Annotated in this window: 90 protein-coding genes, 3 tRNA genes and 2 pseudogenes (2 of these 95 running past the window's edge); 68 read left to right on the forward strand and 27 right to left on the reverse strand. The window is 57.6% G+C overall.

Annotated features, from left to right (window positions below):
- The 3 genes from F4Y00_05360 to hisI all read right to left on the reverse strand — a co-directional run.
- Positions 1-2,726: the 5' portion of a tetratricopeptide repeat protein gene (locus F4Y00_05360; protein MYE04384.1), read on the reverse strand. The gene continues 271 nt to the left of window position 1, outside the view; the window shows 2,726 of its 2,997 coding nt (coding positions 1-2,726); the start codon lies at positions 2,724-2,726; its stop codon lies off the left edge, out of view.
- A 99-nt stretch (positions 2,727-2,825) separates the two neighbouring features.
- A complete protein-coding gene (gene pyk, locus F4Y00_05365) occupies positions 2,826-4,253 on the reverse strand; it encodes a pyruvate kinase (GenBank protein ID MYE04385.1) in 1,428 nt (475 codons plus the stop codon).
- A gap of 24 nt (positions 4,254-4,277) precedes the next feature.
- Positions 4,278-4,667, reverse strand: a complete 390-nt coding sequence (gene hisI / locus F4Y00_05370; protein MYE04386.1) for a phosphoribosyl-AMP cyclohydrolase — start codon at positions 4,665-4,667, stop codon at positions 4,278-4,280.
- Between the two features lie 165 nt (positions 4,668-4,832).
- Here hisI and yidD point away from each other — a divergent pair, with 165 nt between their 5' ends.
- The 5 genes from yidD (at position 4,833) to F4Y00_05395 (ending at position 8,827) form a co-directional block, all read left to right on the forward strand.
- On the forward strand, positions 4,833-5,108 hold the full coding sequence (yidD, locus tag F4Y00_05375) for a membrane protein insertion efficiency factor YidD (protein MYE04387.1): 276 nt from the start codon (positions 4,833-4,835) through the stop codon (positions 5,106-5,108).
- On the forward strand, positions 5,105-5,608 hold the full coding sequence (locus F4Y00_05380; protein MYE04388.1) for a MogA/MoaB family molybdenum cofactor biosynthesis protein: 504 nt from the start codon (positions 5,105-5,107) through the stop codon (positions 5,606-5,608). Before yidD ends, F4Y00_05380 begins: the two co-directional genes overlap by 4 nt.
- 139 nt (positions 5,609-5,747) lie before the next feature.
- A complete protein-coding gene (locus F4Y00_05385; protein MYE04389.1) occupies positions 5,748-7,277 on the forward strand; it encodes a cysteine--tRNA ligase in 1,530 nt (509 codons plus the stop codon).
- Positions 7,278-7,311: 34 nt separating this feature from the next.
- A complete protein-coding gene (gene hemB, locus F4Y00_05390) occupies positions 7,312-8,295 on the forward strand; it encodes a porphobilinogen synthase (protein ID MYE04390.1) in 984 nt (327 codons plus the stop codon).
- A gap of 4 nt (positions 8,296-8,299) precedes the next feature.
- The gene (locus F4Y00_05395) at positions 8,300-8,827 is read left to right on the forward strand and encodes a hypothetical protein (GenBank protein ID MYE04391.1); all 528 of its coding nucleotides are present in this window, start codon (positions 8,300-8,302) and stop codon (positions 8,825-8,827) included.
- A gap of 43 nt (positions 8,828-8,870) precedes the next feature.
- Here the strand turns inward: F4Y00_05395 and F4Y00_05400 are convergent, their stop codons facing one another.
- The 3 genes from F4Y00_05400 to F4Y00_05410 all read right to left on the reverse strand — a co-directional run bounded on the left by F4Y00_05400 (position 8,871) and on the right by F4Y00_05410 (position 15,632).
- Positions 8,871-10,382 carry a TrkH family potassium uptake protein gene (locus F4Y00_05400; protein ID MYE04392.1) on the reverse strand — a complete coding sequence of 504 codons (1,512 nt, stop codon included), beginning with the start codon at positions 10,380-10,382 and terminating at the stop codon, positions 8,871-8,873.
- 146 nt (positions 10,383-10,528) lie between these two features.
- Positions 10,529-11,884 (reverse strand): Trk system potassium transporter TrkA, encoded by a 1,356-nt coding sequence (trkA, locus tag F4Y00_05405; GenBank protein ID MYE04393.1) that lies wholly within the window; start codon positions 11,882-11,884, stop codon positions 10,529-10,531.
- 76 nt (positions 11,885-11,960) lie between these two features.
- A complete protein-coding gene (locus F4Y00_05410) occupies positions 11,961-15,632 on the reverse strand; it encodes a HAMP domain-containing protein (protein ID MYE04394.1) in 3,672 nt (1,223 codons plus the stop codon).
- 105 nt (positions 15,633-15,737) lie between these two features.
- On the opposite strand from F4Y00_05410, the gene F4Y00_05415 reads away from it, so the two are divergent.
- Together F4Y00_05415 and F4Y00_05420 are read left to right on the forward strand one after the other, a co-directional pair.
- A complete protein-coding gene (locus F4Y00_05415; GenBank protein MYE04395.1) occupies positions 15,738-18,905 on the forward strand; it encodes a SusC/RagA family TonB-linked outer membrane protein in 3,168 nt (1,055 codons plus the stop codon).
- A 17-nt stretch (positions 18,906-18,922) separates the two neighbouring features.
- Complete coding sequence (locus F4Y00_05420; protein MYE04396.1) at positions 18,923-20,587, forward strand: RagB/SusD family nutrient uptake outer membrane protein; 1,665 nt, start codon at positions 18,923-18,925, stop codon at positions 20,585-20,587.
- Positions 20,588-20,692: 105 nt separating this feature from the next.
- Here F4Y00_05420 and F4Y00_05425 read toward each other — a convergent pair whose 3' ends face one another.
- Positions 20,693-24,367, reverse strand: coding sequence for a hypothetical protein (locus F4Y00_05425; GenBank protein MYE04397.1), 3,675 nt, complete (start codon positions 24,365-24,367; stop codon positions 20,693-20,695).
- Positions 24,368-24,649: 282 nt separating this feature from the next.
- Between F4Y00_05425 and F4Y00_05430 the strand changes: the two are divergent.
- From F4Y00_05430 to F4Y00_05445, 4 genes and pseudogenes are all read left to right on the forward strand, one after another.
- Positions 24,650-24,838, forward strand: a pseudogene (locus F4Y00_05430) (NAD-dependent epimerase/dehydratase family protein).
- Positions 24,839-24,921: 83 nt separating this feature from the next.
- On the forward strand, positions 24,922-25,818 hold the full coding sequence (gene cysD / locus F4Y00_05435; GenBank protein MYE04398.1) for a sulfate adenylyltransferase subunit CysD: 897 nt from the start codon (positions 24,922-24,924) through the stop codon (positions 25,816-25,818).
- A 68-nt stretch (positions 25,819-25,886) separates the two neighbouring features.
- Positions 25,887-27,770, forward strand: a complete 1,884-nt coding sequence (gene cysN, locus F4Y00_05440; GenBank protein ID MYE04399.1) for a sulfate adenylyltransferase subunit CysN — start codon at positions 25,887-25,889, stop codon at positions 27,768-27,770.
- Between the two features lie 9 nt (positions 27,771-27,779).
- Entirely contained in the window at positions 27,780-29,549 is a 1,770-nt protein-coding gene (locus tag F4Y00_05445) for an SLC13 family permease (GenBank protein ID MYE04400.1), read from the forward strand.
- Between the two features lie 25 nt (positions 29,550-29,574).
- Here F4Y00_05445 and F4Y00_05450 read toward each other — a convergent pair whose 3' ends face one another.
- A complete protein-coding gene (locus tag F4Y00_05450; GenBank protein ID MYE04401.1) occupies positions 29,575-30,531 on the reverse strand; it encodes a D-glycerate dehydrogenase in 957 nt (318 codons plus the stop codon).
- A 273-nt stretch (positions 30,532-30,804) separates the two neighbouring features.
- Here F4Y00_05450 and F4Y00_05455 point away from each other — a divergent pair, with 273 nt between their 5' ends.
- Positions 30,805-31,995: a hypothetical protein gene (locus F4Y00_05455; protein MYE04402.1), complete on the forward strand. Its 1,191-nt coding sequence runs from the start codon at positions 30,805-30,807 to the stop codon at positions 31,993-31,995.
- Between the two features lie 62 nt (positions 31,996-32,057).
- Here the strand turns inward: F4Y00_05455 and F4Y00_05460 are convergent, their stop codons facing one another.
- A complete protein-coding gene (locus F4Y00_05460) occupies positions 32,058-33,077 on the reverse strand; it encodes an NTP transferase domain-containing protein (protein ID MYE04403.1) in 1,020 nt (339 codons plus the stop codon).
- Positions 33,078-33,384: 307 nt separating this feature from the next.
- Here F4Y00_05460 and F4Y00_05465 point away from each other — a divergent pair, with 307 nt between their 5' ends.
- The 8 genes from F4Y00_05465 (at position 33,385) to F4Y00_05500 (ending at position 40,954) form a co-directional block, all read left to right on the forward strand.
- On the forward strand, positions 33,385-34,227 hold the full coding sequence (locus F4Y00_05465) for a tetratricopeptide repeat protein (protein MYE04404.1): 843 nt from the start codon (positions 33,385-33,387) through the stop codon (positions 34,225-34,227).
- Between the two features lie 437 nt (positions 34,228-34,664).
- A complete protein-coding gene (locus tag F4Y00_05470) occupies positions 34,665-35,498 on the forward strand; it encodes a ParA family protein (protein MYE04405.1) in 834 nt (277 codons plus the stop codon).
- A gap of 29 nt (positions 35,499-35,527) precedes the next feature.
- On the forward strand, positions 35,528-36,427 hold the full coding sequence (locus tag F4Y00_05475; protein MYE04406.1) for a ParB/RepB/Spo0J family partition protein: 900 nt from the start codon (positions 35,528-35,530) through the stop codon (positions 36,425-36,427).
- Positions 36,428-36,429: 2 nt separating this feature from the next.
- Complete coding sequence (locus F4Y00_05480) at positions 36,430-37,095, forward strand: hypothetical protein (protein ID MYE04407.1); 666 nt, start codon at positions 36,430-36,432, stop codon at positions 37,093-37,095.
- 134 nt (positions 37,096-37,229) lie between these two features.
- Positions 37,230-38,579: an aminotransferase class I/II-fold pyridoxal phosphate-dependent enzyme gene (locus F4Y00_05485; GenBank protein ID MYE04408.1), complete on the forward strand. Its 1,350-nt coding sequence runs from the start codon at positions 37,230-37,232 to the stop codon at positions 38,577-38,579.
- Positions 38,580-38,621: 42 nt separating this feature from the next.
- Positions 38,622-39,764: a hypothetical protein gene (locus F4Y00_05490; protein ID MYE04409.1), complete on the forward strand. Its 1,143-nt coding sequence runs from the start codon at positions 38,622-38,624 to the stop codon at positions 39,762-39,764.
- Positions 39,765-39,857: 93 nt separating this feature from the next.
- Positions 39,858-40,247 (forward strand): DUF1801 domain-containing protein, encoded by a 390-nt coding sequence (locus F4Y00_05495; protein ID MYE04410.1) that lies wholly within the window; start codon positions 39,858-39,860, stop codon positions 40,245-40,247.
- A gap of 179 nt (positions 40,248-40,426) precedes the next feature.
- On the forward strand, positions 40,427-40,954 hold the full coding sequence (locus tag F4Y00_05500) for a hypothetical protein (protein ID MYE04411.1): 528 nt from the start codon (positions 40,427-40,429) through the stop codon (positions 40,952-40,954).
- Positions 40,955-42,050: 1,096 nt separating this feature from the next.
- On the opposite strand, the gene F4Y00_05505 is transcribed toward F4Y00_05500, so the two are convergent.
- Both F4Y00_05505 and purQ read right to left on the reverse strand, forming a co-directional pair.
- A complete protein-coding gene (locus F4Y00_05505) occupies positions 42,051-42,683 on the reverse strand; it encodes a rhomboid family intramembrane serine protease (protein MYE04412.1) in 633 nt (210 codons plus the stop codon).
- Positions 42,684-42,688: 5 nt separating this feature from the next.
- Positions 42,689-43,396, reverse strand: a complete 708-nt coding sequence (gene purQ, locus F4Y00_05510; GenBank protein MYE04413.1) for a phosphoribosylformylglycinamidine synthase subunit PurQ — start codon at positions 43,394-43,396, stop codon at positions 42,689-42,691.
- A 224-nt stretch (positions 43,397-43,620) separates the two neighbouring features.
- Here purQ and F4Y00_05515 point away from each other — a divergent pair, with 224 nt between their 5' ends.
- The 14 genes from F4Y00_05515 (at position 43,621) to F4Y00_05580 (ending at position 66,974) form a co-directional block, all read left to right on the forward strand.
- On the forward strand, positions 43,621-44,592 hold the full coding sequence (locus tag F4Y00_05515; GenBank protein ID MYE04414.1) for an aldo/keto reductase: 972 nt from the start codon (positions 43,621-43,623) through the stop codon (positions 44,590-44,592).
- 19 nt (positions 44,593-44,611) lie between these two features.
- Positions 44,612-45,490, forward strand: coding sequence for a DUF58 domain-containing protein (locus tag F4Y00_05520; protein MYE04415.1), 879 nt, complete (start codon positions 44,612-44,614; stop codon positions 45,488-45,490).
- Positions 45,487-46,581: a DUF4381 family protein gene (locus F4Y00_05525; GenBank protein ID MYE04416.1), complete on the forward strand. Its 1,095-nt coding sequence runs from the start codon at positions 45,487-45,489 to the stop codon at positions 46,579-46,581. The genes F4Y00_05520 and F4Y00_05525 overlap by 4 nt, the downstream gene beginning before the upstream one ends.
- Before the next feature lies 1 nt (position 46,582).
- On the forward strand, positions 46,583-47,569 hold the full coding sequence (locus F4Y00_05530; GenBank protein ID MYE04417.1) for a VWA domain-containing protein: 987 nt from the start codon (positions 46,583-46,585) through the stop codon (positions 47,567-47,569).
- Between the two features lie 6 nt (positions 47,570-47,575).
- Positions 47,576-48,613 carry a VWA domain-containing protein gene (locus tag F4Y00_05535; protein ID MYE04418.1) on the forward strand — a complete coding sequence of 346 codons (1,038 nt, stop codon included), beginning with the start codon at positions 47,576-47,578 and terminating at the stop codon, positions 48,611-48,613.
- A gap of 14 nt (positions 48,614-48,627) precedes the next feature.
- Positions 48,628-49,527, forward strand: a complete 900-nt coding sequence (locus tag F4Y00_05540) for a tetratricopeptide repeat protein (GenBank protein ID MYE04419.1) — start codon at positions 48,628-48,630, stop codon at positions 49,525-49,527.
- A gap of 18 nt (positions 49,528-49,545) precedes the next feature.
- A complete protein-coding gene (locus F4Y00_05545) occupies positions 49,546-52,194 on the forward strand; it encodes a hypothetical protein (GenBank protein MYE04420.1) in 2,649 nt (882 codons plus the stop codon).
- 135 nt (positions 52,195-52,329) lie between these two features.
- The gene (dnaX, locus tag F4Y00_05550; protein ID MYE04421.1) at positions 52,330-54,342 is read left to right on the forward strand and encodes a DNA polymerase III subunit gamma/tau; all 2,013 of its coding nucleotides are present in this window, start codon (positions 52,330-52,332) and stop codon (positions 54,340-54,342) included.
- A gap of 75 nt (positions 54,343-54,417) precedes the next feature.
- On the forward strand, positions 54,418-54,750 hold the full coding sequence (locus F4Y00_05555) for a YbaB/EbfC family nucleoid-associated protein (GenBank protein ID MYE04422.1): 333 nt from the start codon (positions 54,418-54,420) through the stop codon (positions 54,748-54,750).
- Between the two features lie 77 nt (positions 54,751-54,827).
- Positions 54,828-55,517: a recombination protein RecR gene (gene recR, locus F4Y00_05560; GenBank protein MYE04423.1), complete on the forward strand. Its 690-nt coding sequence runs from the start codon at positions 54,828-54,830 to the stop codon at positions 55,515-55,517.
- 6 nt (positions 55,518-55,523) lie between these two features.
- Positions 55,524-57,170 (forward strand): iron ABC transporter permease, encoded by a 1,647-nt coding sequence (locus F4Y00_05565; GenBank protein ID MYE04424.1) that lies wholly within the window; start codon positions 55,524-55,526, stop codon positions 57,168-57,170.
- Between the two features lie 520 nt (positions 57,171-57,690).
- Positions 57,691-65,712: a cell surface protein SprA gene (gene sprA, locus F4Y00_05570; protein ID MYE04425.1), complete on the forward strand. Its 8,022-nt coding sequence runs from the start codon at positions 57,691-57,693 to the stop codon at positions 65,710-65,712.
- Positions 65,713-65,753: 41 nt separating this feature from the next.
- A complete protein-coding gene (gene lipB, locus F4Y00_05575) occupies positions 65,754-66,512 on the forward strand; it encodes a lipoyl(octanoyl) transferase LipB (protein ID MYE04426.1) in 759 nt (252 codons plus the stop codon).
- Between the two features lie 96 nt (positions 66,513-66,608).
- Positions 66,609-66,974 carry a hypothetical protein gene (locus F4Y00_05580; GenBank protein MYE04427.1) on the forward strand — a complete coding sequence of 122 codons (366 nt, stop codon included), beginning with the start codon at positions 66,609-66,611 and terminating at the stop codon, positions 66,972-66,974.
- A gap of 50 nt (positions 66,975-67,024) precedes the next feature.
- On the opposite strand, the gene rsfS is transcribed toward F4Y00_05580, so the two are convergent.
- The 3 genes and pseudogenes from rsfS to F4Y00_05595 form a co-directional block, all read right to left on the reverse strand.
- On the reverse strand, positions 67,025-67,435 hold the full coding sequence (rsfS, locus tag F4Y00_05585) for a ribosome silencing factor (GenBank protein ID MYE04428.1): 411 nt from the start codon (positions 67,433-67,435) through the stop codon (positions 67,025-67,027).
- Positions 67,432-67,854 carry a LytR family transcriptional regulator gene (locus tag F4Y00_05590; GenBank protein MYE04429.1) on the reverse strand — a complete coding sequence of 141 codons (423 nt, stop codon included), beginning with the start codon at positions 67,852-67,854 and terminating at the stop codon, positions 67,432-67,434. The genes rsfS and F4Y00_05590 overlap by 4 nt, the downstream gene beginning before the upstream one ends.
- Positions 67,855-68,019: 165 nt before the next feature.
- Positions 68,020-68,487: pseudogene (locus F4Y00_05595) on the reverse strand (hypothetical protein).
- 186 nt (positions 68,488-68,673) lie between these two features.
- On the opposite strand from F4Y00_05595, the gene tsaD reads away from it, so the two are divergent.
- Together tsaD and F4Y00_05605 are read left to right on the forward strand one after the other, a co-directional pair.
- Entirely contained in the window at positions 68,674-69,702 is a 1,029-nt protein-coding gene (gene tsaD / locus F4Y00_05600; protein ID MYE04430.1) for a tRNA (adenosine(37)-N6)-threonylcarbamoyltransferase complex transferase subunit TsaD, read from the forward strand.
- 169 nt (positions 69,703-69,871) lie between these two features.
- A complete protein-coding gene (locus F4Y00_05605; GenBank protein MYE04431.1) occupies positions 69,872-70,150 on the forward strand; it encodes a chorismate mutase in 279 nt (92 codons plus the stop codon).
- Between the two features lie 135 nt (positions 70,151-70,285).
- Here the strand turns inward: F4Y00_05605 and F4Y00_05610 are convergent, their stop codons facing one another.
- A complete protein-coding gene (locus F4Y00_05610; GenBank protein ID MYE04432.1) occupies positions 70,286-72,856 on the reverse strand; it encodes a T9SS type A sorting domain-containing protein in 2,571 nt (856 codons plus the stop codon).
- A gap of 297 nt (positions 72,857-73,153) precedes the next feature.
- Between F4Y00_05610 and F4Y00_05615 the strand changes: the two genes are divergently transcribed.
- The gene (locus tag F4Y00_05615; GenBank protein ID MYE04433.1) at positions 73,154-73,423 is read left to right on the forward strand and encodes a hypothetical protein; all 270 of its coding nucleotides are present in this window, start codon (positions 73,154-73,156) and stop codon (positions 73,421-73,423) included.
- An 83-nt stretch (positions 73,424-73,506) separates the two neighbouring features.
- Here F4Y00_05615 and murJ read toward each other — a convergent pair whose 3' ends face one another.
- The 6 genes from murJ to F4Y00_05645 all read right to left on the reverse strand — a co-directional run bounded on the left by murJ (position 73,507) and on the right by F4Y00_05645 (position 79,575).
- Complete coding sequence (gene murJ, locus F4Y00_05620) at positions 73,507-75,243, reverse strand: murein biosynthesis integral membrane protein MurJ (protein ID MYE04434.1); 1,737 nt, start codon at positions 75,241-75,243, stop codon at positions 73,507-73,509.
- A 5-nt stretch (positions 75,244-75,248) separates the two neighbouring features.
- Positions 75,249-75,680, reverse strand: a complete 432-nt coding sequence (gene aroQ / locus F4Y00_05625) for a type II 3-dehydroquinate dehydratase (protein ID MYE04435.1) — start codon at positions 75,678-75,680, stop codon at positions 75,249-75,251.
- An 82-nt stretch (positions 75,681-75,762) separates the two neighbouring features.
- Positions 75,763-76,566 carry an MBL fold metallo-hydrolase gene (locus F4Y00_05630; protein MYE04436.1) on the reverse strand — a complete coding sequence of 268 codons (804 nt, stop codon included), beginning with the start codon at positions 76,564-76,566 and terminating at the stop codon, positions 75,763-75,765.
- A complete protein-coding gene (locus tag F4Y00_05635) occupies positions 76,553-76,846 on the reverse strand; it encodes a hypothetical protein (protein MYE04437.1) in 294 nt (97 codons plus the stop codon). Before F4Y00_05635 ends, F4Y00_05630 begins: the two co-directional genes overlap by 14 nt.
- 69 nt (positions 76,847-76,915) lie before the next feature.
- Positions 76,916-77,698 carry a hypothetical protein gene (locus tag F4Y00_05640; GenBank protein ID MYE04438.1) on the reverse strand — a complete coding sequence of 261 codons (783 nt, stop codon included), beginning with the start codon at positions 77,696-77,698 and terminating at the stop codon, positions 76,916-76,918.
- A 50-nt stretch (positions 77,699-77,748) separates the two neighbouring features.
- On the reverse strand, positions 77,749-79,575 hold the full coding sequence (locus F4Y00_05645; protein ID MYE04439.1) for an Rne/Rng family ribonuclease: 1,827 nt from the start codon (positions 79,573-79,575) through the stop codon (positions 77,749-77,751).
- 592 nt (positions 79,576-80,167) lie between these two features.
- Between F4Y00_05645 and F4Y00_05650 the strand changes: the two genes are divergently transcribed.
- Positions 80,168-81,352 carry a citrate synthase gene (locus F4Y00_05650; GenBank protein ID MYE04440.1) on the forward strand — a complete coding sequence of 395 codons (1,185 nt, stop codon included), beginning with the start codon at positions 80,168-80,170 and terminating at the stop codon, positions 81,350-81,352.
- Positions 81,353-81,464: 112 nt separating this feature from the next.
- Here F4Y00_05650 and F4Y00_05655 read toward each other — a convergent pair whose 3' ends face one another.
- Positions 81,465-81,758 (reverse strand): hypothetical protein, encoded by a 294-nt coding sequence (locus F4Y00_05655; protein MYE04441.1) that lies wholly within the window; start codon positions 81,756-81,758, stop codon positions 81,465-81,467.
- Positions 81,759-81,984: 226 nt separating this feature from the next.
- Here F4Y00_05655 and F4Y00_05660 point away from each other — a divergent pair, with 226 nt between their 5' ends.
- From F4Y00_05660 to F4Y00_05670, 3 genes are read left to right on the forward strand one after another with little or no spacing between them, the layout of a single operon-like run.
- Positions 81,985-82,698, forward strand: coding sequence for a succinate dehydrogenase cytochrome b subunit (locus F4Y00_05660; GenBank protein ID MYE04442.1), 714 nt, complete (start codon positions 81,985-81,987; stop codon positions 82,696-82,698).
- A gap of 10 nt (positions 82,699-82,708) precedes the next feature.
- Complete coding sequence (locus F4Y00_05665; protein MYE04443.1) at positions 82,709-84,625, forward strand: fumarate reductase/succinate dehydrogenase flavoprotein subunit; 1,917 nt, start codon at positions 82,709-82,711, stop codon at positions 84,623-84,625.
- Between the two features lie 54 nt (positions 84,626-84,679).
- The gene (locus tag F4Y00_05670; GenBank protein MYE04444.1) at positions 84,680-85,420 is read left to right on the forward strand and encodes a succinate dehydrogenase/fumarate reductase iron-sulfur subunit; all 741 of its coding nucleotides are present in this window, start codon (positions 84,680-84,682) and stop codon (positions 85,418-85,420) included.
- 3 nt (positions 85,421-85,423) lie between these two features.
- Here the strand turns inward: F4Y00_05670 and F4Y00_05675 are convergent, their stop codons facing one another.
- Entirely contained in the window at positions 85,424-86,977 is a 1,554-nt protein-coding gene (locus tag F4Y00_05675; GenBank protein MYE04445.1) for an acyl-CoA carboxylase subunit beta, read from the reverse strand.
- A 10-nt stretch (positions 86,978-86,987) separates the two neighbouring features.
- Positions 86,988-88,397, reverse strand: a complete 1,410-nt coding sequence (locus F4Y00_05680; protein ID MYE04446.1) for a hypothetical protein — start codon at positions 88,395-88,397, stop codon at positions 86,988-86,990.
- 299 nt (positions 88,398-88,696) lie between these two features.
- On the opposite strand from F4Y00_05680, the gene F4Y00_05685 reads away from it, so the two are divergent.
- The 11 genes from F4Y00_05685 to lysS all read left to right on the forward strand — a co-directional run bounded on the left by F4Y00_05685 (position 88,697) and on the right by lysS (position 99,759).
- On the forward strand, positions 88,697-89,899 hold the full coding sequence (locus tag F4Y00_05685; GenBank protein ID MYE04447.1) for an aspartate aminotransferase family protein: 1,203 nt from the start codon (positions 88,697-88,699) through the stop codon (positions 89,897-89,899).
- Positions 89,896-91,548, forward strand: a complete 1,653-nt coding sequence (locus tag F4Y00_05690) for a DUF814 domain-containing protein (GenBank protein ID MYE04448.1) — start codon at positions 89,896-89,898, stop codon at positions 91,546-91,548. The genes F4Y00_05685 and F4Y00_05690 overlap by 4 nt, the downstream gene beginning before the upstream one ends.
- Before the next feature lie 170 nt (positions 91,549-91,718).
- A complete protein-coding gene (locus F4Y00_05695) occupies positions 91,719-92,528 on the forward strand; it encodes an undecaprenyl-diphosphate phosphatase (protein ID MYE04449.1) in 810 nt (269 codons plus the stop codon).
- A gap of 25 nt (positions 92,529-92,553) precedes the next feature.
- Positions 92,554-93,873: a ribosome biogenesis GTPase Der gene (locus F4Y00_05700; GenBank protein ID MYE04450.1), complete on the forward strand. Its 1,320-nt coding sequence runs from the start codon at positions 92,554-92,556 to the stop codon at positions 93,871-93,873.
- A gap of 186 nt (positions 93,874-94,059) precedes the next feature.
- Entirely contained in the window at positions 94,060-94,710 is a 651-nt protein-coding gene (locus tag F4Y00_05705; protein ID MYE04451.1) for an NADH-quinone oxidoreductase subunit I, read from the forward strand.
- Entirely contained in the window at positions 94,707-95,243 is a 537-nt protein-coding gene (locus F4Y00_05710) for a hypothetical protein (GenBank protein MYE04452.1), read from the forward strand. Before F4Y00_05705 ends, F4Y00_05710 begins: the two co-directional genes overlap by 4 nt.
- A gap of 151 nt (positions 95,244-95,394) precedes the next feature.
- Entirely contained in the window at positions 95,395-96,417 is a 1,023-nt protein-coding gene (gene holA, locus F4Y00_05715) for a DNA polymerase III subunit delta (protein ID MYE04453.1), read from the forward strand.
- A 94-nt stretch (positions 96,418-96,511) separates the two neighbouring features.
- Positions 96,512-97,174, forward strand: a complete 663-nt coding sequence (locus F4Y00_05720; GenBank protein ID MYE04454.1) for a sigma-70 family RNA polymerase sigma factor — start codon at positions 96,512-96,514, stop codon at positions 97,172-97,174.
- A 181-nt stretch (positions 97,175-97,355) separates the two neighbouring features.
- Positions 97,356-97,979 (forward strand): hypothetical protein, encoded by a 624-nt coding sequence (locus tag F4Y00_05725; GenBank protein ID MYE04455.1) that lies wholly within the window; start codon positions 97,356-97,358, stop codon positions 97,977-97,979.
- Positions 97,980-98,048: 69 nt separating this feature from the next.
- Positions 98,049-98,122, forward strand: a tRNA-Val gene (locus F4Y00_05730).
- Positions 98,123-98,187: 65 nt separating this feature from the next.
- On the forward strand, positions 98,188-99,759 hold the full coding sequence (gene lysS / locus F4Y00_05735; GenBank protein ID MYE04456.1) for a lysine--tRNA ligase: 1,572 nt from the start codon (positions 98,188-98,190) through the stop codon (positions 99,757-99,759).
- Between the two features lie 9 nt (positions 99,760-99,768).
- Here the strand turns inward: lysS and queG are convergent, their stop codons facing one another.
- From queG to F4Y00_05750, 3 genes are all read right to left on the reverse strand, one after another.
- The gene (queG, locus tag F4Y00_05740) at positions 99,769-100,737 is read right to left on the reverse strand and encodes a tRNA epoxyqueuosine(34) reductase QueG (protein ID MYE04457.1); all 969 of its coding nucleotides are present in this window, start codon (positions 100,735-100,737) and stop codon (positions 99,769-99,771) included.
- Positions 100,738-100,860: 123 nt separating this feature from the next.
- On the reverse strand, positions 100,861-102,471 hold the full coding sequence (locus tag F4Y00_05745) for a PKD domain-containing protein (protein MYE04458.1): 1,611 nt from the start codon (positions 102,469-102,471) through the stop codon (positions 100,861-100,863).
- 71 nt (positions 102,472-102,542) lie between these two features.
- Entirely contained in the window at positions 102,543-102,797 is a 255-nt protein-coding gene (locus F4Y00_05750) for a 30S ribosomal protein S20 (protein MYE04459.1), read from the reverse strand.
- 287 nt (positions 102,798-103,084) lie between these two features.
- Between F4Y00_05750 and F4Y00_05755 the strand changes: the two genes are divergently transcribed.
- From F4Y00_05755 to F4Y00_05830, 16 genes are all read left to right on the forward strand, one after another.
- The gene (locus F4Y00_05755; GenBank protein ID MYE04460.1) at positions 103,085-103,867 is read left to right on the forward strand and encodes a peptidoglycan DD-metalloendopeptidase family protein; all 783 of its coding nucleotides are present in this window, start codon (positions 103,085-103,087) and stop codon (positions 103,865-103,867) included.
- Positions 103,868-103,985: 118 nt separating this feature from the next.
- Positions 103,986-104,399 (forward strand): polymer-forming cytoskeletal protein, encoded by a 414-nt coding sequence (locus tag F4Y00_05760; GenBank protein ID MYE04461.1) that lies wholly within the window; start codon positions 103,986-103,988, stop codon positions 104,397-104,399.
- A gap of 18 nt (positions 104,400-104,417) precedes the next feature.
- On the forward strand, positions 104,418-104,681 hold the full coding sequence (locus tag F4Y00_05765) for an AtpZ/AtpI family protein (GenBank protein MYE04462.1): 264 nt from the start codon (positions 104,418-104,420) through the stop codon (positions 104,679-104,681).
- Positions 104,682-104,813: 132 nt separating this feature from the next.
- Positions 104,814-105,110 (forward strand): hypothetical protein, encoded by a 297-nt coding sequence (locus tag F4Y00_05770; protein ID MYE04463.1) that lies wholly within the window; start codon positions 104,814-104,816, stop codon positions 105,108-105,110.
- 37 nt (positions 105,111-105,147) lie between these two features.
- Positions 105,148-106,275, forward strand: a complete 1,128-nt coding sequence (gene atpB / locus F4Y00_05775) for a F0F1 ATP synthase subunit A (protein ID MYE04464.1) — start codon at positions 105,148-105,150, stop codon at positions 106,273-106,275.
- A 91-nt stretch (positions 106,276-106,366) separates the two neighbouring features.
- Entirely contained in the window at positions 106,367-106,594 is a 228-nt protein-coding gene (gene atpE, locus F4Y00_05780) for an ATP synthase F0 subunit C (GenBank protein MYE04465.1), read from the forward strand.
- Positions 106,595-106,688: 94 nt separating this feature from the next.
- A complete protein-coding gene (gene atpF, locus F4Y00_05785; protein ID MYE04466.1) occupies positions 106,689-107,198 on the forward strand; it encodes a F0F1 ATP synthase subunit B in 510 nt (169 codons plus the stop codon).
- Between the two features lie 86 nt (positions 107,199-107,284).
- Positions 107,285-107,830, forward strand: a complete 546-nt coding sequence (gene atpH / locus F4Y00_05790; protein ID MYE04467.1) for an ATP synthase F1 subunit delta — start codon at positions 107,285-107,287, stop codon at positions 107,828-107,830.
- Between the two features lie 99 nt (positions 107,831-107,929).
- The gene (locus F4Y00_05795; GenBank protein ID MYE04468.1) at positions 107,930-109,519 is read left to right on the forward strand and encodes a F0F1 ATP synthase subunit alpha; all 1,590 of its coding nucleotides are present in this window, start codon (positions 107,930-107,932) and stop codon (positions 109,517-109,519) included.
- A 20-nt stretch (positions 109,520-109,539) separates the two neighbouring features.
- On the forward strand, positions 109,540-110,463 hold the full coding sequence (gene atpG / locus F4Y00_05800; GenBank protein ID MYE04469.1) for an ATP synthase F1 subunit gamma: 924 nt from the start codon (positions 109,540-109,542) through the stop codon (positions 110,461-110,463).
- Between the two features lie 103 nt (positions 110,464-110,566).
- A tRNA-Ser gene (locus F4Y00_05805) sits at positions 110,567-110,654 on the forward strand.
- Positions 110,655-110,689: 35 nt separating this feature from the next.
- Entirely contained in the window at positions 110,690-112,192 is a 1,503-nt protein-coding gene (gene glpK / locus F4Y00_05810; GenBank protein ID MYE04470.1) for a glycerol kinase GlpK, read from the forward strand.
- Between the two features lie 97 nt (positions 112,193-112,289).
- A complete protein-coding gene (locus F4Y00_05815; protein MYE04471.1) occupies positions 112,290-113,003 on the forward strand; it encodes an aquaporin family protein in 714 nt (237 codons plus the stop codon).
- Between the two features lie 105 nt (positions 113,004-113,108).
- A tRNA-Ser gene (locus tag F4Y00_05820) sits at positions 113,109-113,195 on the forward strand.
- Between the two features lie 185 nt (positions 113,196-113,380).
- Positions 113,381-114,772, forward strand: coding sequence for a TolC family protein (locus F4Y00_05825; protein ID MYE04472.1), 1,392 nt, complete (start codon positions 113,381-113,383; stop codon positions 114,770-114,772).
- Between the two features lie 59 nt (positions 114,773-114,831).
- On the forward strand, positions 114,832-115,343 hold the 5' portion of the coding sequence (locus tag F4Y00_05830; protein MYE04473.1) for an efflux RND transporter periplasmic adaptor subunit. 892 nt of this gene lie beyond the right edge of the window; the window shows 512 of its 1,404 coding nt (coding positions 1-512); its start codon is at positions 114,832-114,834; its stop codon lies beyond the right edge, outside the window.

A 115,343-nucleotide genomic window follows, 5' to 3' on the forward strand; every position in this document is an offset into this window, starting at 1 on the left:
CCACCATACAAGGAAAATTCACCGCTCGGGATCACGGACAGAGCCGTCTCATTGGAAGGTGAGGGCGCTTCCTCAGGAGATAAAGGCGCCTCGTCCGTAGAGAAACGGGTTTCCTCAGGGGGAAAGAACACCTCGTCAGGAACGGCGGGAATCCCGCCGGTCTGCCCGCCGGCGAGGGAATCCGGGAGAGACGCACCGGCAAGTGTATCGGATGCTACAGAGTCTACAGGGGCTTGCAAGGCCTGGAGTTCCTGATCCAGCATGTCGAGAATATCTCCGGCTCTGTCCGCATAGGTCGTGGAGGGATACAACGTTCGGACGCCGGCATATACCGAACGGAGGTCAACCATATCCGTGTCGGCGGAAGCGAGAAGATCACTTTGCGGCGCAACACCGTCCTCAGGCGGTACAATCCCCGTATCCGGGATAGCGTACTCTTCTGAATCTTCCGGAGGAAAACCTGTGCCGGTTTCCTGCTCTTGAGCCGGCAGCGCGTCTGCGGAAGAGGGAAAGGCGGCGGCAAGTTCCAGAATGCCCGCCCGCGCAAGCACTGAATCGGGAAGTTCTATGGGCAACGGACCGAACACATCCAGCGAATCGGAAGTCGCCCATTCGAAATAAATGCGCCCCGCTGCAAACAGCGCCCTCGGCGCCACTTCCATATTTCGATACCGCGAAGCTATCAATACCATGCGGTTGAGTGCTTCCTCGTACGCCCCGCGGCGCCATCGAATCACCGCCGCGTCGTATTCTTCCAGCGCCACGGCGAGGCTGTCGAACACTTCCACCGGCTCAAGGCCAAGCTCTATGCGGACTCTGGCCGCAAAATCAGAATCCGGATAGTCGGACAACACCTGCCTGTATATCCCTTGCGCACTGGCGATATCGCCTAATGAGCGCTGCACTTCGGCCAGTGCGTAAAACGCTCGCTGAGCCACTTCCGCATCAGCATCTTTCTCGATCACCATGCGATACCAGACTGCTGCGGAATCCGGCTCATTCATTGAAAGAAAAAGGACGTTCCCCAGTTCGTACCGGGCCAGCGCCCGTTCCCCTTCCATAATCACCTGACTCAGCGAATCGCGCGGAACGTCCGAAATATCGATCAACGGCAACGCATACATACCTATGCCGTCCATCCCGCTGCCCGACCCGGCAAGCCCCTCTCTGGAACCGGGACGATCGGTCTCACTCAAGGCAATCGTCACGGCTTCTATACGGCGCCAGTTGGGCACATGAGGACGTTCACCCCAGCGCGCCACAAAGTTCATGCGCGCTTCCTGTACGCGAGTACGATCGCGGTGATACAGAAAACCGGCCTCACCGGTATCGGTGGAACTGGAACCTGCACCCACACCTCCCGCACCCGTCCGGGAGGCCGCATCCTGGAAGCCGCGTTCCGCTTGCAATTGTTCTGCACGCCGGCGCTCTTCGGCAAGTTCTTCGGCCTTCTGCTGCTGCAATGCAAGAATACGCTCATCGAATGCCTCGTCGGGCAAGCGCCCCAGTTCAAGCAGCGAATCCATACGTGCAATGTCATTGCGCACATTGGCAAAACCGGCAAACACTTCGGCCTGACGGGCGGCATCCGTCACAGCTTCCGGAGTGTATTGAAAAGCTTGCCCGGAGCCTGACGAGGAGGAAGGAATCGATGTGCGGGCGGTATCGAAGTGCGCAGAGGCAAGAAGGTAATCTTTGAAAACATCCCGGTACAGTTCGGCCAGTGCATAGTGGGTCAGCCCCCTGATATTCTGGCCTATGTTTTCTCCCTCATACAGGATATGCCTATACATGGCAAGCGCATCCCGAGGTTGTTCCTGTGCCTGATAAATACGGCCGCGCACGTACGCAAGTTCGAAGCGCCGGTCATAATGCTTGTCGTCGCGATCCATGCGACGTAATGCGTCAAGAGCCGCAACTCCATCGAGGTACATGCCCTGTACACGCACAATACTCAACGACGCGGCATAGCCAAGTTCATACGGGGGACGCGCCTTGAACACGCGTCCGTAGGCCTCGACCGCCTCTTCGTACCGCTCCAGTGTTTCGTACACCTGGCCGAGCAAAAAGGCCCCTTTAGCCCGGAGATCGTTGCTGCGCACATCCGGCAAACCCGCCTCAAGTTCAACAGCCGCTTTTTCGAAATCTCCCTGTTTAACGAAAAGTTCGCCGAGGGCAAGGCGCAGACGCGCCACGGATCGTCGAGACATCCCTTCCCTGTCCAGGCTGCTCGCAAGATGTTGCTGCGCCGATTCGTAGGCGCGCGCCGCCATCAGTGTCCGGGCCAGCCATATCCGGGCATCCTCTTCAAGACCGGTCTCGAAGGCAATCACTTCACGGAATTTCTGCTCAGCCCCTACATAGTTTTCCTGATAGAAATAGGATTTCCCGATAAGTATGAGCGCATCGTCCACCCATTTGGAGCGCGGATGGTCGCGCAGCACATTGGCGCTTCGCTCTATCGCATTCTGAAAATTGACATTACCGCCCGACCGGGGCGGGCCGCCGAAGATACCGATATACCGCGTCCGGTCTACGGGTTGTTGGGAGGACTCCATGGCGTCAACGCCATTCTCATAGTCCTGCCCTGCGTTATAGAACGTGTTGTAATAGGAGGTGAAATTGTCGTAATGCTTCCCAACGAAAGAATTGCCCCCGCAGCCGGCTGCGGCGAAAAACAGGATGGCCGCAAAAAGACAGGTGCCGGTGCGAGCGGAAGACGACATAAGGCGGCAGTCGAATGTGCTGCGCAGAAAAGAAAGAAAACGTGAAGAACCCCGGCCAGAACGCAGGAAACCGGGGAATAGTATACGCTATCCTATATGCTATATGCGGCTTACCTGAATCATGTTGGTTCGCCCCTTTGCGGGCAACGGCATCCCTGCCGTAATGACGATCAGGTCCCCGGAACGGACAAGGCCTTGCTCCCGCAAAACGGAGTGGACAATCTGGACCCCTTCGTCGGTACCCCGCTGGAACGGGATCAGGAACGATGTGGTTCCCCAGAGAAGATGCAACCGGCGCATCACTCTTTCGTCATCGGTGAACGCATGAAGAGGCATCCCGGGACGATGACGGGCGATTGCACGCGCCGTAGTTCCCGTAGCCGTAAGACAAGCGATGGCGACGGCCCCTACCTGCTCGGCCAGATCAACCGCCGTAAAGCTTACCGATTCCGTAACGTCCTCGGAGATAAAACGCCGCTCCACGGGCTTGGAAAGCGGGCTCTGGTATTGCCATCGATGCCGTTCGGCTTCCTCAACAATCCGGGACATGACTTCGACGACCCGGACCGGATGTTTCCCCACCGCCGTTTCGCCGGAAAGCATAACCGCGTCACTCCCGTCAAGCACCGCATTGGCGACATCGCTTGCCTCGGCCCGCATCGGACGAGGGTTGCTGATCATGCTCTCGAGCATCTGCGTTGCCGTAATCACCGGTTTGCCAGCCACAATACACTTGTGAATGATCATTTTCTGCGTGGACGGTACCTGTGAGATAGGCATTTCAATACCCAGATCCCCGCGCGCCACCATGATACCCTCGCTTGCCTCCAGGACAGCATCGAAACGGCGAACAGCTTCCGGTTTCTCGATTTTGGCTAACGCCATGATATCTTTGCCCGACGCACGAATACGTTGCAGCAAGTCGATTATGTCGGACTCGTCGCGCACGAACGACAGGGCGATCATATCCACATCCTGTGACAAGCCGAACGCAAGGTCGCGCTGATCTTTTGCAGTAAGCGCCGGCGCAGACGTTTTGATGTCGGGCAGATTGACCCCTTTGCGGGAAGACAAGGGCCCGCCGACAATCACCTCGGTAACGACATCGGAGTCGATAATGTCAACTACCTGCAATTCGAGCAAGCCGTCGTCGATCAGGATACGCCCGCCCACACTGACATCCTTGGCCAGCAGGTCGTACGTAACCTGCACCCGCTCTGCCGTGCCATATTCGATGGGTTCGGCGGTCAGCGTCAACCGCTGCCCCTTGCTGATGGGAATGGCGCCGTTCCCGACCTGCCCAAGCCGGATTTTGGGGCCCTGCAGATCCTGCAGGATGGGCACCACTTTCTCCTGGTCGTCAGCGGCCTCACGCACATAACGGATAAGCCGCGCATGATCATCGTGGCTGCCGTGAGAAAAGTTGAGCCGGGCAATATCCATACCCGCCCGAATCAACTCCCGGATCGTGCCGGGATCGGACGAAGACGGTCCCAGAGTACAAACAATTTTGGTGCGTCGCCTCATAGCCACAGGATACTCTGATCAAGTCTATCCGTACACTTCATCCGGATCAAACACGCGCTCGCTGTCCGTAATAAGACGTGCATGTTCATACCGGCGATAAAAACATGACTTGCGCCCGGTGTGACAGGCAGCTCCTCCATGCTGCCTCACCTTAAAGAGAAGCGCATCGCCGTCGCAATCGATCCGAATTTCCTTAACCTCCTGAATATGACCGCTGGTTTGCCCCTTCACCCAGATTTCCTGACGAGAGCGGCTCCAATACGTCATGACGTTCTCTTCGAGTGTGCGTTGCAGGGTGTCCCGATTCATCCAGGCAAGCATCAGCACCTCGCCCGTTTCGTGGTCTTGCGCAAGTGCCGCAACCAGTCCGTCGGGACCGAATTTTACTTGTTCGAGCAATTCATTCCTGTCCATGATTCCATATTCGGTTTTGCTGCCGGATGAGGATTGCTTCCAACGCCCCGCCCACAAACGGATGGTATAGTACGGGTACGCAGGAACCGGGGTTGTCCTCGCCGAATTACACGGAATTCCTACCGAACGGTTCTCTGTGCGTTCTTCTGTCCTCACCTTGCGTTCATGCACCGCGTGATCACATATGTGGTACGTATTCCACGCATTTTCCTCAAGGGACTGGTGCGCTTCTACCAGTACGTGCTGTCTCCGCATATGCCGTCCAGCTGCCGCTACACGCCCTCATGTTCGGAATACGCCGTGGAAGCTCTCGAGAAATACGGAGCATTGAAAGGAACGGTGCTGGTTATTCATCGCCTCCTGCGATGTGCTCCATGGGGCCGGGGAGGATACGATCCACCGCGCTGGTATAACGAAAAAGAAGTGGCGAAGCATCCGTGAGCTACGACGAACACAAGCAAGCCGCTCAAAACACCCCCGTGCGCGCCGGGGTGATCACGGTCAGCGATACGCGGACGGAAGCAACGGATACCAGCGGTCGATACATCGTGGAAAGCCTCGCGGCAGCCGGGGTCGAGATCATAGAGGCCCGTATCGTACCCGACATCCCGGAACGCATCGAGTCAGCCCTGGATGAACTGGTCACGCACTGCGAGGTAATCGTGACCACGGGCGGCACGGGCATCAGCCGGCGGGACACAACCATTGAGGTGGTAACCCGGAAATTCGAGCGAACGCTGCCGGGATTCGGCGAAATTTTTCGGATGCTTTCCTATGAGGAAATCGGATCAGGCGCCATGCTTTCGCGCGCTGTTGCAGGAATGTGGAGCAATGTGCTTGTCTTTTCCCTTCCGGGTTCATCGCATGCCGTGCGCCTGGCAATCGACCAATTGATCCTGCCGGAAATTCATCATCTCGTCTGGGAAATGATCCGGCAATAAGCACAGCCCGAAAACAACCCGCGTAAAAGCAGGGCCTTCGCCGGAGGATGCCCGGTTACCATGCAGGCACTTCCGCAGCATCCTGCCGTTATACATTGGTTTGTAAAGAATCCGAATCGCAACCGCATAGCACGCCCCAATGCCGGAAAAAATCTTCCGCATGTATAATTCGCTGACGCGAAGCACGGAGACCATCGAGCCGGCCCAGTCAGGCCACCTGCGATTCTACGCGTGCGGCCCCACGGTCTATTCCTATGCCCATATCGGGAATTTCCGCTCGTTTCTGACCGCCGATCTCGTGCTGCGAACCGCGCAAGCCATCGGATGGAAAACGACCTATGTTACCAACATCACGGATGTGGGACACCTGACCGAAGACGACATCGCGGATGCGGAAGGGGAAGACCGCATGACGAAAGCGCTGCGATCGAAGGAAGGGGAACGCTTTGCAAATATATGGGACCTGGCGCGCTATTATACAAACACGCTGCTGTCCGACTGGCAGGCGCTCAATCTCCGCGAACCCGATGTGCGCCCGCGAGCTACAGATCACGTAGCACAGCAAATCCGTGATGTAGCACGGCTATTGGAAAAGGGGCATGCCTATGAAACGGCGCAGGGCGTCTATTTCTCGGTGACTTCCTTCCCGGAATACGGCAAGTTGTCCGGCAATGTATTGTCGAACCCTTTGGACGAAGGCGTTCGCGATGTGGTGCAGGACCCGGAAAAAAGAGATGCACGCGATTTTGCGCTGTGGAAGAAGGATCCCGGCCATCTTATGGTATGGCACAGCCCATGGGGATGGGGCTTTCCGGGATGGCATATCGAATGTTCCACTATGGCGCAGGCCTATCTCGGAGCGTCTTTCGATCTGCACACAGGAGGCGAGGATAACAAATTCCCCCATCACGAATGTGAAATCGCGCAGGCTGAATGCCTCACCGGCAAGCCGTTTGCCCGGTACTGGCTGCACACGCGCTTCTTGCAGGTGGAAGGCGAAAAGATGGCTAAAAGCGCGGGAAATTTTTTCACCGTCCGCGAGCTCGTCGGCTCCGAATCGGAAGGAGGACACGGTATCCATCCTCTCGCGCTTCGCCTTGCGCTGATCTCGGGGCAATACCGGAAACCCCTCAATTTTACCTTCGATCAACTCCAGGCGTCTGCAAAACATATCCAGCGGTTCGAGGAGGCCATAGACCTCGCAGAGCATGGGATCGCTCGCGGCGCACCCGGCAAGAACCATCTGGCGGAACCGCTTGAGAAATTGTACGAACGGGCACTTGACGCCATGCTGGACGATCTGAATACGCCGGAAGCCATCGCCGCCTCCATCGAGGGAGCAAAATTGATCCTGAGGTCCGGGCAGGAGCTCAGCGAGGGCCCGGCGCAATCCGCAAAAACCTGGCTGGATAACATCAATAGCCTGCTGGGGATTGTGCATCAGGAAACTCTCCGAGAAGCAAGGCAAACCCCTGAAGGCGACGCTGCAGAGAACATGTTTGCCCGGGAGGTGGAAGAATTGCTGCGTCAACGCGCCGAAGCCCGGACACAGCGCGATTTCGAGCGGGCCGATGCCCTCCGGGACCAACTCGACGAGATGAATGTCGAAATTATGGATACTCCGGAAGGTACGCGGTGGCGCCGCAAAATAACCGGTTCTGTTTCATAGCGCATCCCAATGCGCCGCTTTACACCCTATTTCAATGCGTATCCGCCCGCGAAGACTACGAGCGAATTCCGGCATACGCCGATTGGCCCGGGAGACCCATCTTGCGACAGATCACCTCATTGCACCGTTGTTCGTGGTCGAAGGCAAGGGAATCCGCGAGGAAATCGCCTCCATGCCTGGTCAATACCGGTTGAGTCTCGATGAAATGGCAAAGGAAGTGCGTGAACTGGCCGAACTCGGCATTCCGGGTATTGCGCTATTTCCGAAGATCGAGGATGCATTGAAGGATGTGCAAGGAAGTGCATCGCTGGATCCGGAGGGCCTTATCCCGCGAGCCATTCGGGCGGCCAAAGAGGCGGCGGGGACGATGCTGGTCATCACGGACGTGGCCCTGGATCCGTACTCTTCGGACGGTCACGACGGAATCGTGAAAAAAGGACGCGTACAAAACGATGAAACCCTGGAACTGCTGGCCGGCATGGCCGTCGTGCAAGCCGATGCAGGGGCAGATATCGTCGCCCCGTCGGATATGATGGACGGGCGGGTGAAAACGATCCGCAACGCACTGGATGCCCACGAACATACAGAGGTCGCCATCCTTTCCTACACGGCCAAATATGCATCCGCCTTCTACGGCCCCTTCCGGGATGCCCTTGATTCTGCGCCGAGGACCGGCAGACACATCCCCGCAGACAAAAAAACGTACCAGATGGACCCCGCCAATGGAGAGGAAGCGCTTCGCGAACTCGAACTGGACCTTGCAGAAGGAGCCGATATGGTGATGGTTAAACCTGCCCTCCCTTACCTGGACGTGATTTACCGGTTGCGACAATATTCGACCGTCCCCGTAGCCGCATACAATGTAAGCGGGGAATACGCTATGCTTGCCGCAGCGGCGCGAAACGGATGGATTGACCGGCAGAAAGCCATGATGGAATCACTGACGGCTATCCGGCGGGCCGGAGCCGACATTATCCTGACGTATTTCGCAAAAGAAGCCGCAAAACACCTGAACTGAGTCCATGACAGAAACCCGTGAAACCCTTCGCATCGTCCATCTTGACTACAGCCATCTCGGTGGAGGGCTAAGCCGCATGATGGACCGCTTCAGAGATGAAGGCACGCTGACTGGTGAACCCGATGCGGACGCTTTCCTGCGTAATAATCCGGCGGGGGTACTGCTCGGGCTTCTTTACGATCAGCGAGTTCGGGCGGAATATGCGTTTACAGGGCCGATCCGCCTGCACGACCGCCTTGGCCATCTGGATCTTCCATTGATTGCGGACATGAAGCCAGAGAAACTGCAATCCCTGTTCGCAGAAACGCCGGCTGTACATCGCTTTACCAACAAGATGGCCGAATACACGCAACAGGTGGCCCGCTTTGTGACGGATACCTACGACGGGGATGCTTCGCGTATCTGGAGTGACGGAGCTGCATTCCCTGTGATCGAGAAGCGGGTACGTGCGCTGCCCGGATTCGGAGCGCTCAAGGCAGCCAAAATGAAGTATGTGTTGCACTACTTCGGCTATCGCGACTTTTCGGGATAAATCTGCGGGCGCTCCAGTGCCCTGCGGAGCATGGACCGGCGCATCACCGCTTCCAGAACGCCGGAGCCAGCAGGATGAGCACGGTAAACAACTCGAGTCGGCCGGCCATCATCAGAAAAGAAAGCACCCACTTCCCAAGTACAGGAATGTCCGCATAATTGCCGGTAGGGCCGAGCGAACCGAAGGCCGGGCCGATATTGCCGACACTTGCAATGGCGGCGCTGAATGCACTGAGGAGATCAAGGCCCAGCACAAACATGATCATCGTACCAAACCCGATCCCCCCCACGTAGAGCACAATGAACGAAAGTACGTTGCTCAAAATGTCTTTGGGAACGACATCTCCGCCCAACCGCACGTGAATGACTGCCGCAGGATGCAATAATTGCCTGATCTCACGGAAGGAGTTTTTGAACATCAGCATGTGCCGGATAATTTTGACCCCGCCGGATGTCGAGCCAGCCATGCCGCCACAAAAAAACAATAGAAATATGATACCTACGCCAAGCGGCGGCCATATCTGATAGTCCGCAATGGTGTACCCGGTGCTTGTCATGATGGCAACCGTCTGAAAGGCTGCTCGGCGTAACGCATCCGACAGCGTCGCATACCCCTCGAAGGCGCCCGCTTCGCGCCCGGCCCATGGCATGGCGCCCACCGTCGTGTCCCAGATACCAATGGCGACAAGCAGCATCGCCACAAGAGCAATGGCCGCATACACCCGAAACTCGCCGTCCCTGAAAAGCAGACCAGCGCGCCCCTTCAACATGTGGTAATGCAAAACAAAATTCACGCCCCCGATAAACATGAATACGGTAATGACCCACTCCACATAGGCGGAACCATACTCCCCGATCGAACTGTCCTGCGTGGAAAACCCGCCGGTGGCCATCGTGGTGAAGGCATGATTAATGCTGTCGAAAAGCGACATGGCCGGCAGCAGAAGCAGGACCTGAGCCACTGTAAAACCGACATAGATGAACCACAACCGCCGGGCCGTTTCGCGTACGCGGGGGGTAATTTTGTCAGCGGACGGCCCCGGGACTTCCGCTTTGAAAAGCTGCATGCCGCCGATGCCCAGAATCGGCAGAATCGCAAGGGTGAGCACGATAATGCCCATACCCCCCAACCATTGGGCAAGGCTCCGCCAGAACAAAAAGGCATGGGGAATCTCCGATATCGCCGGATTTCCACCTCCACCCAGGATCGTGGCGCCGGTCGTGGTAAACCCGCTCATCGTTTCAAAAAAGGCGTCGGCGTAGGAATCCAGTACACCGCCCAGCACGAATGGGACCGAGCCGACCAGCGACAACACAAACCAGGAAAGGCCCACGACGGCAAACCCCTCTCGTATGCCGAGATCCCCGGAAAAATTCTTCAGGCCGCGCCACATCACAAATCCGGTCAGGCAGGAAAACGCTGCCGTAACACCGAACGTCCACCACGCCGCCTCGCCATAGTATACCCCAACGACCATGGGCAACAGCAAAGCCGCCCCCAGAAACATGAGCAACACGCCAAGGGTGGCGAAAACAGCCTTTATATGAAGAAGCATAGCGCGCTTCCGGAAAGGGATGTCATGGGGTGTCGCACATGCTTTTACATTGGATGAAACCGTGGCGACCCATGTAAAAGTAACCCAGGACTATCAAGGAAACACGGGGACTCTCCCTGCTCTGAAACACCAGAGCACGTACGAAATCACGATTTTGCGGCAAACTTGCGCTCGATGTCGTCCATGCGAGAAGGCATGGCGAACACGATAGCCTGATCCCCGGCGGTTATGTGCGTATCTCCAGTGGCAATGAATACTTCGCCTTCATGTAATACGGCGCCAATGAGTGCGCCAGACAGCAGTTGCAATTCTCTGAGAGGCTTTTGGGATATCCACGACCGGGGTTTAGCCTCGATTTCGACGATCTGGGCATCCAGACCATGTATGGTGGCCACGCTCCGCACATGCGTTCCACGCAGATAACGGTGAATCTCTCGGGATACAGCCAGTTTTTTACTGACAGCTGCATCCAGGCCGATACTCTGACTGATCGGGATGTACGTATTCTTGGAAAGCAACGCTACGGTTTTCCTGACGCCGAGATGCTTTGCCATGAGACAGGTAACCAGATTCGATTCCTCGTCATCCGTCACCGCTACAAAGGCATCCATTTCACCCAGCCCCTCCTGAACCAGTAAATCTATATCGGTGGCGGCGCCGTGGATGACGAGCACATTCTTCAATATCTCCGCCAGTTTCGCCGCCCGCTCCTTGTTTGGCTCCACAAGTTTCACGGTCTTGTTCTTTTCGCATCCGAACTGGGAAGCGACCCCCACACCCACTGCGGTTCCGCCAAGAATCATGATGTGATTTGCCCGGGTCTCCGCCTTGCCCATCATAGCAGATATATATCCCATGTATTTCGGCAGGGCAAGCACAAAAACCTGATCACCTTGCCGGAGCGTATCGCTGCCCCCGGGAATAATCGTACGAGCGCCCCGGCTAATGCCCATTACGCGAAACTGCACATGGCTATGGGCCGCCGCTATATCCTGGAGTTTTTTTCCCGCAACGGGGGCATCAGGATCAATCCGGAGACCCATCAACTGCAACCGGCCATCGGCGAAATCGAGAATGTCGGTGGCGCTGGCGCGGCGCACCAGCCACACCACTTCATTGGCGGCGCTTTCTTCCGGGTGAATGACAAGATCAATCCCGAAATCGCTCGTCTTGAGCACAGACTGGGCACGAGTGATTTCATCAGACCGGACACGGGCAATCGTCGTGGATACACCGAGTCGGTCCGCCAGCATACAGGCAATGATATTCACTTCGTCCACGGGCGTTACAGCGATCAGCATATCCGCCCTGGTTATACCTGCCTCATCAAGCACCTCCGAGGATGTACCATTGCCGACAATGACCATCACGTCGAGTTTTTCATGAACCTGACGGATGGCGTCGGCATCCTGGTCGATGACCACGACGTCATGCTCCTCGCGTGACAGCATACGGGCCACATCGTAGCCTACTTCACCGGCTCCTACGACAATTATGCGCAATGCAAAACCGCAGATATGGGATCAGCGCAACAAAGGATACTCCCGGTTCTTCGAACGCAAGGTGTGCAGGAAAGGTTCAGGAAGCGGTGGCGCTGTCGTCGATCAAAGGAAAACGCACCTCAAAAACAGTTCCCTTGCCGACCTCTGTCGTAAATCCGATGGTTCCCCGCATCTCTTCAACACTCTTCCTCACGATAGCCAATCCGAGTCCGGTACCGCTTGTTTTCGTCGAGAAGTGCGGTTCAAAAATTTTCTGGGCCACCGCTTCTTCAATCCCCGATCCATTATCGACCACATAGCTGCATCCCCATACCTTTCCAGCCACCTCTTCCAGTTCGGTGCGCACCTCGACCCTGCCCGTTTCCGGCGCTGAAATAGCCTGGAGGGCGTTTTTGATCAGGTTGATGTAGGTACGGCGCAATTCCGCCCGGTCGGCTTCGATAAAAAGCGGAGCTTCGGATAAAGCGGATCGGATACCGATCTCACTTTCTTCCTGCATCAATGAAACGGCTTCCCGGATCACGTCATTCATATCTATACGCTGCATCTCGCGGGAGGGCATCCGGGCAAACGCATGAAACTCGCTCGCTATACGCGCCAACGAATCAATCTGCTCGATCAGCGTACCCGTAATGCGGTCGAAAACCTGACCAAATCTATTCCGGGCGTCCAGCTCGTTCCCCCGGTCCGTGAAAGCCTGACGCAGATGCTGCACGGACAGTTTCATGGGAGTAAGCGGATTCCTGATTTCGTGAGCCACCTGTCGCGCCATTTCCCGCCACGCAAGCTGACGTTCCTGCCGGGCCAGCTTGATCTGACTCTCGGAAAGCTGTTGCTGCATTTCATTGAATGTTTCGACAAGTTCCCCGATCTCATCGCGCGAATCAACCGGAAGTGTATTGCCGAAACGTCCCACAGCAACCGCCTTCAGGCCGGATCGAAGCCGGGCGATCGGCTTCGATATGGCGTTCGCAAGCAACAACCCCGTCAGCACCACAAGCAGCACGAGAAGCAACAACGAACCGAAAAGGTAAGCGACGGTATCCGCACGTTCCTCCTCAATGATTTCCTGCTCGGGAAGAATGGGGGTGGAAACGACATAACGCGGACTTCCCTCTTCTCCGACAAACGCCCTGAATCCCGCCATATACGTAAAACTTCCTACGCGCTCGTCGGTGAACGTAACCCGGTCCGCATCGGTGTACAATGCCTTGTACGCCTCGATCGGCAACCGCCGATCTACGAGCCGGTCACGAATCAGTTGCGGGCGGCTGAGGCGGGAGATCGTATGCCCTTCATATACATTCAAGTCAATGCCTACGCGGGCTGCCAACGAATCGATAGGCATGCGGTCAAGCACGCTGGATGGACGTTCGCCGTGGCGCGCCTCTGCCGCCAGTACCTGTTCGACGCGATCAAGGTGCCGGTGGAGCCACCGCTGTACGGATTGCCTGCTTTCGACCGTGACTGCTTGCTCTCCCACCACACCGACAAGACCTACCAGGATAATGCCAATTCCGATAAGCGCGTTCAGCACCTTGTCCCGGAAGCGAATATGGGGAGCTGGCAATAGCCCCCTCCGGTGACGAACCCGGATGCCGACCAGGTAACATAACAACGCGATCACAAGACCGCCCATGGTCAGGCGCAACAGGTAATACAAGTGATCGAACAGGGTAACGTGAGGAGCACGCACCGCAAACACCTGCATCGCACCCGGAAATGAATCCATCGCCGGCGCAGGTTCTCCACGCATATAGTAGCTCTGCCAGGCGCCTCCTTCCAATCGCTCGTTCCTCCAGACAGCCGGTTCATGCAAGAGCGCTTGCGTCACGTCTTCCGGAAGCCGGTATCGTTCGAAATCACGCCCGGTACTCCGAAACAGAAAACCGTCGCGAAACTCCGCCCCGGAAAACGTATCGAACAAGGCATCGTTCGAACCGGAAGGCAATAATACGCCGGAAATCGGCGTGCCGCCCTCTGCAAACGAGACGCGTGGCCCCTCCCCTTGAGCGAATGCCTCCGCAGCCGCAATCATGCGCACATGCCGGCTGGCATCCAGCCCCAGATAAAACATGGGGTACAGCAGAAAGGTCACAAGAAAAACCAGCGGGAAAAGATTCCGAAGCGTGATGAGGTTCATCAGCTGAGCCGACCGCAACATGCCAAGACACACCAGCCCGAAAACAGCTGCAAGCATATAGCCCAATACGGCAAGAGGAAGCACGGTCCCGATCGGAGTAAGCATATACACTGCGACGACAGGTACGGCAACAGAGAATCCCGCAAGGCCCCCGAAGGTCCAGGGAGAGCTCCGGGGCGCCAACCGATGAAGTGCTTCCGTAACCGCTACCCATGTCACACCCGCGGCAAGCAGAATCACACCGATCTGCATCAGCACAAGACTGCAAAAAACGACCAGCAGATGCAGATCGGGAATAAGCCCCCCCTTGGCAAAAAAGTCGAATGTGCTATGCAAGGCCACATGTCGTGTTACAAGCGCCGGTAAAAACAGCAGACCCGCAAGGATACCTGTGCATGCCGCCACCACCCCGGCAAGAACCATCCGCGAAATGCGACGTGGACGGAACAGCCGGTCTCGTACTTTCCGGAGTGCGCCGACCCATTCCAGGAAAGCCCCGGAAAAGGCAACCAGAAACAGAATGGTGATCAACAATTCGCCGGTGGAGCCAAGCACCCCTCCGAATAATCCGGACGAAAGATGTGTGGGGTCAAAAAGCGGGGCAAGAGGCGTCTTGCCTTGTTGCCACCGGGACGGAACGTTCATCTCCAACAGGATGAAGCGAAGCAACCACCAGTATACAGCACACATCGCGAAGCCTCCTACCACAGCCCACCACCGGTTACGGCTCGGCTTCGCCTGCAAACGCCGAACCTCCCGGCGATACAGGCACCACATTCCGCCCATCGTCCAGAAGAAGAACAACGTGGTCCAAAGCGCCATGAGATGATTGGGCAGCACAGCAGCAAGGGCCGTCATTTGCCTGACGGAAGGAGCGTCTACGGTAACAAGGCCCAGTACCGTGCCATCTACACCCTGCAGCAAACGTGAGAAAGGTGCAGCCTCTTCAATGGACACATCGAATGTCAGCTCCACAGGCAGTTTCGCCAGCCTTCGCCATTTAGGAACGAGGCTCACATCCTTGATATATTCGTTGTGGACCGGCGGAGCATATTCTACAAGGCGCATTGCCCTGATAACACCCAACACGCGGGTATCACGTGTTATCGGACGCCATGCAACAATTGCCTGACGAAATGCCCCGTCTTGTGCAATGCCCGTGTGCAACCCGGTGGGGGATTCCGCTAAATCCGGAGCTGTATCCATGGGCATACTGAATCCATTCCAGGCTACCAGTTCCATCTCCGGAGTGTACAACTCAACAGATGTTCCGTAGGGTACCGCCATTGCGGAAAAGTAGCGCACGAGTGCTGCCGAATCGGGCTTTGCAAGGGCTCCCTGTGCAGCAAGAGCCTCCATGACTTCCGGAGCGGAGGCAATGCGTCCGGCGCGTTCGAAGAGATCACGCTGCATAACGCCGAAGTCACGGTCAATGCGATCCAGCGCCGCCGAGACCACCTTTCCCCGGTACACCTGGGGAGCCTTCTCAATTCGGGCACTGCGTACCTCCCGGAACATCCACGTGAGGGGTATCAGCAAAAGAAGCCCCCCTGCCACCACCATGAAACGCATGAAGCGTCCTCGAACCGGAAAGAATTTTTTCATGATGGGGTTATGATTCGGACAAGGCCGCAACAATAACAAGGCGGGAAATCTGGCAAAGTTCTTTGCGGGTGTGTATACTCTGCGCTGGTTAGAGCGGGAAACAACATGATAAGAAAGTCGCAAATTTCATGCCTGACACTACTACTGTTGCTGCCGATCGTAGCGACAGCCCAAAATGTGACTATATCCGGTGTCGTAACGGACACGGATAACCAGGTGCTTATCGGTGCAAACGTATCCATTACCGATTTGCTGCTTGGTGCTTCGACAGATATTGAAGGCCGCTACTCTTTTGAGGTGCCGTCCGTTTATGCAGGACAGTCTTTCGATCTTAAGGTCCAATATATCGGCTATTCACCGCAGACCCGGGCCGTCACCATCTCGCCCACGGCAATGACGGAGCACTTTGTGCTTGCCGAGGATTTTTTCAATCTGGATGAGGTCGTCGTAACGGGGGTGGCTGAAGCCACCCCGAAAAAGAAGCTTGCCTTCACGGTAGATCAGGTCGATAGAGACCTGGTTGAACTTGCGCCGGCGCGGAGTCCTCTGCACGGCCTGCACGGGAAAGTGGCTGGAGCCAGCGTAATTGCTCAGAGCGGACAGCCGGGTGACGGAATTTCCGTGCGGCTGCGCGGGTCCACCAGCATTTCGGGCAGTTCGCAGCCACTCTACATCGTTGACGGTGTCATTCTCGGAGCCGATCAGGTCGACATCGATGCACTGGATATCGAGAATATAGAGATCGTCAAGGGCGCTTCCGCATCGTCACTCTACGGATCCCGCGCGCAAAACGGAGTCCTTCAAATTTCGACCAAGCGGGGCGATCACATCCCTGTAAACCAGACACGCGTGACGATCCGTAATGAGATCGGCACGAACTTTATGCCACGCAAATTTATTCCCAACAATTCGCACAACTATCGGATGAATGCTGCCGGAACCTCTTTTGTCGATGCAGACGGGAACGATATCCCTTACGGATCCGCGACCGTCATTGACGGGAGTACAGCGGTATCCTTTTTGGACAATCCGTATCCGGGAGTAACCTATAACGCGTTCGACGAATTTTTTAATCCGGGTAATACATGGACCAATGCCATCGCAGTAAGCCGCAACACGAGAACTACCAACTTTCTTTTGTCATTTGCGAATCTGACAGAAGAAGGTATCATTGTCGGCCAGAAAGGATATAATCGAAAAAGTGTTCGCCTTAATATGGATCATCACCTGAAACGTACATGGGCTATTTCACTCTCAAGTTTCTATTCGACCTCTACGCGTGATGCACCAAATGATGTGGATATCAATCCGTTTTTCGGCATCATGTTTACAAGTCCCGCAGTGAGTCTTTTGGAGCGGGATGAAAACGGTGAACTCAAAGTGCGCGCCGATCCCTTATCTATTGAAGACAACCCGCTCTACATTATCGAGAACGTCGATGAAGTCCAAAAACGCTCTCGTATATATGGCAACTTGCGGCAAACCTGGGAGCCTATAGACTGGTTTGACCTCGAAGCCAATCTGAGTTTCGACCGCTCGGACCGCGATGGCCTGGAGTTTTATGACAAGGGATATCAGCAGATTGGCAACAATAGTAAGGAAGAGGGCGAAATCGAGCGGAGCAATGCCCTGTCCTCCGCCCTGAATGCCAACGTGACGGCTTCCTTTCGCAAGCAATTCGATCGCCTGGTTGCCCGCACACAGTTTCGCTGGGCAAAGGAGGATTTCACCAATGAGGCGGAATTCATCAGCGGCAGAGGACTCGCAGCGGCAGGACTTTCGGACCTTTCCAATATCAACACCGATGATAAAATCATCAGCTCCAGCAGTACAACGATCCGTTCCGAGGGCTTTTATGGCCTGGCAGGCGCGGACTATGCCGACCGCTACATCATCGACGCATTAGTGCGTCGCGATGGCAGCTCGCTTTTCGGTGCGGAGGAGAGGTGGCAAACCTATTTCCGCCTCAGCAGCGCATATCGCCTATCGGAAGAAACCTGGTGGCCTGCCAGGGATGCGCTTCCTGAATTCAAGCTGCGAGCTTCGTACGGCACCGCAGGCGCACGTCCATGCTTTGAGTGCCAATACGAAACGTTTTTTCTCTCCAATGGCCAACTAAGTAAATCGACCCTTGGTAATGAACTGCTGAAACCCGAATTGCAGAAAGAAACCGAACTGGGACTGGAATTTTCTGTTTGGAATAAGGCATTTGTCGAATTGATATATGCAGATTCCAGAGTGGAAGATCAGTTGTTGCTCGTTCCATTGTCTGCCTCAGTAGGATATGAAGGACAATGGCAAAATGCCGGAACCCTCGAGTCTAATACCATAGAGGCATCTGTCCGTGCATCGTTGTTCCGGAATGCTTCCGGCAGTCTGGATATAGGTGTTGTTTTTGATCGTACACGTCAGGAAATCATCGAGTTTTCTCCCCCGGCGTTCCGGGGAGGCCCCAAGAATGCCTTCTATATTCGGGAGGGAGAAATTCTGGGAGCCATGTACGGGGACAAGTTTCTGACGGCTCTGGACGAACTGCCCACAGGCGTTGCAGAAAATCAGTTCCAGGTTAATGATCACGGCTATGTGGTATGGGTCGGCCCGGATAATACCTATACGGACGGCATTGCCAAAAACCTTTGGGGAACTTCCAGCGACCAAATGACGACCCCCTGTGGGGACAAGTCGTACGGATGGGGCATGCCGATTCTATTCGAGAATGAAGAATGCACGGCATTCTCCAGAATTGGTAATACCCTCCCCGACTATAATCTGGGAATAAACACCACATTACGCTGGCGCGGAATCACCGTCTATATGCTCTGGAATGCACAGATAGGCGGCGATATATACAACGCTACGGCTCAGTGGGGCTACAGGGATAACAGACATAGGGATCAGGACCAGGCAGGTAAGTCCGACGCGCTCAAGAAGACGGCCAATTACATGCAAGCGCTCTACCACGCGAACGGGACAAACAACCACTTCGTCGAAGAAGGCGACTATGTGAAGCTGCGTGAATTCACGGTGGAATATACCCTCGGCAGAGAGCGGCTTTTACGGATGTTCGGCAACGCATTAGGATTACATCGCGTGAGCTTTGGCATCACCGGCCGTAATCTGCTCACCTTCACAAACTATTCGGGGTTTGATCCCGAAACCGGTCGGACCAGCGAAAACGCCACGGTTGGCGGAGATGCATCGTTGTTCCGTGTGGACCAGTTTCGCTATCCGAACTACCGCAACCTTACAGGCAGGGTCACCATTGAGTTTTGAATGACGGGAGATACAAAATGAACGTGTTGCGCAGCATGCGGACCGCAGTATGGATTTCCTTTCTCGTCTTCACATGGACCGGATGTGCGGACCTGGTGGTCGAGAACGACAACAGCCCTGACAAAAGTCAGGTGCTGGCCGACCCCAACGATGTGGTCAATCTTATCGGGAGTTCCTTTCTCGACTTCTGGCGCGCCAATGTGTGGCAAAACGGGCAAATGCCCCTTACGGCAATCGCGGATGAATATTCCTATTCGTGGGCTAATTTTGCCGGACGGCATCTCTCTTCCGAGCCACGCGTTGCTTTCGACAACAGCCCGACATTCGCCTACGCCGACGCAATGAAGGAGCCCTGGGACAATAATTATCTGGCCATTTCGAATACCTCGGACGCGTTGTCTATCATCAACCAGGATGAGTCGGCATTCGAAGAAGCAGCCAAGCTCAAAGCGTTCGCCAGGTTTATCCAGGGTCTGTGCCATGGTTACATTGCACTGCGCTACGATCAGGGTTTTACGGTGGATGAAGATTCGGATTTGACTACGCTGGAGTTGAAACCCTACCCGGAGGTTATGGAGTTTGCCCTTCAAAAACTGGAAGAGTCAATCGCCATAGCTAACAGCAACCCCTTCACCATTCCTGCTGAAGACGACTGGATATTTGGGCTTACTGTCACCAATGAAGATCTGGTCCGACTGGCCCATTCCTTTATGGCGCGGTTTATTGCCTCGGTCGGACGGAGGCCTGCCGAGCGGGCAAGCACCAACTGGGCATTGGTAATACAGCATGCCGAACAGGGCATTACGGAGGACTGGGCCCCTGTAGGAAACGATTCGGGAGAACTCGAATGGGATCCGACCAAGGCATGGGGACAAGAAGGGCGTTCATGGTCTCGCGCAGATTATCGTACGATCGGCCCTGCGGACAAATCGGGAGGTTTCCGGAACTGGCTTAACCAACCGGTTGAAGATCGTAGCGTATTTGACATTTATACTTCGGACAGGCGCATCGTGGGGCCGGAAGACGGGATGGAAACCATCGTGGCGGGCGAGCAGCGTGACAGAGCGGGTGCTCATACAGCAGGAACCGTGCTCACCTACCCTCAGAACAGCGGAACCGACTTCGAATACTGGGGCGTTCCGGGTCCCTTTCCACCCTCTCGAGGCACCTACCACTATTCGTCCCACACACATAAGAGATACCGTGCATATCTGGACAACGGCAACAACGGTCCCATGGTCCAATTCAAAGTAACGGAACTGGATATGCTTATTGCCGAAGGGTTGCTGCGAACCGGAGGAAGTACTGACAGAGCAGCTGAACTCATCAATAAAACGCGTGTGGAGCGGGGCCAATTGAATCCTGCTTCAGGCTCAGACGCGGTCGGTAGCCCTGACGACGATCAGAGCCCTATGGATGACGCCAGTTTATGGGCAAAACTCAAACACGAAAAAAATATAGAATGCTATCTGGCCGCAAGCGGCAGAGCGTACTTTGACAAGCGTGGTTGGGGGGACCTGGTGCCAGGAAGCCCCCTTCATTTCGCCGTACCGGGCGGTGAACTTGAAGTGCTCCAGATACCCATCTATACCTTTGGAGGACCAGGAGGTGAGGATGCAGCTTCCAAGGCGGGCCGCGGCGCCTACCGCACAAGCAACATCTACATTGAGCGTCCCAAGTGACAGGAAGCGGATTAAACAATACGTCAAGTTGTTTCACGAAAGAGACTGACGTACCCGCGCCTCTCGCTCCTTGACATGGCCGGCCCGCGTGATAAGGTCTTCCTCTTAATTACGCACGATGGTAAGATTTTTGGCCCCGGGCTCGATCGCCTCCATAGTCTCTGTACCGTCCGCCCAGCGTACCCAGACATCCTGGACCTTTCCGGCGCCATATCCCATCAACAGCGTCGTCGAAGACTGACTCCAATATCCCGACCCCGCCGACACTATCCGGACCGGTCCCCAGTCGCTCTCGCCATAGCGAAGCCGCACAAGCGCGCCTATAGCGGGCCTGCCTGATTCGCTGAGGCGAATCCGCAAGCCGGATTGCGCCCGCTTGTTCCGAAAAAGGTTCGTCTCTGCCCCGTTTTGCGTCACCACCATGTCAAGCCGCCCATCCTCGTCGTAATCGCTCGCAGCAACGGCCCGTTGTTCCCCGTATACCTTTATCCCGGACATATCTCCCCTGGCGCTCGTAAAACTACCGTGGCCATTGCCCATCAGCCAAAGTCCCCGGCCCGCATCAAGGCGAGGCGTACCAGACGGCAGGGCAAACATGTTCTGGCCGATAAAAAGGTCCTCGTTCCCATCGGAATTCAGGTCGCCGACCACCATGCCGAAACCCGCTGTCCATTGTGCCTCAACGGGAAGCGGATGTACCTCAAAACCGGATTCTCTATTGAGAAAGACCGTGGAAGCAAGCCATGTCGCGTTCTTGTATGCGCCTCGGGCCAACCGAGGGCCGATCATTTCGTCAAGGGTTGAAGCTGCATACTGACGAAAGGTGCGCACTCGCCGGCGCACCAGAGGCAATCCGGCCGAAAGGGCAACCAGTTTGCGTGTTGGAACGTACCCCCCCACAACCTGCTCATATCTGGCCTCCACGATATCCATCCGGTTGTCCAGATCGAAATCTCCGTAGTACAGTCGCAAGTCGTGCCCGTCACGTTCCGGTCGACCATACGGCGAATTCCATCCCCAGTTCGTCGCGACAATGTCCAGGCGCCCATCCCCATTGAAGTCCCCCAGTCCAACGCCTTGCCACCACCCCTTGTAGTTCTCCAATCCATAGGAGGCCGTGACATCTTCAAACTTGCCTGCGCCCAGCCCTCGAAACACCTGTATGGAACCCCATTCGGTAGCCAGTATCACATCCTGGTTGCCATCTCCGTCGAGATCGCCAATAGCTATTCCACTCACAAGACCGGGACGGTCAAAGACCTGTGAGCTTTCATCGTACACAAAGCGATCTTCTTCATTCCAATACACCACCGATGAAGCTGCTTCAGGATAGCGTCCGGGAACATGCCGCCCCCCGGCAAGGATATCCATATCTCCATCTCCATCAAGGTCCCCAAGCGAAAGAGGCCCTACACTCGAAGAGCCGAATGGAAGACGCTGAATCCGTTCAAAGGAGCCTTCCGGTCGAACACGATAGATATCGACGGTAGAGGGAGCATACGGCCGCGCTTCATAGCCTGATATGCCGACCGCTACGAGCGCCCCTGCCTCGACACGCTCCAATACAACAATCCCCGTTTGATCCCCCGGGCTTTTTTCACCGACGGACCGCGGGGCTTCCAGGCGGCCGGTCCCGGTGTTACGAAGTAACGTCAGGCGCCCTCCACGGCCATTCCCTATGAGCAAATCATCATCTCCATCCCCGTCCACATCAGCCCATGCCGCTGCGGGCCCCTGTCGGCTAAGTTTCCATGGAAGAAGAGGCTGCTCCCGAAAATCGTCAAAGAAGGGCTCGTGATGTTCATGCACAATCCGGATTTTTTCAAAGTATGGATCGGGTTCGGTTAAATGTTCATTCGTCGTACGTCGAACGACAGAAGATTCAAATATTTCATAATGCCTGTTGGCCTGCACCCTCTCGACAAGCGTACGCCCGCCACTGCGCCACAACACTTCAAGTCGCATATCTTGTGCATCGCCGGCGGCAAAAGAAACCAACGTCTCACTGGAAGAAAGGTATTGCCCCCCGGCAATGATTTCCTTTTCCTGCACCGGCAAGCCCCCGCCCGAAAGGCGGACTTTCGCTCCGATACCCTTCGTGTTCGGAAATAATCCCCGCAGGCTTACCGCCACACGGGAATTGGATGTATGGTTGCGAAACAGGGCGGCGGGCCGGTTCAGGCGACTGACAACCACATCAAGATCGCCGTCACGATCCAGATCACCCAAAGCCAGCCCGTGGGAGACATCGGCTTCATAGCCCAGGCCCCAACCATCGGCAATTTCTTCAAAGGTCCCGTCTCCCCGATTACGAAAAGCGATGTTTTTGAGATCAAGGGGTGGAAACAGCAGCACTTCATCCCGCCACGCTTCTCCGGAGGATATCGTCGCCATGCGCATGCGCGTGTCCGCATCCATGGCGTCATAGGCATGCCCCGTGGCCAGCAGCAGATCTTCCCAGCCATCCAGGTCCACATCCAGAAAAGCACTGCCCCAGGTCCATTCGGAGGCATGAATTCCGGCCATGTGGGCAATCTCGGAAAAGGCGCCGTCTCCCCGGTTGAGAAAGAGCGTGTTTTGCATCTCCTGGGGACGGTTGTCTATGTCTCCTGGATCGGATAATTCGGGAAACTGCAGGCCGGGCTGCTGCCTGTGGCGTCGTCGATGATCACGGCTAAGCATGTCTGCCTGAAAAAGATCCGCATCGCCGTCTCTGTCCATGTCGGAAACAGCCACAGCCATAGTAGACTGGCTCGTCTTGCGGAAAGTCAGGCGAGGCACTGCCCTGAAAGTCCCCTGCCCATCGCCAAGCCAGAAATGATCCGGACTCTCAAAATCATTGCATACCAGCAGGTCAGGCGCCCCGTCCCCATTGATATCCTGAAACCGCACAGTCAAAGCCCAATCACGAGGCGCCTCCTGCAATGCCCGACCCTCTTCGTCAAGGAATGCTCCCCCGGTAAAGGACTGAGGGGTAAAGCGCCCTGCGCCGTCATTGATATAGTAGCCATCCACCTCACCGCTTTCGAAACGCATCACGCGATCCTTTTGCACACGAACGACATAATGCCGATCAAAAGGCGGTGTAATTACGTACCTGTTGCCCTCTCGCTTTACCACGCGTTCAAAAGCGCGCTCATGCGGGGGATACATATCCCGCACCGTCCGGGTCTTGTAGTTTCCGACGTACAAATCAAGATCGCCGTCCCCGTCCGTGTCCGCCAGCGCCACCGTAGTACTTCCCCGGCGAGAAAACAGGCCAAGCGAATCGGGGGATTCCACGAAACGGCCCTGCCCGTCATTGAAAAACACGGCATTGGGTCCCCCCATAGCCGTAACCAGTACATCCAGATCCCCGTCTCCATCCACATCCGCCATTGCAGTTCCGGTCGAGAAGCGATCCGGCGCTGCCACACCCGCACGCTGCGTAATGTCTTCGAAGCGCCACCCGCCCAGATTTCGATAAAGCACATTTGGCCCACTGAGGCGAGTCAGATAAATATCCGGCCATTCGTCTCCGTCCACATCCCCTACAGCCACGCCCGATCCGTTCAGGTAGTGACGATTCGCCAGAAATTCCTTCTCCTCGATGCTGTTGATCGCATCTACTCCGGTGCGGCGCTGCCCCATAGGATCAAACCCGGCGGTCACAGAACCGGAGACATGCAAATTTCGCCATCGATGGCTCGATTCTTCATGCCATAGGTTATCGGAATCCGGACTACAGCCCCCAAAACAGAGAAGAATCGCAGCAGACAAACAGGCTCTAAGCAGATTCATACCGAAGCGACTTCACGGTCCGTATTACTTCGGAGATAATGATTCGGAATGGTCTCTGGGAGCATTGCAGGGGTATTCAGAAATGGACGGAAAAACCGGGCTGTCTTTTTCGTGGATTTACGTGTACTGCCTCGCCGGGTTATGCCGCCTTCGTGATCGGTTTTCATTTACAGAATACGTTGTCGGGTGTTCGGTTTGCAAGTCCCTTCCAGGGGGCCAATAGCAAATTCTTTCACCCCTTTTCCATAAACCACTTCATTTATGTACTATGTAAAATGGTAGCCGCAATCGGAAACGTGCCGGGGGAACGTGGATCCCACCGGCTATCGCAGCGTCTACGACGAATCCAAACGCTTTGCGGAAGCCATGACCATGGCGTATCATCGCTACCATGCCGTGGATACGCGGATCGTGCGCATATTCAACACCTTCGGTCTCCATATGCGCCTGGATGCCGGACGAGCGCTGCCTCCGGGACAATGTGCTGCCCATCGTAGTAACGCTCCCCATCAATCCGCGTATATTTTTTTAAAGCATTTAACACACCGAATACCTTGCAAAATATTCATCTCGAACGGCTGGAGTCCGAAGCCATATACATCATGCGTGAAACGGCCGCACAATTCGAACGGCCATGCCTGATGTTCTCGGGTGGTAAGGATTCTCTCGTCATGGTGCACCTCGCCCGGAAAGCGTTCTGGCCAGCGCCTATTCCGTTCCCCCTCTTACATGTGGACACCGGGCACAATTTCCCGGAAACGCTTGAACTGCGAGACAGGCTGGTAAAAAATATCGGCGCGAAATTGATCGTCCGAACCGTACAGGAATCCATAGACCGGGGGCGTGTCCAGGAAGAAGAGGGGCCGAACGCAAGCCGCAACATGCTGCAAATAACCACCCTGCTCGATGCGCTGGAAGAACTCAAGGTGGACGGTGCTCTCGGCGGTGCACGGCGCGACGAGGAAAAGGCCCGCGCCAAGGAGCGTTTCTTCTCGCACCGGGACAGTTTTGGGCAATGGGATCCCAAGAACCAGCGCCCGGAACTGTGGCATATTTTCAATGGAAGAAAGCGTCCTGGAGAGCATTTCAGAATTTTCCCATTGAGCAACTGGACGGAACTGGACATATGGGGGTACGTCCTCATGGAAAGCATTGAGATTCCGTCCATGTACTTCGCCCATGAACGCGAAATTGTAGACCGGAACGGTGTGCTTCTCGCAAAATGTGACTATATCTCTTTGCTCCATGGCGAAACCTGGGAACAGGAAACGATCCGTTTTCGGACCGTGGGCGACATGACATGCACAGGTGCAATCCGGTCCACCGCTGCAACATTGGAAGAAATCATTGAGGAGGTTGGATCAGCTCGCGTCACCGAACGCGGAGCACGCGCCGACGACATGCGCTCGGAGGCTGCAATGGAGGACCGCAAAAAACAAGGCTATTTCTAACGATCCCGGACGGATCGAAACTTGCCCGCATCCACTCGAATACCGGCTCTTTCGACCACTGCCTTTCAATGGATTTACTACGATTTACCACAGCAGGCAATGTAGACGACGGCAAATCGACGCTGATCGGCCGCCTCCTCTACGATTCGCGAGCCATTCACCTGGATCAATACGAAGCCATTGAGCGCGCCAGTGCAAGCCAGGGCAACGGCGCAATCAATCTGGCCTTGCTCACAGACGGACTGCGCGCAGAGCGCGAGCAAGGGATCACTATCGACGTGGCATACCGGTATTTTTCCACCGCGCAGCGAAAATTCATCATTGCCGATACACCGGGACATATCCAGTATACACGCAATATGGTAACCGGGGCATCGACCGCCGAACTGGCTATCATTCTGATCGATGCACGTAATGGCGTATTGCAACAATCACGCCGGCACGGATTCATTGCTTCGTTGCTCCAGATTCCCCACATACTGGTGGCGATCAATAAAATGGATCTCGTGGGGTACTCCGAAGAAACATATCGGGAAATCGTCGCCGACTACAGGGAATTCGTCCGGAGAGTAGATATCGACGATGTCGTTTTCATCCCCATTTCCGCACTGGCGGGGGACAATGTCGTCGAACAAAGCGATCAGATGGACTGGTACAGGGGACCGACCATTCTGCACCACCTTGAAACGGTAAAGGTGGGCGAAGGACGTAACGTGGTCGATTTCCGGTTCCCGGTGCAATACGTAATACGCCCGAACCAGAATTTTCGCGGGTATGCGGGGCGCGTCGTATCGGGGTCCATTGCGCCGGGCGAGGACATCGTCGTGCTTCCGTCCGGTCGGGAAAGCCGTGTGCATTCCATCGTCTATATGGAGGACAATATTCAACGGGCCCGCGCAGGCGATTCGGTCGTAATTACGATGGAAGACGACATCGATATCGGGCGTGGAGACATGATCGTCCGGCGCCGCAACCAGCCCCAGATCACTCGCAGTATCGACGCCGATATATGCTGGATGAGCGAGCAGCCGATGCAAACGAATCGGCGATGGATTCTTCAGCATACCACCCGAAACATTCAGGCAGTCGTCGGTAATGTGATCTATCGCATGAATGTCGATACACTCCATCGCGAAACAGCAGACACCTTCCGTCTGAACGACATCGGACGAATCGAATTTGAATTGGCCGACCCGATTTTCGTCGATGCGTATCGGGTCAACCGGGAAACCGGAAGTTTCATCCTGATAGATCCGGAAACCAACAATACAGTGGCTGCCGGCATGATCCGTGGCGCAGCGCAGCACGTTCCGCCGGTCGGACGCGTTGCTACCATGGAACGTCCTGTTTCCCCGGGGGTCGTGTGGACCGAATTGTACATTCCGAGGGAAGAACGCGAAAAACAACAGGGACACCAGGCCGCAGTAATCTGGCTGACAGGACTTTCCGGATCAGGCAAATCGACCATTGCACGAGCGCTGGAAAAACGTCTCTTCGAGCATGGTGTGCGTACCATGTCGATCGACGGCGACCAGGTACGTCACGGGCTGTGTGGCGATCTGAGTTTCTCCGAGGCGGATCGGACCGAAAACATTCGCCGCGTCAGCGAAGCGGCCCGATTGTTCTTCGAACAGGGCAGCATTACCATCTGCGCTCTCGTATCACCTTACCGGCAAGATCGCGCGTACCCCAGGCACATCATTCCGGAAAAACATTTCTTTGAAGTGCACGTGGATTGCGACCTCGAGATATGCAAGGATCGCGATCCGAAAGGATTATACAGGAAAGCGCTCGACAACGAAATTCCCGAATTCACGGGCATTTCGGCGCCGTACGAACCCCCGGAAAATCCGGAACTGCTACTACAGACCCATGTCCTGTCCGTAGAGGAATGCGTCGACCGGATCATTGCCCTGCTCGTAACGCAAGGCATCATGAAGGACATGTCATAGGATACTCTGATGCCCTGGCAAGCCTGGTTCACCCTTATAATCATTCTGGTTATGATCGTGGCCCTTGTGCGCGAATGGGCACGGGTGGATGTAACCATTCTGTTGGCGTTGAGCACCCTTCTCCTGGCCGGAGTAGTAACCCCTATTGAAGCTTTTTCGGGGGTTGCATGGGAAGCGGTCATTACCATTGCCGCCCTGTACGTGGTAGCCGCCGGCGTTCATCAAACAGGGCTGCTCACCTGGATAGATCGCTGGCTGGTGCAGTCCGGCGGCACAGTGACATCGCTTCTTTTCCGTGTTATGACGCCTGCCGCAGTGTTGTCCGCCTTTCTGAACAACACCCCGGTGGTCGCCATGCTCATACCTCGAATGCAGGCAGTGGCCCGAAAAACCGGCATATCGGTATCGAAGTTGTTGATGCCTCTCTCTTTCGCTGCGATTGCAGGAGGGATGATCACGCTTATCGGCACCTCGACGAACATCATTGCTTCAGGACTTATTCGCGAGGCCGGCCTGCAGGAATTCGGGCTGTTTGAATTTGCCTGGATAGGTCTGCCCGCGGCCGTCCTGACCGTGGCGTACCTGTCTCTTGTCGGGCATCGGCTAATGCCGGACACGACCCCCGGCGACCGGGACAAGACGGATACACTGAATTACCGGTTTCGCCTGTGCGTACCTCCCGGCTCACCCCTCGCGGGCATGTCGATCCAAAAAGCGAATCTCCGGTCACTGGGCGACGCCTACCTCGTATATATCCGGCGTGGTCAGGATACAATTGGCCCGGTCGCTCCGGAAGAGATCATCCGGGAAGCAGACATTCTCACGTTTATCGGGCGTACGGATGCCAGGGAGCGTCTGCTTCGCGAGACCGATTTTTTTGCACATCCCACCAAAAACAAGCAGGATAACCAGGAAACGGACCCCCCTCTGTTTCAAGCAGTGATTTCAATAAATTCGACCCTGGCCGGCAAAACGCTGAAGGACGTCAGCTTCCGGGAAAAATACGAGGGGGTTGTACTCGCCATCCATCGCAAGGACGAATCGATCCGTGGAGCGCTCGGCAAGGTTCCCCTCAAACCGGGCGACCTTCTTATCATCGAAGCTCAAAAGGGGTTTGACCGCCGCTGGAGCCAAAGCGAGGGCGATTTTTACCTTGTCACGCAAGATATTCGGAAGCAACAGCCGATAGATGAAAGAACAGGGCTGGTTCTGGCCATGCTGGCCATACTGATCACCTTGCATATCGTCGGTGTGCTCCCCCTCTCCGCAGCAGCCTTTACAGGTGCACTGGGCATGATTCTGATCGGTTTTTTGCGCGGCACCCAGTTGCGCCAATCCGTGGATATCGGCGTTATCCTGACGATTACAGGAGCTTTCGGTATCGGACACGCTGTCCAGACAAGTGGTCTGGCAACAGGACTGGGACACACCATCGCAACGATATTACCCGGCCAGCATCCTCTCATAGCGTTGCTGTTTCTGTACCTTGGCACCATGCTCGTCACAGAAATCATCACGAACAGCGCCGCGGTTGTTATCATGATTCCCATTGCCCTGGTGACAGCCGTCGATATCGGTATGGAACCGCGCGCCGTAGCTCTGGCGGTGACAATAGCGGCGTCGGCAAGCTTCCTTTCCCCGATCGGGTATCAAACGAATCTGATGGTGATGGGCGCTGGCGGATACCGGTTCAGGGATTATTTTCGGGCCGGGCTGCCCGTAAGCATCGCTGTCATGGCCATCACACTGGCCGCCGTGTATCTGAAGTGGCTCGGATAACCACATCCCGCGCACAAGGAGCCGGCTATACGACCCGGTACGGGATATGCCTCGCGCCGCTGAGCACAGCCTGAACTGCTTCAGCGCACATTTCCGCCATTCTCAAACGCGTCGCATGCGTTGCGCTCCCAAGATGCGGCGCCATCACCACATTGTCGAGATCGAAAAGCCCCGGATGTACCGAAGGTTCATCCTCGAATACATCCAGGCCCGCCGCCCGAATCGTGCGGTTGCGAAGCGCATCGACAAGGGCTTCTTCATCCACCACGGCGCCACGCGCCGTATTCACCAGGATGGCGGACGGCTTCATACGCGCAAGCGCCTCGCGCCCGATGAGACCCTGGCTGGATTCATTGAGGCTGCAATGCAAGGAAACCACATCGCTGATTTCCAAAAGCGTATTCATGGAAACAAGACGGGCGCCCAGTTTCTGCTCCACGGACGGATTAGCGGGGGAACGATTGTGGTAGCATACACGCATTCCGAAACCTATAGCGCGGCGCGCCACGGCAGCCCCGATTCTACCCAGGCCCACGATACCTATCATACCACCACTCAGATCAGCGCCCAGCATGAGATCCGCTTCCCACCTTGAAAACTCCCCGGCTCGTACATACCGGTCTGCCGGCACCACATTCCGTGCTGCTGCCAGAAGCAACGCAAACGCCATATCCGCTGTGGCTTCGGTGAGTACACCCGGAGTATTCGTAACAACGACTCCCCTGGTGCGCGCCGCTTCCAGATCAATATTGTCGTACCCCACCGCATACTGTGCGACCACCTTAATCCCGGGGCAGGCGCTCAATACCCGGTCGGTCACCGGATCCGACAATAGCGTGATCAGTGCATCAGCCCCCTGGGCAATATCGATCAACTGGTCCTCATCCGGACCGCCGACGGAAAACTCATGCTGGACAATCTCGTGGCCATTCAGCAGATGCAGCCCCCCTGAAGGCAACGGTCGCGTTACAACGATGCGCATGACGGACGAAATAAATCAGAAACGGAAGCCACAAGAAAAACAAAACCGGGCATAAAGTACATGCAAAGCGTCTGCTATACGTAATGAAGAATGTTTTTTTCAAAGGCCCTGGAGCCTCAACCTCTATGGAACACCGCGGACAGAAGAACATCGACATGACCGGGGGACCTCCGGGAAACCGGCAAGGGGGGGCGATGGTTACCGCAAGGGTTTAGGGCCTGTTAACACTATGCAGCGGCGCTCTGCGGCGTCCCGATCTCTACGGTCATCGAAATGAAGATTCTGTTCATTGTGCAGGGGGAAGGGCGAGGACATCTCACGCAGGCGCTCGCACTGCAAACCATGCTGTGCGGGGCCGGGCATGAATTGGTCGGTGTACTCGCCGGGAACGTTCGTAATCGGGAGATCCCTGAGGTATTTGCACAACGAATCAATGTACCGATTCGTCGTTTTGGCTCGCCGGGTTTCAGTATCGGGAAGGAACAGCGCGCTATTAATTCACTCGATACGCTCATCGAAAACGTCGAGCGCATACCCGCCTTCAAGCGCAGCCTGAAAATTCTCGACCATACGATCAAAACCGTTCAGCCGGATCTGGTGCTGACTTTCTACGAACCGATGGCCGGCGTATACCAGGCGTTTTATCGCCCGAACGTACCCTTTGTAGCCGTCGGACATCAGTACATGTTCGATCATCCCGTATATGAATTTGCGCCTGGCAGGCCGGTTGACCGGTCGGCCATGAGGCTGTTCACCCGACTGACCGGTTTCCGGGCTACATGGAAACTCGCGTTATCCCTGTATCCGGCGGAAGACCTCCCGGATGCTCGCCTTTCGGTGATCCCTCCACTTCTACGCGAGGAAGCACTGACTCTGCAAAACAACAGGGTCCAGGAGGATTTTTTTCTGATCTACCTCCTGAATCGTGGCTATGCGGAGCAGGTAATCGAATGGCACGAAAAACACCCGACGCAACGCCTGGAATGCTTTTGGGACAATCCGGAAGTCGATGACATCGTAGAGTACAGCGAGACCCTTCGCTTCAATCGGCTGCACGACACCAGATTTCTTGAGCTCATGAGCCGTTGCAGCGGCCTGGTGTGCACAGCCGGCTTCGAATCGGTTTCCGAAGCACTCTTCCTTGGCAAACCTGTACTGGCCGTGCCGGTCGAGGGACACTATGAGCAACTGTGCAATGCTTTCGAAATAGAAAAAATGGGATGCGGAATCCGAAGCGACAAATTCGACATGAATCTGCTAACGAAATTCACCGCGCAGCACGATGCGACGCGAGACGACTTTCGCAGATGGGTCCTGAAAGCGGAAAAACGCGTGCTATCCATCCTGGAGGCTATAGGCACAGACCATCTCCCTTCAACCGGCAGCACGCTCAGTGGACCTGAACATCCCCAGAAACTCGCCCCTCCTGCGTCGCCCCCTAAGTTACCTGAAGCGAACAGCTAACATGACCGGCGCATAACCGGAGCGACGGAAACGAATCCGCTGCATACGCCTTCGTATCTCGCTCAGGGCGCGCCCGGAGGAATAGGGGTTATCTCCGCATGATCGCCGATGTTCAGTACCTGTGCGCCCGGATGCACATGGGCATATCCGCCGATAAGTGAATCCGCCAGCACCGCACCCCGCACCACTGCATGGGCAAATACAATAGATTGCTCAATGACGGAGCGGCGTACATCAGCACCCGCCTCAATTGAAACATAAGGGCCCACCACAGAATCGACGACGCGCGCATCCGGCCCGATATATACAGGGGGAATGATGATACTGTTTTCCACATCCCCCTGGAATGTGCCTGCGTCTTCCTTTTCAAGAAGACGCCGGGTCGTCTCCATGAGCGCGGATACGGTGCCGCAGTCGAGCCATTCCGTTACAGAGGCTGTCGTAAAGGCATCGCCGCGCTTTATCATGCGATCAAATGCATCGGTCAGCTGAAACTCCCCTCCCTTTCCGCGCAGATTATCGGCGATAATCCCTTCGATCGCCCCCTGAAGTTCCCTGAGCTCACGTACATAATAGATGCCGACAAGCGCCTCGGTAGATATGGGTTCGGATGGTTTTTCAACCAGTTCCACAACCCGATCACCCTCCCGTACCGCCACTCCGAATCGGCTGGGGTCCTCAACATGTTTCACCATAGCGACCACATCGGCATCCTTGAAATCAAGGTCCGCATCCATGTCGAAAACCGTATCCGCAAAGGCCACGACGCCAGGGCCTTGCAAATACTCCCGGGCTGCGTCCACCGCATGGGCCGTGCCTTCCGCGGTCTCCTGTACGGCAAATTTGGGACGCATATCGTGCCGGATGCATATCTCCCGCAGCATTTCATACACATTTTTTCCGAAATCCGGCCCGAGCACAAAAACCCCTTCATTCAGACGTACGGGCAACACGCGATTGAACGTATCCACTATTCTCTCCACCATACTACGCCCCTTTACGGGAAGCAGGGGCTTGGGCGTAACATGCGAATGGGGGCGAACGCGCGTACCCCGCCCCGCCATGGGAATAATGAGCTTCATAAAACAGATCCTCTATCAGACATCCGGGAAACCGTTGTCGCCGGACAAACACTTTGTGAACATGAAATACATAGAAAAGTGCCGCCGGGAATGCACGACAAAGAATGGCAAGGAGCGACATATCCATGGAAAGATACGAATATCTTCCTGAGCGACGATGCGGAAGAACATCGTCAGGATCACTATCTTGTACAATAGTAAGCAGGAAAAATCGTTTTTTCAGTCGTATAGGGAACCCAATTCCTATGCGTATGTATTTCGATGTTGGTTCCACCCTGTCCAAGTTCCATAGTCGTACAAACACGCAATGACAATGAGTACTTTCAAGTCCTTTGCAGTGCTTGCACTGCTTTTCTGCCTCACAATGGGGATCCAGACCTCTCCGGTTCAGGCCCAGGCCTACAAGGAAGCGTTCAACGCCGCCATAGAAGCCGCCAGAGCCAATGACTACCCCACAGCCCGGGACGAGTTCGCACGTGCCGCTGAATTGGCAAGCCAGGAAAATGATACGGAAATCGCTACGAAATCGGCCAGCAACGCAGCGATTATCGACTATAATATAGGCAAGGGACTCGTGGAGCAGGAAAATTTCGCAGGCGCCCTTGAACGTTTCAACGCCGGTATCGCGATGTATCCGAGCTACGTAAACAATTACGAAGGCAAGGCGCTTGCCCTGAAAAAGTTGGAACGGGTCGAAGAAGCCATCCAGGCGTACGAAGCCCTGATCGCTTTTGGAAACGAGCACAGCGACAGTCAGGCGTTGCGCAAGGGGGAAACAGGGATCCGCGACCACTTTAATTTTCTGGCTTCTTCCGCATTGGGCCGTCGAGCCGAACCGTCGGCCTCCGATGCCCGGGAAGCCATTGCCAGTCTGGAAGAACTCCAGGAGCGCGTCGATCCGGATGCGGATACCTACTTCTATCTTGCCGTCGCCCACAATGCGCTGGGCAACTACGAACAGGCCGTATCTCTTGCCGATCAGGCGCTCAGCCTTCACCGCGGCAGTCGAACGGACGCAGCAAAAATTCACTTCACGAGAGGTGAAGCGCTCATGTACGCCGGGAATATCACGGCCGCCAAGGAATCGTTCGAAAATGCCCGGTTCGGCAGCTACAGGAGCCCGGCCGAACACTATCTCGAAACTCTTTGACAACGCATCGTACTTCTGGGTGCTGCATGGACCTCGTGCGTACGACATCCCTGCACTGACAAGGGCCTGTTACCACTATGCAACGATGCTCTGTTCCGTCAGGCACGGCGTCAATCAAGGCGCGAGGAGTGAAGTTTGGTGGTTCCAAATGAGCGACGAGCAACGAAGAGTGACGCCGTGACCGGCGGAACCCGAAGGGCGGGGCCTGTTTTCCCGCCATGCGGCGTTGCCGCTCGCTTATGTGGCTGGGCCACACTGCGCTCGCGGCGCCTGGCCTGGCTGAAAAACAGGCCCCGCAGAGCGCCGCTGCATAGTGTTAACAGGGCCTAGGGCCGTCGGAAAAGATAAAACCATTCGTCGATCCGGAACACGGCACGATCCAGTGAATATCGAAGATACGAATCTCTACCCGGGCACCACGACCCTGACCGCTATTTATGGGAAAAATTATTTCGGTTGCGAACCAGAAAGGCGGCGTGGGCAAAACAACGACGGCGATCAATCTTGCCGCATCGCTGGCGGCAATGGAGCATTCTGTCCTCCTTGTAGACATTGATCCCCAGTCCAACACCACCTCCGGAACCGGCATACAGGACGGAACGCGCGGTCATTCCATCTACGAGGTGCTTATCGGCAACGCCGAAATCCGGGCTGTCGTACAAAAGACGGAGATTGCATCGCTCCATGTCGTGCCGAGCCACATCAATCTGGTCGGCGCCGAGATCGAAATCGCGGACCTGCCCAGGCGGGAGTACCGCCTCAAACGAGCCTTCGACACCATCCGGACGGACTACGAATTCATCGTGATCGACTGCCCGCCCTCTCTCGGGCTGCTCACGGTCAATGCGCTCACAGCGTCCGACTCGGTAGTAATCCCTCTGCAAACCGAATACTTTGCCCTCGAGGGGCTTGGGCAACTCCTGAATACCATCCGGATCGTCCAGCAGCGCCTCAATCCGACCCTCGAAATAGAAGGGGTACTGCTGACGATGTTCGATACCCGACTCCGTCTGGCAAACCAGGTAGTGGACGAGGTACGGCAATACTTCGGCGACAAGGTGTTCAAAACGATTATCCAGCGCAACGTGCGACTTTCGGAAGCGCCCGGCTTCGGAAAACCCGTGTTGCTCTACGACGCGGTGTCTACAGGTGCGCGCAACTATATCGCGCTGGCCCGCGAGATCGTACAAAGCAATCCTGTCACCGTACCGGAAGAAAACGACGAAAACGTTGCCGATTCGGATACGCCGTCGGTCGAATACGTACAATAAAATAAGCCTCACGCATCCCCTGTTACACCATGGCACCACGAAAAGAAGCGCTGGGACGCGGGCTGAGCGCCATTCTGGAATCGAACGAGGAGCCGCTTGCGCCCGGTCGTTCGACCGAACGAATCCGTCAGATCAGTGAGATCGACATCGCGCTCATTCGGCCGAATCCCTTTCAGCCCCGCAGGGATTTTGATGAAGAGACACTCATCGCACTGGCGGATTCGATCGAGCAACTCGGGCTTATTCAGCCCGTCACGGTGCGAACGGGGGGGAGCGGTTACGAACTCATTTCCGGAGAACGACGCCTGCGGGCGGCGCGTCGGGCCGGCCTCGAACGCATACCCGCCTATGTTCGGGAGGTGGATGCGGATAGCATGTTGCAAATGGCTATCGTCGAGAACATCCAGCGAGAGGACCTCAATCCGATCGAGGAAGCGCTTGCCTACCGGCGCCTGATGGAAGAATGCGAAATGACCCACGAAGACGTTGCGCGCAGCGTCGCCAAAAGCCGGTCTGCCGTAACCAACATGCTGCGCCTGCTCCGGTTGCCGCCAATCATCCAGGCCAGCCTCCGCGACGGGGACGTGTCGGTCGGCCATGCCCGTGTCCTGATCAACATAAAGGACGAAAAAACGCAGATAGCGCTCTTCAACGCGATCAAGGCAGAGGGACTGTCCGTACGGGAAATCGAGCGAAGGGTACGGGAAACCCGCCGGACGGATGGCAGAAAAAACAAAAAGGCGGACAGCCCTGAAACAGACTTACCCAAAAGGGACGCCCTGCAACTCGAGCAATACACGGTGCAACTTCGCAATCACCTGGGCACCCGGGTAGGTATCCGGCATCAGGGCGACGGCGGCCGGATCGAAATCGATTATTATTCCGGCGACGATCTGGAGCGGCTTCTCGAATTGATCACAGGAAAATAATCGTGGATAGCCGGATCGGTTACGGCGTGGTCGTCCTGTTGGCATGCATGGCGGGCTTCCCGGCGACGCGTCACGTAGCAGCACAACCTGATACAACCGTTGCGGCGCATGACCTTGCCCCCCGCACTGTACTTTGGCGAGCCGCCGTACCCGGCTGGGGCCAACTCCGCAATCGCCAATACTTCAAGGCAGCCGTTGTCTGGGGCGGTCTGGCAGGTTTTACCGGAGCAATCATCCATACAAATCGGCGATACCAGACGTATGGCCATGGCTACCTGTGGGTCATCCGGGATATCTCCACGGCAAACGTTCCCGCAAGCTACGAGCAAGACTACCTGGGACTGCTCAACGAACTGGGGGTCTCCCCCGAAGAAGCTGCGTCGGACGCCTTCCAGAACAGGTTGGCCGGCCTGTTTCGCCAACAACGCGATGCTCTCCGAAGAAACCGCGACATGCTGTATATCGGCGCCGGCGTATTCTACGGGCTTTCGATCCTCGATGCATACGTCCACGCACAACTGCTCGACTTCGATGTAGGCGAGAATCTGGCATTTTCCCTCCAGCCCGCAGGCATTTCGGCCACATGGCGATTCAGGGGCCGGAACACTACTGCCGATCCGGCGCAAAGCCCGGGATGCCAGACGAAAAAGAAACCATGCGGATATTAATATCGAAAATTGCTTATTTTACCCCGTTAATGCGTTAACGCTACTTTGTGGGGACATTTTCCACGCATTCCGTCTGCTTACTTCGACAGGGGGCCCGTTCCCTGGCCATACAGCCCGAGACGAATCACGATAATATGACGACGTCCCTTGATTCCCAGTCAGAGTGCCATGACGGTGCGTCAGTGGATACCTGTGCGGCGAAAGAATTGACACTGTTCGAAAAATGCCACCGATTCTTTGACGAATCGACAGATTACGGACGGGCCAAAAAAGCCGGCCTGTATCCATATTTCCGTATGATCGAACGGAACGAGGGTACCCGCGCTATCCTGAACGGGCGCGAGGTCATTATGGCCGGCTCCAATAATTATCTGGGGCTCACGTCTGACCCCCGTGTACAGGAAGCCGCCTCCAGCGCCATCAGGAAGTACGGCACCGGTTGCACCGGGAGCCGGTTCCTCAATGGTACGCTCGATCTGCATATCCAACTGGAAGAGCGGCTCGCCACCTTCATGAAAGCACCGGGCTGTGTGGTGTTTTCGACAGGGTATATGGCGAACGAGGGGGTGATTCAGGCTCTTGCGGGCAAGGGGGATTTCATCTTCTCCGACAAGGATAACCATGCCTCCATCACCGCGGGTACGCGCGCGAGCATGGGGGAGACGATCCGTTTTCGGCACAACGACATGGATCACTTGCGGAGATTGCTTGCCAAGGCCTGCAGGACCCATCCGGAAGCAGGCAAGTTGATCGTTACGGACGGGGTGTTCTCCATGAGCGGCGTCATTGCGAAGGTGCCGGAACTGGTGGAACTCGCCGAAGAATTCGGGGCGGCGCTATTGCTTGACGACGCGCATGCCTGCGGCGTCATTGGACCGGGCGGGCGCGGATCGGCGGCGCATTTCGGTCTCAGCGACCGGGTGCCCCTGACCACGGGAACGTTCTCGAAGAGTTTCGCCTCGATTGGAGGATTCTGTGTGGCGGCGAGGGATATCGTCGAGTTTGTTCGCCATCGCAGTTCCACGCACATGTTCAGCGCCTCCATGCCGCCGCCCAGTGTGGCTACGGTCCTTAAATGCCTGGACATCGTGGAAACCGAACCCGAGCGCCTCCAGCGCCTCTGGGAAATTTCGGACTATATGCGTGACGGCTTCCGGAATTTCGGATTCAATATCTGGACCAGTCAGTCCCCGGTCATTCCGGTCGTTATCGGCGACATGCTGACCTGTTTCAAGTTCTGGCATGACCTGCTCGAAGAAGGCGTCTTCGCCAATGCAGTCGCCCCTCCTGCCGTACCGCAGGGCCAATCCCTCATGCGTACCTCCTTCATGGCGACGCACTCAAACGACGAATTGGATTTTATCCTTGAAAAATTCACCCGGGTGGGCATAAAACACGGTATCGTCAACAGAAACGGTACGGCAACGTTCGAAGAGCACGAGAAATACCTGGCGGAGACGGTACAGGCTGATGCCCAGCCATAAAGCCATGCCGGTCGTACCCGGGCCTGCCATTCCTCTGCTCGTATGACCACACGCTCCGTGACCATTCGTCCCGTCCGCTCCCGGAGTGATCTCAAGGCATTCATTGATTTCCCGTACCGCCTGTACCGAAACTATCCGGCCTGGATACCTCCGCTCCGGCAGGATATGCGCCACACGCTGAACCCGAAGAAGAACGCCTTTTTCGAGCACGGCGCCATCTATCCGTTTCTTGCCCGCGACGCTTCCGGAACCGTCACAGGGCGCATCGCCGCCATCGTAAACGGCATGCATCTCAAGACCTACGAGGATAACCTGGGCTATTTCGGGTTCTTCGAAACCATCGAGGAGTATGCGGTAGCGGAAGCGCTCCTCGACGCCGCTTCCGATCGCCTACGGGAAGAGGGCCTGACGGGAGTGCGCGGACCCACGAATCCCTCCATCAACGATACCTGCGGCCTGCTGGTGGATGGGTTCAACAAAGAGCCGGGGGTTCTCATGCCGTACAATCCCCCCTACTACGAACCCTTTCTGGAGCGGTACGGCTTCGAACGCGCAATGACTATGTGGGGGTATTACATCCACAAGAAGTACGTGAAGACCGCCAAACTCGAACGCGGCGTCGAGATCGTCAAAAAGCGCAATCCGGGCGTGACACTGCGCACCCTGGACATGAAGCGATTCGACGAAGAAGCGCAGACCATCCGTGATATCTACAACGATGCCTGGGAAAACAACTGGGGGCATGTCCCGATGACCGAGGCGGAATTTGCCCAGCTTGCCCGGCAAATGAAGCAGATCGTCGATCCGAACATCATCTATTTTGTGGAGGACGACGGAGTGCCCGTGGGATTTTCGGTATCGCTGCCCAACATCAACCAGTTGCTCAGGCACGTACGCAACGGGCGGTTGTTTCCCTTCGGAGTGTTCCAGTTGCTGATCCGGGAAAAATTCGGTGGAATCACGGAAGTCCGCACCCCCATCCTCGGCGTCCGGAAGAAATACCACGGACGCGGCTTGGATGCTATCCTCAACCTTGCGGCCATCCGCGACGGCGAGAAAAAAGGCTACGAGGCAGGCGAATTGAGTTGGGTTCTTGAATCCAATGTGCGCCAGCGGAATGCACTCATTTCTTTCGGGGGCGTCGTCGACAAGGAATATGCGATGATGGAAAAGGCCCTGACATAGGGCAATGCGGCAGGCGCCCTATGGATCGGACAGGATGCCCTGACCCTCCGGCGCTTGCGTTCCCAATCTCCATGAAATAAGGAAGTGCAAGGAATGTCCAAAGCCAGAATCGGAACGTTCGACGACTTGCTCCGGATCACGGAAGAACCCCTCCGTCCCATCGCGCAAGCGCTGCGGGAGCTGGTTTTCGAGATCGATCCCGGCGCCTGCGAGGTGGTCCGCCTCGGTTACCGCTCTGCAACCTACGGCGTGGGATCAAGGCAAATGATTGACGGCTATGTCTATATTCTGCCTTACAAGCGATGGGTTAACCTCGGCTTCTATCAGGGCGTGGCTCTGGCGGACCCGGAGGCCCTGCTTGAGGGAACGGGCGCACGCCTGCGCCATGTGAAGATGCACTCTCTGGAAGATGTGAGCCATCCGGCGGTTCGAGGGCTTATCGAAAGCGCTCTGGCCGAGCGCAGGACAACGCTTGGTCGCTGATTTCTGCTCGACACATGCAGAATACAATGCAGGCTCCTGGCAAGACGATATTTCAGGATACTCTATTTCTTGCCATGGCAACCCTGGGAACATTGCATCTGACCGTGGCGGATGCTACCATGAAAAATGATCGGTTTCCTTGAAAACCGGACCCCAATCGCATACATGCGGAGGTGAACATGCACAGAGCACGATCTGTATGGCAAAGGTTTGCGACCCTGACGGCAGTAGTCATACTTGGGGCGTGGTGCCCTGAAGTGCTGGGTCAGATACAACCATTGGAAGGCGCACCCCTGGCAATGCTGGAACAAGGGCACGTAGAACAGGAACTGGCGCCGTACGGACCGGGGATGGCCCGGGACAGCCTGCTTCCCGTATCGTCTGTCTTTGTGGAGGCCACAACGGTAGAAATACAGACACTATACGAGAAAGACGAACAGCGGGCGGAGTTTAACTACCGAGGCCGGACTATGGTAATCGGCGGCACGGTGTACAGGGCAGAGGGCGATTATATCAGATTCATCAACTACAATATAGTCCGGTTCGACGGACGCCGGAGCAAAGGCGTAAAGTGCTACTTTTCCGAGCGACAGAAGCCGCTTGTGAATATCCTCAAAAGAGGGGACCGGATCGCTATGGAAGGGGTTGTCCTGGGGTATGGCCCGCTCCGGGAGTACATCGAGATCGACCCCTGCATCATACTGTGATCGGACTGTCGGTCCGGGGTTTTCGAGTATAAGTTCCCTATAATCCCCTGAAAATCATCTTCAAACCGGGCATTATGTCCTATTACAGCAGATTATATGGGGATTTTTGTGCAAAAATCGACAAAAATGTCCATTTTCGAGCAAAAATAGCACAAAATGAACTAAAAATGGCCAAAAATTGGGAAAAATAGCTGAAAACGGGTACAAAGGCGGCCAAAAACAACAAAAAACGCCGGCTGTAATAACAACCGGCGTTTTTCCTGCCTGGATGTGGGATAAACCCACAAATTTACATGCTCACTGGTATTCCTATCCGCGACCGGCCTCCCGCGATTCCTTCACATCGCCGAAGCGACATTCCGAAAACGGGATTCGGGAGGCCTGACTCCCGCGCCGTCGCACACTGACCGAAGTCAGTTTCGACACCACGTCGTGACACATGCCCGGCTACCGGTTTCCCGATTGCTGGACAGCTGAACCGCATGGGCAGACGGTTCAAGCGCCACAGGCCTTCTGGTTACCCACGCTTCCTGTATCCACACACTCTCCACAGCCAACGCTCCCCGACTTCCTTCACCGCGCTTGCACACTCCACGTCGGCATTTCTGCCGCCGCTTCACCGTGTGCTTGCGCTCCGGAAAGCCGGCTTTGTCAACCGCTTCATCGAGCCTATGCATACCCCGCACCGGAGTGAGGGGGACGGACGCACGGGCGCCTCATGCAGCCAGAGTACTCAGTCGCTTCAAGGAACGGTGCCCGAAGGCACTGAATGCATTATAAGCGCCCGCATCAGCCGCGTCAAGACCCTGAACAAAATTTATTTCACAAGTTGTTAACAAAGTGTACACCGTTCGAAAAAAGGGTGTGTATAAACGAAAAGCCCGACCTGGTATACAGGCCGGGCTCCCGGTGCCCACTAAAGCGCGACTGATACCCCGCGGCCCGGTTAACAGGAGGAAATAACCGTGCCGGAAGGGGCCTCCAGCGCATGAGGTAGGGACAAGGTAAGACATAGCAATGAATAAAGCAAACAATAACGGACATTTTTTGAAATACTGGAAGAATACCCCTCTATAGGGCCTTGGAAATAACGGACCTATACCCCGATGATTCCCAACTGTCGCAGAAATACTTCCACGGCCCGTGGCTCCAGCAGGATCGTCAGCATCAGCCCGCCCAACGCGCCGCCGAGATGGGCCTCGTGCGCAATGCCGCCCCCTGCACCGCCATGCGAACGCCGCATCGCATACATCGAGACGACGACATACCCTACGGCAAAGAGCGCTGCGGGAATGCCTATCGGCACAAAGAAAATGTAGATGGGCTGGAGCGGCGCAAACAGACAGTAGCCGAACAGCACGCCGCTGATCGCCCCGGAAGCCCCTACCGCCGCGTATGTGACGGAATGCCTGTGCATCGCCAGCGAAAGTCCGTGCGCCGCCAGTTCGGAGCCGAAGTACAGCACCAGAAAAGAACCCGGACCCAACACATACTCCATCTGGGGACCGAAGAAGTACAGCGTGATCATATTGAACAGCAGATGCGTCCCGTTCACATGCACGAACCCTGCCGTGATAAGCCGGGCGTATTGTCGATGGCGCAGCACCAGGTACGGTCTGAACGCCAGGCGATCCATGAGGGAGCGATCAAAAAATAGCGTATAACCGCTCGTCAGCAGGATGGCGACAAGCAGAAACAGCGTAACCGGCGAATCGAAAAGAGCGGACATGCGTGCTACGCCGGCACCGCCGTGATGTGATCCATGATGGATTCGAAAAGATACTTCCCGTCGTCGCTTCCAAGCATCCCTTCCGCACAGCGATCGGGATGCGGCATCATGCCCAACACGTTACGCCCCTCGTTCACGATACCCGCAATGTGCCGGGCCGACCCGTTCGGATTCGCCTCCGGCGCAAGTTGCCCTGCTTCGTCGCAATACCGGAACACGATCCGCCCCTCGCTCTCAAGCCGGTCCAGCACCTCGTCCGAGGCGAAATAATTTCCCTCGCCATGCGAAATCGGGATACGGACGACCTGCCCCTCCTTCAGGCGGATGGTATACGGCGTACGGGCATTTTCGACCAGCAAGTGCACCTGCTTGCATACGAAGCGAAGCGAAGCGTTTCGCATAAGAACACCCGGCAGCAGACCCATCTCGCAGAGCATCTGGAATCCGTTGCATATACCGAACACCAGTCCTCCGTTCGCGGCGAACCGCGCCACATCCTGCATGACCGGAGAAAATCGGGCAATGGCTCCGGAGCGCAGGTAATCCCCGTACGAAAAACCGCCGGGCAGAATGACCACATCCACATCGCCGACGCTGCTTTCCTTGTGCCAGATGAAGCGAACCTCCTGGCCGAACACATGCTTCGCGGCATGATAAGCATCATGATCGCAATTGGACCCTGGAAAAACGATCACGCCGAATCGAACAGCCATGGAGTATCCGGAAAAGATTTTACGAAAAATGGCCCATCGGCAGCGCGTGCGTGTCACGGCAAATCGCAACGGGGAACGAATATCCGGCAGGGCGTTCGAATATCTGCCGAATACAGGCACAGGAAAACATCCGTGCCGAACGGGGATGCCGTGTTAAGGCTACAATATACTAAAGCCCGCGCGCTGTACGCAGCGCCTTCCGCGTAAACAAGCAAGAACCGCATATGAATTATCGTCGTTTTGGACGCCTCGGCTGGGAAGTCAGTGACATCGGATACGGGATGTGGGGCATGGGAGAATGGCCGGATTCCGATGACGCTGAATCCATGAACTCCATGCACCGGGCCATTGCGTTGGGATGCACCTTCTTTGACACGGCGCTGGCCTACGGAGAAGGGCACAGTGAGCAGTTGCTGGCCAGACTGGTAGCAGCACACCCGGATAAAACCCTGTACACGGCTTCCAAAGTGCCGCCAAAAAATAACCAGTGGCCCAGCCGGCGGGGATTCACGCTGGACGAGGTGTTTCCGCCCGACTATGTGAAGGCGTCTGTCGAGCAAAGCCTCGAAAATACAGGGCTTGCCCATATTGACCTGATGCAACTGCACGTATGGGAAGACGACTGGCTCGACGACGACAGGTGGATCGCCACGCTGGAGGATTTTCGGCGACAGGGACTTATCCGGGGAATAGGTATCAGCCTGAACCGGTGGGAACCCTGGAACGGGGTGAAAGCCGTACGGAGCGGTCTGGTGGACGCCGTACAGGTCATTTATAACATCTTCGATCAGGCGCCCGAAGACGAATTGTTCGCGGCCTGTACGGAAATGGATGTTGCCGTCATTGCCCGGGTCCCCTTCGACGAGGGCGGATTGACGGGAAACCTTACCAAAGACACTTCCTGGCCGGAAGGCGACTGGCGCAACCTCTACTTCGTACCGGAGAATCTTGTCCCGACCGTCGAGCGCGCCGAAGCGCTTAAAACGATACTGCCGGAAGGTATGAGCCTGCCGGAAATGGCGTTGCGGTTCATTCTTTCGCACGACGCCGTATCGACCATTATCCCCGGCATGAGAAAGCTCCGCCACGTCGAGGCCAATATCGCCGCGAGCGACAAGGGGGCGCTGGATGCCGATCTCCTGGACGCACTCCGGGCGCACCGCTGGGATCGGGAACCCACAGAATGGTCACATTAACGCCTGCCCTATACGCTGCATGATTCCGCGGGAACTGTTCAGGAAAATTCGGCGGATCGAAATCCGTACGAAAGGGCTTGTCAATAATTTCTTCGGAGGCGAATACCATTCGGCTTTCAAGGGGCTGGGTATCGAGTTTTCGGAAGTGCGCCCGTACCAGGTGGGTGACGACATCCGTTCGATCGACTGGAACGTTTCTGCGCGTACCGGAGAGACCTATGTGAAGGTGTTCGAGGAGGAACGCGAGCAAACGCTCATGCTGGTAGTGGACGTATCCGGGTCGGAGGATTTTGGATCGCAAGCGCAGTTTAAACGAGAAGGAGCGGCAGAGATCTGCGCGATCATCGGGTTCAGCGCCATTTCCAACAACGACAAGGTAGGGCTCCTGCTAACCTCGGATCGGGTCGAACTCTTCGTGCCCCCGAAGAAGGGGCGCCGGCATGTATTGCGCTTGCTCAGGGATCTGTTTGCTCACGAACCGGAATCCCGGAAAACCGATCTTGCAACCGCTCTGGATTATCTGCCCCGCATGCTTAATCGCCGCTCCATCGTGCTCGTCATCAGCGATTTTATGGACGAGGGTTTCGAGAAAGCGTTGCGGGTGGTGGCCCGGCGTCACGATACCATCGGCGTGCGGCTCGAGGATCCCCGCGAACAGACCTTGCCGCGCATGGGACTGATCGAGCTGACCGACGCGGAAACCGGCGAAACGGTTGTCGTGGACACGAATGACCGGCGGGTGCGCGAAACATTCGCCGCCTCCGCCGAGGCGCGCCGGGCACAACTCGACGATCTGTTCCGGCGCATCGGTATGGATCATGTGACCATCCGCATGGACGAAGGGTATGTGGAACCCCTGATCCGATTCTTCCGCCACCGAAACAGAGCGAGGGCATGATGCGGCGTATATCGGGAGCAGCTTCCCCGGCGCGGAGGGCCTTTTTTTTCGTTCGAACGGGCACAGTCCGGGGGCGAGGGATCGGGATGTGCTTGCTCTGGCTGGCTTTCGCCTGGATACCCTGGCCGGCCGCCGGACAGGATGCTTCGCCCGGGCACACAACACGGGAAGTACGACTGTATGTCCTGGCGGACAGCGTAGCGATCGGCGAGCAATTCTTCCTTGCGGTGACCGCTCGGCACGACACGACCGAGACCATCTCTTTTCCGCTCCCGAACGATGGAGAAGCGCTTGCTTTCGGAGATGTGGAGGTGCTGGAAGCAGCTATACATGAACGCCTGCTCCCGGATGGCATGCAGGTAGACAGCTCGGTCTACCTGGCAACCTCGTTTGCGCTCGACACCGCCCATGTCGCCCCGATCCCGGTCGGGTTTACGGCAGGCGACGATGTGCTGATCGTTCAGACCGATTCGATATGGATTCCCGTCCGCTCCTTCGTACCGGAAGACGCGGAAGACATCCGGGACCTTGCGCCGCTCGTAGCGTTTCCACGATCCATATGGTGGATTGTGGCGGGCATCACCCTGTTATTGCTGCTGGCGGCGGGCATCGCCTGGTGGATCCGCCGGCGCCGAAACCGGGATGACGAGCACGAAACGGAGTACATCCCCCCGATCCCTCCCGACCAGGAAGCCTATGACAGGCTGGACGCCCTTGAAAAAACGGACCTGTCGGATCAACGGAACATGCCGTTTTTCTATGACGAATTATCAGGACTCCTCAGAACGTACGTCGCCCGGCGCCTGCATGTGCAGGCGCTGGAAATGACAACCGGTGAAACGGTCGCGCGGCTCCGGGAACAGGATATGCCCGACAGCCAGACGATCAGTCGGTTCCGGAACGTCCTCATAGCCTGCGATTACGTGAAATTCGCCGATGGCCGGCCTCCTGCGAAACAGGGTAAAGAGCTGATCGGTACGTCTCGTAGTATCATTGAAACGATGGAAATGCAGGCGCGCGCAGCGGAGGAAGCAGCGGCAGAAGAAACAGCCCGCAACAGCGATCCGCGTTTCACGGTTTCCCCGGAATGATATGCAGTTCGCACAACCTGAGTGGTTCTGGCTCCTTGCACTCGTTCCGCTTGTAGCGGGATGGGCGTGGTGGTACGAATTCCGTACGCGCAAAGGCATGCGTTTCAGCGGCATCGACCCGGTGCGCAGCATGCCCAAATCATTGTGGGTACGTCTGCGCGAACTGCCCGCCGTACTCAGGATCGGTGCGGTAGCGCTCGGTATACTTGCCCTTGCCCGTCCGCAGGAACGGGACACAATCCTCGAGCGCTATGCGGAAGGCGTGGATATTGTCCTTGTGCTCGACACCTCCACGTCCATGCGGGCCGAGGATTTTTCCCCGAACCGTTTCGAGGCAGCCCGCGATGTAGCAGCGGAGTTCATCGAGTCACGCACATCGGATCGTGTGGGCCTGGTTGTGTTCGCAGCGAAAGCCTACACGCAAACGCCGCTGTCGCTCGATTACAACTTCCTGCTGCGCATGCTCGACGAAGTGGAGGTCGGCGTGATTGAAGACGGCACCGCTATCGGTACCGCCATCGCCATGGGCGTGAACCGCCTCAAGGACAGCGCCGCCGAAAGTAAGGTCCTGATCCTGCTCACGGACGGGCAAAACAACCGGGGCGAGATCGATCCCGTAACTGCTTCGGAGGTCGCACAAGCGATGGACGTACGCATTTATTCGATCGGCGTGGGCACACACGGGGAAGCTCCGTTTCCCTTCGACGACCCCTTTGGAGGCCAACGGCGTCAGATGATCCCTGTCGAAATCGACGAGGACATGCTCTCGTCCGTGGCGGAAAAAACGGGCGGGCGCTATTTCCGCGCCACAAACAAGCAAGCGCTCCAAAACATCTACGCAGAAATCAGCGAACTCGAAAAAACGGAAATAGAGGAGCGCTTCTACACAGACTATACGGAACGTTATGCTCTATTTCTGTGGCCCGCCCTTGGCCTGCTTCTCCTCGAACTCTTGCTCTCCGGCACGCGTCTGCGGCGCGCCCCCTGACCCTGCATGGACTGGCTGCATCCTGCATATCTCTGGACCGTGGCGGCAGGCCCTGCGCTGGCCGCAGTCCTCTTTCTGTGGGCGGCGCAGAAACGCCGCGAGGCAATTCGGCGGTTTGGTCTCCGGGATACCGTGGCCCGCCTCACGCCGGAAACCAGCTCACGGCGCCGGCGATGGAAAGCAGCCATCGTGACATCCGCTATCGCCCTTGTTGCGCTTGCGCTGGCCGGGCCGCGTTTCGGCACGCAACTCCGCGATGTGAAGCGTGAAGGGGTTGATCTTGTCATCGCCCTCGATGTGTCCGCGTCCATGCTGGCTGAAGACGTTGCCCCGAATCGCCTTGATCGCGCCAAAAACGAAATCCGAAAATTGCTGGACGAGCTGCGCGGCGACCGGATAGGGCTGGTTATTTTCGCCGGGGACGCCTTCCTGCAATGCCCGCTCACGACAGACTACTCCGCAGTGCGTCTCTTCCTCGATGTAGCCGGTCCGGAAGCCATCGCGGTGCCGGGTACCGATTTCGGAGCCGCCCTGAACATGGCCGTACAGGCCTTCGATATTCCGGCTGAATCTCCGGATGACGGGCGCAGCCGTGCGCTGCTCTTCGTGTCGGATGGAGAAAACCACGTAGCGGACATGGAAGAACTGGCCGACCTGGCTCGCGACGAAAACATCGTCATGTATGCGGCAGGCGTGGGCGAAACGGGTGGGAGCCCGATCCCCATCTACCAGAACGGTCGGCGAACCGGGTTCAGGGAAAATGCGGACGGGGATATCGTAAGCACCCGCCTTGAAGAAAACGGCCTGCGCCAACTGTCTGAGGGAGGCGCATATTTCCGCATTGCCCGCACCTCCAGTTCCCTATCCAAAATAACGGAGGCGTTGGAACGTTTGGAAAAAAGTGAGTTTGCCCAGGAAGAATTCGAGGAATACGAAGAAAAATTTCAATGGCCGCTGGCGCTTGCCCTTTTGCTGTTGCTGATCGAACGATCCATTCCCGACCGGCGTAAAAACCGCAACAAGGATCGGCTCGGGTCCGCTTGAAAAACATCCGTATCATGTCCCTTTTCGCTATCCTTCTGTTGCTGCAATCCGCGGCTGCGCCTCCTGTCGCACAGCGTGCGCAAGACGAAGCAGCGGGCGCCGCCCCGCCTGCTGTGGAGCAGACACAGGAACCCGAGGCATCACCCGAAGGACTGTGGGCGCCAAGCGGCAAACGGGACGGACGACGCGGTAACGACCTGTACCGTCAGGAAGCCTACGACGATGCCGCGGCCGCCTATGCCGGCGGCATCGCCATCCTTCCCGACGATGCCCAACCGCATCTGCGCTATGGCCTGCGCAACAACCTTGGAGCAGCGCTCCTCAAGTCAGGCAACGCCGAATCCGCCCGCCAGACGTTCGATCAGGCCATTGCGGAAGCCGGGGAAACCGGCGAAGAAATCGACGTTGCCCGATCGGCCTATAATGCCGGCAACGCCGCTTTTGCCGTGCAGGACCTTGAGGGAGCACTCGCATACTACCGCGACAGCCTGCTTCGGAACCCGGATAATGAAGATGCCCGGTTCAACTACGAATTCGTGAAACGGCGCATCGAAGAGCAGGAACAACAGGAACAGCAAAACAGCCAGCAACAAGAACAGAATCAGGAACAGGAACAGCAGGAATCCGGCAACGAAAACAGCAACAACGACCAGAACGAACCGCAACAGGACGAAAACGAGTCGCCACAGCAGCAAAGTGGGCAGAATGAGCAGCAGGACGAAAACGAACAGCCACAAAACGAATCCCCACAGGAGCAGGAACAGCAACCACAGAACAGGCAAACCGGAGAACAGCAACTGAGCCAGGCCCAGGCCGAGCGTATCCTGCAGGCCCTGGAACAGGAAGAAGGCAACCTGCTACGGGAAATCCAGCGTACCGAGATGCGCCCGCACCGGGTGGAAAAAGACTGGTAGAAAAAGGCGGGACGTGCAATGAAAAAACACTTGTTTCATATCGGGATACTGATGCTTTTCGGAATGCCGGCGGCGTACGGACAGGATATCGAAGTCCGCGCCACGGTCAACGAAACGACCATCGGCGCCCGGGAGCAACTGATTTTCAGCGTGGAAGTCGCGGGAGCCGGATTTTCCGGTGTCGAAACCCCCTCTCCGCCGGAGGCTGAAGGGCTCGCGCTCCTGCAAAGCACTCCGAGCGTGCACCGCAACATGACGTTCACGAACGGTGCGCTTGAGCAAAGTGTAACGTTCCGCTGGAGCTACCGCCCGCTTCAGGAAGGCCCGGCCCGCCTTCTGGCCACCAGCGTGACCGTGGACGGACAGACCTGGGAAACACAACCGCTCGAAATCATCGTAGTGGACCAGGCCCAACGGCCTCAGCAACCACAGCCCCAGGCTTCAAACTGGCCATTCGGCGCACCTTCGCCCACCTGGCCTCAGGATAGCCGCAAAAACAACACACCTGCGGTTCTCGAACCGAACGATTTGTTTATCCGCGCCGTGCCCAGCGCCACCACGGCACACCAGAACGAACAAATCGTCGTCGAGTACCTGCTGTATTTCCGGGACGGCATCCAGTTGCGTCACAGCCGTCTTGCGGGGTCCTGGGACGCCGAGGGATTCTGGCGCGAGGAATTCGACATCGACACGCGTCCCCTACCCGGAAATGTAGTAGAGAATGGGTTACTCTATCACACGATTCCGCTGAAGCGGGTCGCTATCTTCCCGACCCGGCCCGGTACGCTCACGGTCGATGCGCTTGAGGTCGAATCCGAAGTGCACCTGCCGTCCGCAACACGAAGCAGCCCATTCGACCGGCTTTTTTCGTTGCGCGGGCAATTCCAGCCTGTCGAGATCGCTTCCGAACCGCTTGGGCTGCGCATTACTCCGCTGCCTGAAGGCGCGCCGTCCGCTTTTTCCGGAGCGGTCGGTACCTGGAATGTAACGGCTTCGGTCAACAAGACAGACGTGGAGGTAGGCGAACCCCTGCATATTGTCATTACTATCCGGGGGACCGGCAACGTAGCCACGCTGGACGAACCGGCATTTGCCCCCCCGGGGGCCTTCGAGCGGTACGAACCGAATATCGAAACATCCATCAACCGGGGGGGACGGCGCATACAGGGCCGCAAGACCTTCGAGTATATCGTGATCCCGCGCGCCAATGGATCGTTCGAGATGCCTCCCGTTATATTCGCCTGGTATGACCCCGGGCAGGATCGCTATGTGGAGCAACAGGCCGAACTGCCCGTTATTCGCGTTACCGGCTCGGTTGAGGCGTTGGCGGCAGGAACCACCGCCGCGGGCTTCCCCGTAGACGATATCGCGGGTATTCTGGCGATTTCCGGTAGCTGGCGGCCGATCGAAGAAACGCCTCTGCACCGACGCGCCTGGCCGTATGCCGCACTCCTGTTTCCGCCGGGCTTCCTGCTATTTCTGTACGTCCGACGCCGCCATGCCGATCGGCTGTCGAGCGATACGGAATATGCACGCGGCAGGATAGCGCATCCGCTGGCCCGCAAGCATCTGCGGCAAGCCGGGAAATTGCTGGAAAGCGCTCAGCCCATTGCCTTTTACGAAGAAATAGAGCGAGCGCTGAACGGTTTCATCGGCAACCGGCTGAACGTTCCCGAAACAGGATGGACCCGCGACCAACTGGACGCTTGCCTGCACGGCGCCGGGGTAGAAACCAGCGTCCGCGGGCTCCTGCGCGAACTCCTCGATGAATGCGATCAGGCCCGATTCGCACCCGTACTGCCCGACCGTACCGCTATGGAAAGTGCGCACGAACGGGCGGCTTCGCTGATTGTCGCCGTGGACGAAGCGGTCACATCGACCCGCAACGGAAAAACGACCGGAGTAAACAAGGCGGCAATCCTCGGGCTGCTCACCATACTGCTACTCCCCTGCGCGCGCTCCGCACAGGCGCAAGACATTCCGGAAGCAGTGCGCCATTTCGACGAGGGAAACCGTCTCTTCCGCGAAGGCGCCCACAGAGATGCCGTGACCAGTTACCAGAACGCCCTTGAAGCCGGATATGCAAGCGGCGCCTTGTACTACAACATGGGGAATGCATATTTCCGACTGGACGAAATCGGACAAGCCATCCGATTCTACGAAAAGTCCCGGCGATACATGCCGGAAAGTGAAGAACTGGCGCATAACCTCACTATTGTCCGGGACCGGACCACCGACAGTTTCTCGCAACTGCCCGCCCCCTTCTGGCGCCCGGCATGGAACCGCCTCGTTCACACCCTGTCCCCGACCGGCATCTTCCTGTTCGGACTGCTGGGCTATGGAGTGGCCTCGGCAGCCCTTGCCATGCGCATCCGCCGTACCCGGTCTCCATGGTTGCGGCGTGCAGTGCTGGCCGGGATAGTGAGTGCCACCCTTTTTGTCCCGTTCGGGTTCGTTGCATCCTGGGAAGAAATGCACACGGTGCAGGCCGTCATGCTGGAAGACGCCACGGACCTGACCGACCGCCCGGATGGATCGGCTACAGACCTGACCGTACACGAAGGCGCCGTCGTCAAGGTCGTAACGGTCCGTGCCGCCTGGAGCGAAGTGCGTCTGCCGAACGGGGTCCAGGGGTGGGTTCCCACCAGCGCCTACGGCGAAATTTGAAAAAGTAATGGCAAATTTGTCTCGTGTGCGTACCGGGTGAAACAGACGACGAGACATTGACAACCGGCCCCGTACAGACTATACTTATTCAACCGGTTCACGCCCCTCCGGCCCCTACAGAACCGTCTCGTCAACATGTCCGAACAGAGGTATCTCGTCACCGCGCGCAAGTACCGCCCGCAGCGGTTCGACGAACTGGTGGCGCAGGAGCACGTCACGGAGACGCTCCGTAACGCGATCCGATTGGATCGGCTGGCTCACGCGTATCTTTTCAGCGGGCCGCGCGGCGTCGGCAAGACCACCGCAGCACGCATTCTGGCAAAGGCCATCAACTGCACCACCGCACCGGAAGAACGCGACGGGCAGGCGGAACCGTGCCGCGCCTGCGAGCAATGCCGCACGTTCGAGGAAGGACGCAGCCTGAACGTCATCGAGATCGACGCCGCCTCGAACAACCGCGTCGACGATATTCGCGACTTGAGGGAAACGGTGCGCATCCCCCCGCAGGGCGCCCGCCGCAAGGTGTACATCGTAGACGAGGTGCATATGCTCTCGACGGCAGCCTTCAATGCGCTCCTTAAAACCCTGGAAGAGCCGCCGCCGCATGTCCTCTTCATCTTCGCAACGACCGAGCCGCACAAAGTACTCCCCACCATTCTGTCCCGGTGCCAGCGGTTCGATTTTCGCCGTATTTCCGTACCCGAAATCGTTGCCCGGTTAAATGACATCTGCAAAGAGGAAAATATCCGCGCAGACGAAGCCTCCCTGCTGCTCATTGCACGCAAGGGGGATGGCGCGCTCCGGGATGCGCTGTCGGTATTCGATCAGGCCGTTTCGCTGTGCGGTTCGGACATCGCCTACGCAGAGCTCGTCAAGGCGCTTGGCGTGGTAGACATCGACCGGTATTTCGAAGTGACAGATCGGATCGCCGCGCGCGATATGGGAGGAATGCTGCAACTGGTCGAAAACGCGATCCGGGCCGGGCATGACCTCCAGGAGTTTCTTGCCGGACTGACGGAGCACCTGCGCAATCTTCTTGTTGCGCGCACGATGGAGAATACGGAACTGATCGAGGCGGCGGAAGCGACCCGGAAACGCTATGCCGAGGCGGTGGCGCCTTTTTCGGAAATGGACCTGCTGCGTCTTCTGACGCTCGCTGCCAATGCGGAAAGCACGCTCAGAAACAGTATCCAGCCGCGCCTGAAGGTAGAAACCATCCTGCTGAACATGGCGATGGTCACACTGGGTGCAGACCTGCGCGAGGCGCTTGCAAAAATAGATCGGCTGGAAGCCGCAGAACCGGACAGGCGGTCTCCCGGTAACGCAAACACCAAGGCGTCGGCAAGCCCGCGCGCGCCGGAAAAAACGACATCGACTGCGCGCAAAGCCACGGCCTCACCTCTCCAAAAAAAACAAAACGCCCCGGCGCCCCGTAACGCCGACCCGGATACGCCCCCGGGCGATCCCGAACCCAGGGCCGCGCCGAAAGCACCGCCCCCCCGGAAAGACGAGCATCCTTCGGAATTGGCGCCGCCTGCGGCGCTGACTCCCGTGACCGCGCCTGCAGAAACCCCCGAGCCTGTCCGGCAACCCGATGCCTCCCCCTCCATTGCCGACACCCTGTTCGGCGACCCCCTGATTCCACGCGACAGCATCCCGACCGAAGACACACTGAGTACCGCTGGCGGGCAGGATATCGCAGCCGAAGTAGACACCGCCGTCCTTGAAACGGTCGAAACGGACGCCATCGTCGCCCCGGATGAAAATGCGAACCCCATTGCAACCGTCTGGAACGATCTGCTGGAGCACGTCAAGGAGGATAAAATACAGATATGGTCCATGCTGCATCGCGCGCAGCCGGAAGGATACGACGAGGGCATCATTCACATCGCTGTCCCGGACGACTTCCACCGGCGTGTACTGACCGAACGCGCCGGCTACATAACCGGGCAACTGAAGTCATTGGCGAAGGTGCCGATCCACACGATTCAATGTGCAGTACGCGAAGACATGAACACCTCCGGACCAGACGGCGCCGCCGAAACCGCCGCCGATTTTGATCCGTACGAATACATGGAACGCAAACGCAAGGAAAATCCGGTGGTGCGCGAAATTTTCGACCAGTTCGGGGGTGAACCCGTCTGGTGATACCCGCAATGCGTACACCTGCGATTATGTCGTTAAACTTTTTTCTCTCTTGATCTCCGGAAAACGGTGAATGGTATGCCCGACGGCGTAAATATGGCCGACATGTTCGGCATGGTGATGGAAATGCAGAAGAAGATGAAGGAGGCACAGGAGAACCTTGCCTCCAGAACCGTAACGGCCGAGTCCGGCGGCGGCATGGTCAAGGTGACCGCCAACGGCGCTCGCCGCATCACGAATATCCGTATTGAGCCAGGGGCGGTCGATCCCGAAGACGTTGAATTGCTGGAAGATCTTGTCGTAGCCGGAGTAAACAAGGCGCTCGATGAAGCCGAGGAGATGGCGAACAAGGAAATGGGCGGCATTGCGGGCGCCATGCTCCCCCCGGGCATGGGCCTGCCTGGATTTTGAACCTGTACCCGGAACCTCGCGGTAAAGCAGCTTGCATTGCCTGAACGCAGCCTGCCTCTGAAACAGTACGTACACGCATGGGATTCACCTCCGAATCGGTTGAGGCGCTTGTCGAGCAGTTTGCCAAACTGCCTGGCATCGGGCGAAAGACGGCGCAGCGGCTGGCGGCCCACGTACTCAAAATGTCCCGCGCCGAGATCGCAGAACTGGCGCACACGCTGATCAGGGTCAAGGACACCGTCAAGCAATGTTCCGTCTGCTGCAACGTAACCGATGCAGACCCTTGCGCCATCTGCAGTTCACCACAACGCGACCATGCCGTAATTTGCCTCGTGGAAGAAGCCAATGACGTCCTGGCGATCGAGCGCCTCAATGAGTACCGGGGCGTATATCATGTACTGGGAGGGGCCATCTCGCCACTGGACGGCATAGGCCCGGAAGATCTCCATATCGCCGAACTCCTGCAACGCATCGACCCGACCCATGAGCAGGCCACTGCACCGGTATCGCAAAACGGGCGGGCGTCTGCCGGGGAGAACACAGAAGACGCACCCGTTCCGAATACACGTATCCCCCCAAAGGAAATTATTTTTGCACTGAATCCTACAGTGGAGGGAGACACCACGGTCTATTATCTCTCTCAATTGCTCAAACCCGCCGGCGTGCGCCTGACGCGCATTGCCCGGGGTCTGCCCATAGGGGGAGACCTCGAATACGCCGACGAAGCCACGCTGGCCCGCGCCCTTGAAGGCCGCAGCGCCCTCTGACCGCCCATGTTAACGCGCCGAGGGTCTACGCTCCTTGCCGTTCCCGTCCTGCTCATACTTGCAGTGTACGTGCTCTACCCGAGCCTGCGTACGTTCGAATTGGGGCTGACCGCGGAAAACTACTCCCGACTGTTTTCTTCCTGGTCGTCCGCAAACGTACGGGCCCTGTTCAATTCCGTATTCATCTCTGTGGCGACCGTGCTTGGGGGAGGTATACTTGGCACAACGCTGGCCTGGTGTTTTCATCGCTTCCGGTTCCCGCTGCGCGGTACGCTGATGGCGGTCGCCGCCTTCCCCCTTGCACTGCCTCCCCTTGTAGGCGTGCTTGCCTTTCTCTTCCTGTACGGCGAAAGCGGTATTCTCCCACGGGTGCTTCAGGATATCTTCCGTCTCGCCAATGCGCCGTTTGCATTCGAGGGCCTCTCCGCCGTCTGGCTCGTGCATGTCTATGCCATGTACGTCTATTTTTACCTGTTTGTGTTATCGGCGCTCCGCAACGTGGACAAGAGCCTGCCCGAAGCTTCCGCAGATCTTGGCGCCTCCGGGGCCACCACGTTCCGGCGCGTGATCCTGCCGCAACTGAGACCGGCGCTTGCCGGAGCGGCCCTGCTCGTTTTCATGATCTCCATGGCATCCTTCACGGCGCCACTCCTTTTCGCCGGCACAGAGAGTTTCCTGACGTTGCAGATTTACAACTACAAGACGAATGGCAACCTCCCTCTGTCGGCAGCTGTCTCCGTCCTGCTGACTGCGATCTGCCTGCTGTTTCTTTTTCTGCTCGAAAGCCGCCGCAGGCGTAGTGTACAGGGAGCAGCAAAAGGAGTCGCCGCTCCGCCGGTACCCGTTCGGAGCGGAGCCGGGCGGATCGTTGCCGTCGCAGCGGCTCTGCCCATGCTGGCGTTCCTGCTTTTGCCCGTGGCGACCGTCGTACTGATCTCGTTTGCACAGGAAGGGAGCTGGACCTGGCAGATTTTTCCGACGGCGTATACCTTCGACAATTATGCAGCGCTTTTCCGGGATCCGGACGTACTCGATCCCATCTGGAACAGCTTGCGCATGGCGCTTCTCGCGACCGCCGGAAACATTGTGTTCGGCGTCGGGGCCGCCCTGTACATCGCGAAGGGAAAAATCCCGGGGCGCGGACTGGCGCGCCTGCTCACGGCCCTCCCGTTCGCCATTCCGGGCACCGTGATCGCAGTAAACCTGATCGTCACCTTCAACGAACCTACCCTGCCTGCACTGAACACCATCCTCGTCGGAGGATTCTGGATTTTGCCGCTGGCGTATTTCATTCGCCACATCCCTTTCGTGGTACGCTCGACCACCGCAGCCCTCGAGCAATTCGACGACCGTCTTGCGGAAGCTTCCGCCGATCTCGGCGCCCGATTCGCCACCACGTTCCGCCGCATCGTGCTACCGGCCATCTCGCCGGGTATCTGGGCGGGCGCCCTGCTTACCTTCGTCGCATCGGTGGGCGAATTCGTTTCGTCCATCATGCTCTATGTTTTCGACAACCGTCCGATCAGCGTGGAAATTCTGGCTCAGTTACGCCTTTACGACTTCGGCGCCGCAGCAGCCTATAGCGTATTCCTGATGCTGTTGATCGGACTGGCCACCGTGGCTGTAGGAAGATCGGGCACATCCATTGTATAGGATACTATAGGGCCACTTCGCTCAGCGCTTCACGTTCGCACGTGAAGTGCCCTTCCGGAGGCCGAGAGGGGCACGCTGGTCGACTTCTTCCCGAAGACTGCACGGAAACGCCGCCATACTGCACAGATTTCCGCCGGCAATGCGCGCAGGGAACTATTTCACTCCGGTTCGTAGGAAAGAACTCCTGTCGGACCGGCAACGCGCCATATTCTGTAAATCCTTTTTTCGAACAGGCGCTTTGTCCCACTCGACACCCTCACCCGGATCTACGATCAAATTTCCTCTCGCCTGCGCGCACTTCTGCTACCGTTTCTCGTAAACAAGGGGCTTGTCAAAAACCGCCCCGCCTTAGGACGATAAAACGCTCCGCAGCGGGGGATCAGTGTCCCCCATCAGAGTACTGCAAAACCGCCGCGGGGTAATCGGGTCGTCTATACATCGTAGTTATCCACGATCATCGCGAAGAAGTCGGGTGAGTTCGCACGCCGTACGCATAACGGGACAAAAACGCCCCGGTCGCATGGATGCCCCACGCGCGCATGCAGCAGGCGCCATCATCATGGCGGTCCTGTTGCAAGGCATGGCGGCGCACTACGGCAGCGCACAGGTTTCTCCACCGCCGAAAGACGACACCGTTTCGGATACGGACGCCCCCACATTCGGGATGATCTTTTTCAACCGCACCGCAACGGCCGACCCGGACACCCTCACATTCGAGATGATTTTCGGCAATGCCGCCGAGAGAGCCGACACGACCGATACCACGGCTTATCGCAGGGCGGATTTCTACCTGCCGTCCACACAGCCCGACCGCCGGATGGCGTCCCCGGTTCAACGGGCCCGCCGCCCCTTCTTCCCTGCACTGGGCAACTATTGGCGCCACGAGGTCGAGCTCGACTCCACCCGGAAGGAGTTTATCGTCCGCGAATTCGTCGGGGAGAGCGAGGTGCGATATCCGCTCGTCATCGACTTCGAAAGCTACCGGGAACGCCGCCTGAACGCCTGGCTCAGCGACAACTGGCGTATCATCAGCGAACAGAAAGCCCAGCAACGGCGGCAGCGGACCCGGGGCGGTATTGGATTCAATATCGCCATACCCGGCGGCCGGCAAAGCGCCTTCAGCACCATATTCGGCGCAAACACCGTGAGCCTTCGCGTAAACGGGCAGGCCAGTATCCAGGCCGGCTTCGATTACCGCAAAAGCGACCAGCAGGTGGCTGTTACGGGACGATCCGGACAACTTTCTCCGGAATTCAATCAGGACATCCGCCTTGGCATCACGGGCTCGATCGGCGACAAACTCGACATTGACGTAGACTGGGACACGCAAAATCAGTTCGAATTCCAGAATCAACTCCGGCTACAGTACACGGGATACGAAGACGAAATTATCCGGAATATCGAAGCGGGAAACGTCAACCTTTCGACGCCCTCGCGCCTGATTCGCGGCGGCCAGAGTCTGTTCGGCATCAAAAGCGAATTCCAACTGGGCGGCTGGCACCTGACGACGGTGGCAAGCCAGCAGGAAGGCCAGACGAACAGCCTGTCCATCGAGGGCGGGGCCCAGACGACGGAATTCGACATGAAGCCGACGGAATACAACGACAATACGCACTATTTCCTTGCCTATTATTTCCGCAATCGCTGGGAAGACGCCCTGCAAAGCCCTCCGCAGATACTCGTCGCCAACGGGTTCGAAAGCATCACCGACATCGAGGTCTGGAAACTCGAACGAACCAGCGCCGAAGAGGAAAATGTGCGCCAGGCCGTTGCACTGGTCGATCTTGGAGAACCCCAGGATGTCGTGCGTCTGGCCAACGGCTATACGGCGCAGACCCTTCCCGGCACCGATGTCTGGCGATACCCGCAAGCCGCGCTGGATGCGGAGGTCCGGAACGGCGAGGCCAAGCCACAGGATTATCTGGCCTCACTGGGTCTGGGCGACGACGATTTTCAGGTGGGTAAATTCAAGAAACTCCGGCCGGGGAGCGACTTCGATTTCGACAATGTGCTCGGGTATATCTCCTTGCGGCAGCGCATGCAGGAAAACGAGGCGCTGGCCGTGGCTTTTCGTTTCCGGGCAAATGGGCAAACGTATCAGGTGGGAGATTTTTCCTCGGAAACAGGGGGGGCTTCCGGCGGGCAAAATTCGGATCGCCTCGTACTGAAACTGCTCAAGCCTGTGCAACTGCGCCAACCCAACCCCGAAGGGGATTTCAACCCGGCCGCATGGTATCTCGAATTGCGCAACATCTACCGGATACCCGGCCGGGGGTTGAACCCGAACGACTTCGAACTGCAAGTGGAATACCAGCCCCCGGGCAGTCCGGCGGCTACCGTCATACCCGAACTGAACGGCGCCAAACGGCAAACGCTTCTCCAACTCCTCGGACTCGACCGTCTCAATACAGACCTTGCGGAACGCCCCGATGACATTTTCGATTATCTCGTCAACTTCACGATCAACCCTTCGAAAGGCGAGTTGATCTTCCCCTGGCTCGAACCCTTCGGAAGTCATATAGAGGACGTTATTGACGGTCTGGACATCCCTGAAAGCCAAAAACAGGCCCGCAAAAACAAATTCGCGTACGCCGGCCTCTATACGCAAAAGAAAGAACTGGCTGCTCGCCAGTCACAATTCGACGTATATCGTATACGGGGATCTTACAGAGGCGCCGTACAGGATTTCTACGACTTGCGCGCCTTTTCAGGACTCATCGAAGGGTCCGTTAACGTCACATCGGGCGGAAGCAGGCTGACGGAGGGCACCGATTTCATAGTGGATTACCAGGGCGGCACGGTCACGATCATCAATGACGCCTACCTGATCGGGGGGCGCGCCATCGAAATCGATTACGAGCAGAACTCATACTTCAACATCCAGAAAAAGACGTTGCTCGGCGCCCGCCTCGATTATGTCGTCAGCGACGAACTCGCATTCGGGAGTACGATGTTCAGACTGAATCAGAAATCCCCTATCGATAAATACCGCGTCGGGGAGGAGCCGATTTCGAACACCATCTGGGGACTGGACGGCCAACTGAACATAGAGCCTCTGTGGTTGACGCGCGCCGTCGACGCCATTCCTTTGATCCAGACCCGGGCGCCCAGCCATATCCGGGTATCCGGAGAATTTGCGCAACTCCGCCCCGGAGCAAATCCTACCACAGCCTTCGAACGGTCACGGAGGAATCTCAGAAAACTGGGCCAGGACTTCGAGGGCGACGAGTTGAGGGGCATTTCCTATCTCGACGATTTCGAGGGCTTCGAAAATACCTATTCGTTGCGGCAGGCCGGCGGGTGGCACCTCGCTTCCGCCCCCGATTCGATCAGCGTATATCCTGCCGACTTTTCGGGCTTTACGGCGGATTCGTTGCGCACCAACTGGCGCGCGGTGCTTGGCTGGTACTCGCTGCACCAGAACACGCTGGAAGATCTGATCGGAAAAAACACAAAATGTGATTCGGTGGATCCGGCTATTTGCCCGGTCCGCATCAACGAAGTATTGCCGAACAAGGATGTCAGCAAGGAATCGCATCCATTTATCCAGCCGCTTGACGTCTACTTTACGCCCCACCAGCGCGGACCGTACAACTACACGCGAGATCTCAAGGGCTTTCTCGACGAACCCCGGAACACATGGGGCGGCATGGTGCAGCGATTGCCGGAAGGATATACCGATTTCTCGACCAAGAACATCGAGTTTATCGAATTCATCGTAAAGGTGTATCCCGAACGCGGAGGACGTGTTCACCGGGATGCGAAGTTATTCGTGGATCTCGGCTCCATTTCGGAAGACATCATTCCCAACGGCCTGCTCAACACGGAGGACGGCCTTACCCTCGCCAGCGTCAGCGTACGCGATCTGGACTCATGGAGCCGCACCGCCAGCGGTACGCAGAATATTACGATCGACGTGGACGGACAACGCACGGAAGATCTTGGCCTGGACGGATTGGCTTCCTACTCCCCCTCCGATTACGACGATCTGGTAACCGAACAAGCGCATTTCAGCAATTTCCTCGATGCGCTCGACGACGGGGTATCCGACCCCCGTTACCGCGCCGAGGCGGCAAAAGCCCGGCTCGACCCTTCGGGCGACGACTTTTTCTACTTCGGAGCAAACGAATACTTCGAAAACCCGGTGTATTATCCGGGCGGCGCCAGTGTGCAGGAGCGCTTCTCCCGTTACTTTCCAAGCACGGAAATAAACTCGTTCGAGGCCCAGAAAGAGTTGGCCCCCTCTCTATACGGCAACAGGGGCAATTCGCGCCTTCCCGACACCGAGGACCTCAACATCAATTCGGCGGCCGATACCGACAACAGCTATTTTCAGTACCAACTGCCTCTGGCGCCTGCAGCGCTCGACTCCCTTGCCAGACCGGAGCGCACGAACGATTATGTCGTCACGGAAATTGCGCCGGGCGGCGGATGGTATCAGATCCGCATTCCCGTCCGGGATTTCACGCGCCGGGTCGGCAATATACAGGACTTCAGCCTCATCGAATCGATCCGGGTATGGACCACCGGACACGATAACCCTGTCACACTCCGTTTCCCGACGTTCGAGCTGGTGGGCGCCCAATGGCAGAAATCCGAGGCGGTCATATCCGAACGAAGCCTTCCGGCCGACATCCTGCGGGACCAGACGCGCCTCTCCGTTTCGAGCATAAACAACGAGGAAAACAGCACCACGTACGCCACGCCCAACGGCACGATCATCAGCCAGATCCGCACCACTGCAGGGGAACTGCAAAACGCCCGCGAACAGGCCATGGCTTTGCGGGTCGAGAACCTGACGCCCGGCAAGCAGCAGGCTATTTTCAAGACGTACAATCAGGAAGTCGATTTGCTGAAATACTCGAACCTGCGCATGTTTCTGCACATGCACGGCGAACGGGGGGACGGCGCACCCATCGAAGAGCGGGATAACGTTCGCTTCTTCCTGCGCCTTGGCGCCAACGAAACGAACGACTACTACGAGTACGAGATGCCGCTGTCCCCCAGTTCGATCGCCTCAAGAGACGCCGACGAACTCTGGCAGACCAGCCGCATGGTAGGAGGCGAACTCATCGATCTGAATTCGGTGAATATCAAACTGGGGGCCCTGAACCAGCTCAAGGTATCGCGCGACGACCGGGCCTTCGCCACAGACAGCGTCTACTGGTCGGATATTCACGATGTGCCCCTGAGTCCCGGCATCGCTGAATTCGCCCCGCCGGGTACCCGCCTCGGCGTCAAGGGAAGACCCTCCCTCGGCGGCATCAACACGATCGTACTTGGTATTCGCAACACGGCGGACTCGACCATTGCCGGCGTTCGGAACTCTCGGCCCGAAGATATTCTCGGGGATGTGACGGTCTGGGTAAACGAATTGCGGGTATCCGGCTACGATGAAACGAACGGCTGGGCCGCTATCGGAAACGCAGATATCAAACTGGCCGATTTCGCCACGCTCAGAGCCAGCTGGAAACACCAGACTGACGGCTTCGGTGGCCTGGAAAGCACGTTGGGTGATCGCGAGCAGGATAAAATATCCAACTGGAGCGTTACGACCGATGTCAACCTCGACAAATTCATCCCGGAAAAATACGGCTGGACGCTTCCCGCCTCGGTCCAGGTATCCAATCAGACGACAACGCCTCGTTTTTCACCCAACCGGGGAGACATTCGCCTTGAGGAACTGCTTACACAGACCGATCGGAACGACGAACTGACCGAGGCGGAACGTGAGCAGAAAAAAGACGAAATCATCGAAGCGGCCCAAACCCGATCCGTCACACGCTCCTACAGTATACGCGTCGGAAAGTCGGGATCCGACTCGCGGGTGTTGCGCAATACGCTGGACGGCATTGCCTTCAGTTTTTCTTCCTCGGATGCGGCGGCAAGTAATCCATCCCAGCGAAAACGGGACAACCAGCGCTGGAACTCCTCTCTCACCTACCGGGTGAATGTTCGGCGGCCGCGTACGGTGCGCCCGTTCTGGTTCCTCGGCGATATCCCCGTGTTGCGCACCCTCGGCGGATTGAACTTCAATTATGCCCCCAGGGCCGTCACGGCCGGAGCCACAGCGGCACGGAACTTCAGCGTGTCGCAAGACCGCCGCCGCGAACTTCCCGATCCGATGGCGGAATTCTTGCCGGAGCTGGTCGAATTTCCGCTGCGCCAGTCGCACGCGCTTTCGCACCGGCGCAACGGCAACCTCCAATACGATCCGTTCCAGTTCCTCAACGTGTCGTATACGGCCAGTACAAGCCAGAGCCTGAATGCAGCAGGGGTGGATACCGTATTTACTGTAATCCGGGTGGACAGTCTGAGTAACGAGAGCTTTTTTGCGAACACGACAGAAGCAGAAGCGCTCGCTTCGGGACTGATCAATGAAAACGATACACGGTACGAAATCAGCGAATTGCGTCTGGTTCGAGCAGGCCAGGTGCTCAACCGCATCTTCTCGGGACACGAAGGGGTTCGAACCGATCAGCACAACGAACAATTCACGGCTACCTTCAATCCCAGAATGCCGGCTTCCCTGGACTGGTTTAATATCCAGAATATCACCTGGAGTTCACAATTCTCCTGGAGAAACGGTTCGGTTGGGCGTAACACCGGCGCCTCTGCAAGCAACCAGTCCCAGGTGAGCGGCAGCAACACAATCCACCTGCAGGACCTGTTCCGGAAAATCCCGTTCTACGAAGTGATGGAGCAGGCAGAGAACCAATACCGGCAGGAAAAGGAGGCCGAGCGTGCACAGCGCCGGCAGGAACGCGCTGCTGCGAGAGAGGAACGCAGGGCTATCAGGGAAGCGGAGCGTGAGGAAAGAAGACGCCTGGAACAGGAAGAGGAAGAGCGCAGGGAGCGGGAAAAGGCCGCTGCAGAGGCGGCGGAAGAAGAGGGAACAGGTGAAGGCGAAGAGGACGATGCCATACAGGAAGAGGAAGAGGCGCTGCTCGAAACGGAAGAAATGCCCCTGGAAGGCGAGGAGGCGCTGCCCACGCCCGAAGTCTTGCCTGTAGAGGAAGAAGACACACCGCCTGCCGGCGAGTTGGAACTGACCGGCGAAGCCGAAGAAGAAACGCCGGGTGACGAAAACATTGAAGTGGAAGCCGAAGAAGAGGACAGCGGTCCGAATTTCTTCACGACTTTGTTGCCGAACCCTGCCTCGATAGCTCGCCGTACCCTCCTGGCAATCACAGGTATCAGGGAGTTGACGATCACGTACAGATCGAACCAGGGCAGCAATTCCAGCAACGTGGGACGGCTCTTACTGGATGATAACGACAACATCCTCGGCGTAGATGCCCCCTACAGTCTTGTGGACGCCATCTTCAATAACGAAGGGCCGCCTTTAGGATACCGCTTCGGACTCGAACGGGATCTACCCCTTGAACAGCGTATCATCAGTGACCGGATACAAGTGCGGGACGCCTTGACGGCTCAGCAGCAGATACAAGGGCGCACGACGCTCAACCCCACACAATCCCTCCAGATCAATCTGACCTGGAATGCCAATTGGACAAACAGCACCAACCGGACGTACCGTCCGGACCCGATCACGATCACAGAAACATTCACCGGATCGAACCGGGCATCCGTTTGGGTCTTCGGGCCGGGATATCTGGACATGTTCGCAAGGCAGTTGGAAACCTACCAGCAAGACGATGCCCGGGCGGCTGATTCCCGGCGCATCGGCGACGAAAATGGAGACGGGCGTATCGTGCTCACCAATGAATCCATCGTCACCGATTTTCAGGATGCCTTCCTCTCCGGCCTGGGTACAGTGGACTCACGAGGATTCCTGCCTTTCCCCATGCCCGGCTGGCAAATTTCCTGGTCGGGAATCGGGCAATGGCCCATCATCCGCAACCTGGTTACGAATGCCAGCATCCGGCATGGCTATAGCTCGGACTACGCCACGGATTACCGCCGCAATGTGATTTCGAGTGACTCGACCCGTGCTTTTGCGCTGAGTGGACAGCAAATCGTGTTTACCATCCCCGAAGACGAGATCGGGAGTCTCCGGGTAAACGAACGCTTCCAGCCGCTGATCGGGCTTGACCTTTCCTTCAAAGGCAATCTTCAGACGAGCATTACCTGGGAGAAAAGCACCTCCTACGTGCTGAGCACCACCAACTTCGAGGTGTCGGAAAACAACAACAGTCAAATCACCATGACGGCCAACTATTCCAGATCCGGCATGAAGTTGCCCTTCCTGAAAAGGATCAACAACCGGATCAGTTTCAGCCTGACTATGTCCGTTGCCAACCTGAGCGACCGGCGCTTTTTGCTGCGACGGGCGTTAACGGATTACATTGACCGCCGCCAGGAATTCCGGGTCGACGACGCACTCGAGGGAGACAACGTATCGGTTATTTCCGCTTCGAAACGCTACACGGTCGCACCCCGCATTTCCTACCAGATCAGCAATCGCGTCAGCACGGATTTCACGCTTCGCTACGAGAACTTCATCAGTGAAGACAGTCGTACGCCTTCCTCCACCAACATCAACGGTGGGGTTAATTTCCGGTTAAGCATCGCCAACTGAGCCGAATCCCGCCCCGTCAAAAGGCATGGAGGCCACATAATATGAGCACATCGAGATCCGTAATGGTCTGCGACATCGGGCAGATGGATTACCGGCCCGCCTGGGCTCTCCAGCAGCGTATCCAGCATCGCCTTATTACGGCAAAGCGACGCACTCCCCCGGAAGCCCTCCCGCATGTGTTCCTGTTCGTTGAACACCCGCCTGTGTACACGATCGGAAAAAGCGGGAATCGCCGAAACCTGCTCGTTTCCGAGGAACTGCTTCGACGACGGGGCGCCGAATTCGTCGAAATCGATCGGGGTGGAGACATTACCTACCACGGCCCGGGCCAGATCGTGGGCTATCCCATATTGGATCTGGATCGATTCGTTGCCGACATACACAAGTATCTGCGCCTGATCGAACAAACGATCATCGACACGTGCGCATCGTACGGTGTGCAAGGCGGGCGCATTGCAGGGCGCACCGGAGTCTGGATCGATGCGGACGCGACAGCAGGTCCAGGGAACGAAATCGCCCGAAAAATATGCGCGATGGGCATACGGTGCAGCCGCTGGGTAACCATGCACGGGTTTGCCCTCAACGTAAGCACGGACCTGAACTGGTTCTCGCACATCGTGCCCTGCGGAATTTCAGACGGTAACGTAACGTCCCTCGAAAAGGAGACAGAACACGCTCTCGACCCGAAGAATGTGAAGGAAAAGATCGTTCACCACTTCGCAAACCTGTTCGAAGCACAGGTCCGCCAATTCAGCGGCATCGTCGCCAACGAATTTCTCGCCGATTTCCTTGAGGAATAAACATCACGCATCCTGCTCGGGGATCCTCTCCGGACAATCAGGGGTACCCGAAAAAGATGGATCGAAGCAAACAAACACGCGCACAATTCCAGACAGATGGCTGCAAATAAACCTCTCAATCTTGAACAATTCGTCCGCATACTGCTCGCAGAAACGCTTTTCTACGACGATGAGTACGGCGCCATCGGCAGCCTCAGTCTGATCGATACGCAAAAGAAACGGGAGCGCTTTATCGCTTCATTCATGCCCGAAGACGGGGCGTTTGTGATCGAGGAGGCAACCGCCTGGGAAAAAGACGGTGAAGGAGAAGAAGCCATCGGCTACGAAATGGCCGTGGACAGTAAGGAGAATGCTTCCTTCAACTCGCCCGAGGAAGCCGCGGGTGCTCTCCTCAAACTGGCAAAGCGGCACAATCTCCTCCCCGGTATCACCATCCTATTCGAAGAGGACGAGATCACCTGAACCCGTCCGGGAACACAGCCCCCGCTTCCGGCGGCATCACTCCGTGTGCCTTATCCCGCGCCCCCGGACGTGCGCAGGCCGCCCTCGTGCAGCAGCCCGGTCGGATCCGCATGTTTTTTCGGCGCATCGCCCCACAATCTTTCCAGATCGTAAAATGCCCGCTTTTCAGGGCTGAAGACGTGCACTACCACATCCACATAGTCAAGCAACACCCATTGCCAGACATCAGCGCCTTCGAGGTGCCATGGTTTTTCACCGCACTGCGTGTGCAGGCGCGCTCTTACTTCTTCAGCAACCGCCTTGATCTGCAGCTCTGAATCACCGGTGCCGATCACAAAATAATCGACGAAGCCGGCTACATCGCGCATGTCCATGACCGTGACATCCCGGGCCTTCTTGTCAAGCATGGCCTCCACGGCGTGCGTAACCAGCGTGTACGAAACATCCATAGACATATTCATTCCTTGAAGGGACGCAACGTCTCGTAGTCCAGGCCGATCACTACCGAAGCGTCCAGAAAATACTCCGGGCGAATATCCTGTTCGACCTGTTGAATACCCAGTTCTTCAGCCACTTTACGCGCCGTTTCAAGATTCCCGACCCGGTCGATCACCATGGAGCGAGCCACATTGAACGATTCGTAATCCCCTACCTCCACCACGTCATAGCCGTGCTCACGCAGAAACTGCGTCATCACGCCCGCCAGACCGCCGATACCACACCCGTTACGCACCTCGACTTGTATAATTTCGCGAGCAGTTCTGTCTTCCTGATCGGGAAGAAGGGTAACCCGTGTCACGAAATTGTAGGCGAGCACGAGTACAACCAGGCCAAGTACAGCAATGGCCGCCCCCATGAAGCGATTCTTCCAACGACCCATAAACCGGGCAATTAATCGAGGACGCAGCGGCCTTGCTTAGCGAAGATTATCGTTCCAGAAAAGATCGTCGGCAGACCCCACGCGCATATACATCATGCGGCTGCCATAATAAGGTGAGTACCCGAAACCGGGGCCATATCCATAGCCGTACCTGCCGTAGCCCCCGTATCCGTACGGGTTCATGTAGCTCCCATACGGACTTTGCCGCACGGAAAAATGCAATTGCACCTTGTCGTTCGGGCGATAGGCAATCTCCGCATTACGCAAAAGGAACCGACCCTGCATTCCCTGCGAGGCGCCGAACATATTCGATCCCCCGAACGGCGAGAAGGCATAAGCCAGATCAACCCGCCCGGCCAGTTTGCTGTTGAACTGGAAGCGCATGGTGTTGGTGTACATGCCGAGCGACGAACCAACCCCGCCGAACGATCCTATCGACATTTCGTACGAATGCCCCATCCGGAAATGCTGCGGACTGAAAAGCCGATTCAGTGAAAAAGCCGGTCCGGACCGGGCATCATAGAGCCGGGACTGGACTTCCTGATTACGCGCATCCTCGCGGAGTTGGGCCTGCGCGGGTACAGCTACGCCGAAAAATACGATCAGCCAAAGAAGAAACAGCGTGTTTCGCATCATAACGAAAACGGTTTGTGGCGCAGGGTCATGCGCTGCTGAAAAAGTGCGACGGGAACGTATAGTACGGAAACGCCCATTATACCTGAATAATAGACCTCCCGGAACTGTTTGTCAATACGAATCGATATCCCCGCACATTGAATATATTTAGGTAACGCGGTACTTCCCCGACTATTGCACCCTATGTCAGACGACGCATGCATACTGGGCATCGAGAGCTCCTGCGATGATACGGCAGCCGCTATCGTAGCGAACGGCAAGGTGCTTTCCAGCGAGATTTTCTCGCAGCAGGTTCACACCCGGTTCGGGGGGGTGGTCCCCGAACTCGCCTCGCGTGCGCACCAGCAACGCATCGTTCCGGTGGTTCGTACGGCGCTCCGCAAAGCCGGCGTCGCACCATCCGACCTCACCGCCGTGGCGGTAACCCGAGGACCCGGTCTTGCCGGATCGCTGCTGGTGGGGCTCGGCTTTGCCCGGGCCTACGCTTTCGGGCTGGGCGTGCCGGTGATGGGAATCAATCATCTCGAAGGACACATCTTTTCCGCGTTGATCGGTCGGGAGCTGCCGGAGCATCCCTGGCTTTGTCTCATTGTTTCCGGAGGGCACACGCAGCTGGTGCTCGTGGAGGAAGGGCTTGCCCTTCGCATCCTCGGCACAACCCGGGACGACGCTGCAGGAGAAGCCTTCGACAAAGTCGCCCGCCTTCTCGATCTCCGTTATCCCGGCGGCCCCGCTATCGACCATCTCGCTGCACAGGGAGATCCGGCCTTCCATCGCTTTCCACGCGCCCGCCTTGAAGGACACGACTTTTCATTCAGCGGGCTGAAAACATCCGTGCTCTACTACCTGAACGGGCTCGGCGAAAAAAAGCGCACGGCGCTCATGCAACGCCATCTGCCGGATATTTGCGCTTCTTTCCAGGAAGCGGTCGTGGATATGTTGATCGACGCCCTGCACCGCGCCATCGAAGAAACCGGGGTGCGTGACGTACATGTGGTCGGGGGCGTCTCCGCCAATGCAAGACTGAGACAGCGGGCGCAAACACTGGGCGAAACATGCGGCGTACGCATACACATACCCCCGCCCGCATACTGTATAGACAATGCCGCCATGATTGCCTTTGCGGCGTACATCCGGCTCTCTATCGGGAAAACGGACCCGCCGGACAACCCTGTAGCGGAACCGAACCTTCCCCTTGCAACGTTTCCGTAGCGCGGGATCGCCCGAAATGCATCCCCTTCCGAGATTTCACGCAACCGAAGTCCTTCTCATGCCCTCCGGATCGAAGCTGCCGGAAAGCCTGCGGCAGTCCATGCAGGATCTGATGGATCATTTCGGCGAGGACGCTCCCGACATACCGGCGCATCCTTCCGAAGACGATATGACGCCCTGGCGGCAACGGATAGATGTCCTGGACCGCATCATGCTGCTCGTGATGAACGAGCGGGTGCAGTGCGCGAACGCCCTCGGCGCAATAAAGAAAAAAATGGGTTTACCCGTGTATTTCCCGAAGCGGGAAGCAGAAGTCATCCGTAATGTCCTGGCCGGGAACAAGGGACCCCTGTCCGACGCCGCCGTACGGAGACTGTTCGAACGGGTAATCGATGAAACCCGCTCGGACGAACGACACAAGTATAAAGAACTGGACGAAGGCGAATAACACTGGAGCCGAGGCTCTGCTGCACCTCTCCCAACCCTGGCGCAGGACGGCGGGCAATCCCCGCACCAACCGGACGCGACAGCGCACACCCTGCCATCGAAAACAGGGTCCCGGCTTATCGCTTGCCACCATTATTTATTTCAACAGCACCATGTGCCGGGTCAGCGTGTGCTTCCCTGTTTCGAGCACATAGACGTACACGCCGCTGGCCCACCCGGAGGCATCCAACCGCACTTCATGCTCGCCTGCCGGGCGCAGGCCATCCACCAACGTAGCCATGTTTTGCCCCAGCAGGTTGTACACGGACAGCCGGACCCGGTCGGCAACCGGTTGCGTCCAGGAAATCGAGGTGCTCGGGTTGAACGGGTTCGGATAGTTCTGCGCCAGACGGACAGCCGATGGGAGTTCTACAGGATCATCCGTGGACACAGGGCCCAGAGGGGTAAGGAACCGGGCGCGAATAGGAAACACCTGCCCGGCGAGCGACAACCAGTCGACACAATTGTCGTTGTCATCTCTCTCCCGGCACGTCCGAAATCTCGCCACGGGACTCCAACCCGTAACGCTTTCTCCATCCCGATTCGTGTACGTGGTGTACCAGTACGCCAGGGTGTCCTGCACGGTGCTTCTCGCACGCGCAAACACGGCAGAAAGGTAATTGATATCGGTTCCCTTATTGGCAAGGCCGATAAAAATCCGCTCCGGTAGCATCGAAAGCGCCTCTTCGTCCGCCGGAAGATTGACCCTCAGGAATGAATACGTTCTCTCACGATCGATGCGCGGTGAACCACTGGGTGATTCATCCACATCCATGCTATAGAGTTCATCGCCCGGTAAACCGTCATCGCCCACATTCCATACTTTGAGGGTGAAATCGCGGGGCGCGCCGAGGGGCGCCGTGCGATTAGTGTACTGGTTATCATATATCGGCGCCACGAAGACCGCCCCCAGACGCGACCCGGAGGAGGGCACATCGTAGAGCTGAGCCATAATGTCTTCGGCGTCGGCAAAAAGGAATACCTCGTCCTCATTTGCACCGGTGTCGTAGGCCACCGTGGTCACATCGAACGCGGCGCCTCCCCAGTTTCCGGTAATATCGAGCTTGATGGACGGGGCATTGAAACTCTCCGACGCCCGGGTGTTCACGACAATAAGCGTCACCCGTGCATACTCCCCGGCAACCGTATGCTCTTGCGTTTCGGGATCGAGGTCCACGAGTTGCTTCGCGCCCGCCTCCGTTTCGGTGAACAGCCGCAGCGACAGATCGGAACGGTTGCTTGCGCCCGCAGCAATCCGGGCGCCCGTTCCTCCCCCTCCGCCTTCGCCCCCGCCTCCTGCATCCTCGAAGTCCCTGATTTCAAGTTCGAGGTTCGTGACACTCTCCCAGGTCAGATAATCGACGGCCCCGCTCGAAACGTTCACCGTGGTCCCGGAGGGCGCAGGCTCCACCTCGGTATCCACTGTGACTGTAGATACCGCTCTCAAGCCTTGCCGGAACGGGGATTTGTACGCATACTTCGCATCGACTCCCGCGTCGTTGACGAAATTCGTGGTATGAAAATCCGCCACGATATCCGCCGTGGTAAGGTTGTTCTCGCCCAGAATGAGGTCGTATCCGAACACGCCGTTGAGCCACGACCCGCTCGGACAATAATTGACGCCCGAAGGACACTTTGCTTGCACGATGGACCCGGTGGCTTCCGGCCCGATCCGGTCCGCAATGTAGGTGGTGAAGAGCCCCGAACGCTGGTAATCGTTTTCCACCTGCCGGATCGTTCCCCGGTCGCGCCAGGTGAGCAACCGGACACGAATCTCCTCCGGATCGTTCAGATACCGGATGCGTCGGGGGGGAAAGCCGTTCAGCAGTTCCGCCCATTCCGACAACCCCTCGTTGATGAAGGTCAACTCCGATCCCGGCCCCGATTGATAGGCATAATGGATCAGATGCTGGTACTCGTGCGCAATGGTACCGCCAAGCGAAGCAACGCCTCCCCTTAGCCCCTGGGGCAGATCGACATAAAGAATGTTGGCCGCATTGCCCTCGCCCGGATCCGGATTGGGATCCAGATCCCGCGATGTGACGTAGCCGAGCACGCAGCAATCGTCGTTGCCCTCCTCGATATCGAAGAGAAGAATATCGACCTTGCCGTCCGCATCGGGCGAATCCGGCGGATCGCCGAAAATCTCGTTGCTGTTTTCAACAAGACCCTTTTCGGAGTTCCAGGATCCCTCAGGCGTCTCGGTAAGCACATAGGCCGAGATTTGTGCAAGTTGCTCCTCGCTGGCGACCCCCTGCTGATGCTGATCGTTAGCAACCCAGATATTGGCGATATCGCTCTCGTCCACCAGCGTAAACGTGAGGGTTTCCCAACTGGGCGTGTCTCTGCTGAGGTCGGTAAGTACATTGAACTCTTGCTCAGAGCCGATCTCATAGGATACCGCGGTCTTTGCAACGGGCAGCAAACCAAGCGCTTTCGCCTCAAGATATGCCTGGAATGCGGCTACAGCTTCCGGCATCCGATCCAGTCGGTCCGTCACGTGGATAACGCGCATCCCGTCGTCCGCCGACAGAAGAGGGTCTTCCTCGGCGACAGGCGGTTGCATGGGTTCAAGCCGGCCCGAAGACTGGGCAAACGCAGGCGACACGACCATCAGTACGGCAAAGCAGAGCGCCGGGGAGAAACATGCGGTAAGGTGTTTGATCATCGAAGTGCGAGATAGGTGCCTGTGAACAAAGAACGGGGGACGATCAGGAAAGGAATAGCGGCATACGCCGAGGTTTTGAATCAGGCGGAATGTATACCTTGTAACAAAGGTACGCACACTCTCGTAAACAGTGCCCCCCCCCTTGTTTTCAGCAAAATGAAATCCGATTACACCGTGCGCAAACAACTGCGAATGAAGCCGTCCGGTACACACGGGACCGGCGTGTGGAATACATGCCGCGCATACCGCATCCGCCGGTACCGAAAATACGCGATTTTTGTGTGCGCGGCATGCTTTATGTCAGCCTGTCTTGTCTCCTGCGCCACAGATCGCGTATCCGACGCAGACACCATCACGGTGGAAGGCATGGTCACCGTGCGCGGCAACGAACCTTTTGCCGCGTATGTGCTCGAAACATCGGATCGCAATACGTACGTCCTCGTCTTTCCTGAGGCCGTGGAAACCCCGGCCCGCCTGCAGGTAACGGGTCGGTTGTATCTCGGGGAATGGGATGGACAATCGTATGCGCATATCGAAGTCCATTCGCATGAGGAACCGGCTGAGTAAACCCCGTTCGGCCGGGAAACGTATGCGGCCAACGACAAATGCCGGTCGCACACGGGATAAAAGGTACCGACATCTGCGTCCGGTTATCCGTCCTCCTTTCCGCGCTTGACAAACTGTCCGATCAGGGGATCCATTTCAGGGGCGCGTCGCAGGAACGAGGCGCCCAGATACCCTGTTGCGTACACCGATACCACGATCAGCGCTTCGACCGCAATGTGCATGCCGGGAAGAAGCCACCATACGACTCCTGCGGGCGCCGCGGCAGCCAGCGCCGTCGCCGTCATGCGCCGCACACCCGCCCATGGCAGGCGAAAAGCAGGTATCATGGCTCCCATGGATCGCTGGAGACGCCATAGTTCGATCCATGCGCCTGTCGTCGCGCCAATGGCCAGCCCGAGACTGCCCAGATACAGCGTACGACCTTCCGCGACGAAACCCGCGACATCCCCGACGGCAATCCCGTCCAGCAGAAACATCGCCGGGATAGCCACGACCGTCGATACGACCACACGCACTACGGCAATGCGGGCCGGCGTTCGCGTATTCTTGCGCGCATAGAACGCGTTCTGCAGCAGTCGGGACATGGCCGTGGCAAGCAACCCCAGTGAATAACCAGCCAGCACCAGATAGACGAGCCAGGAATCCTCGGAGCCGAATTCCCCGGTGCGGAAAAGCGCCCCGACGATAAGCAGGCCAAAAGCCAGGTACCCGATGCATGTGGGCACCGTCAGAAACAGCATCTGGTTTATGGACCGGCCCAGGCGCTGCATGAATGCTTCGGTTTTCTCCAGGCCGAAGCGGGAAAGCTCGGGCAATTCGGACGCGGCCAGGGACATACCGAAAAGACTTATCGGCAGAATGTACAACATCTGCGCCGGCCGCAGCGACGATACGGCGCCGGCCGCCAGCAAGGAAGCCAGCAAAAGATCAAGATAAGAGGACAGTTGATAGACGCCCCGTCCGGCCACCGCAGGTCCAAAGGCGCGTATCGCCTCCCTGACGCCCGCAATCTTCGCGGAAAAGGCAAGCCGGAAGCCGCGAAGCATCCGGAACACGAGAGGCGCCTGCACTGCGAACTGCAGGAAACCACCCAGAAAGGCACCGTAGAACGCAGCGAACAGCAGATCGGTCCGCGCACCCGCTTGCAAGCCTGCCGCCGGCGCCAGCACCATACGCGCACCGACGATCAGGGCGCCGATGATGGCCGCATTCCACAGCACGGGAGCAAAGTAAGGCAGAAAGAACCGGCGATGACTATTGAGTATGCCCAGACACCATGCCGCCAGCACCAGCAGGCCGGTCATCGGAAATATGATCCGTACCGCCTGTACGGCCAATTCGAACCGGTTGATCGGCAATTCGCCCGCCGCCACTGCGGCCGCATCGTCCCGAAAACCGACTGCGAAAATCGTCACGATCGGCTCGGCAAGCAGGATACCCACCAGACTCAGTGCGGCTGTAAGGGCAAGCAGCAAGCCGAAAACCGCACCGGCAAACCGGCCTGCCTCCCGTTCACGCCCCTCCTCGATCATCTTCGAGTAGATGGGGATGAACGCCGCCGAGATCGTGCCCTCTCCCAAAAGATTTTGCAGCAGGTTCGGGCCCCGGAACGCCACCTGAAAAACATCGGCGTGTGCGCCCAGCCCGAAGAAATGGGCAACCACCCGCTCCCGCACGAACCCCATGAGGCGACTGGTAAGAATCCCCGCCCCAACGACGCCGGCCGCATTGCCGGGCGGCGACGTGTCGTCATCTCCGTTGCGGACTGCCCGAACCTCCGGCTCGGGACTTTCTGCCGGTTCGAAAGGAATATCGCTCATGCGCGTTACGCTCCCGCTCCATCCAGGAAGTAGCGCACGGCCAGTTCGTATCCTTTCATGCCAAGACCCACAATCTGCCCTGCGGTTACGGCTGCCGTCAGAGAGCGATGCCGAAAAGATTCGCGGGCATGCACATTCGAAAGATGCACCTCGATGACCGGCACATTTACCGCCGCCACCGCATCCCGCAATGCTATGGACGTATGCGTAAAGCCCCCGGGATTGAACACCACGCCCGACGCGCCTTCGCTGGCCGCTTCATGAAGCGCATCGATCAGATTGCCCTCGTGATTACTCTGGACAAACCGGAAATCGACGTCGGGGAACAGAGCGCATAATGCATCCTGCATGTCGGACAGCGTGGCGGTTCCGTAAGTTTCCGTTTCGCGCGTACCGAGCAGATTCAGGTTGGGACCATTGAGAATAAACAGTTTCATGGAGTATCCTCCGGACCGTTCATGCAAGAGAGGCGGGTACGGAAATATACGCAAACGGCGTCGGGCAGAGGGAATCGTGTCTTCAGACGCCCGTTTCGAATACCAATCCGTCGTATCCGAGCCGAATGCCTTCCGGCAAACGAGCATCGGCGTCGGCATGCAGCGTGCTATGCGTCATGTGGGTAAAATACGTCTGCCGTGCACCAATGCGCTGCGCGGCGCGGATCGCCTCGTCAAAGGAAAAATGGGTCGGATGCCCCTCCTCGCGCAGGGCATCGAGGACCAGCACATCCAGGTCCTGCAGTAAATCGAAACTTTCTTCCGGAATACGATTGGTGTCCGTCAGATAGGCGAACTTTCCTATCCGGTATCCGAAAAGGGGCAGGGGCCCATGATAGGCATCGATGGGAATAACGGACACCGAGCAGGAGGAATCGCTGCGCCCGGTTACGGTAAAGGGGCCATCGACGGCTTTCAGAACCAGATTGGGAACCCCGGGATACGAACCGTCCTCAAAGATATAAGTGAACATCTTTTGCAGGACTTCCACCGTATTGCGGCGGGCATAGCAAGGAACGGGACGGCGGTTTTTGAACAGAAAAGGACGGAGATCGTCAATCCCGCCCACATGGTCGAAATGGTGGTGCGTGAACAGAACCGCATCGATATGCCGGATATCTTCGCGAAGCGCCTGCCTGCGAAAATCCGGTCCAATGTCTATAAGGATGCGGAGCCCCTTCGTCTCGAAGACACATGCGCTCCGGGTACGTTCGTCGCGGGGATCCCCGGAAGTGCATACAGGACACGCACACCCTATTACGGGAACGCCGGTAGATGTACCCGTGCCAAGCAAGGTAACTCGAATTCGGTCCTCATTCCGTGTCATCCGCTTCGTAGAACTCCGCCGGCTCATGCTGTCGCCATATTTCCTCGACGGCGGCGCGCACGGAGGGTTTTAGAAAGATATCGTCGATGGGCAACCCCCGAAGGCTGTTCGCCAGCACGACCAATTGCGTTTCGGGAAGATGCTGCTTGTTCAACACAATGATTTCCTCATCGGCAATCTTACACCGCCCACCTCGAAAATTACCCTTCTCCATGCGCACTTCCAGACCAAACCCGGCTGCCGCTTCCCTGAGTTCTTCAAGGATGTGTTTTGTCTTCATCGGAACGTCCGTATGGATAGGACCAGGATACTCATTGCATTGTGCGGCGGGATGTTCGGAACCCTGCGGTTACCAGTTCAGACCCAATGTGATCATGTGTTGGGACCCGAGGTAATCAAGTCGGGTCTCGCTGGGTTCCAGGATCAGGTTCGCCTCGCCCACCCGCCAGGATTGGGTACGGAATCCGTATCCCGCGGACAAACCAAAGCGCTTGAACACCTCGCGAATATGCATACGCGCACCCGCATCCACCAGCCATGCCATACCCGTGCTTCCCCCAAAGGAACGCAGCGCAATACCCAATGCCGGAGCGGCCCGTGCCTCTAAACGGACATTTTTACCCCGCTCCGTGCTCCCACCCAGGCCAACACCCAAACCAATCACCGTCACCTGAAACGATCCAAAGGGGGAATTCGCCTGCCCCTTCGGCGCTACGCGACGGTAGTTCGTCTGCAACGTCAGGGGAAGGTACAGCCGGGACGTCTCCGAGGCTCCGATGGTGAAGAGAGAGCTCCAGGTTGCCACGGCAACGTCAAGTAACCTCGAGTTGTGACCAGCGGTGGAGCTTTCCGACCCATAGGTTAGGGTCGCGGAGATATTGGCCCGTGCGTACATAATACCATAGGCCGGGCCGGTGAACATCGGCGCCCCTTCGGTCGGCCTGTTCGTGTCAGGCTGGAAATCGACGGCCTGCCAGATGATCGAAAGCTCTCCGGCGCGTTGCTGTGCCACCCTTCCGTAGGAAAAAAGCTGTGCATGGACCTCCGGAACCACCGCAAGAGAAGCAAAAGCAAGCAATAACGCCAGCGTAACGCCTGCAACCGGAAACAACGGACTTCTGCGAAGGGACATAATGAGTAAGAAAAGCAGGGGAAGCGGTCCTTGGCGCAAGGCCGTTCGACCTAACCGGGTCTCGCGCCTCTCGACAACGGAACCTTCCGGGTGAGGTCCTCCCCGGATCGGGTATCCGTGACGCGGAACGCGTACGGCGACATCGTTCCGTCTGTTTTGAGACGAATCGACAGCGAATGTTTCAGAAAGAACCCGAAACGGTTGGCGGTAATTTTGCGCCTCAGCCAGGCGGCCGTAAACGGGTGCGTCCATAGCGTAAGGCGCCGGGAACCGCCCAGGGCCTTGTACCCCACCACCCATTGCTCAATTTCCTGGAGCACCACCATCGGATCCGGGCGCCTTCCCCGGGAACTCCCACGCCCCCTTCCGGAAGACCGTTTCGGTTCGTTCCGGTCCTTTTTTTCGGGGGGCCGCGTTTCGCTCCGGGCGGGTTGCGCCGTCCCGGCCGAACCATTCTTCGTCAGAAAATCGGGGGAGTTTCCCCCCGCTGTGACACTTGGACGCAAACGTTGCCGGGTGATCTGGACAAGCCCGAAGTCGCTCATGGGCAGTACCTTCGTCACAGCGCGGTCTTTTCTGAATTCCTTCCTGAGCTCATCATAGATTTTCCTCCGGTTCTTCTCATCACGGAGGTCAATGAAATCGACTACGATGATGCCGCCGAGATCCCGCAGGCGAACTTGCTTGGCGATGGCGCGCGCGGCTTCCAGATTCACCTTTACCGAACTTTCCTCCTGCGAAAGCCCATGTCCCGCCCTGCCCGAGTTCACATCCACCACATGCATGGCCTCCGTATGCTCGATAAAGAGATACCCGCCGCCAGGAAGATTAACACGCCCTTCGAATGCCTCCTGTATTTCGGCCTGGATGCCGGCCACCTCGAACACATGCTTCTTTCCGTTGTGATGCCGGATGGCGTCGGCCATCTGTGGAGCTACCGCCTGAATGTAATTCCTGACGTTTCTGTAAAGCCGTTCGTTGTCGATCAGCACCCGGTCGTAATCTTCGGAGAACCGATCACGCATAACCGACGAGAGCATATTCACATCCCGATGAACCGGCATGGGCGGGTTGGGGCGCCCCGCGAGTTTCTGCTCCATCTTGCGCCATTTATCAAGCAGCAGTTGTAAATCCGTGTCGAGCGTTTTAGCATTTTTCCCCTCGGCCACCGTACGCACGATCAGACCCACGCCTGGAGGAACGAGACTTTTGGCGAGCGCTTTGAGCCGCCGCCGTTCCTTGTACGAATGAATCTGCTTGGACACGGCTACATAGTTTCCGAACGGAACGAGAACCAGAAAGCGTCCAGCCATCGAAATGTCCGTGGAAACACGGCTGCCCTTATTCGAGATCGGTTCCTTGACGACCTTGACCAGAATGCGCTGGTTGACCTTGAGATACTTCTCCGGCGGATCGGCGGATCGGAGACTTTTATCGGTTCTTCTCGACAGGCGTTGTACGAGTCGTCGCCGAGCGCGGAGTTTCGCTATCGGCGCAACGCGAGTTGTTTCGTCGGTTCGCCCGGATGCGCTGTGATCGCGGCGCGGCTTGCGGCGTGCGCCCCGTTTTCTCGGCGGCTTCCGATTTTGATTGACTGTGCGGGATACATCCGGTTGCTTTGCGTCCACGAACGCGAGCAACTGCCCGATGTCATCCGACAGATCGGAAAAATGTAGAAAGGCGTCCTGTTTTCGCCCAATGTCCACGAACGCGGCCTGGATGCTTGGCATAACCTTGCAGACCCTGCCAAGGTAAATGTCGCCGATCGTTCGGGAATTATCAGGGTTCTCTATGTAGAGTTCTGCGAGACTTCCATTTTCTACGATGGCTATCCGCGTTTGCGCCTTCTCTGCATTGATGACAATTTCCTTACCCATATAAGACGTGAGCACACGCCTTCGATGAGCCGGTTGATGTGTTGTGCACCCGGATCTGCCGGACCGGATATGGCGCCTGAACGATGGGCCGATACGGTCCCAATGGCATTTTCATGTGGAGACAGGCAGGTATTCCATGCAATGGTTGCAAGCACATGCATGAAACACGTTTCGAAGAGTGTGCCGTCAGGTTTGGAGCGTCGCCAGACAACTGGAATATGCCCGGTAAACGGGCTATTCGGCATGAACGCTCCACCTCGCGCATAGGCAACGCACAAAGTACGCTGCTTACGGGAAACAGTATCGAAAAACCGACTCAAGGACAACGTGCTACGCTCCTTGAAAAATTGTAAAAAGTCGTGTGTGAAGATCAGCACCCCAGCCGGGGCAGCTAAAGAAAACTCAACATTTTCTATTATGTTAGATGCCGGCGCTGCATAAATGATCCCGGCGCCGAATCGGCACTTTGTCCTGGTTTACGCGTAAGTATATCAGCTTTGACGTGCTACACAAAACCGAAATTTCGGTGCTATAATAGTAAGGCCAGCCCTGGTACGGAGCTGCCCGCGTAAATACCACATAACCCCCCATCATGCCAGCCTCTGCTCAAAACAACGTATCGAAAGACCCCGAAAAATCAAAAAATACGCCGGCAGTGAAGGTGCAGGGACTGGCTGATGTCGTTGCATTGGATTCACACATTGCTTTTGTCAACGGGAAAATTGGACAACTATCGTATCGCGGCTACGATATCCGCGATCTCGCCCAAAACACTTCCTACGAAGAAGTTTTCTGCCTTCTCCACGACGGGGACCTTCCTAATCAGGCTCGCCTCGACCAGGCGAAAGAACAATTACGGGCAGCCCTTGTCCTGCCGGAAGGCATATGGAGTATTTTACGCCGCATTCCCAAAGACGCCAATCCCATGGCGTCCCTCCGAACGGCAGTTTCTGCACTAAGTCTGTTCGACGACGAGGCCGATGACGGATCGCCTGAGGCGAACTACAGAAAATCAATCCGGATCGTTGCGCGTGTTCCTTCGATCATTGCAGCGATCGACCGGTTGCGTAAAGGAAAAGAACCGGTAGCTCCTCGCACGGATTGTTCGCATGCGCACAATTTTCTCTACATGCTTAATGGCGAAAGACCCGGAGAGATGGCCGAACGCACGTTCGACACATGCCTGGTGCTTCATGCCGAACACGGGCTGAACGCCTCTACCTTTGCCAGTCGGGTGATCGGAGCAACGCTATCGGATATGTACTCGGCGGTAACAGGCGGCATTGCCGCGCTGAAAGGTCCGCTCCACGGTGGGGCCAATCAGGAAGTCATGCGCATGTTGCTCGAAATCGACTGTTCCGGTCAACGACCCGCCGACTATATCGCGGCAAAACTTGCAAAGAAGGAACGCATCATGGGCTTCGGGCACCGTGTCTACAAAACGATGGACCCGCGCGCCGGCATTCTCAAAGACATGAGCAAAGGACTCGGTGAGGAAATCGGCTCCCTGAAATGGTATGAAATGAGCCTGGAAATGATGGAAATTATGAAGGCGGAGAAAGGCCTGTATCCCAACGTGGATTTCTTCAGCGCCTCCATCTACTACGCGCTGGGCATCGCTATCGACCTGTACACGCCCATCTTCGCATTAAGCCGAACGGCAGGCTGGAGTGCTCACCTGAAGGAACAATGGGAAGACAACAGGCTGATTCGCCCGAAGGCCGCATATGTTGGCCCACAAGGAAAACGTACACTGCCGATCGGGCAGCGCGCGTAAACACTTTTCTCCACGAATAAACGAGGAAAAAAGAAGCAAGGCAGATGTGCTGCGGCCCGTGATCAGAATCTGTCCTGACCACAGGCCGTGTGATATCAATCAGGCGAATAAACTATTCCTCTGCCTCCTCCGCGGATGCCTCCTCCTCCATTTCTTCCATGGCCTCCTCTTCCATGCCTTCCTCATCCCCCATGTCCCCCATGTCTTCACCTTCCATCTCTCCCTCCATCCCGTCACCTTCCATCTCCATCTCATCGGCTTCCATCTCCATGGCTTCGCCTTCCATCTCCATGTCATGGTCTTCCATCATAGCATCTTCGCTATCCGCCTCCTGCCCTCCACAGCCGACAAGAGCCGTCAAGGCAATCACAAGGGTCATTATGGAAAACGTACGCAATATCGTCATAGCTGGCCTCCTTATGGCGAGTGGTTCTTCAAGTGCAGATCTTTGGCAGAGCTTCTTGCGAGATACCCCGCAAACGCCCTCTCCCCAAAGCATGCGGCTCAATTCCGGACAATAGACAGTATATTCACAAAGTTTGTAATAATCCAATGGAACCTGATATTTATTATCCTTAGCATCCCTTTTTGTATCCTGTTACGCCCTGACGAGGCCCGAAAAGCCCTGCACCATGGCGCCCCGGATTAAACACGACAAACCTGGTCTTTGGTCGGCCCTTTCCTCCCCGATCGGCAAAAAGGTGCTGACCGGGGTTACCGGCTTCGCGTGGGCGGGGTTCGTGATCCTGCACATGGCAGGAAACCTGAGTTACTTCGGTGCGGGCGAGGCATACAACGAATATGCGCACAAGTTACTGAGCACGGGGCCGCTCCTCTACGCAGTCGAGATTGTGCTCCTGATTTGCCTCGTAATTCATGCCATCCTTGGAGTAAATATCTACCTCGGCAAGCGGCGCGCCAGAAAGCAGGGCTACGACACCTACCGAAGCGCCGGGCGCCCCGGATTGCAGTCTCCGAGTTCCCGAACCATGCTCCTGACAGGTGTCGTCCTGCTTGTTTTTCTCGTGATCCACCTCAAATCGTTCAAGTTCGGCCCCGGTATCGCAGAAGGGTATAGCCTGCTGGTGGATGGTGAACCTATCCGGGATCTCAAGCGGCTGGTCACAGAGAAGTTTCAGCACCCGATCTATGCATTCGGATATACAGGCGTAATGGTTTTGCTGGGATTTCATTTGCGCCATGGAGTATGGAGCGCACTCCAGTCCCTGGGCGCCATGAACCGCCGCCTGACCCCGTTGATCTACGGGATCGCGGCCCTGCTCGCCGTCGGCATTGCCGCAGGTTTTATTGTGCTGCCCCTGTACATTTACTTTTTCGCCCCGTAACTCCGCAGCCATGAATCTGGAAGCCCACGTTCCGCCCGGCCCCCTTGCAGAGAAGTGGCAGAACTATCTCGACAGGGCGAAGCTCGTCAATCCGGCAAACAAACGGAAGCATGATATCCTTGTGGTAGGTACGGGGCTGGCCGGAGGCTCCGCCGCAGCCACGCTGGCCGAGCTCGGATATAATGTCAAAGTGTTCTGTATCCAGGATTCGGCCCGCCGCGCTCATTCGATCGCGGCGCAGGGCGGCATTAACGCCGCCAAGAATTATCCGAACGACGGGGACACCGTCTGGCGTCTGTTTTACGACACGATCAAGGGGGGAGACTATCGTGCCCGCGAGGCAAATGTGCACCGTCTTGCCGCCGTCAGTAACCATATCATTGACCAGTGCGTTGCGCAGGGCGTCCCGTTCGCGCGGGAATACGGCGGCCTGCTTGACAATCGCTCCTTTGGCGGGGCCCAGGTGTCGCGTACGTTCTATGCCAGAGGCCAGACCGGCCAGCAACTGCTGCTGGGCGCTTACCAGGCGCTCGAACGGCAGATCCGGACCGGCGGGGTAAAGATGTTTCCTCGCAGGGAAATGCTCGAACTCGTAGTCGTGGACGGTCAGGCGCGGGGTATTATTGTCCGCAATCTCGTAACCGGTGAGCTGGAACGCCATGCCGGCGACGCCGTGCTGCTATGCACAGGAGGCTACGGCAACGTGTATTTTCTTTCCACGAACGCCAAAAATTCCAACGTCACTGCAGCATGGCGATGCCACCGGAAAGGCGCCTTTTTCGCCAATCCGTGTTACACCCAGATTCACCCGACCTGTATTCCCGTGTCGGGGCAGTACCAATCCAAACTGACGCTCATGAGCGAAAGCCTGCGCAATGACGGCAGGGTCTGGGTGCCCCGGAAAGCCGGCGATGCCCGCCCCCCTGAAAACATCCCGGAAGAGGAACGTGACTACTTCCTGGAGCGCCGGTATCCCGGTTTCGGCAATCTTGTCCCCCGGGATGTGGCATCGCGCGCCGCCAAAGTGGTATGCGACGATGGATTCGGCGTAGGTGCTACGAGGCAGGCTGTCTATCTGGATTTTGAGAATGCGATCGGGCGTCTCGGGGAATCCGGAGTGAGAGAACGGTACGGGAATCTTTTCGAAATGTACGAGCGCATCACGGGTGAAAATCCGTACGGGGTTCCGATGCGGATCTATCCCGCCGTACACTACACGATGGGCGGCCTGTGGGTCGATTACCGCCTCATGAGCACGATCCCGGGGCTGTTCGTGCTGGGAGAAGCCAATTTTTCCGACCACGGTGCAAACCGGTTGGGGGCCAGCGCACTCATGCAGGGCCTTGCCGACGGGTATTTTGTCATTTCTTCGACGCTGGGAGACTACATTGCCTCCGGCGGCGGCAGTGGCAAGGTGGATGTTTCGGAGGCGCCGTTCGACGAGGCATCCGGCGCGGCGGAGGACCGTATCAAACGCCTGCTCCATGTCGATGGAGGCAAAACGGTCACGGAATTTCACAGGGAACTTGGACAGATCATGTGGGACTACGTAGGTATGTCCCGAAACCGGAAGGGACTCCAGCACGCCATGGACGCCATTGCAGATCTGCGCGCCGAATACTGGGAAAACGTATCCGTGCCCGGTCGCAAAGACACCTTGAACAAGAACCTCGAATTTGCAGGCCGCGTAGCGGACTTTCTCGAACTGGGAGAACTCATGGCCCGGGACGCTCTGCACAGAGACGAATCGTGCGGCGCTCATTTCCGTGAGGAATATCAAACGGAAGAAGGCGAGGCGCTGCGCCGGGACGAAGAGTATACCTACGTGGCCGCATGGGAATTCACGGGAGATACGGCATCTCCGGTACTGCACAAGGAAACGCTATCTTTTGAGGTGGTCGATTTGTCCACGAGGAGCTACAAATAACGGCAGAACATTTGTCGAAGCACTGAACCATTCCGCAGCCGCATGGCGCAAACGATGACCATACACTTGAAAGTCTGGCGGCAGTCCGGCCCGGATGCAAAGGGAAAACTGGTCGATTACACGCTCGAGAACCTGAACGAGGATATGTCCTTCCTCGAGGCGCTTGACGTATTGAACGAGGAACTCATCAAAAAGGGCGAAGACCCGGTCGAGTTCGACAACGATTGCCGCGAGGGTATTTGCGGCTCCTGCGGCCTTATGGTGGGGGGTATCGCGCATGGCCCCATGAAGGCTACGGCCGTGTGCCAGTTGCATATGCGGCACTACAAGGACGGAGACACGATTGTCGTCGAACCCTTCCGCGCCGCCGCTTTTCCCATCATCAAGGATCTGGTGGTGGATCGCAGCGCATTCGACCGCATTATTGCAGCGGGCGGCTACGTCTCCGTCGATACGGGGGGAGCACCGGATGCAAACAGCCTTCCCATTCCGAAGGAACATGTGGACGAGGCGTTCGATTTCGCCACATGCATCGGTTGCGGGGCCTGCGTCGCCTCATGTCCGAATGCATCCGCCTCCTTGTTCACGGGCGCAAAAGTAGCCCACCTTGCACACCTCCCCCAGGGTCAGGTCGAACGCAAGGAGCGGGTTGTGCGCATGGTAGACCAGATGAAAGCCGAGGGATTCGGAGATTGCTCGAATCACGGGGAATGTGAGGCCGTGTGTCCGAAGCAAATTTCCATCGCCGCTATTGCAAAGATGCGGCGCGAGTACCTGCGCGCTCTTTTCGGGTAGGGCCTACAAGGGAATATTCCCGTGCTTTTTCCGGGGATTACGGGCCACCTTGTTCCGTAGCATATCGAACCCCCGGACAAGTCGAGACCGCGTTTCAGCGGGAAAAATAATGTCATCGATGTACCCTTGTCCGGCAGCGATATAGGGATTCGCGAACGTATCCCGGTAGTGCCGGATAAAATCTTCTTCCGCCGCCGCGGGATCGTCCGCCTCGGCCAGTTGACGCTTGTAGATGATTTCAACGGCCCCCTTCGGCCCCATTACGGCGATTTCCGCAGTAGGCCAGGCAAAGTTGAGGTCTCCCCGGATGTGTTTCGAGTTCATCACATCGTAGGCGCCCCCGTACGCCTTGCGGGTGATGACGGTTATTTTGGGCACGGTGGCTTCACAGAATGCATAAAGAAGCTTGGCGCCATGCCGGATAATGCCCCCCCATTCCTGATCGGTTCCCGGCATAAATCCGGGAACGTCCTCCAGGACGAGCAATGGGATATTGAAGGCATCGCAAAACCGCACGAAACGCGCACCTTTGACCGATGCGTCCATGTCCAGCACCCCTGCCAGCGCAGCGGGATTGTTCGCAACCACGCCTATAGACTGACCGCCGAGACGGGCAAACCCTACAAGGAGATTCGGCGCAAACTCGGCATGGATCTCGAAGAAATTGCGCTCGTCCACAAGCGCCCGGATCACTTCCAGCATATCGTAGGGCTTGTTCGGATGCTCCGGCACCATATCGTTGAGCGCTTCGTCCATGCGATCCGGCGGATCGTCGGTGGGGACGAAAGGAGGAGCATCCTCGCAATTCTGCGGGATAAAACCAAACAGATCGCGTATCCGGTGCAGGCACTCCACCTCGTTCTCGCAGGCCATGTGGGCGACCCCGCTCTTTTCGGTATGGGTGCGGGCACCTCCCAATTCCTCGGCAGTCACTTCTTCCTGGGTTACCGTCTTTACCACATTGGGGCCGGTCACGAACATATAACTCGTGTTCTTCGCCATAAAGACAAAGTCCGTAATGGCCGGACTGTACACCGCACCGCCTGCGCATGGACCAAGCACTGCGGATAGCTGCGGCACTACGCCGGAAGCCATGGTATTCAGAAGAAAAATCTCCGCATAGCCGCCGAGCGAATCGACACCTTCCTGTATGCGGGCGCCCCCGGAATCATTCAACCCGATGACAGGCGCCCCATTCTCCAGCGCCAGGTTTATAAGACGGGTGATCTTGCGGGCATGGGCAAGCCCGAGCGACCCCCCGAATACGGTGAAATCCTGACTATAGACATAGACAAGACGACCGTCGATCGTGCCAAAACCCGTAACCACGCCGTCGCCGTACGGGCGGTGCTCGTCAAGCCCGAAATCCTGCACCTGATGCCGTACGAACACACCTGTTTCCTGAAAAGACCCGTCGTCCAGAAGAATATCGAGCCGCTCCCGGGCGGTCAATTTCCCCCGTTCGTGTTGCTGTGCAATACGCGCCGCTCCCCCACCAAGACGAGCCTCTTCGCGGCGTCTCTCGAGATCGGCACGCCTCTTTTCGCGATCGTCCATGAATAACGGATCAGGTGCAGTATCGGGCCTCTACGGCCTCGGTGAAAGTCACGGCGGGAGGGCTGTAGATGTTCACCTGATGCTTCAGGAACACCTCGTTGGCGATGGTCTGCGAAGCCTCCGACCAGTCCCTTGCGTCTTCCAGGCGCTCCAGAACGGCTTCATACGCCTGCTCCTTGCCCTGAAAAAGACACTGGACAAAAAGATCGCGGTTCCGCGCGCCGCGTTCCCCGAGTACGGTATGTTCAAGACGGGTCAGTCCCGTAGGGGCTTCGCCGGCGTCTGCAGAGGTATCAGAAACAACGGATTCATTTTTCGGAAGCACGGAATGGCTCCGTTCGAGCGTAAAAATCCGGACAGAAGGTTCCGGCTGCGTAGCCGTTTCGATTTCCGCAGGTGCGCCGTTCTCCGCGGGTGTTCGCTCCGTGGCCACGGCGTTTTCGAGCACTTCTTCGGCAGCCGCCGGCGGAGAACCCGCGCGGAATTGTTTCCAGCGCGGCTCGGCCGAAGTATCCACGCTGTCGACAGGCGAAGAGGATGCGGGAGACTCAGCAGGTGGCGAAACATCGTCACCTGCCTGCGCGAACCGTTTCCACAAGGGTTGCGCTTCCTGGCGGCGCTCCGCCGGTCTTGCGGGCGCGTTTGCGGCCTTCCTGACGGACTTGCCGCTTTCTGCTGCATCGGGCGCAAACAATACCTCCAACTTGTCGAAAGGAATGCTTTCCTCCGAACCGAATTGCTGTTCGAGGCGGTGCAAAACCTTTTCCGCTCCCTTTTCCTGTAAAAACGCTTGGACAAACTCCGTGGGGACCTCACGATATCCGGCAGTAGCAAGCACGCTGACAAGCGGATCGAATAATCGGAGCCAGTCCTCCGGGGAACTGTCCGAGGCAAGTTGTTGATCGGCCTGACACAGGAACTCTTCGAACCGATCTCGTCCAACCGGCTCGTCACCCTGTTCATCCAGCCAGGTTTCGAGCGCTTCCCGGTACGGAATCTTCGCAGGATACAACCCCATGCGATCACGCATCGTGCCTGCACGCACCGGAGTGCCCAACGGATCAAACACCGAATCGATCAGCGAAGCCGTGGGCTGGATAACCAGATAGAGCGTCTGTTGGCACGCATTCTTCAGGAAGTCGGCCCATACGAAAGCAGGAAAAGCCGGATGGCGCTTCATGACCTCCATAAAACGGGTGTGTGCCTCTTGCACCTCTGCTGCCTGCAGATCCACCCAGGAATTTTGCAGATTGCGCTCCGGGAGGGTATCCCGGAGTTTCATATTTAGTACCTGTTCGAGATAATCAGCGAGCGCCTCCGGCATCGGATCGCGTCGGATGTCCGAACGTCCGTATGTGCGATCCGCGGGAAATGCATCGATCAGGCGATCGAACAGGGCTTGAGCGATCGTAGTAATCATGGTATGCCGTTGCAACGAATGAAATTAACGACGCGGCAAGCGGCGGTTCGATGGGTGGAGGGGCAGAAAGGCGACCGCGCGCTATGTTCAGGACATCCTGGTTCGGGAACCTGTGGATGCCTCGACACCGGATATGGCCGGGTTGTCATGACCAAAATCCGGACACAAAAAACCCGTTGCCGTTTTCCACGGAGCGCCCTGCATGCAGGTTCCCGTCTTCCGGAACATTGCATTCGACCAAGCCACCGCGTATTTATTCATCGTCGGGATACGGCGGATACGTAAAAAACCCCTCGATTATGTCATTGCTGCAGGAACGATTCGAACGATTCATGGCGTGGACAAGCGATACGCCGCTCGGGCTCGTCATAGACCGGGCACAGGGATCCTGGTTATACCTCTCCGATGGGCGTCGCATCGTCGATATGATCAGCGGTATTGCCGTTTCTTCGCTGGGGCACGGACATCCGGCGGTCGTCGAGGCTGTCCGGAAGCAAGCTGCCCGCCATATGCATGTCATGGTCTACGGCGAATTCGTGCAGCGCCCGCAGGTGGATCTGGCTGCATTTCTGGCCGGACGCCTACCCCCTTCTCTTCAGGTAACCTATTTCACAAACTCCGGAACAGAGGCCAATGAAGGCGCCCTGAAGCTGGCAAAAAAAGGAACGGGACGGTCAAGGATGATCGCTTTCGAGGGGTCGTTCCACGGGGACACGCACGGTTCCCTGTCCGTGACTGGTCGAGACGTGTACCAGGATCCCTTTCGTCCGCTGTTGCCCAATGTGGACATACTCCCCTTCAACCACGAGCGCGCCCTGCAGGCCATCGACGAACAAACGGCCTGCGTGATCACAGAGCCGATTCAGGGGGAAGGCGGCATCAACATACCGGAGGACAACTGGATGCGGGCCCTGCGAGCGCGCTGCAACGAAACCGGCGCCCTGCTGATCTTCGACGAGGTGCAAACAGGATTCGGACGCACCGGAACGCTTTTTGCGTTCGAGCAGTTCGGCGTCATTCCCGACATTCTGACGATTGCCAAAGCCTTCGGCGGCGGCATGCCGCTTGGGGCATTCATTTCCAGCGCGGACCGCTTTCAGGCGCTGCGGCGGGACCCCCCACTGAGTCATGTAACCACATTCGGAGGACATCCGGTATCCTGCGCCGCCGCACTGGCCGCCCTGCAGGTGATCGTCGACGAGGAACTTCCCGTTCGGGCCCGCGCCATAGAAAAACGGGTTCGTCAGCGTTTGCACCATCCGTTGATCGTCGAAGTGCGGGGACGGGGCGCTATGCTGGGAATGCAACTTCGCGATACAGACCTGACCGCCCGGACCGTGCGTCGGTGCCTCGAAGAAGGTGTGCTGCTCGGATGGACGCTTTACTCGGACTGCCTGGTGCGCATTGCCCCTCCGCTTACGATCCCCTTCGACGTACTCGACGGAGCTTGTGATACGATTATCCGGGCGCTGGACACAGTGGAGCAGGATACGCAGGCATGATTGCGAATTACCATACGCTGCGGGCACTGATTGCGGAATGGCAAACTTCGCTGATCGGGTGTACGCTCGAAGACGCCTGGTCGCAGGAACGGGACGAACTCTCGCTGGCATTTAGCGCCCCGGGGACCACCCGAACCGTCCGTATCGGTGTCCGGCTTCCTCTTCTTTTCATCGTTTGCGCCGACGGGTACGCCCGCGCCCGCCGCAATGTCGCTACGCTGTTCGAGCCGGCCATCGGCAGAAGGATGGAAACCCTGCGGATCGCTGACCGGGATCGCATGATCTTTCTCGGGCTCTCCGGCGGCATGACCTTTCATATTCCGTTGTTCGGCCCGCATGCCAATGTATTCCTCGTGGCGGATGACCGCATCCTGACTGCTTTTCGGAACGATGCCGCGCTCGCAGGATCCGCCCCTCCCGCACCGCGTCCGGCGCCCGACCCCGATACCTGTACGGCATTCGAAGCAAGCTGGCGCCCGAAGGGCGGCTCCATCGTCCGGACGGTTTGCCGGGCGTATCCGTTGTTCGATCGTACCCTCGGCATTGAGACGATCACCCGCGCCGGGTTGGATCCGCAGGGAACGGACGATGTGCCTCCCGGCGATCTGCAGGCGCTTTTCCGAACCGTGGAAACAGTGCGCCGGGCTCTCCTCGCCCCGGCTCCCCGCATATACCGGGACGAAAAGGGCGCCCCGATTTTCTCGCTCATTGCCCTCGAACACGCTCGCCATCTCCAGGAAGAAACGTTCGACACGGTCAGCAAGGCCGTTCAGGAAGGAGTACGCCGATCCCTGGCGCATCATCGCTTCCGGGAACTGTTCGACCCTATGGACAAGGCGCTCGAACGTGCAGCGAAGCGATACGCCCGGCGGGTACGACACATGAAGGAAGAATTGTCCCGGGAAAGCCGCGCCGGTCGTTACGAGACCTGGGGGCATCTGCTGACGGCCCAGGCGCACGATATCCCTCGAGGCGCCGAGGAAGCATCCCTCGAAGACCTGTTCGCGGAAGGAAAAAGGGTAACCGTGCCTCTTGACCCTGCCCTTTCGGGTATGGAAAACGCACAGGTATTTTACGACCGGGCGCGGCGCACGCGCGTTGCGCGCGAAACCGCCGAAAATCGCCTGGCGGAGACAGAAAAAGACGCACAGAAAGTCCAGGACCTGCTGGATGCGCTGCATGCCACGGAAAGCCTGCGGGCCTTGCGCACCTTCCGCAAGGAACAGGCTGACCGGCTGGCCCGCTTCCTGCCCGATGCGGAACAGGAAAACAAACGAATACCTTTTCGAAGATTCCGCCTGCCGGAAGGATATGAGGTCTGGGTAGGCCGCAATGCCCGTCAGAATGACGAACTGACGTTTCGTCACGCGCAAAAATACGACCTCTGGATGCATGCCCGCGGCGTATCGGGCGTACACGCCGTGCTCCGGCTGCCCCATCGCAATGCGGCGCCCGGAAACGCTATCGTGCGGCAAGCGGCATCCATCGCCGCCTGGTTCAGCAAGGCCCGGGGAAGCAACCTTGTGCCGGTGATGGTCACCGAACGCAAATACGTGCGCAAAGCGAAAGGAACGCCGCCCGGCGCCGTAACGGTGGAACGTGAAACCGTAGTCCTTGTGGAACCCGGCCTTCCGGACAGTGCGTCGTAAACCGGACCTGTGCAGCACACCAGGGCCTGTTACCACTATGATTTCCCGTATACTCCTGTAGTTCAACCCCCGACCGGCAAGGTATCCTCACGTTTCCTATGCCGGTCTGCAATGCGTACCTTGCACGCTCGGCACAAACATTCGTCCTAATCCAGCACACGCTCTATGTCATGACCTGGTGGGAGGCAGCGCTTCTCGGTCTCATTCAGGGAATAACGGAATTTCTCCCCGTTTCTTCCTCGGGACATCTTGTGCTCGTCCAGCACTTGCTTGGTCTGGAGATCGATAACATTACCTTCGAAGTGTTCGTGCATTTCGGCACGGTCCTGAGTATTGCCACGGTATACCGCGTCCGCATCCTTGAAATAGTGCGCGGGGTATGGGAGGGGGTACATCGGCCCGGCCGCATCGGCGCACAGTACCGCAGCAACAGGGATTTTCGATTTGCGATCTTCATCCTCCTGTCCATGATCCCCGGCGGGGTAATGTATATACTTTTCAGAGAGCCTCTGGAAGCCGCTTTTTCGGCGCCGCATCTCACCGCCGGTATGCTTCTCGTTACAGGCGCTCTGCTGCTGCTCACCCGCATTCGCCCGCACCCCGCAGGGGATATATCCGCATGGAAATCCATCGTGACGGGAGTGGCGCAGGGGCTGGCGATGATTCCCGGTATTTCCCGTTCGGGAGCGACGATCTGCGCTGCACTGTACCAGAACGTACGACCCGCACAGGCGGTCGCCTTTTCGTTCCTTATGTCGGTGCCGGTCATTACAGGCGCAACGGGTATCGAGGCAATACGGATTGCGCAGGCCGGAGACATCACGAATCTGCTGCCGATTCTTTTGGGTACACTTGTTGCGTATGCATCCGGCGTATGGGCAATCAGGACGGTAATCCATTTCGTGAAGCAGGGAAACCTGGCCTGGTTCGCCTATTATTGCTTCCTTGTGGGCGGTTTGGGGCTGTGGTGGTGGTTGTAAATGGCAGATATATGGTAAGGACCTCATGAGGCTGGTAGCTGTCGTTGGCCGCCCGAATGTGGGCAAGTCAACGCTCTTCAATCGTCTGGTGGAGGCGCGGCAAACCATTGTGCATGACGAGCCCGGGGTCACGCGCGACCGGGTGTACGGCACGGTCGAATGGGCGGGGCATACGTTCGATGCCGTGGATACAGGAGGGTTCGTGCCAGCTACCGCCGAGGTGTTTGCAGAAGCCATCCGCGAGCAAGTGCATATCGCTATTGACGAGGCCGATGCCATTCTTTTCGTCGTAGACGTTATGACCGGTATCACGGATCTCGACGAGGAACTGAGCGCAGTGCTCCGCCGGACCGACAAGCCTGTTCTGGTAGTCGCCAACAAGGCGGACAATGACCAGCGGCGCTGGCAAGCCGGCGTATTCTATGGACTCGGACTGGGCGAGGTGTATCCTGTGAGCGCTATCAACGGGACCGGCACCGGGGAAATGCTCGACGACCTGACCGCCGAGCTGCCGGATGCCCCGGAGACCCTGCCCGAGGATACCCGTATTCGTGTGGCGCTGGTCGGTAAACCGAATGCCGGTAAATCTTCGCTGGCGAACGCCATTCTCGGATTTCCACGATCTATCGTCACGGAAATCCCCGGCACGACCCGGGACGCCATTCACTCGGTGATCGAATTCGAGGACCGGGAAATCGTGCTGGTCGACACGGCCGGTCTGCGCAAGCGGGCAAGAGTGGCCGGAAACATAGAATTTTACGCCACGCTGCGGACCCGTCGAGCCCTGGCGGCGTGCGATGTCGCTGTGCTTCTGGTGGATGCCGCCGATGGCCTTCAGATGCAGGATATCCGCATTCTGAAGCAGGCGGAAGAACTCAGAAAAGGGCTCGTTATCGCCGTAAACAAATGGGACCTGGTCGAGAAAGAAACCAACACGGCCCGGGACTGGCGCCGTGGAATTCGCAAGCGGCTCCCGATGCTGGACTATGTGCCCATATTGTTCATTTCCGCGCTCACCCGCCAACGGGTGCATACCGTACTCAACTCAGCCATTGCAATTTATGAGCGGCTGCGTCTGCGCATTCCGACCCATGAAGTAAACGAAGTGATGCAAAAAGCTATCAGCAGGCATCATCCTCCCACATGGCGTAACCAGTTCGTGCGGATAAAGTATGCGTCGCAGGTGGCATCGAATCCTCCCGTATTCGCCTTTTTTTGCAATTATCCGAAAGGCGTACACGAGTCATACCGGCGATATCTCGGAAACGAACTCCGCAAGGCATTCGATTTCGACGGGGTCCCGCTTACCCTGGTGTTTCGCGCCAAGTCGCGGGAGCGCGCGTAGATCTGCTTCCGGCAGCACCCCCCGAAACCACGTGGCACGAGGCGCTTCCCGCATGCTGAAGCCTTTTCTGCAAGAGCGCGTCGTATTTCCGCGATCTTCTCCGGCGAATCCTCGCGATATCCGTCGTCAGGGCGTATCTTGCGTAGTATCTTTGCGTTGATATTTTTCGCTTCCTCCGAGTCCGCCATGCCCGGCAAACCGCTACCTGTGAAAAAGAAGAATGAGCGCACGCTCAATTTCTGGGAGCGTCTGTATCTCCCGGAAGTGTTCAAGGGCCTTGGGTACAGCTTTCGCAAAATGCAGCAGCCAAGCTATACCCTCCAGTACCCGGAAGAGCAATGGTATCCCCCCGACAGTTATCGGGGCCGTCCGGTGCTGGTCGAGGAAGAGGGCCGTCCCCGTTGCGTTTCCTGCAACCTGTGCGCACGAGCTTGTCCCCCGATGGCTATTGCCATGCAATCGCGCGAAATGGAGGGGGCCAAGGAGCGGGAACCGGAGTGGTTCGAGATCAACATGCTCCGGTGCATCTACTGCGGGTACTGCGAGGAAGTCTGCCCGGAAGAAGCCATCGTCATGTCGAAAGAATACGATCTGACCTTCCAGAGTCGGGAGGAAGCCGTATTTGGTCTGGAACGACTGCTTATGCCGGCAGAACGTCTCAAGGACCGGTTCGATTGGCTCGAGGCCTACAAGGACCGGCAGTTCGGAGAACAATGGGATTTCCGGCGGGAAAACAACGTGCACAGTCTCAGGGACCGTGCTTTTCTTGCATCGCTGGCGCAGGAAATCCACGCTGATACAGAGGCTCCGACCGAGCCGTTGCCCGATACGGAATGACCAACGCCTCCGACGTTCCCCGAACCGCCGGGGTACGCCAGGCATTGCTGGATCAACTGGCGTATCTGATCGACGAAACCGCCGTGTTGCGGGAGCATGTCGGACGCATTCCGGAAAGCGTTCTGAAAGGGCGGCCGATAGAAAGCGAGCTCTCCTTCCTGGAAATGTATGTGTCGCTGTACCTTTTTGACCAAAAGGTATATTCTCCGGCGGTTGCCCGTCTCGCGGAAGGGAAGGATGTTTCCCTCGATGTCCCCGGGGAAAGAGAGATGCTTGACGACGCAGCGCCGGAACACACGGAAATAGAGGCCGTGCTCGATCATATCAGCACGGCCCGTACAGGGTTGGCGACCTTATTTTCCGGGCTCGATGTACATGCGTGGCGGACCCCGGTGACAATCAATGGCGCCGTCACGGACGTGTTTGGTCTGGCCCATCATGTCATCCGACACGATGTCGATCTTCTGCGCAGGGCAGCGACCCGGCTTCACGAAAGCAGACTCACTTCGCGCAGGGAGGACATTCCAAAATAATACGGCGCAGCGCGGGTTCTAAAAAACCTGCGCTCGGTGTAACGATTACGGAAAAACTCCGTTTAATGGATATAAAGGTCCGGAGCAAAAACGAGAATCCGTACCTTACCAGCCCTTTGCGTCGAGAAATACTTGCATAGCTCCCGGGAACATGGCCGCACGCGAAAAAACATACAATGACATCGCCTCGGCATTCCGGCAGGGAAACTTCAAACCGCTCTATTTTTTCTACGGCGAGGAGCGGTTTCTTATCGACGAATTGCAGGAGGTCCTGCTGGCGAATGCGCTCGCCCCGCACGAACGAGACTTTAATCTCGATATCGTGTACGGCCCCGATACGGATGCACAGCATGTGCTGGCACTGTGTGCGTCCTTCCCGGTAATGAGTGAACGGCGTGTCGTGATCGTACGCGACTTTGAAAAACTGAAGGACAACCGCCTGTTCAAAGAGTATGCGCAGCGTCCGAATCCGGCGGCGGTGGTCGCACTCGTATGCAACTCGAAACCGGACCGCTCAAGGCATCCCTACCGGGCCCTTCGGGAGCACGCCGTTGCGATGGAAAGCAAACCGCTCTACAGCAATCAGATGCCCGGCTGGATCAAGGAGCGCGCAGCAAAGCAGGGATACGATATGACGCCGGAGGCCATACATATGCTGGCCGACTATGCGGGCGCCGATCTCGGGACGGTGGTCCGCGAGATGGAAAAACTTGAAACCTATGCGGCCGGACGAGAGACCATTACAGCGGACGATGTTGTTCGCGCGGGTGGACATAGTCGGAGTGTCAATGTCTTCGAATTGCAGAAGGCAATAGGCGAGCAGCGCGGCAGAGATGCGTTTCACATTATGGAACGAATGTTGCCGCGTGCATCCAATGTGCGCGGAGAAGCACTCATGATCATTGCCGTCCTGAACGCTTATTTCACGAAGCTCTGGAAACTCAGCGCCTGCGAATCGTCCATGTCAAACAAGGAAATGGCACGCCATATTGGCATATCGCCATTTTTCCTCAAGGAATACCTGACAAGCCTCCGCCGATACAAGGCGCCGGCGATCCGGAATACGTTCCCCGTATTGCTGGCAGCGGATTACGAACTGAAGGGAGGAGCCGCGCGGAGCGAACGTCTGGTGATGACATTAATGCTTCGCAAAATACTACCGCCCCCCTTATGACCACATTGCCTTGTTTACCGCACAATAAGAATGGGGGACCGTACGTTCCCGATCTTGTGCGATAGATGTCAGCATACACCCAGGATGTACGCCCATGCAGAACACTCATGTCATAAAGCGCCGCCATACGACCCGGAAGAACACGAACCCGAATACGCGGTATCTGGATGCGCTCAGTCCGATGAGCGACGAGGACCTGATGTCACATTTTCAGGCAGGAACCGTAGAGGCATTCGACATTCTGGTAAGCCGGTACAAGGATCCGCTCACCAATTATATCTACCGGTTCCTCGGCGATATGAAGGAATGCGAGGACCTTCTTCAGGAAACATTTCTGAGGGTCTACCGCAACAGGCACTCCTACCGACGGATCGCCCGCTTTTCGACATGGCTCTACACGATTGCCGGAAATCTGGCGCGGTCGGAATACCGTAAGCGCAAACGGCGCCGGATATCTTCTCTTCAGTCGGTCAACAAGAACGACGAAGAGTACGAGATGGAAGTACCGGATGAAACCTTCTCTCCGGACAAGGACACGGAAAGTTCGATCCAGGATTTCTACATCCAGGACGCGTTGACGAAAATTCCTGAGGAGTTTCGTGAAGTAGTCGTGCTGCGGGACGTGCAGCAACTGTCGTACGAGGAAATCGCGGAGATCACGGGATTGCCCATGGGAACGGTGAAAAGCAGAATTAATCGCGGCAGAACGAAACTTCAGATACTTCTGAAGGATATCTACTTTGTACAGGAGGAATAACTTCGCCTCGCAGTGCTTGCACGAATAAGGCTGGCGCAGGGTGTAATGAAAAGCCCTTTTTCCCCGGATCCGGGAGCAGCCTTATGCGTCACATAACACGGTGACCGGTACAGCCTGTCCGGAGCAAGTATCCTTCTTCCGCAAGTTTTCCACCCGTAGTCGGAATCGGATTAGTTTGCCTATGCCTAACGGGTACAGCGATTCGAAACCATACGACGCCTCGAACCTTGAGGACGAGTTTCTCTGCGAATACGTGGATGGAACCATGGATCCTCTCGTTCGCCATGTGTTCGAGGAGTATGTGCGCGCCAATCCGGGCATGGAGGAGCATATCGAGCGCCTCAGGCGCACGCGTCGGCTTCTGTGTCGTTACGCTTGTCGTTGCCGGGCGCCGAGTGATCTGCACGATCGGCTCCGCAATTTCATTCCCGCCGAATCGTCCCGCCCCAGTGTTCCTTCCCCTGTCGTTTCCGGGGAAGAAGCGAAGGGGACCGTAGCATCGTCCTACGCCGTGACGGTGATATTAATGCTGGGGCTTGTTCTGGGAGCATCAGGAGTGCAATCCGGGAACGGTCGAATGCCCTCTTCCGCTATGGCCGGATCCCACCATGTGCAGCACGCCTCGTCCCTTCCCTATACAGGCGAAATGATGCGTCGATCTTCATACTCGTCTGTGATTCACCCCCTGCCCCATTCTCCGCGCCGCCACCACGCACGATCCATCGTAACCGCCGGCATCAAGCGCGAACTTCGGACCCGACCAACCCCTGCCGGCTCCATGGTTGCCGAGGTGGTATTTCCCTGACAGGATACTCCGATAGTGGTTTCGGAACGGGATGCCCTTCCCTGCGTGCAACGCCATACTCTGTACTTGGGGCCCTTAGCTCAGGGGTTCAGAGCGCTCGCCTCACACGCGAGAGGTCACTGGTTCAAATCCAGTAGGGCCCACATACCTTTTCGTAGAAAAAACATGTCTTTCCTGCCGACATTGCGGCCGGTACCCTGACGAGCACATGTCGGAAACGCTGAACGAGCAGCAACAGCGCCGCCGCGAAGAACTGCATGCGCTTCGTGAAGCGGGCATTGATCCGTATCCGTATGCGTGGGAGGTCACCCACGAGACCGCGCACATCGTCGACACGTTCGACGATAACCTGCATCAACCCGGTGAAGACCGCCCCCCTCGGGATCAATACGATGTAGCCATCGCCGGCCGCATCATGTCGCTCCGTGTCATGGGCAAAGCCGCTTTCCTCGACGTGCAGGACGAGTCCGGCTCCATTCAGGTCTATGTGCGCCGCGACGATCTTGCTGAGGGATATTATCGCGATGTCATCCGCAGCCTGCTCGATATCGGGGATATTGTCGGCGTCAGGGGATTTGCTTTCCGGACACGCATGGGCGAGATCAGCGTGCATGCCGAGGAATTCAGAATTCTGTCGAAGTCGCTCCGCCCCCTTCCGGTAGTCAAGGAAACCGACGAAGGCATACATAACGAAGTCACGAATAAGGAATTCCGTTACCGCCAGCGGTATGTCGATCTGGTAGTCAACCCGGATGTGCGAAACGTTTTTCGCCAGCGGGCGCGCCTTATTTCCATCATGCGCCGCTTTCTGGACGACCGGGGGTATATCGAGGTGGAAACGCCTGTGCTCCAGCCCATATACGGAGGAGCGAGTGCGAGGCCCTTCACTACACACCACAATGCGCTCGATATGACGCTCTATCTCCGCATTGCGGACGAGCTGTATCTGAAGCGGCTTCTGGTCGGTGGATTTACGGGGGTCTACGAGATTTCAAAAGATTTTCGCAACGAGGGACTCAGCCGCTTCCATAATCCGGAATTCACCATGATGGAGCTCTATGTCTCCTACAAGGATTATGAGTGGATGATGGAACTCGTTGAAGAGATGATCGAGCACATTGCGATGGAATTGCACGGCACGCCGTATGTGCAATCCGGCGAGCATACGATCTCCTTCCGCCGGCCCTGGAGACGCCTGCCGCTCTTCGAGGCCATTGCAGAGTATACCGGGCATCAACTGCGAGACAAAAACGCACAGGAAGTAGCGGATACCGCCCGGGAACTCGACCTCGAAGTGGATGAAAGCATGGGGACGGGCAAACTCATCGATCATATTTTCGGCGAGAAGGTAGAGCCACACCTTATCCAGCCCACCTTCATCACCGATTACCCCCTTGCACTGAGCCCGCTGGCAAAGCGCCACCGCAGCGAGGAAGGGCTTGTGGAGCGGTTTGAACTCATCTGCAATGCAAAAGAGATATGTAATGCATTCAGCGAACTGAACGACCCGATCGACCAGCGCAACCGCTTCGAGGATCAGGCCCGATTACTCGCAGGAGGCGACGAGGAAGCCATGCAGATAGACGAGGACTATCTTCGCGCGATGGAGTACGGCATGCCTCCTGCAGCCGGGCTGGGTGTGGGCATTGACCGCCTCACCATGCTGATGACGGGACAGGAATCGATCCGGGACGTCATTCTGTTTCCCCTGCTCCGACCGGAATCGGGCCAGGGAGAAGACGAAGTGCAGAAAAACCAGGACGAAGACCCTGTGACATAAAAGCGCGCATCATCCGGCGCTTTCGTGCACATTCCGGCGGGCAATGCGCACATTCCTCTTGAAACCGTCGAACTTGCTGCGCCGGACGGGACTTCTTCTGAAACGCCTCCGAAATTCTTCGAGGTCGATTTCTTCCCATGCAACCAGTTCCGTATCGGTAATGCCCGGACGAGGTGCGTAGCGCTCCTCATTCGAGGGCTTCTTGAACTTGTTCCAGGGACATACTTCCTGGCATATATCGCATCCGAATATCCAGTTTTCGAATCCGGGCTGGAGCGATGCCGGAACATCGTCTCCGCGATGTTCGATGGTCCAGTAGGAAATGCACCGGTTGGCGTCCACGGCATACGGACGATAGATGGCGTCCGTGGGGCAGGCATCGATGCATCGCGTGCACGAGCCGCAATAATCCTCCGCCGGGCTATCGTAGGCCAATGGAGTGTCTACGATGAGTTCCCCGATGAAAAACCAGGATCCGAGAGACCGGTTGATGAGATTGGTGTGCTTACCTATCCAACCCAATCCGCTGCGCTGTGCCCAGGCTTTTTCAAGCACCGGCGCAGAATCGACAAAAGCGCGCCCTTCGATACCCCCCGCTTCCCTGCCGAGCCATTCGAAAAGCGCATACAGCTTTTCCTTCATGACACGGTGATAATCTTCCCCCCAGGCATACCGGCTGATTTTACCGGCGGTCTTATGAGCAGGCGGATCCACCGGATAGTAGTAATTATGGAGAACGGAAACCACGCTGCGCGCCCCCTCTATCAGGCGACACGGATCGACGCGTTTTTCGAAATGATTCGTCATCCATTCCATGCCGGCATGGCGTCCCCCCAGAAGCCATCGCTCCAGCCGCTCCGAGTCCTCATCCAGTCGTTCGGCCTTTGCAATACCACAAGCGTCAAATCCCAGATCACGGGCACGCGCCTTGAGCGCACGACTCAGCGCTTCGGGGTTGATATGGCGTTCCGTCGACATGATGCAGGAAAAGGAGTCAGATACGCAGAGGGGCAGGTGGTGTCATAAAAAAAGCGGGCCCGCCTGATCGGCGGACCCGCTTTTCCGGCAGCGTCTTGCGATAATTCGCCTCCGGGGTATTGGTTACTCGTCGTAATACCCGACGCAAACACCAGGTATCGTGTCCACGCGGCGCGCTTGCTGCGCCCCTTCCTTCTTGGTCGTGCCCGGCAACAGGCCGCGCCCTTCCGTCTGGAAGCGACTTGCGGCCAAACCGTTTTCAGTGTAGAACTGCTCGACGATGCGAGCACGCTCCTCGGAAAGTTGCTGCGCATCGCGCTCACCCGGGGCGGCGTAGCCAACGACTTCTCCACAGAGATTGGGACACTGTCCGAAGATATCGGAGTTTTCCGCAAGCGCCGCGCTCGCTTCCTCGGTCAACATGCTTGAATTCCGGTCGAAGTAGGCCGCGTTCATCTCCGTGATGTCGTAGCATATGGCGGCGAGACACGGCAACGCGGTCAGCGTAATCGACTCTGTGTCCGTGCCGCCTTCGTTTTCTACCGTCGCCGTCACCGTGTAGGTGCCGCCCTCGGTATAGGTGTGCGACACTTCCGCGCCCGTTCCCGTGCTTCCGTCGCCGAAGTCCCAGCTATAGGTCGTAGACCCATCGCTCTCCGCACGAACGGTGAATGCAACCTCCTGAGGCTGACATACTTCGAAATGCGTATCGCTTGCATCGATGGCTACGATGGTCGGGGCTTCCACGACCTGAACGGAACACATCGCCGACACCGCGTCACGGCCATTGTCGACGGTAACCGTCACATCGTACATGCCGCCAGACGCGAAACTATGCGTGGCGGCCATGCCGGCAGCCATGCCGCCGTCTCCGAAATCCCAATTTATATTCACAGGCTGCGTGGCCTCGGGGTTCGTATCGACGGTAAAGGAACCTGCTTCGTTCGCGCCGAGAACACTCGGGCAACTCGATCCAAGAATCTCGACAGGCGTGAATGCACTTTCAAGGCTGATTCTGACCCCTACGGAAAGAGCACTCACTACCTCGAAGGCAAGAAAGCCGTCACTTCCTCCGTCCGTATTGTCAAACCCGTCATCCGGGAACGCCAGGTTGGAAATGTTTTCGATGACAATCGACGCACGATCGCTGACGACGAAATCAACACCGAAGCCCAGAGTCGGGCCGTACGTGGTGCTCGCCACGCTTGCCCCCGTGACATGCGCTCCGGCCGTCAGGAACGGCGCGATGCGCGACGACCCGCCATAACGGTACAGCGCCTGGAAGCTGGTGTATCCGCCGCCGGTGACGCCGCTGCCATTCCCGGGAGCTTCCGGGGTATACACGAGCGAAAGCGGATGATTGCTACGCTGGAGCGCCAGAGCCAGGCTGGCGTTCTGGTCAAACTGCCATCCGAACTCAATCGCGCCCGCATACGGCGTGCCGCAGCATTCGGAATCCCAACTGTCCAGATTGAAATTGAAGGGAGACTTTTCGGTGTCACCCAGATGCCACCCCAGACCCACCCGAGGCTTGACGAAAAAGGTGCCGTCCGCCCTGTAGTTCTGCGCGTGTACATCCGGTATGAGGAGGAGTGAAAACACTCCGACCAGTAAGGCGGAGCAAATGTTCTGCCACGAAACAGGCATAGTCGTCGTCAAAGGCATAGCGGATAAGGTCGGGATAGTTCGCGGATAATGTACGAAACGAATTGCGAAAATGCGCAACTTTCGCATGGAAGCGAAGGAGGCCCGAAAACAAGTGGTTTCCGGGCAAAAAACAGAGCAACACCCCAGTGTCTGTCCGCCTATTCGAGCCCGTTTACGTACTTCTCCAGTTTGCTCTTGGAATTGGCGGCCTTGTTTTTGTGAATAATGCCCTTGGAGGCCAGCCGATCCAGCGTATGTTTTACCTGAGAAAGCAGGGCCTGTCCTTCCTCCTTGTCGGTGGTTCCGCGCAGTTTGCGTATCATGGCCCGCATGGCGCCGCGGTGAACCCGATTGCGTTCACGGCGTTCGCTATCCTGACGGACCCGCTTGGCGGCTGACTTGTGCTGAGGCATATTGGTTCTGCACTGTTTGGATTTCGTTCGGCAGCGTATCTGCCGATCAGGTATCTGCCGGATGACACGGCAAACCCTGAAAAACGTTCGTAAAACGGGCGTTATAAGTTCTGACTGCCACCGGGTTCCATAGTTTTTAACCTCATAACGCCGGAGAGAGCGTTTCGGTAATGTTTTCGTTTCTGCAGGAATTTTTCAGAAGGGGCAAGGGGATATCGACCTTTGTGGTAATACGTGAAGGCACCGGCAAGCCGGCCCGGCAATACCGGATCGTTCCCCGCCGTATACTGCTGGTGCTTTCCGGGGGTGTGCTCGTCCTTTCCGTATCCCTGCTTGCCCTGTTGTTACTGTCCCCCCTGAACAGGTTGCTTCCGGAGTATGGACCAGCGGAAATACGCCAGAACGCCAGATTGAACGCACTGCGCATCAATGCATTGCAGGACTCTCTTGCGGCGCAGGAAGAGTATATGACCCGGCTCCGACAGGTCTTTCTCGGGCAGATCGATCCGGACACGGAAGACCCCGTAGCGTCGGAAACATCTTTGCCGAGGGAGGACTATGCCGCTCCGGCCCCTGGCGAGTTATCATCGAACTGGACCGATCACCAGCAACCGGCCATCACGATAGACCTGCTTACGGAAAACAACGATATCCCGGCGCGCATGGCGAACACCGGCCCTGTACGGTTTCCCAGCATCGTATGGCCGACATTAACTCCCGTGGACGGCTTCGTAACGCGCGGCTTCAATGCAAGCACAGGGCATTACGGGATAGACATTGCTGTGGAAGAAGGAACGGACATACGGTCGATCGGGGACGGATATGTGGTGATGGCGGACTGGACCCAGGAAGGAGGTTTCACCATCGCGATTCAGCATTCGGACGGCTATCTTTCGGTCTACAAACACAATCGGCATCTTTACAAGCGCATGGGAGACCGCGTACAGGCCCGGGACAACATCGCGGTAAGCGGAAACTCCGGCGAATTCACGACAGGTCCCCATTTGCACTTTGAACTCTGGCATAATGGTCTGGCACAAGATCCCAGTGCGTATCTTGTGGGTATATAGACCGACCATGGAGGCCATTCGCTCCCGTGCAGGGTTGTGCAACGGCCATACCGTCCAGCGCATCGTGCGCCGGAAAATCAGGCCGTAAACAAAGAGACATACTCAGAGACATACTACAATGGCCAGGCAGTCAAACGGCGCCGCTCCCCCAAAGGTGAGCATCATCAGCGAAGGGACGACCTTCGAAGGCACCCTCATATCGTCCAGTGACATGCGCATCAGCGGATGCGTCAAAGGATCCGTGGAAACCGCCGGCAAACTGGTGGTCCCGGAAAGCGGTTATATCGAAGGCAACGTCAAAGCGGCCTCGCTCGACATTGCCGGGCGCATCAAGGGCTCCATCAACGTGTCCGGCAACCTCCTGCTGAAGAGAACGGCCATCGTGGACGCCAACATCCAGCTCGGCCGCCTCATGGTGGAAGAAGGCGCCATATTCAATGGAGAATGCCGTACGGGGGACCGGATCATTGATACCAGCGAAATTCCGGCATCGCCGGAAGGAACCGGCAATTCCGAGCCTGCCCACGAATAATCCGCCCGGAAACCGTCCATGCCTGTTCCAAACGGCAACGATTCCGGCGATCCCCGCAGCCATTTCAGAGAAGCCGGGTCGCATCTCTCTCTGGCGCTGGAACCGGCGCTGACCCTTGTAATCTGGATAGTGATCGGCGTCCTGCTGGATCGATGGCTCGACACGACGCCATGGTTCGTGCTTGCAGGACTGTGCCTCGGGTTGATCTCGATGTGCATCCAACTGGTGCGCGGGGTGAAGAAAAGCGAATCCCGGGAAAAGAAGCGCCCGCCGCAGGCCTGAAAGGCCGACTCTGAATTCATTGCATATTGGCTTTTTCCCAGGCTCTTTTGCTGTACATTAGGCGTTTGAGAAAAAAGGGCATATTTCCTGGTCGGGATTTCCCCGCGTTCTCGGGAAAATCGTTCCGCGCCAATGGAAACGGAAGGATTGGGACTCGGTATCGGACTTGGTTGCCTGCTGGGCGTGTCATACGTGCTGATAAGCTTTTTATCGAATCGCATCGCACTGCAAAGCACCCGTAATCCAATGGCTGTCGTCATAGGCGCCATGCTGGTCCGCGTTGTGGTCACCCTGGGCCTGCTGGTCATCGCCTTGCGATGGCTGCCCGTGGCCCCGACAGGCTTGCTGGCAGGGTTTTTCGCGACGTTCCTCATAGGACTCGCGATCGAAATCCGGTTTTTCCACAGGAAGCAACCCCCGACGTCGTAGTTCCGGCCTGCGAAAAAAGGCCTTCTTATCGCACGATATGGCGCTGCACGAAAACATACGCTGCTTCCGGGTTATCCTGCTTCTTCTGGCAGGATGTGCGTTCCTTGCGCCCCCCCCGGCGTATGCCGCCGACGAGGGAGGAGAAATGGATGCCGTCGCTCACACGGCAGACGGCGTATATCTTGATTTCGCCCCGTTCGGCACGGTCGAACTCCCGCGCATTTTCCTGCGGAAAGACCCCTGGGGGCTGGATGTGTTTTCGTCCACCCGCTCCGCGCTGCTGTCGGAACGGTACGTGATCGAGCATGAAGAAGACGGACATGCGGAAGTCCTGCACGGCGAAGCCCTCCACGCCGCCATCGAGCACCACGAGCACCTCTACGCCAAGCCGCAACCGGTCCTGGGAAGCATGGTGCTGGACCTGTCCATCACGCGCCATCTTGTGTTCGGCCTGCTGGCCGCTCTGATTACGGTCGCCATCTTCGTCACGCTGGCCCGGCGCTACCGGCGCCCTGAAGACCGCGTTTCCGCACCGAGGGGCATCTTCCAGAACATGTTCGAAGCCCTTGTCGTCTTCGTACGCGATGAAATTGCTCAGCCATGCATCGGTCCCAAATACCGGCAATTCCTGCCGTTTCTGCTTACGGCATTCATGTTCATCCTGTGCTGTAACCTGATGGGCCTCGTGCCCTATGCAGGGGCCGCGACATCCAATATTTCGGTGACCCTCACGCTGGCCGCGTTCTCGTTCGTCGTAGGGCAGCGGCGAGGGTCCAGGGCATACTGGAAGCATATGTTCTGGCCGCCGGGCGTACCCTTGCCCGTCAAGTGTCTGCTCGCGCCGATCGAGTTGGTCAGCCTGTTCGCCAAGCATTTTGCGCTGGCGCTGCGGCTCTTCGCCAACATGATGTCCGGTTCCCTGCTCATCCTGAGCCTGATCGGCATCATTTTCACGATCAACGTGCTGTTCGGCAGCCTTACGGCTACCGTGGTGGCCCCCGTCGGGGTCGCGTTCACGTTGTTCATTTCGTTCATCAAGATCGCCGTGGCGTTCATACACGCTTTTGTGTTCACGCTGCTGTCGGCGATTTTCTTCGGCATGGCCGTAGAGGAGCATCACGAAGACGAAACGCATGCCGAGGAACAGCCGGCCCTTGCCGGGTAAATGCGGCAAGGGATTTGCCGGACAACCTCACCATCCGAACCTCTTTTTTCGAATCACCTGATCCAATACACGGAGAATTACCATGGACGCTATGGACGCTACTGCATTAGCTTATCTGGCCGCCGGCATCGGAGCCGGACTTGTCGCAATCGGGGCCGGCATCGGGCTGGGTCACATTGCCGGTCCTGCAATGGAAGGCTCGGCGCGGCAGCCTGAGGTCGCCGGCCATATACGGCTGACCATGATCATCGCCGCGGCGCTCCTCGAGGGCGTTGCGCTTTTCGGCATGATCATCTGCCTGCTGCTCTCCTTCAAGTGAGCTCTCATTCCCGGCGCCGGATTGCCGCCGCTCCTGCGGCGCATCCGGACGACATCCCTGGGACGTCAGGGAATAATCCACCATCGATTTGGCCATGGATATCATCTTAGCCCAGAGTCTTCTCGAGCCGAATGTGGGACTGATCTTCTACAAGGTCCTCGTGTTCGCACTGTTGCTGTTCGTGCTTGGCAAGTTCGCGTGGAAACCCATCGTGAGCGCATTGAGCGAACGCGAAGAAACCATTGACACGTCGATCAGGAAGGCCGAGCATGCGCTCGAAGAAGCCCGGAAGACCGGGGAGAAAAACGAAGAGGCCCGGCGCGCGGCGGAAGAGAACGCCCGACGCGTTATGCAAGATGCCCGCGCGGCGGCCGAGCGGGTGCGCACCGACGAACTGGAAAAGACGCGGGCCAGAATCCGGCAGATGCAGGAACAGGCGCAAGCCGAAATCGAGCGGGAGAAGCAACGCGCGCTGGATGAACTGCGGGATGAAGTGGCCGGCCTTGCTATTCACACCGCCGAGCAGATTCTCGAAGAGACACTTGACTCGCCCAGGCAGCGCAAACTGGTCGATCGCTTTATCGAGCAGCTTCCCAAAAATTGACCGGCGCCCCGAATGCCTCGGAGCTTTTTCATGCCCCTTTCCGGAAATCGCACCCTCCTCCTGCCCACCCTCGAAGCGAACGGACCATGGTAGTAGCCCGCAGATACGCACGTGCGCTGTACGAGGAAGCCGAGCGCGCCTCGAAGGTCGAACGCGTCGACGCAGACCTCGCGTTGGTCCGGGCGACCCTGGAGGAGTCGGAAGCGCTGGAGCAGCTTTTTCGGAATCCGATCGTTGCCCGCGAGAAAAAACATGCCGTCGTACGCGCACTGTTCGAAACGCGCCTGGACGATCTAACGCTGCGGTTTCTCGACATGCTTGTCGGCAGACAACGCGAAAGCCTGTTTGTCCGGATTGCACAGGCATGGCGGAGCCTGCATGACGAACGCCTCGGCATCGTGGAGGCCGAAGCCCGCGTCGCTTCGGAATTCAGTGAAGAGGAACGCGCCGGACTCACGGAAGCGCTCGAGCAATTGACCGGCAAGAAGATCCGGCTGAATGTCCGGAAGGACGCCGGACTGATCGGCGGGTTGGTCGTCCGCATCGGGGACACGGTGTACGACCGGAGCGTGCGCCACCAGCTTGAGGCGCTCCGCGACCGGGTGACCCTCCGGCCTCTTTCCATGAATTAACGGCGTGCACGCCTTGAGGGAACGGCCGGACATCGCTTGACGAGCATGCGCATGCGTAACCAGTGACGATAGAAACATTATGACCACGTCAGAAACATTATGACCACGTCAATTCGACCAGATGAAGTGACCTCGGTTCTGAAGAGCGCGTTCGGCGATCTGGAAACGGGGACCGATGTCTACGAAGTCGGGACCGTCCTGCAAACAGGGGACGGCATCGCGCGGCTTTACGGACTTTCGAATGTACAGGCCGGAGAGTTGATCACGTTTCCGGCGAGCGGAACCACCGGCATGGTGCTCAACCTCGAGGAGGACAACATCGGGGTCGTGCTGTTCGGCGAAGTCGATTCGGTCAGGGAGGGCGACGAAGCGCGCCGGACCCGCCGCATCGCGTCGATCAACGTCTCCGAAGGCATGCTGGGGCGCGTGATCGATCCGCTCGGCAACCCGATAGACGGGCGCGGCCCCATTGCGGGCGAACCCTTCGAAATGCCGCTGGAGCGCAAGGCCCCGGGCGTCATCTACAGGCAGCCAGTGAACGAGCCGCTCCAGACGGGCGTCAAGGCCATCGATTCGATGATCCCCATCGGGCGAGGGCAACGGGAACTCGTCATCGGGGACCGGCAGACCGGCAAGACCGCCGTACTGATCGACACGATCATCAATCAGAAATCGACCCAGGACACCGACAAGCCGGTTTTTTGCATCTACGTGGCCTGCGGGCAAAAAGCGTCCACCGTGGCCCATGTGATGCGGGCGCTCGAAGAGCACGACGCCATGGCCTATACTGTCATTGTGAATGCGCCTGCTTCTTCGCCGGCTCCGCTGCAGTTCATCGCCCCGTACGCCGGGGCCTGCATCGGGGAGTATTTCCGGGATACGGGCCGGCATTCCCTCGTGGTATACGACGATCTTTCCAAGCAGGCGGTCGCCTATCGGGAACTGTCGTTGCTGCTGCGCCGCCCGCCGGGGCGCGAGGCGTATCCGGGCGACGTGTTTTACCTGCACAGCCGCTTGCTGGAACGGGCCGCCAAGATCAACGAAACGAAGACGGTCGCAGTCCAGATGAACGATGTCCCCGAATCGCTGCAAGGAAAGGTGGAAGGAGGCGGCTCTCTGACCGCCCTGCCCGTCATCGAAACGCAGGCCGGGGACGTGGCCGCCTATATCCCAACGAATGTGATTTCCATCACGGACGGCCAGATCTATCTGGAAACGAACCTTTTCAACGCGGGGGTGCGTCCGGCCATCGATGTCGGGATTTCCGTATCCCGCGTGGGCGGCAACGCGCAAATCAAGGCGATGAAAAAGGTCGCGGGCACGCTGCGCATCGACCTCGCGCAGTACCGCGAATTGCAGGCCTTCGCCAAATTCGGGTCCGACCTGGATCCGGCCACCCAGCGCCAGTTGCTTCGCGGGGAACGCCTCGTCGAAATTCTGAAGCAGGGCCAGTATGCGCCCGTTCCGGTGGAAGAACAGGTGGCCGTAATATTCGTGGCGACGCAGGGATTGCTGGACGCGGTGCCGGTACACCGCCTGCGTGAACTGGAAACCGAATTCATCGGCAAGTTGCAGATACAGCACAAGGACCTGCTCGACGCCATCCGCGAAACGGGCGAGCTTACGGATGAACACCGGGAGGTGCTCTCCAGCGTGGCGAGCGATCTGGCGGACCTTTTCCGGGCGTAGCGCACGGACTGATTTGATTCATGGCCAATCTCCGGGACATACGAAACCGGATCGAGTCGATCCGCAATACGCAGCAGGTGACGCGCGCCATGAAGATGGTGGCGGCCGCCAAACTGCGGCGCGCGCAGGAACGCATATTCAGCACGCGCCCGTATGCATACCGGCTGGGGGCGGTCATCAGCCGCCTCAAGGAGCAGCTCGACGCCACGGAACACCCGTTGCTGCAGGAGCGCGAAGAGACCCGGAGCATCCTGTTTATCGTCGTGACGGCCGACCGCGGTCTGGCGGGCGCCTTCAACGCCAATATCGTCAAGGAAGCGGAACAGGCGATGGCGGCATACGAAGCCGTACGCAAGGCCGGCAACCTGCATGTGCTGGCCGCGGGCCGGAAAGGGCATGACCATTTCACCCGCAGGGGATATAAGATGGTCGGCGATTTTCGCGGGATCTTCGACCGGATCGAGGTGGACACGGCCCGGAAAATCGTCGAACAGGCCGTGGACGGGTATCTGAACGGTTCCTGGGACGAGGTGAAGATCGTTTACAACGAATTCCGGAACACCATCGCCCAGAACCGGGTCGTCGAACCGTTTCTGCCGATCCCGAAGAAGCAGTTCCTGACGCCGATCATGGAGGCCCGAGGCAAAGGAGACGCTCAGGCGGACAGCGACCGCACCGCCGGCGATTCCATCTTCGAGCCGGAAGCGGAATCCGTCCTGCACGAGTTGTTGCCGAGATACCTGCACTACCAGGTATGGCGCGTGCTGCTCGAATCGAATGCGGCGGAACAGGGCGCCCGCATGGTGGCCATGGACAATGCGACCTCCAATGCGGAAGAGTTCCTGCGCAACCTGAAGCTGAAGTACAACCGGGCGCGCCAATCCGCGATCACCACGGAGATCATCGAGATCGTTTCGGGAGCCAACGCCCTGGAAGCCGGATAGAATCCGCATCGCAGGGCATCGAACCTCGCAATTCTTCCGGCGTTAGCAGGGATCCTGAAATGCAAACGAAACGTGCGCCGGGATGCGTCCCGCAAGCGCAACGGGAGAGGTGGCCGAGCGGCTGAAGGCGCTCCCCTGCTAAGGGAGTATACGGCGACCCCGTATCGTGGGTTCGAATCCCACCCTCTCCGCATAGGATTTCAATACATAATGTATACCCCTCCCCATGCCCAACCCAGGATATATTCTCGCCCTCGACCAGGGCACAACCAGCTCTCGGGCCATCCTTTTCGACCATAGCGGCGCCATCCGGGGCGTTGCGCAACGCGAGTTCCGGCAGATCTTCCCGCAGCCCGGCTGGGTCGAGCACGACCCGGAAGAGATATGGTCTTCCCAGGCAGGCGTAGCCGCCGAAGTGCTGGCGGAAGCGAACCTTTCCGCCTCCGACGTGGCCGCCATCGGCATTACGAACCAGCGGGAAACGACCGTTGTCTGGGACCGCCGCACCGGCAAGCCGATCCACAATGCCATCGTATGGCAGGACCGCCGCACCGCAGGCATGTGCGACCGGCTGCGGGAAGCCGGACGCGCCGACTTTATCCGCTCCCGGACCGGCCTGGTCCTCGACGCCTACTTCTCCGGCACCAAAGTCCGCTGGATGCTCGATAACGTGGAGGGCGCCCGGGAACGGGCGGAGCGGGGCGAGCTGGCCTTCGGCACCGTGGATTCCTGGTTGATCTGGAACATGACCTCGGGCCGCGTGCATGTCACCGACGCCACGAACGCCTCGCGGACCCTGCTCTATAATATCCATACGAACGAGTGGGACGACGAACTGCTGGACATCTTCGGCGTGCCGCGCAGCGTGTTGCCGGAGGTCCGCTCGTCGAGCGAGGAGTATGCAAAAACCTCGGAGGACACGTTCATGCCGAACGTCCCCATCGCGGGCATCGCCGGGGATCAGCAGGCGGCCCTTTTCGGGCAGGTATGCACCACGCCGGGCATGGTCAAGAATACGTACGGCACCGGGTGCTTCCTCTTGATGCAGACGGGCGAGGAAGCGGTGCAATCGAACAACAATCTCCTCACCACCATTGCCTGGCGGATCGGCGACCGGACTCAGTATGCGCTGGAGGGCAGCGTGTTCATCGCGGGCGCCGTCGTACAGTGGCTGCGGGACGGCCTTGGCATCATCCAGGCTTCGTCGGATGTGGAAGACCTCGCGCGTTCCGTGCCCGACAACGGAGGCGTGTATTTCGTGCCGGCATTCACCGGACTGGGCGCCCCGCACTGGGATCCGTATGCACGCGGAACCATCACGGGATTGACGCGCGGCGCTACCGCCGGACACATCGCCCGCGCCGCGCTGGAAAGCATCGCCTTCCAGACGGCGGACCTGATCCGGGCAATGGAAGCGGACGCGGCGCTGCGCCTTACCGAACTGCGCGTCGACGGCGGGGCCACGGCCAATAATCTGCTCATGCAATTCCAGGCCGACCTGCTGGGCGTCCCCGCGGTACGCCCCCGCATCGCCGAAACGACCGCGCTGGGGGCCGCCTATCTCGCCGGTCTTGCGGTGGGATTCTGGGCGGACCAGGAGGAAATTTCCACGCAATGGCAGGTGGATCGACGTTTCGAACCCGCCATGGAACGTGACCTTGCCGAAGGCCTGCTCGGGCAATGGCGGCGCGCTCTCGAACGCGCCGCAGGCTGGGAAACCTCTTCCTGAGGATGCCTTTCTGCTCTCCCGTCTGTACTTTAGGATATTCTGATCAAAACCGCTTCGATCAGCGCTTCGCTTCCGCACACCATCCCCCCTTGCGTCCATGACCCCCTTTTTTGCAGAAATCATCGGAACCGCCTTGCTGATTCTGCTGGGCGACGGCGTCGTAGCGAACGTCCTGCTCAAAGGAACCAAGGGCCAGAGCTCCGGCTGGATCGTCATCACCTTCGGGTGGGGTATGGCCGTGTTTGCGGCCGTATTCTGCGTCGCCGCCTTTTCCGGCGCACATATCAACCCCGCGGTAACCCTTGGCCTGGCCATAGCCGGCAAATTCGCCTGGGCGGCAGTGCCTTCCTACCTGATCGCGCAATTTATCGGCGGTGCGCTGGGCGCCTTCCTGACCTGGCTGCATTACCGCCCGCATTTTTTGAATACCGAAGACGGAGACCTGAAGCTGGGCGTTTTCTGCACCGCCCCGGAAATCCGGAGCACCGGAGCGAATTTCATTTCCGAGGTCATCGGCACGTTCGTGCTCGTTTTCGGCGTACTGTATATTGCGGCGCCTGAAGTGGGTCTGGGCGCCCTGGACGCCCTGCCGGTGGGACTGCTTGTGCTGGCCATTGGCCTGTCCCTCGGCGGAACGACCGGATACGCGATCAACCCGGCCCGTGACCTGAGCCCGCGCATCATGCATGCCCTCCTTCCTCTCGGAAAAGGCAAGCGGGACAGCGACTGGGGCTATGCATGGATCCCGGTAATCGGTCCGTTTGCAGGCGCCGCACTCGCTGCCCTGGCCTATGGCGTACTGAGCGCATAGGCCCGCGCACATCATCCACTCCCGGCGCTGCCGCCTGCTCAGGAACCGGAGGGAACGGCAACTTGTAATGTATTGGTTTGCCGGGAAATGATCGAACGGCTCCCGGGAGGGGTGGCAGAGCGGACGAATGCACCGGTCTTGAAAACCGGCGTACCCTCGCGGGTACCGGGGGTTCGAATCCCTCCCCCTCCGCGTTCCTTGCCGCCGCGCGCCGGTTTCCGGAGCGCGTATCTTTTTTCCACAGCGGCGACTGCAACACCGGAGCTTAATTTCCGTAACGACACGTTAGGCCCGGCGTTTTGCACTGCGATTCCGCCCCGGGAACACAGAAACATCCTCATACGGAACATCCCGAAATTCAGTCCGGGACAGAAATCATGTATATGGTGAACCATGCCGGTCGTTCTCGCCGGATGCTGCTTTTCGCTCTCCTGCTTGCGTCGGGTATGTTTCTGCTTGCGCCGGGCGGGGTACGCCACGCCCATGCGCAAGAGGCCCGCGTCATCACCTTCGACGAGGCCCTCCGGATTGCGCTCGACCGGAATGTCCAGGTACAACAGTCCGGAAACAACATCGAACTGAGCGCGCGGGATGTGTTTCAGCGGCGGATGGATTTTCTGCCCTCTTTCTCGATGTCCACGAGCGGATCACGGGGATCCGGGTTTGCGCAGGACCAGGCGGGACGCAATATCCAGTTCACGAGCCAGAACCTGAACGGATCGGTTTCGGGGCAAATCAACCTGTTCGACGGATTTGCGAATATAGCGTCGCTCCGGCAATCGCAACACACCCTGCATGCCAGTCAGCTCGCGTATGATCAGACCCGGCAAACCGTGGCGTTCGATGTGGCCAACAATTTTCTCTTCTATGTAAACGGAGGCCAGTTAGTCGTTATCCAGCAGGAGAATCTGGAATCCCAGCGTCAACTCCTGACCCAGATCGAGGAATTCGTCAACGTCGGGTCGCGGCCCATCTCCGACCTGTACCAGCAGCAGGCGGCCACGGCGCAAGCCGAACTGGATGTGCTTACCGCCGAGCGGGATGCGGAACTCAGCAAGGCCCGGCTTATTCAGGCCCTGCAACTCGACCCGCGGGACGAGTACGAGTTCGTGGCGCCGCGGTACGAAGACATACCCGTCGTTCCCCAGGATTACGACCTGCAGGAACTCTTCGATATCGCGTTCGCATCCCGCGACGATCTGGCGGCGCAGGAAGCGCGCATCCGTGCGGCGCAGCAGGGCATACGCCTTGCAAAATCCGTGTACTGGCCGCGAGTGGATTTTGGCGGCAGTTACCGTTCGAATTACTCGCCGAACGACCCCATGGACAGGTCCTTCGCGAATCAGCTCGAAGGCAACCGGGGCAACTCACTCGGTTTCAGCATCAGTTATCCCCTTTTCAACAATTTTTCCCGCGGGACCCAGGTTCAGCAGGCCGAAGTGCAATACCGGAACGCCATGCTGGAAATGGAAAGCCTGAGGCAAAACGCAGCCTTGCAGGTAAGACAGGGGTATCTTGAATACGAAGCGGCCCGGAAGAGCCTCGAAGTGTCCGAAACCCAGGTGCTTGCCGCCGAACGGGCGCTTGAAGCCTCACAGAACCGGTACAACGTAGGCGCCGGTACGCTTGTGGAACTCTCGCAGGCGCGGGCCCAGTATGTCACCGCCGTAAGCAACCGGGTGCAGGCGCAGTACAATTTCCTGTTCCAGAGCAAACTGGTCGACTTCTTTGTAGGCCGTCTGGACCTTTCGACGCCGTTGTTCGACTGATTTCGTACCAGGGCGCCCGGTAAACGCACTTTTTCAAACACCTTCCACTGTTCAGAGACATGTCGAAAAAATCCAGCGCTACGAAACGCCTTTTGTGGATACTGGGCGGATTGCTGATCCTGCTTGTGGCGTTCGCCGTCGTGGGGCGCGTCACGGGAATGTTCGGTTCGGGAAATTCCGGGACGTTCGTCGAAACGGACGAGGCCGAAACCCGCAGCATTACGCAGATCGTCACGGCTTCCGGCAAGGTGCAGCCCGAGGTGGAAGTGATCATCAGTCCGGATGTCTCCGGCGAGATCATCGAACTTCCTATCAAGGAAGGCGACACCGTGCAACGGGGCATGCTCCTTGCCCGGATAAAACCCGACTTTTACGCTACGCAGGTCGAGCAGGCGCGGGCGGGCGTATTGCAGGCCAAGGCCTCCATGGCCCAACGCGAGGCCGATCTGCTGGAAGCCGAATCGGACCGCACGCGCCAGCGGGATTTGTTTGAACGCGCCGCAATCGCCAGGAGCATCCTCGAACAGGCGGAAACACGGTACGATGTGGCCGAAGCCGGGCTGGAGGGCGC

Source organism: Bacteroidetes bacterium SB0662_bin_6 (assembly GCA_009839485.1).
Taxonomy (GTDB): Bacteria; Bacteroidota; Rhodothermia; order Rhodothermales; family VXPQ01; genus VXPQ01.

What these genes read in the sequence shown, in the direction of transcription:
- pyk (MYE04385.1), bottom strand. Translation starts at nt 4,253, where the DNA reads ATGAGGCGACGCACCAAAATTGTTTGTACTCTGGGACCGTCTTCGTCC.
- hisI (MYE04386.1), bottom strand. Translation starts at nt 4,667, where the DNA reads ATGGACAGGAATGAATTGCTCGAACAAGTAAAATTCGGTCCCGACGGA.
- yidD (MYE04387.1), top strand. Translation starts at nt 4,833, where the DNA reads ATGCACCGCGTGATCACATATGTGGTACGTATTCCACGCATTTTCCTC.
- F4Y00_05385 (MYE04389.1), top strand. Translation starts at nt 5,748, where the DNA reads ATGCCGGAAAAAATCTTCCGCATGTATAATTCGCTGACGCGAAGCACG.
- hemB (MYE04390.1), top strand. Translation starts at nt 7,312, where the DNA reads ATGCGTATCCGCCCGCGAAGACTACGAGCGAATTCCGGCATACGCCGA.
- F4Y00_05395 (MYE04391.1), top strand. Translation starts at nt 8,300, where the DNA reads ATGACAGAAACCCGTGAAACCCTTCGCATCGTCCATCTTGACTACAGC.
- F4Y00_05400 (MYE04392.1), bottom strand. Translation starts at nt 10,382, where the DNA reads ATGCTTCTTCATATAAAGGCTGTTTTCGCCACCCTTGGCGTGTTGCTC.
- F4Y00_05410 (MYE04394.1), bottom strand. Translation starts at nt 15,632, where the DNA reads ATGAAAAAATTCTTTCCGGTTCGAGGACGCTTCATGCGTTTCATGGTG.
- F4Y00_05415 (MYE04395.1), top strand. Translation starts at nt 15,738, where the DNA reads ATGATAAGAAAGTCGCAAATTTCATGCCTGACACTACTACTGTTGCTG.
- F4Y00_05420 (MYE04396.1), top strand. Translation starts at nt 18,923, where the DNA reads ATGAACGTGTTGCGCAGCATGCGGACCGCAGTATGGATTTCCTTTCTC.
- F4Y00_05425 (MYE04397.1), bottom strand. Translation starts at nt 24,367, where the DNA reads ATGAATCTGCTTAGAGCCTGTTTGTCTGCTGCGATTCTTCTCTGTTTT.
- cysN (MYE04399.1), top strand. Translation starts at nt 25,887, where the DNA reads ATGGATTTACTACGATTTACCACAGCAGGCAATGTAGACGACGGCAAA.
- F4Y00_05445 (MYE04400.1), top strand. Translation starts at nt 27,780, where the DNA reads ATGCCCTGGCAAGCCTGGTTCACCCTTATAATCATTCTGGTTATGATC.
- F4Y00_05450 (MYE04401.1), bottom strand. Translation starts at nt 30,531, where the DNA reads ATGCGCATCGTTGTAACGCGACCGTTGCCTTCAGGGGGGCTGCATCTG.
- F4Y00_05455 (MYE04402.1), top strand. Translation starts at nt 30,805, where the DNA reads ATGAAGATTCTGTTCATTGTGCAGGGGGAAGGGCGAGGACATCTCACG.
- F4Y00_05460 (MYE04403.1), bottom strand. Translation starts at nt 33,077, where the DNA reads ATGAAGCTCATTATTCCCATGGCGGGGCGGGGTACGCGCGTTCGCCCC.
- F4Y00_05465 (MYE04404.1), top strand. Translation starts at nt 33,385, where the DNA reads ATGACAATGAGTACTTTCAAGTCCTTTGCAGTGCTTGCACTGCTTTTC.
- F4Y00_05470 (MYE04405.1), top strand. Translation starts at nt 34,665, where the DNA reads ATGGGAAAAATTATTTCGGTTGCGAACCAGAAAGGCGGCGTGGGCAAA.
- F4Y00_05475 (MYE04406.1), top strand. Translation starts at nt 35,528, where the DNA reads ATGGCACCACGAAAAGAAGCGCTGGGACGCGGGCTGAGCGCCATTCTG.
- F4Y00_05485 (MYE04408.1), top strand. Translation starts at nt 37,230, where the DNA reads ATGACGACGTCCCTTGATTCCCAGTCAGAGTGCCATGACGGTGCGTCA.
- F4Y00_05490 (MYE04409.1), top strand. Translation starts at nt 38,622, where the DNA reads ATGACCACACGCTCCGTGACCATTCGTCCCGTCCGCTCCCGGAGTGAT.
- F4Y00_05495 (MYE04410.1), top strand. Translation starts at nt 39,858, where the DNA reads ATGTCCAAAGCCAGAATCGGAACGTTCGACGACTTGCTCCGGATCACG.
- F4Y00_05500 (MYE04411.1), top strand. Translation starts at nt 40,427, where the DNA reads ATGCACAGAGCACGATCTGTATGGCAAAGGTTTGCGACCCTGACGGCA.
- F4Y00_05505 (MYE04412.1), bottom strand. Translation starts at nt 42,683, where the DNA reads ATGTCCGCTCTTTTCGATTCGCCGGTTACGCTGTTTCTGCTTGTCGCC.
- purQ (MYE04413.1), bottom strand. Translation starts at nt 43,396, where the DNA reads ATGGCTGTTCGATTCGGCGTGATCGTTTTTCCAGGGTCCAATTGCGAT.
- F4Y00_05515 (MYE04414.1), top strand. Translation starts at nt 43,621, where the DNA reads ATGAATTATCGTCGTTTTGGACGCCTCGGCTGGGAAGTCAGTGACATC.
- F4Y00_05520 (MYE04415.1), top strand. Translation starts at nt 44,612, where the DNA reads ATGATTCCGCGGGAACTGTTCAGGAAAATTCGGCGGATCGAAATCCGT.
- F4Y00_05525 (MYE04416.1), top strand. Translation starts at nt 45,487, where the DNA reads ATGATGCGGCGTATATCGGGAGCAGCTTCCCCGGCGCGGAGGGCCTTT.
- F4Y00_05530 (MYE04417.1), top strand. Translation starts at nt 46,583, where the DNA reads ATGCAGTTCGCACAACCTGAGTGGTTCTGGCTCCTTGCACTCGTTCCG.
- F4Y00_05535 (MYE04418.1), top strand. Translation starts at nt 47,576, where the DNA reads ATGGACTGGCTGCATCCTGCATATCTCTGGACCGTGGCGGCAGGCCCT.
- F4Y00_05540 (MYE04419.1), top strand. Translation starts at nt 48,628, where the DNA reads ATGTCCCTTTTCGCTATCCTTCTGTTGCTGCAATCCGCGGCTGCGCCT.
- F4Y00_05545 (MYE04420.1), top strand. Translation starts at nt 49,546, where the DNA reads ATGAAAAAACACTTGTTTCATATCGGGATACTGATGCTTTTCGGAATG.
- dnaX (MYE04421.1), top strand. Translation starts at nt 52,330, where the DNA reads ATGTCCGAACAGAGGTATCTCGTCACCGCGCGCAAGTACCGCCCGCAG.
- F4Y00_05555 (MYE04422.1), top strand. Translation starts at nt 54,418, where the DNA reads ATGCCCGACGGCGTAAATATGGCCGACATGTTCGGCATGGTGATGGAA.
- recR (MYE04423.1), top strand. Translation starts at nt 54,828, where the DNA reads ATGGGATTCACCTCCGAATCGGTTGAGGCGCTTGTCGAGCAGTTTGCC.
- F4Y00_05565 (MYE04424.1), top strand. Translation starts at nt 55,524, where the DNA reads ATGTTAACGCGCCGAGGGTCTACGCTCCTTGCCGTTCCCGTCCTGCTC.
- sprA (MYE04425.1), top strand. Translation starts at nt 57,691, where the DNA reads ATGGATGCCCCACGCGCGCATGCAGCAGGCGCCATCATCATGGCGGTC.
- lipB (MYE04426.1), top strand. Translation starts at nt 65,754, where the DNA reads ATGAGCACATCGAGATCCGTAATGGTCTGCGACATCGGGCAGATGGAT.
- F4Y00_05580 (MYE04427.1), top strand. Translation starts at nt 66,609, where the DNA reads ATGGCTGCAAATAAACCTCTCAATCTTGAACAATTCGTCCGCATACTG.
- rsfS (MYE04428.1), bottom strand. Translation starts at nt 67,435, where the DNA reads ATGAATATGTCTATGGATGTTTCGTACACGCTGGTTACGCACGCCGTG.
- F4Y00_05590 (MYE04429.1), bottom strand. Translation starts at nt 67,854, where the DNA reads ATGGGTCGTTGGAAGAATCGCTTCATGGGGGCGGCCATTGCTGTACTT.
- tsaD (MYE04430.1), top strand. Translation starts at nt 68,674, where the DNA reads ATGTCAGACGACGCATGCATACTGGGCATCGAGAGCTCCTGCGATGAT.
- F4Y00_05605 (MYE04431.1), top strand. Translation starts at nt 69,872, where the DNA reads ATGACGCCCTGGCGGCAACGGATAGATGTCCTGGACCGCATCATGCTG.
- F4Y00_05610 (MYE04432.1), bottom strand. Translation starts at nt 72,856, where the DNA reads ATGATCAAACACCTTACCGCATGTTTCTCCCCGGCGCTCTGCTTTGCC.
- F4Y00_05615 (MYE04433.1), top strand. Translation starts at nt 73,154, where the DNA reads ATGTCAGCCTGTCTTGTCTCCTGCGCCACAGATCGCGTATCCGACGCA.
- murJ (MYE04434.1), bottom strand. Translation starts at nt 75,243, where the DNA reads ATGAGCGATATTCCTTTCGAACCGGCAGAAAGTCCCGAGCCGGAGGTT.
- aroQ (MYE04435.1), bottom strand. Translation starts at nt 75,680, where the DNA reads ATGAAACTGTTTATTCTCAATGGTCCCAACCTGAATCTGCTCGGTACG.
- F4Y00_05630 (MYE04436.1), bottom strand. Translation starts at nt 76,566, where the DNA reads ATGACACGGAATGAGGACCGAATTCGAGTTACCTTGCTTGGCACGGGT.
- F4Y00_05635 (MYE04437.1), bottom strand. Translation starts at nt 76,846, where the DNA reads ATGAAGACAAAACACATCCTTGAAGAACTCAGGGAAGCGGCAGCCGGG.
- F4Y00_05640 (MYE04438.1), bottom strand. Translation starts at nt 77,698, where the DNA reads ATGTCCCTTCGCAGAAGTCCGTTGTTTCCGGTTGCAGGCGTTACGCTG.
- F4Y00_05645 (MYE04439.1), bottom strand. Translation starts at nt 79,575, where the DNA reads ATGGGTAAGGAAATTGTCATCAATGCAGAGAAGGCGCAAACGCGGATA.
- F4Y00_05650 (MYE04440.1), top strand. Translation starts at nt 80,168, where the DNA reads ATGCCAGCCTCTGCTCAAAACAACGTATCGAAAGACCCCGAAAAATCA.
- F4Y00_05655 (MYE04441.1), bottom strand. Translation starts at nt 81,758, where the DNA reads ATGACGATATTGCGTACGTTTTCCATAATGACCCTTGTGATTGCCTTG.
- F4Y00_05660 (MYE04442.1), top strand. Translation starts at nt 81,985, where the DNA reads ATGGCGCCCCGGATTAAACACGACAAACCTGGTCTTTGGTCGGCCCTT.
- F4Y00_05665 (MYE04443.1), top strand. Translation starts at nt 82,709, where the DNA reads ATGAATCTGGAAGCCCACGTTCCGCCCGGCCCCCTTGCAGAGAAGTGG.
- F4Y00_05670 (MYE04444.1), top strand. Translation starts at nt 84,680, where the DNA reads ATGACCATACACTTGAAAGTCTGGCGGCAGTCCGGCCCGGATGCAAAG.
- F4Y00_05675 (MYE04445.1), bottom strand. Translation starts at nt 86,977, where the DNA reads ATGGACGATCGCGAAAAGAGGCGTGCCGATCTCGAGAGACGCCGCGAA.
- F4Y00_05680 (MYE04446.1), bottom strand. Translation starts at nt 88,397, where the DNA reads ATGATTACTACGATCGCTCAAGCCCTGTTCGATCGCCTGATCGATGCA.
- F4Y00_05685 (MYE04447.1), top strand. Translation starts at nt 88,697, where the DNA reads ATGTCATTGCTGCAGGAACGATTCGAACGATTCATGGCGTGGACAAGC.
- F4Y00_05690 (MYE04448.1), top strand. Translation starts at nt 89,896, where the DNA reads ATGATTGCGAATTACCATACGCTGCGGGCACTGATTGCGGAATGGCAA.
- F4Y00_05695 (MYE04449.1), top strand. Translation starts at nt 91,719, where the DNA reads ATGACCTGGTGGGAGGCAGCGCTTCTCGGTCTCATTCAGGGAATAACG.
- F4Y00_05700 (MYE04450.1), top strand. Translation starts at nt 92,554, where the DNA reads ATGAGGCTGGTAGCTGTCGTTGGCCGCCCGAATGTGGGCAAGTCAACG.
- F4Y00_05705 (MYE04451.1), top strand. Translation starts at nt 94,060, where the DNA reads ATGCCCGGCAAACCGCTACCTGTGAAAAAGAAGAATGAGCGCACGCTC.
- F4Y00_05710 (MYE04452.1), top strand. Translation starts at nt 94,707, where the DNA reads ATGACCAACGCCTCCGACGTTCCCCGAACCGCCGGGGTACGCCAGGCA.
- holA (MYE04453.1), top strand. Translation starts at nt 95,395, where the DNA reads ATGGCCGCACGCGAAAAAACATACAATGACATCGCCTCGGCATTCCGG.
- F4Y00_05720 (MYE04454.1), top strand. Translation starts at nt 96,512, where the DNA reads ATGCAGAACACTCATGTCATAAAGCGCCGCCATACGACCCGGAAGAAC.
- F4Y00_05725 (MYE04455.1), top strand. Translation starts at nt 97,356, where the DNA reads ATGCCTAACGGGTACAGCGATTCGAAACCATACGACGCCTCGAACCTT.
- lysS (MYE04456.1), top strand. Translation starts at nt 98,188, where the DNA reads ATGTCGGAAACGCTGAACGAGCAGCAACAGCGCCGCCGCGAAGAACTG.
- queG (MYE04457.1), bottom strand. Translation starts at nt 100,737, where the DNA reads ATGTCGACGGAACGCCATATCAACCCCGAAGCGCTGAGTCGTGCGCTC.
- F4Y00_05745 (MYE04458.1), bottom strand. Translation starts at nt 102,471, where the DNA reads ATGCGAAAGTTGCGCATTTTCGCAATTCGTTTCGTACATTATCCGCGA.
- F4Y00_05750 (MYE04459.1), bottom strand. Translation starts at nt 102,797, where the DNA reads ATGCCTCAGCACAAGTCAGCCGCCAAGCGGGTCCGTCAGGATAGCGAA.
- F4Y00_05760 (MYE04461.1), top strand. Translation starts at nt 103,986, where the DNA reads ATGGCCAGGCAGTCAAACGGCGCCGCTCCCCCAAAGGTGAGCATCATC.
- F4Y00_05765 (MYE04462.1), top strand. Translation starts at nt 104,418, where the DNA reads ATGCCTGTTCCAAACGGCAACGATTCCGGCGATCCCCGCAGCCATTTC.
- F4Y00_05770 (MYE04463.1), top strand. Translation starts at nt 104,814, where the DNA reads ATGGAAACGGAAGGATTGGGACTCGGTATCGGACTTGGTTGCCTGCTG.
- atpB (MYE04464.1), top strand. Translation starts at nt 105,148, where the DNA reads ATGGCGCTGCACGAAAACATACGCTGCTTCCGGGTTATCCTGCTTCTT.
- atpE (MYE04465.1), top strand. Translation starts at nt 106,367, where the DNA reads ATGGACGCTACTGCATTAGCTTATCTGGCCGCCGGCATCGGAGCCGGA.
- atpF (MYE04466.1), top strand. Translation starts at nt 106,689, where the DNA reads ATGGATATCATCTTAGCCCAGAGTCTTCTCGAGCCGAATGTGGGACTG.
- atpH (MYE04467.1), top strand. Translation starts at nt 107,285, where the DNA reads ATGGTAGTAGCCCGCAGATACGCACGTGCGCTGTACGAGGAAGCCGAG.
- F4Y00_05795 (MYE04468.1), top strand. Translation starts at nt 107,930, where the DNA reads ATGACCACGTCAATTCGACCAGATGAAGTGACCTCGGTTCTGAAGAGC.
- atpG (MYE04469.1), top strand. Translation starts at nt 109,540, where the DNA reads ATGGCCAATCTCCGGGACATACGAAACCGGATCGAGTCGATCCGCAAT.
- glpK (MYE04470.1), top strand. Translation starts at nt 110,690, where the DNA reads ATGCCCAACCCAGGATATATTCTCGCCCTCGACCAGGGCACAACCAGC.
- F4Y00_05815 (MYE04471.1), top strand. Translation starts at nt 112,290, where the DNA reads ATGACCCCCTTTTTTGCAGAAATCATCGGAACCGCCTTGCTGATTCTG.
- F4Y00_05825 (MYE04472.1), top strand. Translation starts at nt 113,381, where the DNA reads ATGTATATGGTGAACCATGCCGGTCGTTCTCGCCGGATGCTGCTTTTC.